Genomic DNA, 90,392 nt, shown 5'->3' with positions numbered 1-90,392 from the left:
CCGACGATGTAGATCGGCACGAAGTGCGGCTTGAAGAGCCACCGCAGATCGGCCAGCGGCTGGTCGATGCGCAACTCCACCACCGTCCAGGCGATCAGGATGACGACGCCGAGCAGCAGACTGCCGAGCACGCGCCCCGACGTCCAGCCCCAGTCCGACCCCTCAGAGATCCCGAGCAGCAGGAACGCGAAGCCGGCGCCCAGCATCAGTGCGCCCACCCAGTCGACCCGAAGGTCGGTGCGTCGCTCGACCTTCTCACCCCGGACCAGCAGCAGACCGGCGAGCGCAACGATCGTGCCGACGGCCGGGAGCCACAGCGCCCAGGTCGGGCCGTCGGTGTAGCGGGTGATGAATCCGACTGCAACCAAACCGAATACGACGCCGAAGATGAGGATCGAAGTCAGGTAGCTGATAGCGCGTTTCGTGTCGTCGTCGCCGTATCGATCCCGGACGAGACCGAACATCAACGGCAGGTATGCCGGGAACATACCTTGCAACACGCGTCCCGCGACGAGCACGGAGAAGCTGGGCGCGATTGCGATCAGCACCGATCCGGTGGCAACGACGGCTACTTGGATCCGCAGTATCTTGCGATGCCCGTAGACGTCACCGAGCTTGCAGAAGACCGGTGTCGAGATCGCACTGGCGAGCGTGAAGCCGGTCAGCGCCCATGACAGAGTGCCGATGCCGACACCGAACTTCTCCGCCAAAGAGGCATAGACAGGCGAGAAGTAGATCTGCAGCACGCCGCTGAAGAGTTCGACGAGCACGAGCGGTCCGAGGAAGACGGCCAGTGGCTGCCGGGTGATCTGGCGCGGCTTGGACGCCGGTGTTTCAAGTGCTTGAGTCATGACCGTTCCTGAATCGTCAGCCCGAGGGGTTTACGCGGGAGCGACCGCGCCGGCGGCACGATGCGAGGGAGGCTCGGCGGCGAGGGAAGCCAGTCGAGTGGTGGCGAGTTCGGCATACAGTGCGGCGCCGTCGGTGAGGACGCCGTCGTCGAAGATCGCCTGCGGCGAATGGTTGAACGCAGCCGCCTGCGGGTCGGCACCGGGGGTGACGGCGCCCAGTCCGATGAAGGTGCCAGGGACACGGTCGAGCACGTGCGAGAAGTCCTCGGATCCGGAGACCGGCGCCGCCAAGCGGCTCATCCGCTCCTCTCCGAGCAGTCCGGCAATGACCTGCTCGGCGCGCTCGGTTTCGCCGAGATCCGTGACGGTGCGCGGGTATTCGGTGCGGTAGTGGACCTCGACGTCGAGCCCGTGCGCCGACGCGATGCCCTGCAGCAGCCGAGGGATGATGTGTTGCAGCCGCTCGCGGTTCTCGTCCGAGAAGGTGCGGACGGTGGCCTCGAAGCGAGCCGAGTCGGGTATGACGTTGCGCTTCGTACCGGCCTGCAGCACGCCGACCGTGAGCACCGCCGGGTCGAACATGTCGAGCTGCCGGGTGACCATCACCTGCAGGGCAGTGACCATCTCGGCGGCGGTGGTGACCGGGTCCTTGGCGTGATGCGGGGCCGAGCCGTGCCCGCCGGCGCCGTGCACGACGACCTCGAGGCCGTCGGACGCGCTCATCATGACGCCGGGTTTGGTGAGCAGTTGGCCGTGTGGCGCCATACCGGAGAAGACGTGCATGGCGTATGCCGCATCGACCGTACGGCCGGCCGCCTCGAGCACTCCCTCGCGCAGCATGATCGACGCTCCGTCGCAGCCCTCCTCACCGGGCTGGAACATCAGCACGACGTCGCCGCGCAACTGGTCGACGCGGTCAGCGAGGAGCCGTGCGGCGCCGGTGAGCATGGAGGTGTGCAGGTCGTGCCCGCAGGCATGCATCGCGCCGTCGACCCGGGAGGTGAAGTCGACGCCGGTCTGTTCCTGCACGGGCAGAGCGTCCATGTCGGCACGTAGCAACACGACCGGACGCTCGGCGTCCGTCGCCGCGGCACGACCGCGCAGCACGGCAGTCACCGAGGTGGTGTCCCGCCCGGTGGTGACCTCCAGCGGAAGCCCGTCGAGTTCGCGCAGCACCTTCTCCTGGGTGCGCGGCAGGTCGAGTCCGATCTCGGGGTCCCGGTGCAGCGCATGCCGGAAGCGGATCAGGTCGGCAGTCAGGTCGCGGGGCTCCAGGGACATCGGGTCTCCTCATCGGGTGCGGAACGAGCTCGATCGATTGTGAGGTGACCTGCATCACAGGCCCCGAAATCCCTGGAACTGTTCAGTAGTCAGGTGCCTATCCCAGTTTCCGTGCTTCAATCCAGTGGCATGGCGACGGATCGTGACCTGGTGAGCGAGGACGATCTCGCCCTGATCAACGCTCTGCAGATCGCGCCCCGAGCACGCTGGACAGACCTGGCCGAGGTGCTGGACACGCACCCGACCTCGCTCGCGGCCCGATGGGATCGACTGCGCGCGTCGGGCATGGCGTGGGTCACCGGGCATCTGGTCGGCGACCCACAGGACATGTCGCTGTGCTTCCTCGAAGTCGACTGCGACATACAGCGACGCGCGTCGGTCTCCGACGAGTTGGGCCGCATCCCCCAAGTGGTCACGGTCGAGCACTCGGCCAGCGACCGCACTCTGCTGCTCACCATCACCACGCAGTCGTTCCAGGACCTCAGCGAAGTCGTGATCGAGCGGATCGCAGCGCTGCCCGGCGTGATCGACTACCGATCGGCCGTCTGCACGCGGCTGCATCAGGGCGGCTACGCCTGGCGCCTCGGCGTCCTCAACGCCGCTCATCGGGCACAGGTCCAGCAGCTCGCACACAGTGCCGGCGCGTCGGCCCGGCTCCCCGACAGTCACCTCGCGCTACTGCCGCTGCTCGCCGCGAACGGACGCGTGACGGCAGCGGAGATGGCGCGGACACTGCACCGGACTCCAGCCACCGTGCAGCGCCAGCTGAGCAAGGTGATCTCGTCCAACGTGTTGTCCTTCCGGTGCGAGATAGCCCAGCGCTACAGCGGATTTCCGGTCAGCTGCCAGTGGTATGTGCGCGTGCCCGCCGATGCGCACAGCAAGGCGGCGCAGGCTCTCGCTGCGATGCCGCAGGTGCGCCTCGCCGCGTCGACGACCGGCGAGGCCAACTTCGTCATCGTCATGTGGCTGCGCTCCGTCGCCGAAGTGATGGACGTGGAAGTCGCTCTGGCACAACAGATTCCGGAGATCGAGCTGTTGCGCAACACGCTCATTCTCCGTGCGACGAAACGCGTCGGCTGGCTGCTCAACCCCGACACGACCGGGAAGGGCCCGGCAGAGCACACGCTGTCCGTCACCGACTTCGCGCGCTGAGGGCGCGGGACCAGTGCCTTGTCGGTGCTCGATGCAAGCCTGACGCCATTCAGACAGGTGATCGAAAACAAGGGGACGTCACATGGGAGTGCACAACCAGCAACGCCGTGCAGTCAAGGCGAAGGAGCGGCGCCGCCGTCGAGCACCGCGCCCACCGGCCGGGAGTGCGTTCGGCCCGTCGCCCACCCCGGAACGCACGCTGTATGACGGCGCCGAGCGCCGGCGACTCCTGGGCGAGCAGATCGCCGCCGACCTCTCCGATGCCGTGACGTCGCTGGCCGACCTCGCTCCGCACCGAGCGGAGGCCTCGATCCAGCGGCTGCTCGTGCAGAGCGTCGAACCAAGGGCGGCTGCCTTGATCCACCGGCAGCTGCGAGAGCTGCTCATCGCACCCATCGGGCTGGCCTGGTCGAGAGGCTGGCGCCCGATCGACCTGCACTCGTATGTCGGGCGCGAGCTGGACACCGGTGCGCAAGCCATCGCGGGTGACGCCATGGCAGCCCAGCTGGCGACGTATGCCGTGCCGACCCTTGCTCCGTCGTGGCCGGACCAGCTGCGCACGATCGATGCGACGTGCTGGTGGCCACCGCAGAGCGATTTCGTCACCGAGCGGTCACGCGCGGACGGCTTCGAACCAACGCTCCGGAAGGTTCTCGATGTCGCGGTGCTGGTGACGATGCTTCCGACGATCGAACGCATCGACTCGCTGCCGGGCACTGCGCGCCCCGGCAGGACTCCTTCCACCCCGGCCGGGGTCGACCCGCGCATCCTGGAGCGGGTGCGCCGAATGCTCGCCCAAGCCGAGTCGACCCCTTATGAAGCAGAAGCCGACACCTTCACGGCTGCGGCACAGTCGTTGATGACGCGGCACAGTCTTGACCTGGCGATGCTGTCGGCGTCAGCCGACCGTCATACCGACGAGGCGAAGCCGACGCGCGTGTGGGTCGAGCGCCCCTACGAGCAGGAGAAGGTCCGGCTGCTCCAGGTCGTGGCCGAGACCAATCGGTGCCGCACGGTGTGGAGCGTCGGCCTCGGTTTCGCCACCGTCGTCGGCCACGCCGCCGACCTCGCGGCCGTCGAGACGATCTTCACGTCGCTGCTTCTGCAGGCGACACGCGCAATGCTCGGGGAAGGAAGTCAGTTCACCCGCGACGGCACGTCGCGCACACGCAGCTTCCGCAGGTCGTTCCTCACCGCCTATGCCGTCCGCATCGGCGACCGACTGCGCGAGGCGACGGACGCGGCGACTGAATCCGCCGTGGCCGGAACGGATTTCGACGCTTCCACCAGCGCCGATGGGAGCTCACGCGCACTGGTTCGCGTCCTCGCAGAGCGATCGGCACACGTCGATGCGCTGGTCGACGAGCTGTTCCCCACCCTCGTCCACAAGAAGAGCCGGATGCCCACGGACGGATACGGATGGGCTGCCGGGCAGCGCGCTGCCGACGCCGCGAACCTCTCGGGCAGCGCGGCGCCCTTGGAAGGAACCGGAACGGCGTCGTGACTCTCCAAGATCCGGCGACACCGATTCACCATGACGGACCTCGCCGGCCGTCATTCCAATGACAGGATGTGTCCATGACCTCGAACCCGCCCGCTGCCTGGCATCCGGACCCGGCCGGCTCCAACCGACTGCGCTGGTGGGACGGCCAGCAGTGGACCGAGCATTACCAGCCGATGCCGCCACCTCAGCAGCAGCAACAACCGGGCTCGTCATACCCGCAGCAGGGTCAGCCGCAACAGGCCTACCCCCAGCAGCAGAACCACCAACAGCAGCAGGGCGGCCCGCAATCGGCCCGTGGCCAGCACGCGCAGTGGACACAGGGGTACGGCGACCAGAGCTTCGGCGGTGCGGTGCAGGGCCAGGTCGGGCAGTCAGTCGCCGGCAGCGACCGCAACGTCTTCACCGAGCACACGCTCGTCGTGAGCCAGAAGCGCAAGCTGATCGAGTTGACCAACGAATACATGGTTTACGCAGAGGACGGTGCCGAGATCGGTGCGGTCGTCGAGGTCGGGCAGAGCAACGCGAAGAAGGCGCTGCGGTTCGTCAGCAACCTCGACCAGTTCCTCACCCACCGGTTGGAGATCCGCGACACGAGCGGCCGACCGTTGCTGCTGCTGACGCGACCGGGGAAGGTCTTCAAGTCGACCATCGTCGTCGAGCACCCGGGCGGTGGCGAGATCGGTCGCCTGGTCCAGCAGAACATGTTCGGCAAGATCCGCTTCGGGCTGCAGGTGGGCGGACAGGATGTCGGCACCCTGAATGCCGAGAACTGGCGGGCCTGGAATTTCGCCCTCCTGGACGGCAATGGCGTCGAGGTCGGTCGGATCACCAAGACCTGGGAGGGGCTGCTGACCACGATGTTCACCACTGCCGACAACTACGTCGTGCGCATCCGGCCGGACCTGCAGGATCCGTTGCGGTCACTGGCAATTGCCGCAGCGCTGACCGTCGATACGGCCCTGAAGCAGGACGACCGCTGAGCGATGTCGACCGTGCTGGTGGTCCAGCCCGCGGCGGACGACGGGTTGGGCAGGTTCACCGGATGGCTCGGTGACCAGGGCCTCGCCATACGGACAGTCCGGCCGTATGCCGGCGACGCCGTCCCGGATCGGCTGCGGGCGGACGGGCTGATCGTGCTCGGCGGCGACATGAGCTGCTACGACAACGCCCGGTTCCCCTGGCTGGAGCGGATCCGTGCGTTGTTCCGGGACGCCGTGCTGCAGCACCGGCCGACGCTCGGGATCTGCCTCGGCGGGCAATTGCTGGCGCAGTCACTGGGCGGCACGGTCGTGAAGGGAAAACACGGGACCGAGGCGGGCGTCGTCACCGTGCGCATCACCGATGAGGCAGCCGGCGATGCGTTGTTCGACGGCCTCGGACCGGAGGTCCGGGTTGCGTCGATGCACGGTGATGCGATCGAACGGCTTTCCGACGGTGCCGCGTTGCTCGGCACGTCGGATCCCTACCCACAGCAGGCTTTCCGCGCTGCGCCGAATGCGTGGGGCGTGCAGTTCCACCCCGAGATCACACCGTCCACTTACGGCGAGTGGGCCGGAGAGTTCCGCAGCTCCGATCAGGACGAGCGCGACCGGGTTGCCCACGGTGTCGATGACCTCGCTGCCGCCGACCCGGAGGTGCAGGCGACAGCGGCGCTCCTCGCGACCCGCTTCGCGCAGCTCATCGCTCCCTGACGACAGGGCACTACCGAAGGAATCACACATGGTCCAGCTCGCACGATTCGCACGACGCTCGCTCGGTCATTTCCCGACTCCGCTCGAGCGAATGGAGCGGCTCGAGGAGCACCTGCGCCAGCAGTACCCGCAGGTGCCCGCACTGTGGATCAAGCGCGACGACTGCACCGGCCTGGCCACCGGTGGCAACAAGACCCGCAAGCTGGAATTCCTCGTCGGTGACGCCATCGCGCGCGGCGCGGACACGCTGGTGACGGCAGGTGCCGTGCAGTCCAACCACACGCGGCAAACAGCAGCTGCGGCTGCAGCCGTCGGCATGGACTGCAAGCTGATCCTGGAGCGACGCCAGGTGCGGGACGACGACTACGAGCACTCCGGGAACGTCCTGCTCGAGAAGCTGCTCGGTGCGCAGATCGTCGACCGTGTGCCGGGCGGCGCCGACATACCGGCTGCGATGGACGAGCTCGCGACCTCACTGCAGGACCGGGGTCGCACCCCGTATGTCATCCCGGGTGGCGGATCCAACCCGGTCGGCGCCCTGGGCTACGTCGCCTGCGCCGAAGAGCTCGAATCCGCTGCGACAGCAGTGGATTGGGTGGTTCACACGACAGGCAGCTGTGGCACGCAGGCCGGCTTGGTTGCCGGGTTCTCAGCGTTCCACAGCAAGGCAAAGGTGCTCGGCATCACCAACCGCCGTGCGGCGACGGCACAGATCGATGCCGTCAAGACGCTGACCCTGCGCACCGCCGACCTGCTGGGCACCGGCGACACGATCGACCACGACAGCATCCGGGTGGATGACCGCTGGATCGGCGGCGGGTACGGCGTGCCCACCGACGAGATGCTGGCCGCGATGCGCCTGCTCGCAAGACTGGAGGGCATCGTCCTGGATCCGGTCTACACCGGCAAGGGCTTCGCCGGCCTGCTCGGCAACATCGCGGACGGCACATTCGCCGAGGACGACAACGTCGTGTTCCTGCACACCGGTGGTGTCGCCGGCCTGTTCGGATACCGGTCGGTCTTCGACGGTGAGTGAGACCGCGCCGCTCGTCGGCATCCTGGGCGGCATGGGGCCGGCAGCCACGGCGGACTTCTACCGCAAGCTGATAGAACGCACCCCGGCCACCCGCGACCAGGACCACCTCCGGGTCGCGATCTGGGCCGACCCGACGGTCCCCGACCGGGCCCGCGGCATCCTCGGCGGCGGCGCCGACCCCTACCCGAAGCTGCTCGACGGCGCTGCGAAGCTGCGCGACCTGGGTGCCTCCATCGTTGCGATGCCCTGCAACTCGGCGCATGCGTTCCTCACGCGACTCGCGCAGGACACCGGACTCCACTTCGTCGACATGGTGCGCGAGACCGCTCACGAGCTCGCCGACCAGCCGCATGCCGACGCCGGCCCAGTGGCCCTGCTCGGTGCGCGGGCACTCATCGCCAGCGGCCTCTACCAGCGACAACTCACCGAGCACCGCATTGAATTCGTGACGCCGGCCGAGGACGAGCAAGCCGCGCTCGACCTGGCAATCCGGCACGTCAAGGAGGGCAACTTCACCGCTGCCTCCCGGGTCGCCGCCGGTGTCGCCGAGGGTTTTCTCGAGCGCGGCGCCGGTCGTGTCCTACTGGCCTGCACGGAGCTGCCGATCGCGCTGAGCGATGTTCTGGCGACTGGGGATCCACGCTTCATCGACCCGACCGACGTGCTGGCGCGTGCCGTCGTCCGCGAGTTTTCGACCGCACGTCGAGGATGATGCCGCCGGCATCCGGATCCGACGTGGGACGAATCAGGCGCCGCCGCCCGCCGCGTTCGCGAGGTTGCCCAGCACGCCGAGGAGGAGCAGCCCTCCGATGACGATCATGGCGATGCTGCCGCCCAGGCCCGGGGGTTGCCGCTCAGGCTTGCCGGCCGTCGGCTGCGGCGCGTACGGACCGGGCTGCATGCCCGGCTGCTGCGGCCACCCCGGCGGCGGTCCGTACTGCCGGCGGCGCTGCATCTCGGAGCGCTTCATCAACCGCCGGATCCCGAAGACCACCAACACGATTCCGGCCACCAGGAAGATGGCGAGGGCACCGAGGTAGCCGCCACGCTCGGCCGGGTCCATCGTCGACACATCAGTGATGACCATCATGCGGCCATGCTCGCACGGCTCATCCTGGGCCAGGTTCATTCCGCCGGCCGGTGTCGCTCCATGAAACCCGCGCTGCTGAACCGTCATCGGACGCGGACGCTCTGCTAAGCATTTGCGCATGCCCCGTCACTCCCTTCTCGCCGGCGCCGCGTTGCTTCTCGCGCTGACCTCCTGCAGCAGTCAATCCGACAGTCCGTCGAGCTCGTCGTCCGGCGATCACCCGTCAACCACCCACGCGAAGACCGCCGCGGCGGACTCGGCCTCCGCCTCGCACTTGGACCGCGTGAGCTCCACCAAGAAACTGCGCGTCTGCACGACCGGCGATTACCGCCCGTTCACGTATGTCGACCCCAAGACCCACAAGCGCAGCGGCATCGACGTCACGATGGCCCAGAACCTGGCCACCTCGCTCGGCGCGAGGATTCAGTGGGTGCCCACCACCTGGAAGAACCTGATGCCGGACTTCCTCGCGAAGTGCGATATCGCGATGGGTGGTGTCTCCATCTCGACCGAGCGAGCCCAGCAGGCCGGTTTCACCGACCCGGTGCTCACCGAGGGAAAGACGCCGATCACGTTGTGCAGCAACGTTTCCAAGTACGACACGGTGGCCGAGATCAATCGTGCGGGCGTGCGGGCCATCACGCCCGAGGGCGGCACGAACGAGGACTTCGCCCGCCAGCACTACCCCAGGGCGAAGATCGTGGTGTGGGGCGACAACAACACGATCTTCGACCAGATCGTCGCCGGTAAGGCGGACGTCATGACGACCGATGCCAGTGAAACGGTCTGGGTGGCCAAGACCCACCCGAAGCTCTGCGCCGTGCATCCGAAGAAGCCGTTCAACTTCAGCCAGAAGGCCTACCTGCTGCCGCGCGGCGACGGCGCCTGGCAGGAGTACGTCAACACCTGGCTCAACATCGCCAAGCACGACGGCACCTGGGCAGCAGCGACCGAGCCGTGGTTCGGGGCGACCCACCTGGGCTGACGGCGAGTGGCGGGCCGGCGACACATTGCGCCGTCCCCGAGCGTTCTCAGGGTCGCCAGGGCCGACTTCCGGGGCGTCCCCGATGTCGCTCGGCCCGCGCTGGGTCGATGCTGAGGTCGTGGACCAATCCCGCTCTCCCGTCACGGAATCGGCACGTGTGCCCGCCTCGTGGGTGCCGCTGCTGCTCTTCGCCTACGGTACCTTCCGCTTCATCGATCGGATCGGCGGAAGCGATCGGTCCGGGCCGTGGTGGGTCATCGGCCATGTGTGCTTCCTCGGCGCCATTCTCGGCATCGCCGCTCTCATCGTGCTGCTCTGGCGCGAACTCGATCGGTCGATCGTGACCGACATCGCGGACGTCGCCGGCGTGGCCGGGGCCGCAGCGTTCGTCTGGGTGGTCCTCGGCGACATCTTCCCCGCCATCGACGATGCACCTGACCTGGTCACCGCGCTCGGCCCACCCGCGTTCCTCATCGGGCTGTTCACGCTATTGGGCGTCGCGGCCCGTCGCGGTCAGTTCCCCTGGCCCCATTGGGTTCTCGTGGTGATCGGCTTCGGCTGTGTCGTCGCGTCGCTCGACCTGTTGCCGTTGGCGGCCATCGTGTTGTTGTTGGGTTTCGAGCCGCTTCGGACGCTTCGGCGGCTGGTCGGCCACCGGCCGTCGGAGCGCGTCCCCCGGTGACGCTCGTCCGACGGCACTGTGACCGGTCAGCGATTGTCAGGCGACCATGCCGTGCGGATCGATGACGTACTTCTTCGCGGCACCCTTGTCGAAGTCCGCATAACCCTGCGGCGCGTCGTCGAGACTGATGGTGGTCGCGTTGACCGCCTTCGCTATCTGCGCCTTGTCGTTCAGGATCAGGTTCATCAGCTGCCGGTTGTATCTCTTCACCGGGCACTGCCCCGTCGTGAACGAGTGCGACTTGGCCCAGCCGAGCCCGAGGCGGACGCCGAGCTGGCCGACCTTGGCGTTCTCGTCGACTGCGCCCGGGTCACCGGTCACATACAGGCCGGGTATGCCGAGCGACGCACCGGCGCGCGCGATGCTCATGATGTCGTTGAGCACCGTCGCGGGCGCCTCGTCCGCGCCGGACCCATGCCCGCGCGCCTCGAAGCCGACCGCGTCGACCGCCGCATCGACCTCGGGTTCACCGACGATCTGCTCGATCTGATCCTCGATCGACGCGTCGGTGGACAGGTCGATCGTCTCGCAGCCGAAGCTCTGCGCCTGCTTGAGCCGGTCCTTGTTCATGTCGCCCACGATCACCACGGCGGCACCGAGCACCTGCGCGGCGTGTGCGGCGGCAAGACCGACCGGGCCCGCGCCCGCGACATACACGGTGGAGCCGGTGGTCACCCCGGCGGTGTAGGCGCCGTGGTAACCGGTCGGGAAGATGTCGGACAACATCGTCAGGTCCAGGATCTTCTCCAGGGCCTGGTCCCGATCCGGGAACTTGAGCAGGTTGAAGTCGGCATACGGGATCATGACGTACTCCGCCTGACCGCCGATCCAGCCGCCCATGTCGACATAGCCGTATGCCGCGCCGGCACGAGCAGGGTTGACGTTCAAGCAGATTCCGGTCTTGCCCTCGTTGCACATACGGCATCGACCGCACGCGATGTTGAACGGCACCGAGCAGATGTCGCCCTCCTTGACGAACAGCACATCGTCGCCTGTTTCGACGACCTCCCCGGTGATCTCGTGTCCGAGGCTCTGCCCGACGGGTGCCGTCGTACGACCGCGGACCATGTGCTGATCGCTACCGCAAATATTCGTGGTGACGAGTTTGAGGATGGCCGCGTGGGGCGCCTTCTTCTTCAGCTTCAGCCCGGACGCGACGTCCTCGGGCAACTCCAGCTTCGGATAATCAATGGATTCGACGGCGACCTTGCCCGCGCCCTTGTAGACGACGACCCGGTTTCCAGTCATGTGAGTGGCTCCAATCTCAATCGATCACGGCGTTGGTGTCGTGAGGTGGACCTTTCCAACGTAACCCCGCGCGCAAGGGCGACCCGGAGTGTTTCCCCGAATCACTCTCGGCAGATTGCTCAGACCCGCAGTGCCCGATAGCGGTGCTCGGGCCGTCCGGCCGATCCATACCGCAACTGCAGCTTCGCCATGCCGTGCTGCTCGAGGTAGCTGAGGTAGCGCTGCGCAGTCGCGCGGCTGATGCCGATCGCCTCGGCGACCTCGGTTGCGGACAGATCGGTGTCGCTGTCGCGAATGGCCTTCAGCACGGACTCCAGAGTCGCGGCGGAGTGTCCCTTCGGCAGCAGGGTCGCGGGGCTCTGCGTCGGGCGCAGCATCCCGAACAACTCGTCGACATCCGACTGCCGAGCGTGATCCGGCAGCTCGGCCAGGTGCAGCCACATCCTCCGGTATGCCGTCAGGCGCTCGCTCAGCGCGCTGAACCCGAAGGGCTTGACGAGGTAATGCACCGCTCCGAGTTGCATCGCCTCCCGGATCGAGGAGGTGTCGCGGGCGGCTGAAATCACCATGACATCAGGAGGTTTCGGCTCGTTGCGCAGTGCTCTGACGACCTCGAGACCGTTGCCGTCGGGCAGATAGATATCCATCAGCACCAGGTCCGGTTGTGTCCGTCGCGCCGTCGCCAACGCTTCTTCCGCCCCGTGAGCGGTGCCGATCACCTGGAACCCCGCAACCCGATTGACCATCGCGGCGTGGATCCCTGCGACCCGAAAATCGTCGTCGACCACGAGCACCCGCAGCGCACCGGCCATCATGTCGGCACCACCTCACTGGCCGATTCCTGCCGCGGCAACTGCACCCGGAAACTCGCGCCCGGCCCCTCGGACACCTCGATCGTTCCACCCATCCGGGTCACCATCCGCTGGATCAGCGCCAGGCCGAGTCCGCGCCGGCGGGACGACAGGTGCGCCTTCGTGCTGTAGCCGTCCCGGAAGATCTCCTCCCCCGCACCGGCCGGCAGGCCGGGACCGTTGTCGTCGACCATCACCGTCAGGTGGTCCGCCTCCTCCACGATCCGAACGACTACTCGCCGTGGCGCCGGCACGGTGGCGAGCGCCTCGAACGCGTTGTCGATGAGGTTGCCGAGGATGGTCGTCAGTGCCTGCACCTTCTCCGGCGCTTCACCGAGGCTCGTGGCGGGGTCGATCACGAACTCGATGCCGTGTTCACTCGCCTCGGCCGCCTTCCCGAGCAGCAAGCCGACGATCTGGTGCGCGCCGATGTGCGTCCGCAGCGTGTTGTCCAACTCGGCCGAGGTGCCCTGCACCTCGAGCACGAATCGCAGTGCCTCCTCAGGCAATCCGAGCTCCAGCATCCCGGCCACGGCGTGCATCCGGTTGGCGAACTCGTGCTGCTGCGCCCGCAGCGACTCGGTCAGGCCGCGCTCGCCGTCCAGCTCCTGGAGCAGCCCGGTGACCTCGGTGCGGTCGCGCAGGGTGACGACCGCGCCGTGCAGGGTCCCCGCGATGCAGACCGGCATCCGGTTGATGACCAGGCAGTGGTCGTCGGTGAAGACGATGTCGTCGGGCGTCGTCGAACCACCGGCGAGCATGTCGCGCAGCCGGCCTGGTGGCATCCGCTCCTCGAGCCTGCTGCCGATCGCCCCGGTCGACAGGTGCAGCAGCCGCTCGGCCTCGTCGTTCACGACCGTGACCCGGCCATCGGCGTCGAAGGCGATCACCCCCTCGCGTATGCCGTGCAGCGTCGCCTCACGCTCCTGCAACAGCTGGGCGATCTCGTCGAGTTCGAGTCCGAAAGTACGGCGCTTCAGCCGCCGCGCCAGCTGCCATGAAGCGAACGCGCCGATCAACAGGGCGATCGCGAACCACACGGCATACGAAGGGAGTACGCGCCACAGTGCACTGGACACCGAACTCTCCCGGATGCCCGCGGACACCTCCCCGACCATGTGGCCGTCCGGGCCGTAGAGCGGAACCCGGCCGTTCGCGGAGCGGCCGGTGCTGCCGTTGTCGACGCCGGTGTGCACCCGGCCGTCGACCGTGACGATCGGCTCGGACACCTTCTTGCCGATCAGTGCCGGGTCCGGATGCGAGTGCCGCACCCGGTGCATGTCGATGATCACCACGTATGACGCCCCGGACTGCCGCGCGATGCCGCCTGCGACGGACTGCACGGTGGAGGCACACCCGGGAGCCGGCGTCGCCATACAGCTGCGGACCTGTGGGACGCCCGCTGCCGCCTGCGCGATGGCCGCCGCCCGCGCCTCGAACTGCGAGTCCAAATGGCCACGTTCGGCTCGCGCGAGCAGCAGGAATCCGATGACGATCGTGATCGTCAGGATGACCAACTGCGCCACGAAGATCTGGCTCGACAGCCGGCGCGTCCGATATCGCATGAGGATTCATTGTCGCGTCGAATCCTGGGGACCGACAAGGTTCATCGGCGTGATCAGAATGCGCTAAATGCGCATCTACGAGCCGAATCGCGAGCTTCTTTCGCAACGGCGACGTGATCGCGGTCACTTCCTACTGTCGACGATCAGCACCGACGAAAAGGAAGACTCATGACCGACCAGCAAGCCTTGCACGGACCTCCCGCCGGACGGGAGGGCACCGCCCGGATCGAGATCACCGGCCTCACCAAGCGCTACATCACACCCACGGGCGATCCGTTCACCGCCATACACGACGTCTCCTTCACCGTGGAACCGGGCCAGTTCTGCGCGATCGTCGGCCCCACCGGCTGTGGCAAGTCGACCACGCTCGGCCAGGTCTCCGGCCTGGAACGCCCCAGTGGCGGGTCGGTCCGGGTCGGCGGACACCCGGTGAACGGCATCACCAAGGGCGTCAGCTTCATGTTCCAGGCCGATGCGCTCTTTCCGTGGAAGACGGTCCTGGGCAACGTCATGATCGGCCCGATCCTCTCCGGCATGACGAAGAAGGCTGCCATCTCGCTCGCCCGGGACTGGCTGCGCAGGGTCGGGCTCACCGGATTCGAGGACAGATACCCGCACCAACTGTCCGGAGGTATGCGCAAGCGCGTCGCCATGGCGGCAGCACTGATCAACGAACCGCGGATCCTGCTGATGGACGAGCCGTTCGGCGCACTCGATGTGCAGACGAAGGCGATCATGCAGACCGAGCTGCTCGGATTGTGGGAGCAGACGCGCCCCTCGGTCCTGTTCATCACGCACGACCTCGACGAGGCGGTCGCCCTGGCGGACCGGGTGCTGATCATGACCAGCAGCCCGGGATCGATCAAGCAGAGCTTCGAGATCGACCTGCCCCGCCCGCGCGGTGAGGTGCAGGAGATCCGGCACGAACGACGGTTCCTCGAGCTGCAGGACCAGATCTGGTCCTCGCTGAAGGACGAGGTCGATCGCGCCTACGCGCAGACGGCAGGTGCGGCGTGATGGTGGACACCCGCCCGGTCGACCAGCCGGCGCCGGAGCAGACCGAGCAAGAGGTGCAACAGTCCGCCAGGCACGACCGACGCGTCCGTGCGACGCGGGTCTGGATCGGCCGAATCATCTTGCCGGTGTTGGTGATCGGCGGCTGGCAGGTCTGCACCGCCACCGGCCTCGTCGACAAGTTCTTCTACGGCCAGCCGTCGATGGTGTGGCAGTCATTGGTCGACCTCTTCACGAAGGGGACGGCCTTCGGATCGATCTGGTTCAACCTCGGCGTGACGATCAAGGAAGCCGTCTTCGGCTTCCTGGTCGGCACGGTCAGCGGGATCTTCTTCGGCCTGTTGCTCGGTCAGAACCGGCTGCTGTCCGATATCTGCAGCCCGTACATCAAAGCGCTGAACTCGGTCCCGCGAATCATTCTCGGCTCCATCTTCGTGGTGGCCTTCGGTCTCGGCCTGCTCCCGAAGGTCCTACTCGCCGCGGTGCTGGTGTTCTTCATCGTCTTCTTCAACGCGTTCCAGGGTGTGCGTGAGGTCGACCAGAACCTGATCTCCAACGTTCGCGTCCTCGGTGCGTCCTCGCTGCAGGTGGCCAGGCATGTGACGATCCCATCCGCCCTCACGTGGATCATCGCCAGCCTGCACACGGCGTTCGGCTTCGCGATCATCGGCGCCCTGGTCGGTGAGGTCCTCGGCGCTCAGGCGGGCATCGGCCTGATCATCGTGCAGGCACAGGGTCACTTCGATCCCAACACCGTGATCGCCTGCATGGTCCTGATGGCCGTCGTCACCCTTCTCGCCGAGTACTTACTGACTCTGCTCGAGAAGCGCGTCCTGTCCTGGCGGCCGCCGAGCAAGACCGAATCCCAGGCCATTTGAACACCCACCCCTTGAAAGGCACCCATCCATGTTCACGCGCATCCTGTCCATCACAGCCATCGGCACCCTCGCTCTCGCCACAGCCGCCTGCGGCAGCGGAGGAAGCGGCGGCGGCTCGTCCGCAGCGGCCGGCGGAGGTGGAAGCTCCGCCGGCGGCGGGTCTCTACCCACCGTCAAGCTGATGGTCGGCGGTATCGACAAGCAGATCTACCTGCCCTATCAGCTCGCCCAGGACCTGGGCTTCTACAAGAAGTATGGCGTCAAAGTCGACCTGTCGACCGAGCAGAACGGCGGGGTCGGCGCCGAGGAGGCGATGGCTTCCGGCCAGGTCGACATGGCCGGCGCGTGGTACATCCACACGATCGACTTCCAGTCCAAGGGCAAGGACGTCATCGGCGTGGTCCAACTGTCCGGCGCCCCGGGCGAACGCGAGATGTGCGGCACCAAGAGCGGTGTCCACTCCGCCGCCGACTTCAAGGGCAAGACGCTCGGCGTCACCGACCTGGGTTCGGGCACCGATGAGCTGACCCAGTTCCTCGCCTCGCAGCACGGGATCACCCGCAAGCAGTACAAGACGCTTGCGGTGGGGGCCGGCTCAACAGCGATCGCCGCGGTCCAGCGGAACACCGCTCAGTGCGTGATGACGACTCAGCCGACGGTCGGGGCGCTGGAATCGAAGAAGGTCGGTTACTCGGCCATCGACCTGGCGACGACCAGTGGTGCGACGAAGGTGCTCGGCGGCGCCTGGCCGGCTGCTTCGGTGCTCGCCAACGCCTCGTGGGTCAAGTCCCACAAGGCGACGGTGCAGAAGGTGGTCGACGCCCTCGTCGCAACGATGCACTGGATCAACACGCACTCCGCGACCGACATCGCGAACAAGATGCCGTCGCAGTACGTGTCCAACAGCACCATTTCCAAGTCGCAGTACATCGCCGGCCTCACCACCGACAAGGGGCAGTTCCTCCCCGACGGAGTCATGCCCGCCGGCGGGCCGAAGACCATCTACTCGATGGAGAAGGTGCTCGGGGTCAAGGTCGACAAGGTCAAGCTGGGCAACACGTTCACCAACGAATTCGCCCTGAAGGCCAACAAACTCGAGGGATTCAAGGTCACCACGACCCCGGCGAGCGCCGCCGGCTGACCCCGGTCATCGGAGGTATGACGAGCAATGCCCGGCAGAGAGTGCGCCTGAGCGCACGATCTGCCGGGCATTGCGTTGACCCGAGACTCGGACCGGTCAGGAACGGCCGAACCAGCTGGGGCGCGCGACGCGCAATCGCAGCACGCGCTCGGACTCGCTCGCCTCGCGCACGTCACGCACCCGGCCCTCGAGCAGCATGGTGAGCGACACCAGTCCGACGAGTCGGGTCGAGTCGTCGCGGTCGACGACCGGCATCTTGTCAACAGCGTTCGCAGCCATGGCATTTGCGGTCTCACGCAACGTCTGGTCCGCGTGCGTGACGATCGGTGCGGTGATGCACAGCTCCTGCACCGGCCGATCGCCATTGCCCTCGTGCATCGCCGTCTCGAGCTGGGTACGCGTCACGACGCCGACCAGCGTGTCGGCGCCCTCCACGACCGGGTAGAGCATCTGGCGTCGGGTCTCGACGGTGTCCGGTTCGTTCCCCGAGATGACCTCCAGCGCTTCTGCCGCCGACAGGTCGCTCTCGTAGCTGAGGACGTCGCGCGACATCACCTCGCCGACGAAGTAGATCTCGAGCGGGTCGACGTCATACTCACGCGTCAGGTGATAGCCACGCCGCGCGATCTTCTCGGTGAGCACCGAGCGCTTCAGCATCAGCGTGGAAAGCGCGAAAGCCGTTGAGGCACCGATGATCAGCGGGAGTATGGCGTCAAAGCGACCGGTGAGCTCCATCGCGAAGATGACGCCGGTGAAGGGTGAGCGCATCACGCCACCGAGCACACCCGCGAGCGCCACCAGCGCCCAGAAACCGGGGCCGACGTGCGGGAAGATGTTGGACTCGAGGGCACCGAGCGCACCGCCGATCATGAACATCGGCGCGAGCACACCACCGGACGTGCCGGATCCGAGCGACAGCGACCAGATCAGGGTCTTGACGATCAGGATGCCGACCACCAGGTCCATGCCGATGCTGCCGTTCAGCTCGGCCTCGATGATGTTGTAGCCGACACCGAGCGACTCCGGCACGATCATCCCGCCGATGCCGATGATGACGCCGCCGATGGCCGGCCACCACATCCAGTGCACCGGCAGCTTGCGGAACCCGTCCTCCGCGGCATACACGAGCATCGTCGCGACGATCGCGAGCAGGCCGGCGACGATCCCGGTGACGACGCAGAGGAGCTCGGCGACCGGGGTGATGTGCAGCGCGCCCTTGACGGGGAAGAGGACACCGTTGCCCAGCATCGGGTGTCGTATGACGGTGGCGACGCACACCGCGGTCGCGACCGGCACGTAGCTGCGCGGACGCCATTCGAAGAGGAGCAACTCCACGGCCAGCATCACGGCTGCGAAGGGCGTGTTGAAGGTGGCCGCCATACCCGCTGCGGCACCGGCCACCAGGAGGGTCTTGCGCTCGTCGGCGGTCAGCCGCAGGAACTGCGCGAAGAGCGAACCGATCGCGCCGCCGGTCATGATGATCGGGCCCTCGGCACCGAACGGGCCACCGGTGCCGATGGCGATCGCCGAGGAGACCGGCTTGAGCACGGCGACGCGCGGCTGCACCTTGCTGCCGCCCAGCAGGATCGCCTCGATCGCCTCCGGCATGCCGTGCCCGCGGATCTTCTCCGAGCCGTAGCGTGCCATCACGCCGATGACCAGACCACCGACGATCGGGGCCAGCAGCACGATGTACCAGTGGTCGTGACCGCCGCCCGGTGCGACCAGCTTGGTGTCGAAGCGCTGGTAGAAGACGGCGTTGGTGATGATCCCGATGAGCCGCAGCAGCGCCCACGCGACGACCGCGGCCATGGCGCCGACCGGGATCGCGAGGGCTGCGATGACGAGCAGGCGCGGCGTGGCGCGGAAGTCACCGAGGTGATGGACATCCCGCGGGACGTCGTTCGGTGCGATGGGGTGCGTCGTACTCATGACAACTCCCCCGTTCCTCGGATGTCGTCCTTCGCCTGAGCTGTCCTTCGCTCGCTGCGCTCGCTCAACGGGTCACTCTCTGTTTCGTCTTTATATCGTGACACGATTATGTCGTGCGACGACATAATATAGGGTTGGTCAAATCGTCCAGAAGGAGTCTCAGCCTGTGACCTCCCGTCCGCGCGTCACCGACGCCGACTACACGCGTCTGCTGCGGCTGCGCACCCGCCTGCGCAAGTTCGAGCACTGGAGCGCCGAGCAGGCGGGGACGATGGGACTGACGGCCAGCCAGCACCAGCTGCTGCTGGCGATCCGCGGGCACGGCGGCCAGGACGCCCCGACGATCGGTGATGTCGCCGACTATCTCCTGGTGCGCCACAACACAGCGGTCGAGCTGGTCAACCGCACCCAGGAGCTCGGGCTCATCGACCGGCAGCGCGACGGCGCCGATCATCGGGTCGTGCGCCTGTCCCTCACCGACGAGGGCCTCAAACGCCTCAACGCACTGTCCGCCGACCACCTCGAGGAGCTCGCCCGGCTGGCCGCGGTCGTCGACGAGCTCTTCGACACCCTGCATCGGACGTAGCCGGGCCGGCCGGAGACGCCGCGCCCGCGGGCGGTTACAGCATCCCGACGAAGGCCTGCAGCAAGGGACCGACGTCCTTCCAGGCGTGCCCGATGAGATCCAGATCCCGCATCAGCATGTTCTTCGGGTCCTTGTACTGCAGGATGCCGAGACCATGCGAACTGGCCAGCACCGCGGCAGGAACCTGGTTGGTCCAATAGCAGGTGCGGTCACTCGGCAGACCCGGGATCCACGTGCCATCGACGCCGTACTGATGCTTCGCGGCGTCGATGTCGGTCGGCCAGATCGCCTTGTTCTGATCGTCGAACAGCACCGGGAAGGCACTGCCGTGGAAGCCGGTGAACTCGTTCGTGGTCCAGATCCGGGTGTGGCCGGAGATGAGCCCGGTGCGTGCCGCACTGGCCGTGCTGTTCATCCACTGACCGGTGTCGAGATGCTGGTCGTCGGTGTTCGCCGAGGTCAGAGACCAGTTGTGCCACGTGTTCGATGCCCAGACCGGACTTCCTGCCGCGGTGTAGATGACGAAGTTGCCGTCGTCCTGCAGCACCGCCGAGACGCCGCCCCTGCCGTTCGTGCCGGATGCCCACAGGGCCCGGTTGAAGATGTCGTAACACACGAGGTTCCCGTCCGTCTGCATGATGGCGCGGACGACGGTGGTCCCCCAGGTGTGTGACGACCAGAGAGCGACCTCATCGTCGTTCCGGTAGAGCACGAGGTTTCCATCGTTCTGCAGCACCAGACGGACGCGGCCGTTGGGCGAGTCGATGCGACCACCGCGCAGGAGTTGCTGTCCCGCGAGGAGCCGGTCGCTCGGGTGAGCGGTCGAGGTCGTCGAGGCCGTCGAGGCCGTCGAGGCCGTCGAGGCCGTCGAGGCAAGGTGATCGCCATCGGGCTCGACCGGGTCGTGATCCTTAGCTGCGTCGATCGGTGCGGGCGCTGTGTGCTGGTGGAACGTGTTGCTGCGAAACGTGGTGGTGTCCATCTCGGTCCCTTGTCCTGTGAGTTCGGTGTGGCCTGGTGGCCACACGATCGAAGAGACGGATGCAGCCGCCGCTGATACACCACCGACGGACTTTTCCGACGACGCCCCCTCGGACCGACGATGCCGGACTTTGGCAGGATCGGCGCATGAGCAAAAGCACCGTGCCGGCCGAACTCGCCGACGACACAGTCATTCTCGACGTACGCCGCCAGGACGAGTGGGATGCCGGCCACGCGCCGACGGCGGTCCACATCCCCTTCGAGGAGTTGCAGAGTCGCCTGGGCGAACTGCCCGCCACGGACGGGCCGATCCCGGTCGTATGCCGCGGCGGCGGACGATCCTCGCGCGCGACCAAGTGGCTCAACGACATGGGCTACGAGGCCGTGAACGTGGCCGGCGGGATGAAGGCGTGGCACGCCGAGGGCAAGCCGATGGAGAGCGCGGGCGGCGCTGACCCGAAGGTCGTCTGACCTCACCAATCCGTGCAATAGCGCTCCCCGGGCCGGCGGATCAGCAGTATGTTGCGAAAACCCCTGGTCACCCGACCAATCCTGGGAAGGTTTTCTGCTCGAAGGAACGCCCATGAAGCGCATGTCGTACGCCAAACTCGCCCTCGCAACAGCTGCGGCCGCCGGCCTCACGGTCTCCGCACTGCCCGCCTACGCCGCCAGTCCGGACGGTTCATTCACCTACCGGGTCAAACCGATCGTGGTCAAGTCACACTTCGGCAATACTCCTGCCGCGCTGCCGACCGGACCGTCCGACTGCCTGGCAGCCACCGGCGGTGAATTCGCCTGCCAGACACCGCAAAGCATCCGGGCGGCATACAACATCCCGGGCACCATCAACGGTGCGCCGGCCGGCACCGGCCAGACCATCGTCATCGTCGACGCCTTCGGCAGCCCGACCGCAGCATCGGACCTGGCGACCTTCTCCACCGCCTTCGGACTGCCGCAGGCGGACCTGTCCATCCACTACCCGGGCGGCAAGCCGACATGGAACGGCCGCGGCACCCAGTTGGGCTGGGCACAGGAGACCTCGCTCGACATCCAATGGGCGCACGCGGTCGCACCGGGCGCCAAGATCGCGCTGGTCGTCGCGGCCAACGACCACGGCACCTCGCTCGACAACGCGGTGCGGTATGCCGTCGACAACAAGCTCGGCAACGTGCTGTCGATGAGTTACGGCGAGCCGGAGAACCTCATCCACGGCAACAGTGCCCAGCAGTCGCAAGCGCACAAGACCTTCGTCAAGGCTGCGGCGCAGGGCATGTCGGTCTTCGCGTCCTCGGCCGACGCGGGGTCGGACAACGGCGCCGGCTACGAGAACTTCAGTCTGCCCGCGGCGGATCCGCTGGTCACCGCGGTCGGCGGCACCAACCTGTTCGCCGGCAGTGGTCTGCCCGAGCCACAGGAAACCGTCTGGGGCGACTTCGCGAACTGTCCGACGAACTGTGCCGACGGACCGTTCGGCGCCACCGGCGGAGCGCCCAGCCTGCTGACCGACAAGCAGGGTTCGGATGTCGCCTACAACGGCAGCGTCTACACCGGCGTCCTCACCTACCTGGGCATGATGGGCGGTGACGCCAACGGCTTCTACTTCTTCGGTGGCACCTCCGCCGGCTCACCGCAGTGGGCGGGCATCGCCGCGGACATCGATCACGCCACCGGGTCGAAGCTCGGCAGCGTCAACAACTACGCGCAGAGCTGGGCCGGGAGCGGCCTGCTGTATGACGTCACGGAGGGCAGCAACTCGACGCCGACCTTCTCCGGCGGCTACTCCGCAACGACCGGCTGGGACTCCCCCACCGGCTGGGGCACACCGGATGTCGGGTCGATCATCGCCTCGCTGTCGAAGTGAGCGGCTGACCGATTCAGCAGTTCCGATTCAGAAGCTCCGATTTCCGCAATTCCGTTGAGCGGCATACCTGTTGGGTATGCCGCTCAACGGCGCTCCGGCCCGGGCCATCCGACCGCACCGGAGAAAAAGGCGCACACCGACCGGCCACAAGCTCACACTGGCACCCCCGGAGTCTGCTCAAATGGGAGCAGTGATCGCAAAGGGAGGGGCGACCATGACCACCACACACTCCGGCTCGGCGCAGCTGGGCACCGACGCTGTCAGCAGCACGCGCTTCGTCGCCCCCGGCATCGACAGCCTCAACGTCCGGATGGGGCCCAGCTCGGCATACCCCGCAGTCGGGTTGCTGATGCCGGGCGCCCGGGTGACCGGCATGTCGTACGCCGGGTGGCTGCAGATCACCGAGGGCCCCCTCGTCGGCGGGTGCGTGAGCACCGACTACCTGACCGGCGACCGGCCGACCGCAACCCCGTCGACTCCGTGCCCGCGCATCGTGGGACGGGTCACCACCGACAACCAGTTCGCCAACATCCGCTCGGGCCCAGGCTTCGGGCACCGGATCGTCGGGCGTTACGCATGCCACGAGCAGGTGACCGGCGCCCTCGTCGACGACGGGCCGTGGGTCCGCACCGAACGCGGCTACGTCAACGCCGGCACGATCGCCATCTACGCGACCAACCCCGCTGCCCTCAACGGCTGCATCCCGTTGCGCCTACTGTCGCCAATCCCGTTGTGCTACAACGCTTCAGCGCACTTCGAGCCCGGTTACACCCCGGACACACCGCGTTACCTCAACGGCTCCGCGCTCGCCGCGCTGCATCGCCTGCAGGCGGCGTTCAAGCGACGCTTCGGCCATTACGCCACGATCGACCTCACCTATCGCTCGTATGACGAACAGCAGTACTGGCACCGGAAGTTCGGCAGCCCGCGCGCCGCGCACCCCGGCACGTCCAACCACGGGTACGGCCTCGCGATCGACTTCGAGGAACGCGACGAGCCGTGGATCTACTCGTGGGGCGCCGTCGCCAACCGGTGGTTGCTGACCCACCAGTCCGGATTCGGTTTCGACAATCCCTACGCCGCCACGCTGCAGGAGGGCGAGGACTACCACTTCAACTTCGTGGGGTGAGGTTCAGGGCTGCAGGCCGCGGGCCTTCAGCGCAGCGCTCGTGCGATCGGCGGCGTGCAACTTGTCGAGGATCCGGGACACGCGGTTCTGCACGGTTTTGACCGACAGGCCCAGGCTGCGGGCGATCTGATGGTTGCTCGCACCCGTGCCGATCAGGGTGAGGATCTCGACCTCGCGGGGAGTCAGCCCGCCACCCGGTGTCGCGACCGCCGGTCCGTCCGGCGGACGTCGGGTGAGTAGGCGGCCGGCCAGCTCCGCACCGAAGACGGCGCCGCCCGCCGCCACCGTGTGGATCGCCGCCGCGATCTCCGCGGCAGGAGCGCCCTTCAGCACATAGCCGCGGGCGCCGGCGCTCACCGCCGCGAAGACGCTGTCGTCGTCATCCACCATGGTGATCACCAGCACCGCGATCCGCGGATGGGACGCCAGGATCGCCCTGGTCCCCTCGACCCCCGACAGTCCCGGCAGGCTGAGGTCCATCAGCACGACGTCCGGTGGCTCGGCCGTCACCGCGGCGACCGCCTCCTCCGCAGTGCCGACCGACCCACTCACCGTGAGCCCGGGGATCGTCTCGATCAGTCCGGCGAGTCCGGACCGGAAGAGCGGATGGTCATCCACGATCAGCACGTTGGTGTTCGTCATGTCCGGGCAATTCCCTTCAGTACCAACGGAAGACACGCGGTGACGACTGTGCCGTCATCGGAGCTCAGCACTTCGAGCGTGCCTCCCAGCTCCTCCGCTCGCTCCCGCATCGTCGCCATACCGTTGCCTCCCGGCCCGTCGCCGGCCGGGACGACGGAGCGTGATCGGTCGACGCCGATCCCGTCGTCGGTCACCCGGACCGTCATCTCGACCGGGTCGGCCGCCAGGCAGATCGTCAGGGAGGTCGCCCGAGCGTGGCGCGCCGTGTTGGTGGTCGCCTCCTGCACGATGCGGAACGCCGCGACCTCCATGGCGGCCGGCAGGTTCGGCAGCGCCGCCGCCTTCATCCGTATGGCGACACCGGTCCCCCCGGTGAGCCGGGTGGCCATCTGGGTGCACGCGGCGACCAGTCCGAGCTGGTCGAGGGCCGGTGGCCGCAGCCCCTCGACGACACGTCGCACGTCGGTGACCGTCGCGCGGATGTCGTCGATCAGCTCGTCCAATTGCGGGGTTGCTGCGGCGGGATCGCACGGGAGGGCGGCGCGTGCCGTCTCGGCCTTGAGCGTCAGCGCGGCCAGCGCCGGACCGAGACCGTCGTGCAGGTCCCGCCGCAGCCGACGGCGCTCCTCCTCGCGGCCCAGCACCAGTCGTTCCCGGGTCCGCTGCAGGTCGGTGAGCAGTTGGCGCGAGTGCAACGCGGTGCCCAGATGCCCGGCGAGGTCCCGGATCAGTCCCCGCTCGGCCTCGCTGAGTGTCCGATCGCAGCGGTAGAAGAGCGTGCCGACCGGCCGACCGAGGGCGAGGAGCGGCACCGGGTTGGACTCGGGGTCGGACTCGGTGTCGAACTCGGTGCCGGACTCGGTGTCGAACTCGGTGTCACCGCCGACCAGGCGGTGTCCGCGCGCGTCGCTGACCGACACGTCGTCCAGATCCAGCTCGCGGGACAGTTGTGCGGCGGCGTCGGCGAGCAACCGCTCCAGGTCCGACGCCGCAGACAGTTGCTGACCGACGGAGGACAGCACGGCATACGGCTCCCGCCACCGCCCGTAGACCACCCGGGTCACGACGCGCTGCACCCGGTCGCGCAATGCGAGCAGTCCGATCGCCGCGATGGTTGCGGCGGCCACCGCCGGCCAGCCGGCCGCGTCGGCCGAGCTGAAGAATACTGTCGCGAGGACGACCACCACGACATACAGCCCGGCGGTGAGCACGCTGAGCAGCAGCCACAACAGCACCCGGTTGGTCGCCCGCCGCAGGTCGTACAGCCCGTAGGTGAGGGTCGCCACCGCGACCGCTACCGGGATCAGCAGCTGACCGAGATCGAACACCCACCGCCCTGGGGCGTGCGGGGTCGCCACAACAGCTACCAATGCGAACAGCAGGATCGCCACCTCGACCGCCGAGGCGATCACGAAGAGCAGTAACTGCTGGCGCACGATCGGGCCGCCCCGCCGCCATCGGGTGATCAGGGACGCGAGCGCGGCGAGCGCCGCCGCGCCCCCGACGACGGTCGCCAGGAGGTTGAGGCCCTCCAACGGCGAGTTCGACGGATCGCGGATCGGTGTCAGCGGTCCCCGCCAGTGCTCGCCGAGTCGGGTCTCGATCGGTGCCAACAGGTTTGCGACGATCGACAGCACTGCTGCGAGCACGATGACGCGCGGCAGCCAACGCCACCGCGGCCCGGCCACCCGGCCGTCCGGGAAGTAGGCGGGAATGACCGCGATGCCCACCGTGCCGGCCAGCGACCGGAACATCACGCCGAACATCACCAGCCAGCCGGCGGCCGGGACCGACCCGGGGTGGACGAGCAGTCCGTGCACGCCGGTCTCGGTGAGCGCTTCGCCGAGCCCGGCACTCACGGCGACGACCAGCATCAGCCAGCCGATCCGGTTGGCCGGCCGGGCGAGCGCGACGACCGCGCCGAGGGCCGCCGTCACCGAGATGGTGACGGCGAAGATCGCCTCGTCGAACCGGTCGGCCGGAGTCGCCGCATCGACCCAGGCCGCCTCGGATGCCGCGACGACGGCGAGCCCGAGCAGGGCGATGACCGCCACCGACCGGCGACGGTCATGCCGCATGGCGATGGACACGATCGAATTGTCCTACCGCAGGACGTTCAGCCGCAGGTGAACCGGACGTGTGACGCGGAGGGAGGGCCGTCGGGATCCGACCCGGGCAGCCACTGCTGGTGCTGTTCGTTGTGGACGGTGATCGGGTTGCCGCTCTGGTCGGTGCCGCGGAAGCTGAAGGTGAAGTCCGTGACGCTGTCCTTGTTGTTGAAGGACGCGCCGAACCACTGGGTGTTGTGGCCGGTCAGCACCTGGTCGGGCGGCCCGATGATCTGCGACGAGATCACGTTGTCGTCGGAGTCGGCGACGATCTGCACCGAGCTCGGCGGGTAGAGGGTGATGGTCGCGGCGCCGGTCCAGGTGTTGGAGACCCACGTGTCGCCGTCCTTGTTGATGTTGATGTGGAAGACGCCGTTGCCGGTGCCGGACTCGAAGGCCCAGTCGTTGTCGAAGTAGGCCGGGCAGGACGAAGAGTCCCCGGGTGTCCCCTGGCCGAGCCATTGCTCCATGTCCGAGAAGTGCGTCGTCGAGCTGCACGACGTGGAGACCGTGACGCCACAGTCGTCCCCGACCGTCTGGGCGAAAGCGGGTGTTGCGGGGAGCCCGACGGCTCCGGCGACGGTCGCGCCGATGACGGCGCGGCGGAGAAGGGTTTTCATCAGTGGACTTCCGTTCGTGAGGGTGGTACTGCTCGCCGGCCGGAAGTCGGCGAGCCATCGGGTATGACGCGCTCAGCCTCGCGGCGGCACGCTCCCGACCGGAAGCGGCGGCTTCCCGGTTCGACCGGGAAGTTCTCCCTCGCCGACCTGCCGCGGTTCTTGTCTGTTGAAGCACTCACGCGGCGACCTGCGCCGCAGTAGTGTCGACGGGCCCGTTCACCGTCACGTCTTCGGAGATGAAACATGCATCGTCGTGCCGCACTGCTCGCTGCGATCACGGTCGCAGCAGCCGCACCCGCGTTCGCGCTCTCACCCACGGCCAGTGCCGAGTCCGGGCACCAGTCCCCGACAGCACAGTTGTCCCACCAGCGATCGGTGCAGTCGCTGTCGTCATGGGCGGATCACCTACTGACGCCTCGCGCGCACTTCACCATGGCGGCCGACGGGTCCAGCGGCCGGACGGTGGGCGGCGCCGGCATCCCGAACATCGACTCGGTGAAGTCGACGATCCAGACCTACTACAACGCGGATTCCACGGGCATCGCGAGCAGGACCTCCTCGCCATACATCAACCAGATGCACGCGATCCTGGCCAAGGAGACCAAGCGCCTCAAGGCGCTCTACAACCAGAGCGCCCGGCAGGGCAAGCAGCCGGCGATCGTCTTCGATGCCGACGACACGACGCTGATGACCTATGACATGGAAGACGGCGCCATGCACTTCAACTTCGATCCTGCGCTGCAGGACGTGTGGGTGCAGGGCGAGAAGTTCCCGGCCACTCCCGCGATGGTCACTTTCGTCCAGGCCGCCCAGGACGCCGGATTCACGATCTTCGGTCTGACCGGCCGCAATGACGACCAGAAGGCCGCGACCGTCGGCAACCTGCAGAAGGTCGGCTACAGCGGCTTCACCTCCGACCGCTTCTACACGAAGTGGACCGGCAAGGGTGAGAGCCAGCAGCCGTCATACATCACCTGCGCGACCGCGAAGTGCACGACCGTGGAATACAAGGCCGGCACCCGCAAGCACATCGAGTCGATGGGTTACGACATCGCGCTCAACGTCGGCGACCAGTTCTCCGACCTGCAGGGCGGGTACGCCGATCACACCCTGAAGCTGCCGAACCCCACCTACTACCTGCCCTCCCCCGACCTGCCCGGGATGAGCGAGCCGAAGCTGTCGCCGCGCACGCACTTCACGATGCAGGCCGATGGCTCGAGCGGGAAAACCGAAGGCGGAGAAGGCATTCCGAACATCGACTCGGTCAAGTCGACGATCCGCACCTACTACAACGCCACCGACGGCATCGCGAACAAGTTCACCTCGCCATACATCGATGAGATGACGCGGATGACGTCGCGCATCACCCCGGCGCTCTCCGCTGCCTGCGCGCTCGGCAGCGCCGCCGGCGCGAAGCCGGCCATCGTGCTCGACGCCGACGACACGACGCTGATGACCTATGACATGGAAGACGGCGCGATGAAGTTCAACTACAACCCGCCGTTGCAGGACGTGTGGGTGCAGGGGCAGAAGTTCCCGGCCACTCCCGGCATGGTCGGACTGGTCAATGCCGCCGACAAAGCCGGCTGCACGCTGATCGGACTGACCGGCCGCAATGACGACCAGAAGGCCGCGACGATGGGCAACCTCGCCAAGGTCGGCTACACCGGTTTCACCGAGCCGAACTACTACACGAAGTGGACCGGCAAGGGCGAGAGCCAGCAGCCGTCATACATCACCTGCGCGACCGCGAAGTGCACGACGATCGAGTACAAGTCGCAGACGCGCGCGCACGTCGAGGACGCATCCGGTGGCGGCTACACGGTCATCGCGAACTTCGGTGATCAGTTCAGCGACCTGATCGGCGGGCACGCGCTGGTGCCGGTCAAGCTGCCGAACCCGACGTACTACCTGCCGTAGAACCGCAAACCCCCTCTTGCCGAGAGGACACGAAACACACTGAGAGGACACGTAATTCGGCCCATTCCGGGCGGAATTACGTGTCCTCTCGATCGTTTGGTGTCCTCTCGGCGAAAGGGGCGCCGTGTTTTCCCTGGATAATGGTCCGGGTGAACCCGACTCGACTGCGCACCGTCATGGCCCGCTGGACCGTCTGGGCTCCTGTCCTGGCTTTGCTGCCACTCCCCTTCACCTTCGGCAAGCACGTCGGTGCCGCGTGGATCGTCATCGTCGCCGTGCTGCTCGGCGCCTCGGTGCTCGCGGCCGTGCATCACGCCGAGGTCGTCGCGCACCGGGTGGGTGAACCGTTCGGGTCGCTGGTGCTGGCGGTCGCGGTGACCGTCATCGAGGTCGCACTGATCGTGACGCTGGTGGTCAGCGGGGGCTCGGACGCCAGCACGCTGGCCCGCGACACGGTCTTCTCCGCGGCGATGCTGACCTGCAACGGCATCGTCGGAATCTCGTTGCTGGTCGGCGCAATGCGACACAACACGGTTACGTTCAACGCCGAGGGAACCGGCGCCGCGCTGGCCTGTGTGCTGACGCTCGCGACGATGTGCCTGGTGCTGCCGAACTTCACCTCGAGCGTCTCCGGCCCGGAATTCTCCGGCTCGCAGTTGACCTTCGCGGCCATCGCGTCGCTCGCCCTCTACGGTCTCTTCGTGGTCACCCAGACCGTGCGGCACCGCGACTTCTTCCTGCCGGTACGCCGCCAGGACTACCACCCGCTCGCGCGCGGCAACGGGTATGACGCAACGACCCAGGACGACCTGGCGACCCAGGACTCCGAGGGTGAGCACGCAGCGCCACCGAGCAACCGCGCCGCCCTGCAGAGCCTGGCGCTGCTGTTCGTCTCGTTGATCGCGGTCGTCGGCCTGGCGAAGGTCGAGTCGAAGCCGATCGAGGACGGCGTCCGGTCGCTGGGCCTGCCGCACTCGTTCGTCGGTGTGATCATCGCGGTCCTCGTCCTGGCCCCCGAGACCCTGGCCGCCGTCAACGCAGCCCGGCGGGACCGCGTGCAGATCAGCCTCAACCTCGGCTACGGCTCGGCCATGGCCTCGATCGGCCTGACCATCCCTGTCATCGCGATCGCGTCGATCTGGTTGCCCACCGATCTGCATCTCGGCCTCGGGCACACGCAGATCGTGCTGCTCGGCATCACTGCGGCCGTCGGGATCCTGACCGTCGTGCCGGGGCGTGCCACACGCCTGCAGGGCGGCATACATCTGGTGCTGACGGCGGCGTTCATCTTCCTCGCCGCGAACCCGTAAAGCTACTCGACCCGCTTGGTTGTACTACTCGAAAGGCGAGGATTCACAGCCACTTTCGCTTGCGGAAGATGACGAAGAGCACGAGACACACGACCAGCATCAGCACGATACCGAAGGGATAACCGAGGGCCCAGTGCAGCTCGGGCATGTGGTCGAAGTTCATGCCGTAGATGCCGCTGATCAGCGACGGCGCGAAGAGGATGGCCGCCCAGGCGGAGATCTTCTTGACCTCGTCGCTCTGCTCCATGCCCGCTTCGGCGAGCCGGCGCATCTCTTCGTTCTGGGTCTGCGCGACCAGGGTCGCATTGAGGCTGAGTATGTCGGCCAGGTTGCTCCGGAAACCGTCGACCCGCTCCACGACGCTGGTGGCGTGGTCGGTGACGTCGCGCAGATTGCGCTGCAGTTCCTCGTCGGTGCCGTACTTGTCGAAACCGGCCTCGAGCCCGGCGAGGATCTGCAGCAACGGCTTGGTCGCCCGCTGCAACTCGGCGACCTCACGCGACAACTCGTAGACGCGTCGGGACACCGCGGGGTCGGACTCGAAGACCTGGTTCTCGATCTCGTCGATGTCGTTCTCCAGGCCGGCGACGACAGGCGCGTAGCCGTCGACGACGAAGTCGATCATCGCGTAGAGCACCGCCTCGGGGCCGCGGGCCAGCAACTCCGGATCGGCCTCGAGACGCTCGCGCACCTTGGCCAGCTTCGGCCGGTCGGTATGCCGAACGGTCAGCACGAAGTCCGGCCCGATGAAGATGTGCAGCTCGCCGATCTGCACCGTCTCGGACGCGTCCAGGTAGATCGCCGGGCGCAGCACGGCGAAGAGCGTTTCGTCATACCGCTCGAGCTTGGGGCGCTGATGCGCGACGATCGCGTCCTCGACCGCCAGCGGGTGGAGGTTGAAGACCTCCGCCATGTCGTTGATCTGCGCCTCGGTCGGGTGGAAGAGCCCGATCCAGGCCATCGGCTTGTCGGGGCCGTGCAGCCGGTGCATCGCCTCGCGCAGCGACTTCGGCGCCTCGACCCGGTGGCCGTTGCAGTAGACCGCCTTCTCGACTACCGACTCCTCGACCGGCACCTCCTGGTCGCCGCGCCGGGGCTGCAGGATCCGCTCGGGCGCGACCTCCTGCGCCGACGGGCGAGCGGGCAACGCTGCCGTCGAGCGGAAGGCGCGGTTCCTCCAGTTGGGCACGATCCGAGCCTAGTGCCGCCCCCATCGCCGAGAGGACACCAAACGCATCGAGAGGACACGAAAATTGAGCCGATTCGGCCCGAATTTGGTGTCCTCTCGGTAGCGAGGTGTCCTCTCGGCAAGAGGGGTTGAGCCGTCAGTGCGTCGGTCGGTCAGTCGGTGGGCCGTCAGTGCGTCAGTCGGTCAGTCGGCGGGGCGGGTCATCGCCAGCACGTCGAGCACCCGGTCCAGGTCGGCTTCACTGATCGCGCCGCTGTCGACGTGGCCGCGTTCGACCACTACCTCGCGGATCGTCTTGCCCTCCTTGAGCGACTGCTTGGCGATGGCGGAGGCTTCGTCATACCCGACGTAGTGGTTGAGCGGAGTGACGATCGACGGTGAGGACTCGGCGAATTCGCGACAGCGGTCGACGTTTGCGGTGATGCCGTCGACGCAGCGGTCCGCGAAGAGCACGCTCACGTTCGCGAGGATCTCGATCGACTGCAGCAGGTTGTCGGCGATGACCGGCAGCATCACGTTGAGCTCGAAGTTGCCTGCTGCGCCGCCCCATGCGACCGCGGCATCGTTGCCGACCACCTGGGCCGCGACCTGGCAAACCGCTTCTGCCAGAACAGGATTGACCTTGCCCGGCATGATCGAACTGCCCGGCTGCAGGTCGGGCAGGAAGATCTCCGTCAGGCCCGTGCGCGGACCCGAGCCCATCCAGCGGATGTCGTTCGCGATCTTGGTCATGCTCGTCGCGATCGTTCGCAGGACGCCGGACAGCTCAACCAGCGCGTCTCGCGCACCCTGCGCCTCGAAATGATCGGCCGCCTCGGTGAGCGGCAACTCCATGTCATCGGCAAGCCGCGAAATCACTTCACCGGCAAGGCTTTTCGGCGCGTTGATGCCGGTGCCGACTGCGGTCCCACCGAGCGGCAGGGAACCCACCCGCGGGAGCGCATCGTGCAGGCGCGCCACCCCGAGGCGGACCTGCGCGGCATACCCGCCGAACTCCTGACCGAGGGTGACCGGGGTGGCGTCCATCAGGTGGGTGCGGCCGGACTTCACGACCTCGGCGAACTCGGTCGCCTTCCGCTCCAGCGCCTCCGCCAGATGCTCGGACGCGGGGATCAGCTTGCGCACGACGGCACGCGTCGCGGCGATGTGTATGGCGGCAGGGAACTGGTCATTGGAGGAGAACGGGTCGTTCACGTCGTCGTTGGGATGCACCGGCTCACCCAGCGACTCCTGGGCCAGCGTCGCGATGACCTCATTGGCGTTCATGTTCGAGGAGGTGCCCGAACCGGTCTGGAAGACATCGATCGGGAACTCCGCATCCCAGTCGCCGCGCGCCACCTCGGCAGCGGCGTCGTGGATCGCCTGCGCCTTGCGCTGATCCAGCATGCCGCGCTGCGCGCGGATGAGCGCTGATGCCCCCTTGATCGACGCGAGTGCGCCGATCAGCTCACGCTCGATCGGGCGGCCCGAGACCGGGAAGTTCTCCACCGCGCGCTGGGTCTGCGCGCGCCACTTGGCGTTGACCGGAACCTCGATGTCGCCCATCGAGTCGTGCTCGGTTCGCGTAGCGTCCTCTGAATCACCGTGTGGTGCCATCGTTTTCGACTCCCGTCAATGACGTCGGCCGAAGGCGTGGATCAGCCGACTTCGGCTCGTCCACCAGTCTGCCACTCGACACATCAGCAGTGGCGGCCGAGGAGCCCCACGAGCGGTGCCCTGAGGAGCACGTGAGGGACGAGCGTGTGTCTCGAAGGGGAACGAGCGGTGGCTCCTCGAGGTCTCAGCCGCCCGACCCTGCCTGCATCGGGGCACGGCCGACGGGTTGCTGGGGGCGCGGTGTGATCGGCTTGGGCACCTTCGTGGCCCGTGATGCCGGCTTCCCGGACCGCAGGATGAACGTGCGCCCGTAGTGCTTGATCGTCGTGTGCGCGTCGGGGCCGTCCTCGAGCTGGTAGATCGTGCGCTCGTGCGTGACCTCGACCCGGATCTTGCAGCCCTGCCAGCGGATGGTGAACGCCAGCCGTTCGATGCCCTCGGGGAGGGCGGGCGCGAAGCTCAACTGTCCGTGGTGGTCCCGCATCCCGCCGAAGCCACACACCAGGGACAGCCAGGCACCGGCCAGGGACGCGACGTGCACGCCGTCCTTGGTGTTGTGTTCCAGGTCGTGCAGGTCCATCAACGCTGCTTCGGTCGCGTAGTCGTGCGCGAGGTCGACGTGCCCGACCTCGGCCGCGATGACGGCCTGCGTGCAGGCCGACAACGATGAGTCCCGAGTGGTCAGCGGTTCGTAGTAGGCGAAGGCACGCGCCTTCTGCTCGGTGGTGAATTCGTCGCCGCACCAATGCATTGCGAGGATCAGGTCAGCCTGCTTGATCACCTGGCGCGGATAGATGTCGACATACGGGTAGTGCAGCAGCAGCGGGTAGCTGTTGCTGTCGTACGTCTCCTGGAAGTCCCACACCCGGTGGTTGGTGAAGTCGGCGTCCTGCATGTGGACGTCGAGCTCGTCGTCATACGGCACCGCGATCGTCTCGACCGCCGCCCACCACCCGGCGCGCTCGGCCTCGGTGACCTTCAGCTCCTTGGCAAGCTTGGGCCACCGCTCGACCGCCTCGGCGGCATAGCGCAGGTTCCGAGCGGCCATCAGGTTGGTGTAGACGTTGTCGTCCACGACCGCGCTGTATTCGTCCGGACCCGTCACACCGTCGATGTGGAATCGGCCATCCTTGCCGTGATAGCCGCTGCCGGCCCACAAGCGCGCGGTGCGGACCAACAGGGGCAGCGCGACCTCACGGTCGAACTCCTCGTCGTTGGTCCAGTAGACATAGCGTGCCGCGGCCACCGCGATCGCCGCATTGACATGCAGCGCTGCGGTGCCGGCCGGCCAGTACGCCGAGCACTCCTGGCCGCGGATGGTGCGCCACGGAAAGGCAACACCCTTGAGTTTCAACGTATTCGCGCGTTCTTCGGCGAGATCGGCGATGGACAACCGCCACATCAACGCGTCGCGTGCAGCTTGTGGCGCGGTCGCGGTCAGCACCGGAAGGACGTACATCTCGCTGTCCCAGAAGCAGTGCCCGTCATACCCGGGACCGGTCAGGCCCTTCGCCGGTATGGCGCGCCCCTCCGCCCGTGCGCCGGCTTGCAGCACGTGCCACAGCCCGAAACGAACTGCCTGCTGGATGACCGGATCACCGTCCACCTCGACGTCGGCGCCGTCCCAGAACTCATCGAGATACGTGTGCTGCTCGGCAACCAGGTTGTCCCACCCGGTGTGCCGCACCGCGGACAGTGCGGCGTCGACCTGGTCCCGCAGGGCGGGCAGGGTGCGTTGCGAACTCCAGCCGTACGCAACGAATTTCGTCAAACCAAGGCTCTCGCCGGGCTGCAGCTCGGTGCCGACCGTGGTGCGGGTCCAGTCCGGCTGCACGTAGGTGTTGCTGTGGAAGTCGTTCCCGTCGCTGTGGATCTCGTGGTCGCTTGCCACCGCCACCCGCAGCTTGCTGCGCCGGGTGCGGTGGATCAACTGCGAGCGGTCGCCGGAGTTGGATGCCTCCTCCGGCTTCAGAGGGTCCTTCAGCGCCGCAGCCACCCGCGGGTCCTTCGACTCCACCGCGAGCTTCTCGTTGGCGACCATCTCCGACTGCATGACGATGCGGACCGGCCTGTTGACCGCTTCGACCGAGTAGCGGATGCCAAGGATCGCCCGCTGGGTGAACGACACCAGGCGGGTGGAGCGGATGTGCACCTGGGTGCCCGCCGTGGTCTCCCAGATCAGGTCCCGGTGCAGCAGACCCTCACGCATGTCGAGTGAACGCTCCTGGTGCCGTACCACGCCATACCGCAGATCGAGTGGTTGGTCGTCGACGAGCAGCCGGATGATCTTGCCGTCCGTGACATTGACGATCGTCTGTCCCTCTTCGGGGTAGCCGTAGCCTGCCTCGGCATACGGCAGCGGACGCTCCTCGTAGAACGAGTTGAGATAGGTCCCGAGCAGGCCGTTCGGCGTCGACTCGTCGTAGTTGCCGCGCACGCCGATGTGGCCGTTGGACAGTGCGAATACCGACTCGGATTGCGCGAGATTGCCTGGGTGCACACCGAGTTCGCGGACGCGCCACGGCTCGACGGTGAATTCGCTCTTGGCGTTGTCTGCCACGACTCAGCCCTTCTTCTCGATGAGTTCGGAGAGGTCCTGCACGACGATGTCGGCGCCGCTTCGCTTCAACGCATCCGCGTGCCCGACGCGATCCACCCCGATGACGAAGCCGAAGTTGCCTGCGCGCCCGGCGGCCACCCCCGACGTCGCGTCCTCGAAGACCGCCGCTTGGTCGGCAGTGGCGCCGGCGAGTTTCGCGCCCGCGAGAAAGGAGTCCGGTGCGGGTTTGCCCTTGATGTGCTGCTCGGCCAGCGTGACCCCGTCGACGCGTCCCTCGACATACTGCTCGAGGCCGGTGACCTTCAGGACCATCTCGGTGTTCGCGCTGGAGGACACGACGATGCGGTGCAAGCCCTGCTCCTGCGCGAGTTCCAGATAACGCCGACTGCCCTCATAGACCTTGACGCCGTTGCGCTCGATCTCGTCCTGCAGCTTCTCGTTCTTCCGATTGCCCAGTCCCCACACGGTTTCCGCGTCGCCTCCGTCGGTCGGTGCACCGTCGGGCAGCCGTATGTCGCGCGATGCGAGGAAGTCGCGCACGCCGTCCTGCCGCGGTTTGCCGTCGACATACTTGTTGTAATCGTCCTCGGTGAAGGGCTGAAAGTCCTTGCCGTCCTTGGCTTCCAAGTAGGCATCGAACATCTGCTGCCACGCCGTGCGGTGCACGCTGGCAGTGTCCGTGAGGACCCCGTCCAGATCGAAGAGACAGGTCGTGATCGAGTCGGGCAGTCCCAGCATCGAACGTTCCTTCGTCGTGTCGGCAATTCGCTCGTCGTGCCCGCACGAGGTCGTGGGGCTCTTGGCAGGCTAGACCCGAACGAGGCGTCGTCATGGACGTTCGGACGCCGTGTCCGAACATGCGGAACGGCCCGGCTCCGCGCGGGAGGCACGAAGTCGGACCGATGCAGTGAGCGTCAGGCCGTGGCGTGACCGGCCAGCGCGTCGACCGCTGCTCGCAGCGCGTCCGGGTTGTCCGCGGCCTCGATGACCGCGTCGACGGCCGCGTCGTTGCTGGCGAAGATCGCCGCGAGGACGACGCCGGCGGCCACTCCTCGGTCGCGACCCTCGGCCATGTGCGCGGCACGCAGCTCACTGCGCAATCCCTGCAGCACACGGCGCATGCTCGCCGTCACCCGTTCGAACCGGCGGCTGCGCGGGCCACGTCGGCCGCGACCACCGGGACCGAAGCCGGCGAACCCCTCGCCGAATCCTTCGAATTCACCGCCCCAGGGACCTCTGCCGTGCGGGCCACCGCGCCGCGGACCGGCTCGGTGCTCCTCGCGCTCACCCCGCTCCTCGTCGCGACCACGCTGGTCGCGCCCGCCGCGACCACGGCCGCGGCGTTGTCCCCAGCGCTGCGTGATGTCCTCACCGAACGCGTCGCGCACGGCGTCGCGGACCTTGTCCAGGTCGATGCCGATCGCCTTCAGGGCCTCCCGGTCCTCATCGAGGCTTTCCGACGATTCCGTCGACGCATCCGACTCGTCATCCTCCGTGCGAAGGTCTTCGTGCTTCTCCGCCACGACCCGGCGCACCCAGTCATAGGTGACGCCCTGCTCGGCCAGCACTGCGTATGCCGCACCGCGCACATTGGCCAACAGGCCGAGCAGCAGGTGGTCGGGCCCGAGCAGATCGTGCCCGAGCTCCCGCCGCTCCTCGACCGCCTGCATCATCGCTATCCGTATTTCTGAATCCACTGAACGAAACATTGCTCAATCTCCTTGAAGTTCGTTGTTTCCCAGTGCGTTTCACTGGGGTGCACCGCCGAGGGCGTCATACGACGTCGGCTCAGGAGTGCTTCTGGTGAACGGCTTGCCGGCTGACCTGCAGGACATCGGCGATGGCCTGCCAGCTCCATCCGCGCTCCCGGGCATTGCGCACCTGCACGTCCTCCAACCGGTCGGCGAGGACTCGGAGTGCACGCACTGCTGCCAGCCCCTGCGCGGGGTTCGTGCTCGCAGCAGCCTCGGTGAGCTTCAGTTCGTCGTTCATGTGTCAATAAAACCTGACACTTCCCATGTTGTCAACCAACCCTGACACGCCCCGCCATGCCGAATGACGGCTTCTTCGGCGACTGACGGCCCGATCCGACCGTCAGTCGCCGAGGAAGCCGTCACTCGCGATGGGGGTGGCCGGGACGGGACGCGTAGCGTGGAGTCGGTGAGCACTCCGACATACACACTCCAGGACGGCACGGCGCTCCCGGCGATCGGTTTCGGGACCTATCCGCTCAAGGGCGACGAGGGCGTGATGGCGATCGGGGCGGCACTCGCCGCCGGCTACCGATTGCTCGACACCGCAGTCAATTACGAGAACGAAGCCGAGGTCGGTGAGGCACTGCGCCGGTCCGGTGTGCCCCGCGATGAGGTGCGGATCCAGACCAAGATCCCCGGCCGGCATCACGCGTATGACGACGCTCTCGCCTCGATCCGGACGTCTCTCGAGACCCTCGGGATCGACCACATCGACGTACAGCTCATCCACTGGCCGAACCCGAGCGTCGACAAGTACGTCGAGGCGTGGAAAGCCCTGGTGACGGCACAGCAGGACGGGCTGGTCACCACGATCGGCGTCTCCAATTTCACCGGCGCCCACCTGGAGCGGATCATCGAGGCCACCGGCGTGACGCCAGCCGTCAACCAGATCGAGCTGCACCCCTACTTCCCGCAGGCCGAGATGCGAAAGACCAACGCCGACCTCGGGATTCGCACCGAGGCGTGGAGTCCGATGGGCAAGCGACAGGCGCCCTTCGACGAGCCACCGGTCGCCGACGCAGCCCGTGCGCACGATGTGACACCGGCGCAGGTCATCCTGCGCTGGCACCACCAGCTCGGGTCATTGCCACTGCCCAAATCCGGCACGCCGGAGCGTCAGCAGGCCAACCTGGACATCTTCGGCTTCGAGTTGTCCGACGCCGAGATGAGCGCGATCACCGGCCTCGGCAAGCATGATGGCCGCCTCTTCGGCGGCGACCCCAACACCCACGAAGAGATGTAACCTCACCCCGCGTCCTCCGGCCCACTGCGCACGCATGGGTCAAAGACACTTGCCGAGAGGACACCAAACACATCCAGAGGACACCCGATTTCGCCTTTTTCGGGCCGATTCAGGTGTCCTCTCGGTCATCGGGTGTCCTCTCGGCAAGAGGGGCGTATGACGCGCGACGCGCCGCCCGGCGCAGCACGACGAGCACCGGACGCCCCAGCGCGGCGATGGCCACCGCATTCGTGATGGCCCGGCCGGTGTCCCAGCCACCGGTCGAGGTGACCAGCGTGTAGACACCGAAGCGATGCAGGTTGTCCAGCAACGAATCCGTCGGCACGTAGGCGAGATTCGCGTGGTGTCCGAGGTCGACGCCGGCCAGGAAGGGCCAGGTGTAGAGGTTCATCAGGGCGCCGAACGCGTATGCCGCGATGACGCCATAGACGATGAGCATCACCACCTCACGTGTCCCGCGGACGCCACGCGGCAGCAGGCCGGCACCCATCCCGATCCACGCCGAGCAGAGCATCTGGAAGGGCAGCCAGGGGCCGACACCTGCGGTGATCAGCGCCGACGCGAACAGCGATGTACAGCCGAGGACGAAACCGAACCCCGGTCCGAACACCCGCCCGGCGAGGATCAACAAGAAGAACACCGTCTCGATCCCGCCGGTGCCGCCGCCGGTCGGACGCAGCGCCGCATCCACCGCGGACAGCACACCGAGTATCGCCAGAGCCTTGGAATCCATTCCCCCGTCGGCGAATTCGGCCAGTATGACGAAGACCAGCAGCGGCAGCGTCACGGCGAAGATGATCGGTGCGTCTGTGACATGCGCGGTCCCGGATGCGGTGTGATGCGTCAGCAATGGCCAGCAGAACATCGCCAGTCCGGCGATCGTCATCAGCACCAAGACCAGGGCGCTGCGCGGACGCAACGGCACCGCATGTCCGCTCAACGTGGTGACCAGGTCCGGCCGCTCATCCGCCGTCGCGGGATCCGCCACCGGGTTCATGACGCACCCGGCAAAGCGTCCGCGACGTCCTGCACGGTCAGGAACTGCTGTGGTGCGAGGACTTTGGCGACCTGTGGCGCGAAAATCGGTGAGGAGGCGACGACCTCAGCCGTCGGGCCGTCCGCGATGACATCACCGTCGGCGAGGACGATCACCCGGTCGGCGAGGCCCGCGACGAACTCCACATCATGGGTGGCCACGAGCACCGCGTGCCCGTCGGAGGCCAGCTCCGCAAGCTGCCGGATCAGCAGCGCCTTCGCGCTGTAGTCCAGGCCACGGGTCGGCTCGTCCAGCAACAGCACGCGCGGCCGAGCAGCGAGCTGGATCGCCACCACGAGTGAAAGCCGTTGTCCTTCCGACAGATCCCGCGGATGCTGCTCGTCGTCGATACCGGGTGCCAGTTGCTCCAGCAGCGCGCGAGCCCCCGGCCCGGCCGCGGCGCACTCCTCGCCGACACTCTCCAGATAGAGCAGATCGGCGGCCGTCTGCGGCACCAGCCCGACGCGCGGCGACTCGGTGCCCGCGCGCTTGCCGCGCCCACCCGCGGTCTCGACGCCGTCCACGACGACCGATCCCGCGCTGCGCGGCCCGCTGCCCTGCAGCGCCCACAGCAGCGACGACTTCCCGGAGCCGTTACGGCCCATCAGCGCGGTGACCGTGCCGGCCGCGAGTTGCAGGTCGACCTCCCGCACGGCGACGTGTTGCCCGTAACGCACGGTCAGCCCGTCCGCGCGCAGCACGATCTCACCGGCCGGCCGGCCCCTGGGCGCCGGCTCGGCGAGCGTCCCGCGCAACGGACGCGCCGCCCGGCGGGCGTCGCGCACGGATAGCGGCAGTGGCGTCCACGAGCACAGCCGCCCCAGCTCCACCACGGGCGGAGCGACAGGTGCATCGATCATCATCGTCGCCGGGTCCCCGCTGCGAACGACACCGTCCCCGGCAAGGGTGATCACCGAATCGGCATACTGCACAGCCCTTTCCAGTCGGTGCTCGGCCATCACGACCGTCGTCCCGAGGTCGTGCACCAGGCGAGTGATGGCGGCGAGCACCTCCTCGGCAGACCCCGGGTCGAGCGCGGACGTCGGCTCGTCGAGCACCAGCACCCTGGGCGCCGTCACCAGAGCGGCACCGATCGCGACGCGTTGCTGCTGCCCTCCGGACAGCGTGGCCAATGACCGACTGCGCAGCCCGGCGATCCCGAGCAGGTCCAGCGTCTCCTCCACCCGCTTGCGCATCGTCGCCGGCGAAACACCCAATTGCTCCATTCCGTAGGCGAGTTCGTCCTCGACCGTGTCGGCGACAAATCCCGCCACCGGGTCCTGGCCGACCCTGCCGACCACGTCCGCCATCTCACGCGGCGGGTGATCCCGGGTGTCCATGCCGGCGACCGTGACCGTGCCGGAGAGCCGGCCGCCGGTGAAGTGCGGGACCAGCCCGTTGATCGTGCCGAGCAGCGTCGACTTGCCGACACCGGTGCGGCCGACGACCAGTGCGAGCTCGCCCTCCTCCACGTGCAGGTCGACGTGCGACAACGCGAGCGCGGCCGAATCGGCATACCGCACGGAGACATCGCGCAACTCGATCACGCCGACACCTCCTCACCCGGTATGGCGCTGGGCGGCGACACCGCTGCAGCGAGCAAGCCGATCACCGCGGCGACCAGTGGCAGGAGGTCAACGACCGGCCAGTCCACCGGTGTCGTCGAGGGATTCAGATGTGCCGGAGCGTACTGCGTGGCCAGGATCATCAGGACGCCCGACGCGAGACCGCCCGCGGCAACCGCCGCTGCGGTGAGGTCGAAACGCTCGACCCGGTAGCGGGTGACGGTGCGCTCGCGCGACGAGAACGCCAGCCCGAGCGCCGCAAGCGCGACGCCGAACACGAAGGCGGGCCAGCGGAATACGGCCGGTGCACGGTCGTCCAGCACCCCGAAGATGCCGATGCAGACCGCGATCAGGCCGACGACGGTCAGCACGCCGAGCAGCCGGCGGGTGCGCACCGGCGTCGCCCCACGCCTGCCGTAACCACGCGAATCCATCGCAGCCGCAAGGAGAAGCGACCGGTCAAGCGCATCCGCCAGCACCGGGACCACGATCCGGCGCACGACGTGCCACTTGGGACCGTGGTCCGGCCGCAGCTGCTGCGCCCGCCGCACCCGCCGGATGCTGTCGGCCATCTGCGGGAACACGGACACCGCGACGACCACGACGGTGCCGATGTCGTAGAGCCCGATCGGCACGACCTTGAGCAACCGCTTCGGGTTGGCCAGCGAGTTGGCGGCGCCGATGCAGATGATCATCGCGGCGAGCCGCAGGCCGTCATACAGGCCGTCGAGCAGGTCGGACAGGTGCACCGGTCCGAGCAGGCTGACGCCGGCTGCCCAGTCCGGCAACGGGATTCGCGGCAGGTCGAGCACGACCGCCCCGCCGCCGGACGACCCGAGGAAGCACCGGAACGCGACCCGGACCAGCACGATGAACGCCCCGAGCAGCAGGTAGAGCCGCAGAGAGCGCGACCACGGGGCGTTGCCGCGGCGGAGCACGACGACGAAGCACGCGACACCGATCAGCAGCAACAGCAACAACGGGTTGGTCGTGAAGGATGCCGCCACCGCCAGACCAATCGCCCACAGCCACCAGGCGATCGGATGGACCGGAGCGGGCAGACGCGTCACCCGAGTGTGCGCCTGCGGATGATCGCGACAGCCCCGCCACCAACGACGAGCGCGGCCAGGACGATGCCGCCGACGACGGTCGTAGCGTTGATGCCGGAGGACTTCTCGGAGTGCTTGATCAGGTCGTCACTGTTGGTCATCGGCGCCCCGGCGACATTCGTCGGGCCGCCGGACGAGGCGCCCGCGACGGCGGGCGAACTGGACGATCCCTTGCTGTGCTTCGCCTTCGACGAGCTCGACCGGGCGGCGGAGCTGCTCGTCTTGTCCGCAGGCTTCTTCGTGGCAGAGTGCGCGGCGCTCGACGACACGGTCGACGTCGGCTGCGACACTCTGCTCGAGGTCGAATTGCCCTTCGGGGCAACGGTTTTCGAGGCTTTCGGCGCGGTGGTTGTCGTATGGCGCGGCGGCGCGGGCGGCCGGGTCGTCGTGTGTGTCGCCGGTGGCTTCGGCGCGGCGGGCCGGGTCGGGGTGAAGCGCGGGGAGTAGTTGGTGCCGCCCTGGCTGAACGCCCAGCCCTCGAAACCACCGGCGATGACATGGCTGCTGGAGGCACCGTCACCACTCGCCGACCACGACCCGCCGTTCGGAGCCTGGGTGTACCACCAGTGCGCGTTCGGAGGAGGGGTCCGTCCACACGTCTCGTGGTAGCCACCGGGCAGCTCGGTCGTCGCGGACGGCTTGCCGTAGAGCCGGCAGATGAAGGCCAGGCCGTACTGCCGGGTGCCCTCCACCGGGATCCCGGCCGCCTGCAACGCCTGCACCCCGCTCGCGCCGCCACCGACCGGCGCACACCGCACCGCGATGCCACCGCCGAGTTCACGGAAGTCGACCACCACCGTCACACCGGAGCTCGTCCTGCAGTAGCCGTCGTAGCCGGCCGCCTGCGCCGGGGCGGCCGACCCGACATACGCGAAAGAGGTCGCGGAGGTGGCGAGCGCGAGGGCTGCGGCCGAGCGAACCGGGCGGCTGGGCATGACGGGCGTGGGGTCCTTTCGTGTCGCGACTCCTCGCGTGCGACACGTTCTCGCCCGCGACTGCAGTCCTCGACAGTCAATCCGGTGATCGGTGGAGCAGGTATTCCGACTCGTGACCGACCGTCACTCACGGCTGCGGGACAGCGCCGGAATCGCACCGGCTTCCCCTGCTCGCACCTCGACGCTCCACAACGGGCGTCAACTCAAAAGGTTAGCAGCGCTTGTGCAAAGTCCCGGAATGCCGCAAAGTCTCGCAGGTGACCTCCGGACCCACCCTCGACGCGGCGGCCGCCGTGGACCTGCTCGCCGATATCGCCACCGCGAACGACCGGGTCATCATCGGCCTGACCGGCCCGCCCGCCACAGGGAAATCGACCGTTGCCGAGCAGCTGGCCCGCGGCTGCATCGAGCGCGGCCTGCGCACCGTGGTCGTGCCGATGGACGGGTTCCACCTGGCACAGGCCGTGCTCGACGAGCGCGGCTGGGCACCGGTCAAGGGAGCGCCGCAGACCTTCGATGCCCTCGGGTATGTCGAACTGCTCGCCCGCATCCGCCGGGAGCGCAACCGCACCGTGTGGGCGCCGGCCTTCGACCGGTCGCTCGAGGAACCGATCGCCGGCGCGATCGCGGTCGCGCCGGACACGCAGGTCGTGCTCACCGAGGGCAACTACCTGCTGCTGCCGGACTCACCCTGGTGCGAACTGCGCGGGCTGCTCGATGCCATCTGGTATGTCGAAACCCCCGACGAGCTCCGCCGGGAGCGGCTGATCGAGCGGCACCGCAGCTACGGCCGCAGCACCTCCGAAGCGACCGAGCGTGCGCTGGGCTCCGACGAGCGCAATGCCGAGCTGGTGCGGTCGACGCGGGAACGGGCGGGCGCCATACTCCTGATGCCGTGAGGCGCCGGGAGCCTGTGACGGATCCCACGTGCTCGCGGTGTGTCACGGCGCGTACGGAGGCAACCTGGACGTCGGTTGTGCGTCTACCCACCGTGAGGTGCAACGCGATGATCGCTGGACGGCAGCCGGTTCCCGGCCTGCCGCGATGCGGCGTTCCCTTCCACAGCGACGACTCGTTAGGGTCTGGGCGAGGGGTCGGGGTGTCATGACGCTCACCGTGCCCGCCGTGTATGCCGAAAGGCCGTATCGCTTGGGAGGTCGGGTCCATGACCGTGGCTCGCTCCCTGACCTCGAGCCGATGACCGCGGATGACTCGGTCGATCTGGCCGAGCTCTACCGCACGCACCACCTGCAGATGGTGCGCCTGGCGCGGCTGCTGGTGGACGACACGGCCAGTGCCGAGGACGTGGTGCAGGAGGCGTTCCTCGGGATGCACCGCAACCGTGCCGCGCTGCGAGACTCCCGGGCCGCGGTCGGTTATCTACGACAGGCGGTCGTCAACCAGTCCCGGTCGATGCTGCGCCGGCGCCGCACGGTCCGTGCCCATCTGAAGGTCGCCGAGCCGGAGATCGCGCCACCGGCCGACGCCGACGTGATCCTCGCCGAGGAACACCGGGAGGTGCTGCGTGCGGTCGACCAGTTGCCGACCCGGCAGCGCGAGGTGCTCGTGCTCCGCTACTGGTCGGACATGTCGGAGGCGGAGATCGCCGACGCACTCGGCATCAGCAAGGGAACCGTGAAATCACAAGCAAGCCGGGCGATGGCCACGCTCAACAAGATCATGCAAGGAGGCGCACCCGATGAATCCGTCTGAGCAGCACGACCAGGAGGACCTGGAGCGCCGCCTGCGTGACGCGTTCGCCGCGAAGGCCCTGCAGATCTCCGACGCCGACCTGGACCGCGACCGCGAGGACGAGGTCGCGGCAGTCTTGAGCCAGCGGCGCCGAACCAGCACCGCGACGCGGATCTTCGCCGGGATCGGTGCGGCTGCTGCCGCTGCCGCGATCGTCGTGGTCACCGTGCTCGGGCTGCACGACGGCGGGAAGCACGAGGTTGTCAACGGCCTGCCGCCGGCGATGACCACGAGCTCGGCCAGCACAACGCCCAGCACCACCCGAAGCACCGAGAAGCCGACCACCGCGTCGGGGCCGTCGGCGCTCAATGAGCCCGCCACACCCAGCAACGGTCGCAACACCACACTCCCGTCGTCCGCGGCCAGCACCCGAAGCTCGACGGCACCGACGACCGGGGCGAAGTCGTCCTCGAGCACGAAGTCCTCCGCACCGCCGCGCTCCGCGTCCGCGCTGACCAGCTCGAACTCGCCGAACCTGTCGGCGACCGCCAGCCGGCCGCCTGAGATGTCGTCGAGCCTGCCCCAGTCGCGCCCGCTCGGCGATCAGGAATACACCGGCGCGGTGCCGCTCGAGGACCCGTCCGATGGCACGACCCGGATGCTGTCGATGCCGTCGGACACCACCTGGAAGCGCACCGCGGAGGGCGGCAACAGCCTGACCGTGCGGATCACGTACCTGCCGACCGACATCGAGGCCTACTGGCGCCAGGCTCTGCCGGGCGAGGGCTGGGTCGAGAACGGCTCCGGCTGGAGCTACCCGGGAACGTCATACACGGTCAGCGCGATCACCGACAAGGGCAGCTTCACCGTCACCTGGTGAGCGCCGGCGCCGATCGCTCAGAACTTGTCGAACGGTGTGGCGTAACGGAATTGGCCGGTCCGGCCGTCATACCGGCTGAGGGTGCGGACCTGGAAGTAGTCGCCCCACGACACGTCGGGCGCGACGATCCCGACGTCGCGTGCCGGCACGAAACCGAAGCGGCCGTAGTAGGCCGGCTCGCCGAGCAGTGCCACGAGACTCTCGCCCCTGGCGTCGGCTGCGGCGAGGACCGCCTGCACCAGCGCGGAGCCGATGCCGGTCCCCTGTCGCTGGGGGCTGACACTGAGCGGGCCGAGCCCGAGCGCGCCCCGGTCGTACTTGCTCCGGTCGTCGATGCTCTGGTCGTCGACGTGGGCGCGCGTGCAGACGATGTGGCCGATCACTGCGTCGTCCTCGGTCGCGACCAGTGACAGCTCGGGGATCCAGCTGGGGTCGTCGCGCAGCCACGACACGAGCGTCGCCTCGCCGGGATCACCGCCGGGCTCGACGGGCGGCGCGCTGTGCGCGGCGCCACGGAACGCGGCTGCTGTCACTGCCCGGATCGCTTCGATGTCGCCGGGCTGCTCTGGTCGGATCAACACCTGGGAACCGTCACGCATCCGCCCGTATGACGTCAACAGGTTTGTCGCGCAATCGATCGAACGATAGCGACCTACCAACTCAACCCTGGGCCGATGATGGCCCGCGCCGCGAACATCAACAGCTAACGCGTCAGTCTCGATCCGCCCCGAGCGTCCGGCCGATCCCGGACCGCCACGCGGCATGCTGCTCCTCGCGCAACTGCGGACTGATCTGCGGATCCCACTGCCCGGCGCGGTGCCAGTTGCGGCGCAACACCCTGATGTCCGACCAGTAGTCCACGGCGAGCCCCGCAAGGTATGCCGCGCCGAGGCTGACGGTCTCACTGATCGTCGGCCGCACGACCGACACGTCGAGGACGTCGGCGACCATCTGCATCATGAGGTGGTTGGCCGTCATACCGCCGTCGACGCGCAGCGACTTCAGCGGCACGCCGGCGTCGGCCGCCATGGCTTCGACGACGTCGCTGGTCTGCCACGCGCACGATTCGAGCACCGCACGTGCCAGGTGCCCGGCCGTGACGAAACTGGTCAGCCCGGAGATGACACCGCGAGAGCCGGATGACCAATAAGGAGAGAACAATCCGGTGAATGCCGGCACCACGACACACCCGCCGCTGTCGTCCACAGTGCGGGCAAGTGTCTCGATCTCCGGCGCTGTCTTGATCAGGCCGAGCCCGTCGCGAACCCACTGCACGAGTCCGCCCGCGACGGCGATGGAACCCTCGAGCGCGTATGCCTTCGAGCCGTCGGCCAGCTGGTAGGCGACGGTCGGCAGCATCCCGTGCGTGGAGTGCACGATCTCGTCGCCGGTGTTCATCAACAGGAACGCACCGGTGCCGTAGGTGCACTTGACCTCGCCTGCCTCGAAACAGGTTTGGCCGAACAGCGCACCCTGCTGGTCGCCGACGGCAGCAGCGACAGGGACACCGGCCAGCGCACCGGTGGCCGTGCCCACGACGGCGGACGACGGCACGATCCGCGGCAGGATCGCCTCGGGCACGTCGAAGAACTCCAACAGGTCCGGATCCCACTGCAACGACTCAAGATTCATCAACAGCGTCCGACTCGCGTTGGTCACGTCGGTGACGTGTATGCCGCCGTCCGGGCCGCCGGTGAGGTTCCAGATCAGCCAGGTTTCCATCGTCCCGAGCAGCAGATCGCCGCTGCGCGCGCGGTCCCGAAGTCCGGGACGGCTGTCCATCAGCCAGGACAGCCGCGGCGCCGTGAAGTATGACGCCGGCGGGATCCCGGCCCGCTTCCGGAAGAAATCCGCACCGGGGTCGTCGAGCAGCCGATCGGCGATCGCGCGAGTGCGGGTGTCCTGCCAGACGATCGCCGGACACACCGGCCGGCCGGTCCCGCGCTCCCACAGGACGAACGTCTCGCGCTGGTTGGCGATGCCGACCGCGGCCACGTCCGAGACCGAGATGCCGAGGTCCGCGAGCGCCTCGGGTATGACGCGACGCGTGTTGTGCCAGATCTCGGCGGCGTCGTGCTCGACCCAGCCCGGGTGCGGGAAGATCTGCCGGTGCTCGCGCTGACCCATGCCGGCGAGCCGCCCGTGCTGGTCGAAGAGCATCGCCCGGGTCGAGGTGGTGCCCTGGTCGATGCTGAGGACGTACCGCGCGGACATGGCTGACTACCAGCGCTTCGACATGAGGGCGTGGCTGGTACCGCGGGCGGCTTCATGCAACGACGACAGCACGTCGTCACGGGCCTCCCGCGAGGGCGTGAGCACCTGCGCCACCGTCCCACGGATCCCGAGCGCCGCGACCACCATCCCGCCGTGGCTCCGGACGGGTACCGCGAGCCCAGCGACGTCACCGCGGGAACCGGCGATGTGGATCGCCGAACCACGCCGCCGCGCAACCGCGACCTCCTCGCGCAACCCGCCGACCGTCGGGTTCGCACGCGCCGCATCGGTATCGAGGAGCAGGTCCTCGAGCAGCTGGGCGCCGATCGGGCTGAGCGCCAGCAGCACCTTGCCCTCGGCGGTCGCCGCGAGGTCCACCCGGTCACCGATCTCCACCCGCTGCGGTGCGGGTGAGGCGCTGAATACGTGGTGAGCGGTGACTCCTGCCGTGATCTCTGCCGGCGGTGCGTCGGGCAGTACGACGAGCCGCGCGGACAGGCGGGTCCGCGCGGCCAGCGCATCCACCCAGTTCGTCGCGCGGGAGCGCATCTCGTTGATATCCATCGGTTTCAGGCGTGCGGCCAGCACGTCGCCCGCCAGCAGATAGTCGCCGTTGCCCGGGTCCTGCTCGACGAAACCGACTTCGACCAGCGTCCGCACGATGCCGTGCACGGTGCTCTTGCTGAGTCCCAGGGCTCCCGCGAGCTCCCCCAGCGGGCGCCCAAAACCACCGGCGAGCAGTCGCATGATCGCCGCCGCTCGTTCGACCGATTGCACACTCCCCGGCATACATCCCGAGGGTAATCGACGGGGTGCCTTCGACAATGTCAAACGGCTCGAACCCCCTCTGTCCACAACGGCTCTACCTTGACGATGCGCCGCGCATTTGTGATGCGGCTCACACGCCTGGGAGAGGTACGCATGCCATGAAGAATCCAGCTTTTCCACGACATGAGGTGAAGACACCATGAGCGCCGTCACCGCACCGATGAAGCACGGCTTCGGACTCAAGCAGATGGGCGGGATATGGGGTGAGTGCGCGGCCGAGTTCCTCGGCACCTGCGTGCTGATCCTCTTCGGCGACGGCGTCGTCGCGATGGCTGTCGCAGCCCTGCCCGGCTCGGGCCGCGCCGAGAACGCCACCACGATCTTCCTCGCCTCCGGCGACTGGTTGCTCATCACCTGGGGTTGGGCGTTCGCGGTCTGCTTCGGCGTCTACATCGCCGGTGGCGTCACCGGCGCGCACCTGAATCCGGCCGTCACACTCGCGTTCGCCGTACGACGCAAGTTCCCCTGGCGCAAGGTCGCCCCCTACTGGATCAGCCAGCTGGTCGGAGCCTTCGTCGGCGCTGCCCTGGTCTGGTGGAACTACCACGACTCGATCAACGCCTACGACCACGCCGCGGCCAAGGGCGGCGCAACGCTGGTCAGCGGTCACACGAATGCGACGTTCTCGATCTTCGCGACCTTCCCGTCGCCGGCGTTCAACGGCTCCATGTGGGGGCCGCTGCTCGACCAGATCATCGGCACCGCGTTGTTGCTGCTGTGCATCGCGGCAGTCGTGGACGCCCGCAACACCATCGTCAAGGCGAACCTCGCCCCGCTGATCATCGGCTTCTCGGTCGCCGCCATCGGTATGAGCTTCGGCGCCAACGCCGGGTACGCGATCAACCCCGCACGTGACCTCGGCCCGCGCATCCTGGCCTACTTCGCCGGCTTCGGCGAGTTGGCACTACCCGGAACAGTCCACGGGCCAGGCGGTTTCAGCGGCTACATGTGGGTACCGATAGTCGGCCCACTGATCGGTGGTGTCGTCGGCATCGTCGTCTACGACCTGTTCATCGGCAAGGCACTGGATGCCCGAGCCGCGGTGGGCGCACCGGAGGAGGCACCCGAGCAGGTGCCCGAGAACGACGACGACCTGGACTGAGCGACGACCGGCGTCGACGCCCAACACCTCACAGCACCAAGACTTTTCACTACTGCAGGAGACAACATGCCTGATTTCGTAGGCGCCCTTGATCAGGGCACGACCAGCACCCGATTCATGATCTTCGACCACGGCGGCAACGAGATCGCCAAGCGTCAGCTCGAGCACGAGCAGATCATGCCGCAGGCCGGCTGGGTCGAGCACAGCCCGCTGGAGATCATCGACCGGACCCGGACCGTCATGGGTAGCGCGTTGGCGAACGCCAACCTGCAGGCCAGCGATCTGGACTCCATCGGCATCACCAACCAGCGCGAGACCACCGTCGTCTGGAACAAGAAGACCGGGCGTCCCTACTACAACGCGATCGTGTGGCAGGACACCCGCACCGACCGGATCGCCTCCGCTCTCGAGCGGGACGGCAAGGGTGACGTCATCCGCCAGAAGGCCGGCATCCCGCCGGCGACGTACTTCTCGGCCGGCAAGATCCAGTGGATGCTCGAGAACGTCAACGGGCTCCGGGAAGCGGCGCAGAACGGCGACGCGATCTTCGGCAACACCGACAGCTGGGTGCTCTGGAACCTCACCGGCGGCACCGATGGTGGCGTCCACGTCACCGACGTGACCAACGCCAGCCGCACGATGCTGATGAACCTGGAGACGCTGGACTGGGACGACGAGCTGTTGTCGTTCTTCGACATACCCCGCTCGATGCTGCCGGAGATCAGGCCCAGCTCGGACCCGAACTTCTACGGCACGACGCTGCGCAGCGGCCCGATCGGTGGCGAGGTGCCACTCGCCGGCGACCTCGGCGACCAGCAGGCCGCCACGGTCGGGCAGGTGTGTTTCGCGGCCGGCGAGGCGAAGAACACCTACGGCACCGGCAACTTCCTGCTGATGAACACCGGCGAGGAGATCGTCCGCAGCAAGAGCGGGCTGCTGACCACGCCCGCCTACAAGTTCGGCGACAGCCCCGCTGTCTACGCACTCGAAGGCTCGATCGCGGTCACCGGTAGCGCCGTCCAGTGGCTGCGCGACCAGCTCGGCATCATCTCCGGTGCCGCCGAGACCGAGCAGCTCGCCCGGCAGGTGAAGGACACCGGCGGCATGTACTTCGTGCCCGCGTTCTCCGGACTGTTCGCCCCCTACTGGCGCTCGGACGCCCGCGGCGCGATCGTCGGTATGTCGCGCTTCAACACCAACGCACACCTGGCCCGGGCGACGCTGGAATCCATTTGTTACCAGAGCAAGGACGTCGCCGACGCGATGGAGAAGGACTCCGGCGTGAAGCTCGACGTGCTCAAGGTCGACGGCGGCGTCACCGCCAACAGCCTGTGCATGCAGTTGCAGGCCGACATCCTCGGCGTCCCCGTCTCCCGGCCGGTCGTCGCGGAGACGACCGCGCTGGGTGCGGCATACGCAGCGGGGCTGGCGACCGGCTTCTGGAACAACACCGACGAGCTGCGCGCCAACTGGAACGAGGACAAGCGCTGGTCGCCGGAATGGAACGACGAGCAGCGGTCCACCGGGTATGCCGGCTGGCAGAAGGCCGTCAAGCGGACGCTCGACTGGGTCGACGTCGAGTGAGACCGACGACGATCCGCCATCGCGCGGTCGGATCGTGCCCGGCAACCACCGGCACGAACCGGCCGCGCGATGTCCGCGCCCCGCTCTTACCTAAGCTGGAAGGCACCGGTTGTCCTCAGACCGCCGGCGGCCAGGAGGAACTTTCATGGTGATGCAGCCCAACAGCGCCCGACTCGGGCCCGAAGAGCGCGTGCAGGCGTGGAAAGACCTGCAGGAGCTCGAATTCGACGTCCTCGTCATCGGCGGAGGAGTCACCGGTTCCGGCGCCGCGCTCGATGCCGCGACCCGCGGACTGCGCACCGCGCTGGTCGAATCCCGCGACTTCGCCAGTGGCACGTCCTCGCGCAGCAGCAAGCTCTTCCACGGCGGGCTGCGCTACCTCGAGCAGATGAATTTCGGCCTCGTCGCCGAAGCGTTGCGCGAGCGCGAACTCATGCTGACCACCATCGCGCCGCACCTGGTGCACCCGGTCTCGTTCCTCTACCCGCTCTCACACCGCGGCTGGGAACGTCCTTATGTCGCAACGGGTTTGGCGATGTACGACCAGATGGGCGGCGCCCGGTCGGTGCCTCGTCAGAAGCACCTCACGCGTGGCGGTGCGCTGAAACTCTTCCCGAGCCTGAAGTCGGACTCGCTGGTCGGCGCGGTCCGCTACTACGACGCACAGGCCGACGACGCACGGCACACCATGACCGTTGCGCGCACCGCCGCGCACTACGGCGCAGTGGTCCGCAGCTCGACCGAGGTCGTCGAGATCGTCCGGGAGGCCGACCGCGTGGTCGGCGCTGTCGTCCGGGACGTGGAGACCGACGAGCGGGTCACGGTCCGCGCGAAGGTCGTGGTCAACGCGACCGGTGTCTGGACCGACGACGTCCAGCGGATGAGTGGCGGCCGCGGCCGGTTCCGGGTCCGCGCCTCCAAGGGCGTGCACATCCTGGTCCCCCGTGACCGGATCGCCGGCGAGGTCGGGCTGATCCTGCGCACCGAGAAGTCGGTGCTGTTCGTCATACCGTGGGGCCAGCAATGGCTCATCGGCACGACCGACACCGACTGGACCCTCGATCTGGCGCACCCCGCGGCGACCGCGTCGGACATCGAATACCTTCTGGAACACGCGAATTCGGTGCTCGCAACGCCGATCACCAAGGACGACATCCTCGGTGTGTATGCCGGACTGCGCCCCCTGCTCGCGGGTGAGAGCGAGGACACCAGCCAGCTGTCCCGCGAGCACGCCGTGGCTCGGCCGCAACCCGGACTGGTGTCGATCGCCGGTGGGAAATACACCACCTACCGGGTGATGGCCAAGGATGCGATCGACATCGCCGGCAAGGACCTCGGCGAGATCAAGGAGTCCGTCACCGACCGGGTGCCGCTGGTCGGCGCCGACGGGTATGCCGCAATGGTCAACCTCACCAGGGAGTTGTCCGAGCAGACCGGCCTGCCGCCGTGGCGGATCGAGCACCTGCTCAACCGGTACGGATCCAAACTGGACGAGCTCCTGGCGCTGACGGCCGAGGACCAAACCCTTTTGGAGCCGGTCAAGTCCGCGGAGACCTACCTGCGGGTCGAGCTGAAGTACGCCGTCACCCACGAGGGCGCGCTGCATCTCGCCGACGTGCTCGCGCGCCGCACCCGCATGTCGATCGAGACCAAGCACCGTGGTGTCGACGCGGCCGAGGAGGCTGCCGACATCATGGCTCCGCTGCTGGGCTGGACCGACGAGCAGAAGCGCACCGAGATCGAGACGTACCGCGAGCGCGTCGCCGCCGAGCGCGCCTCACAGGAACTCGACACCGACTCCGAGAGCGACGCCGCACGCCTGCGCGCCCCGGAGATGCGTCAGGGCCTGCGACGGGTCACCGCGACCAAATAGCGCTCAGCGAAAGGCATCCGGGGCGACCCGCAGGATCCGGTCATCACCGGGTCGCGGGTCGCCCCGGGTGTCGGTGTTGTTGGTCAGCACCCACAGGGACTTGTCCGGCGCCACCACCACGTCCCGCAGCCGCCCGTAGGTCCGCACGAAGAACTCCTTGGACGTGGTCGGGTGCGCGACGGGCACCGTGATCAGCCGTTGCCCGCCGAGCGCCGCGATGTAGATCGTGCCGCCGAGGATGGCCATACCGCTCGGGCTGGCCTCGGACGTCGGCCACTGCTGCACCGGGTTCCGGTACTTCGCGGGTTGAGTGTCGTGAGGGACGAGCGACGTATCGAAACCCGTCTTCGACCGGCCTTCATAGAGCGGCCAGCCGTAGTTGCCACCCGGGACGATGCCGTTGAGCTCATCCCACGTGTTCTCACCGAACTCCACTGCGAACATCGTGTGATCGGCGGCCCACGCCATCCCCTGCACGTTCCGATGCCCCATCGACCACACCCGACTGTTGGGGAACGGATTGTCCTCCGGCACGCGACCGTCCGGCTCCATCCGCAGGATCTTGCCGGCCAAACTCCCTCTGTCCTGGGCCAATTCACGCTTCGTGCTGTCACCGGTCGAGACGTAGAGCTTGCCGTCGGGGCCGAACTCCACACGTCCGCCGTTGTGCACCACGCCGGCCGGTATGCCGTCCAGGAGCTGCTGTCGTCCCGTCAATCGGACCCGACCACCTCTGGCCGAGCAGGGGTATCGCGCAACGTGGTTGGTGTCATCGTCGGCTGTGTAATAGACGACCAGCCAGCCGTCGCGAACCGCCATACCGAGCAGGCCGCCTTCGCCACCGTGCTTCACACCGGGCACGGTGAGCACGTCCCTCAGCTCTCCGTCGGCCAGTTGGCGGATGTGCGCGTCGTCCCGCTGGCTGATCAGGGGTATGCCGTCCACCCACACCACCGACCACGGCGCAGCGAGACCCGTGACGACGTCGGTCACACCCGATGGGGATGTCGGCGATCCACCGTCGTGAGGCGCTGAATCTCCCCCGCTGCCAGAGCTTTCCGAGGTGCACGCGCCCAAGGCAGCCGCGAGGGACGACAGACCACACGCGGCCAACACCGCGCGCCGACTCGTCACCGGTTGCCGCCCCATCGCCACCACCACCCGACTCCATCGTGCCGCACGGTCCATCCGAAGCGCCTGGAAACGAAGAGGGTCGGGGTCCCCGCGAAGTATTCGGAGGAGCGTGTCGGGGCCCCGCGAAGTATCGGAGGAGCGGAGCGGGGGAGAACTTCGTGGGGTGACGGAGCGGGGGAGAAACTTCGTGGGGTGACGCCATACAGGATTCGCACAGCATGGACATAGACTTGGCCATGGCCGCGCACAGTCAGCGGGGAGAGGGTGGACCACCATGAGCAACACATCTGGCCTCAAGCGACCCGACGGATCCCCCGTGCGCGTTCTCGTCGTCGATGACGAGAGCAACCTGACCGAGCTCCTCTCGATGGCATTGCGCTACGAGGGCTGGGACATCAAGAGTGCCGGCACCGGCACCAGCGCGGTCCGCACCGCCAAGGAGTTCCGGCCCGATGCGGTCGTCCTCGACATGATGCTGCCCGACTTCGACGGCATGGAAGTGCTGCGCCGGTTGCGCGACGAGGACCCGACGCTGCCGGTGTTGTTCCTGACCGCACGCGACGCCGTCGAGGACCGGGTGGCCGGGCTGACCGCCGGCGGCGACGACTACGTCACCAAGCCTTTCTCGCTGGAGGAGGTCGTCGCACGGGTGCGAGCCCTGCTGCGGCGCTCCGTCGCGATGACCGCGGACTCCTCCTCGACCCTCGTCGTGGGCGACCTGCGACTGGACGAGGACAGCCACGAAGTATTCCGCGGTGACACCGAGATCTCCCTGACCGCAACGGAATTCGAGTTGTTGCGCTACCTGATGCGCAACCCGAAGCGGGTGCTGTCCAAGGCGCAGATCCTCGACCGCGTGTGGCACTACGACTTCGGTGGCCAGGCCAATGTCGTCGAGCTCTACATCTCCTACCTGCGCAAGAAGATCGACGCCGGTCGCAGCCCGATGATCCACACCATGCGCGGCGCCGGTTACGTCCTGAAACCCGCCAGTTGAGCAGGGCTCGACGGCTGACCGGAATTCTGCGATGACCACCACCGCGTCCTGGCGCCCCAGCCGCTGGACCCTGCGCACCAAGCTCGTCGCGTGGATGTTGCTGCTCTTCCTCGTCGTCACACTCGCAGTGGGTGCGCTGAGTGTGTGGCAGCTCAGCCGCACCCTGCGGTCGCAGATGGACGCCCAGCTCTATCAGTCCGCTCGACGTTTCAACGGTCAATACAGCGACACGATCGGAGGGCCACCGCCTGTCGCCGGCGAGTCGATCCGGGTGACGCTGCTGACCTCGAGCGGGCAGCTCGCTCCGCTGGCAGTGCGCTACAAGGACGGCACCACCGGAGTCGAGACGGACAACTACGTCTACGGCTTCAAGACCCCTCGCGCACTGAGTGACAAGCAGGTGTCGATACTGCAGAAGGCCGGCATCGGCGATGCGCCGCAAACTGTCGAATTGGGCAGTTACCTGGGCCGATACCGAGTGATCGCAGTCAATTCCGAGGCCGGTGTGGGCATTGGTCCTTCGCTTCGGAACGCGAGTGTCACGACCATCATCGGCCTGCCGATGGGCCCGAACCAGTCGACGGTCGTCAAGACCGCCGTTGCGATCGGCCTGCTCAGCGGCTCCGGCGTGATCCTGGTCGCGCTGGCTGCGACATACATCGTCCGCCGCAACCTGGAACCGCTGCGCCGGGTTGCCGCGACGGCGACCCGCGTCTCGAAGCTGCCGCTCTCCTCCGGTGAGGTGGTCATGCCGGAGCGTGTCGAGCCGCGCGACACCGACGAGGGCACCGAGGTCGGTCAGGTCGGCGCTTCGCTGAACGACATGCTCGACCACGTCTACAACGCGCTCAGCGCACGTCAGGCCAGCGAGATGCAGGTGCGGCAGTTCGTCGCCGACGCCTCGCACGAGTTGCGCACTCCGCTGGCCTCGATCCGCGGGTATGCCGAGCTGTCCCGTCGCGAGACCCAGCCGGTGCCGCAGGGTGTGACGCACGCGCTCGGCCGCATCGAGTCCGAGGCCGACCGGATGACGACGCTGGTGGAGGACCTGCTGCTGCTCGCCCGCCTGGACTCCGGCCGGCCGCTCAACGTCGAACCGGTCGAGTTGCCGATCGTCGCGATCGAGACCATCAGCGATGCCCGGGCGGCCGGCCCGGACCACGTCTGGGGTCTCGACCTGCCCGAGGAAGGCGTCGAGATCGAGGGCGACGAAGCCCGGATCCGGCAGATCCTGATCAACCTGCTCGGCAACGCCCGCAAGCACACTCCCCCGGGCACCCATGTCGTCATGTCGGTGCATCCACAGGACGACGGTGTGCTGCTGCAGGTCCGCGACGACGGTCCCGGCATCGCCCCCGAACTCGTGCCGCGCATCTTCGAGCGGTTCATCCGCGGCGACGCCGCCCGGACCCGCACCGAGGGATCCACCGGCCTCGGCCTGTCCATCGTGTCGGCCGTCGTGGCTGCCCACCACGGGAAGGTCGACGTGACATCCCGACCGGGCGAGACGGTGTTCTCCATCTGGTTGCCGCGCCGCCAGTCCGCGCGCGGTCCTGCCGCCCCGAGCCCGGCAGCGCCGCGCGACCCGCGAGTGCCGGTATGACGAGTGCGCCCCGCCATACCCGACTGAAGCACCAGCTGAGCAGCTTCGCGATCATCGGCATCGCGAGCACCATCGCGAACGTCGTGCTCTTCTACGTGCTCAACCTGACGATGAACGCGCAGGTGGCCAACGCACTGTCGCTGATCATCACGACGATCCTCAACACCGCTGCCAACCGCCGCTTCACCTTCGGCGTCCGTTCCCGCGAGGGCGCCGGCCGCGCGCAACTGCAGGGCCTCGTGCTGTGGCTGATCATGTGGGCCGCGACCGCACTCGCGTTGTTCCTACTCCTGCATGCCAATCCGGACGCGTCGCACACCGCGCAGTCGGTGGTCCAGCTCGCCGGCAACGTCGTGGCGACGATCATTCGCTTCGTCATGCTGCGTCGCTGGTTCGCACCGAAACCGGCTGTCGCTGCTGGTGATTCCCGAGTAGAGCGTTCAGCCTGATCCCCGTTGACGGTCGAAACGGCGATTGACGCCGCTGCTGCACCGTCAACCGCGGTTTCAGCCGTCACTCGCCGGATCGCGGAGGCGGAGGGAGCCGTCGCGGTCGGGCGCTCGTACCTCGCGCCCGAGCCGTTCCTCCCGGCATCGCTCCGCCTCCAACATCGACAAAGGGACGGCTGTCGCGAGCGTGCTCGCGACAGCCGTCCCTTTGTCGATGCGGAGGCGGAGGGATTTGAACCCTCGATGGGGTTTTATCCCCAAACCCGCTTAGCAGGCGGGCGCCATAGACCAGACTAGGCGACGCCTCCAGTGCCTCACGTGTGGTGAAGCGTGGCAAGGCTACCCAAGAGGGATGCCCGAGTTCAAAACGGGTACCCCGACCGACAACCTGGCACAAAGGTACGGCGTCTACTGTGACGGGGCTGATTTGTGATCGGCACGATTCGTCGGTCAGACTCGTTCATCCACAACGATCACAGAACGGTAACGAACTCCAGGTGAAGGCAGGCGAATGACGGGCAACGTCGGGGGCGTCGGTGGACGACGTCCGGTACCGGACCATGACCCGGACGAGACCATCATCGCCACCCGGCGAGAGCTCGTGCGTCGTCAGGCCGCGGCACGCCCGACCTCCGGCTCGCGCGCGGACCTGCGCGTCGCCCGAGCACGTGATGTCCGCCGCGCTCTGGGCCTGACCGCCCTGTCGGTGCTGTTGCCCGGCCTCGGCCTGTTGTGGACCAGGCGCAAGATGCTCGGTCTCGCCATGATCGGCGCGGCCCTGATCGGCGCGATCTGCTTCGGCATCATCGTCTCCAGCGGCGGCCTCATCCACGGTGCCGCGCAGTTGCTCACCAAGAAGGGCCTGGTGCTGCTGCTCTTCTGCACGATCGGCGGCGGCCTGCTCTGGGTCGCGGGCATCGTGCTGACCGCTATGACGACGACGGGACGGCGGTGGCCAGAACAGACCCGCTGGATGCACCGCATCTTCGCCACCGTGATGTGCCTGGTGGTGGCCGCACCTGCCGCGTATGCCGCGCACGACGTGTGGATCACCCGCAACGCGTTCAACAACATCTTCCACGACCGCTACACGACCAACTCCGACGCTGCGACACCCGGCAGCGGAAGCAACCCGTGGGCCGACGTGCCGCGGGTCAACATCCTGCTCTTCGGCTCCGACGCCGGCGCCGATCGCATCAAGCAGCGCCCGGACTCGTTGATCGTGGCGAGCGTCGACACCAAGACCGGTGACACCGTTCTGATCAGCGTGCCGCGCAACATGGGTCACGCGCCCTTCCCCAAGAGCGACCCGCTGCACAAGCTCTACCCTCACGGCTTCACCAAGCTCCCCGGCCAGACCGACAATGCCGCCGGTCTGATGGAGGCCGTCTGGCAGGCCGGCGAGGATCACAAGGACCTGTTCCCCGCGGACGACCCCGACCCGGGCATGACCGCGACCCGGGACGCCGTCACCGGGATCACCGGCCTGAAGATCGACTACACCTCCACCATCGACCTCAAGGGTTTCGAGCAACTGGTCAACGCCATGGGCGGTGTCTGGGTCAACGTGAAGCCGGACCCCAACTCGAACACCGACCCGAAGCTGGGCATCCCGATCGGTGGCCGCATCATCAACGGTCAGATCCAGCCCGGCTCGATCACCGGCTACATCAAGCCCGGCTACCAGAAGCTGAACGGCCATGACGCGCTGTGGTACTCGCGCAGCCGCGTCGCAAGCGGGGACGACCAGCGCATGCGCCGCCAGCGCTGCATGATCAACAGCCTCGTCTCCCAGGTGAACCCCTTCCAGATGGTCCAGAAGTTCCCGTCGATCATGCAGGTCGCCGCCAAGAACATCCGGATCGACATCAGCCAGGACGACCTGCCGGCGTTCGCGGAACTTGCCCAGAAGATGAAGAGCGGCAACATGCGCTCGGTCGACATCTCGAATCCGGTGAGCAACAGCAACCCGGACTACACCAAGATCCACGCGCTGGTGAAGAAGGCCGTCACCGCCAAGCACAACAAGAAGGCGCCGACGCCGAAGAAGAGCAAGAAGGCAGCGTCCAGTTCGTCGACGACTCCCTCGAGCAGCTCCAGCAGTACGACGGCCAACCCCATCAGCAACACCGCCGACTCCTGCTGACCGGGTCGGTTCTCCAGTGCGCAACTCCCGCCCCACAGCCACGTTCATGCCATGGGGTTGGATGGTGCCATGAGTTCACGCACTGTGTTGGGAGTCACCGCGGGAGCCCTGATCATCGCGGGCGGGGCCGGCGGCTACATGTACTGGCAACAGGCCGACAGCGTGAACAAGCAGGATGCGGCGGCCAAGGCGGCGGCGACCGAATTCGCGCACGACTGGTCGGCCCGCACGCTCGGTGAGGCGACGTACATCGGCACCAGCGGGAAGGGCGCGGCCGACAACTTCGCAACAACGACCGCAGCGCTGGGCAAGGGCCCGATCAAGGTAGACGTCACGAAGTTCAACCGCGACGGCAAGACCGCAACCGCGACCCTGCACGTCGCGTGGACGCTGGCCGACAAGCGCACCTTCACCTGGGACGACCCGATCGCGCTGGCGAAGCAGGGTCAGTCGTGGGGCGTCAAGGTCGACTCGTCGACGTCGCTGTGGCACCCGAAGCTGCAGGCGTCCGACGCGTTCCTGGTGCACCAGGAGAACGGCCTGCGCGGCGAGATCAGGGGTGCGGGTGACAGCGGCATCATGATCAACCAGAAGGTCTATGACATCTCGATCGACCCGACGAAGGGCACCGACGCCTCGATCGGTCAACTGCAGAACGTCCTGAACATCACCGGCCTGGTCGACAAGTTGCACGCGGCGAAGAAGGCTCATTCGCAGGCGCTCATCCCGGTGATCACCTATCGCCAGGACGACTACATCATCTATCAGAACGGCGTCGAGGGCCTGGACGGCGTCGTGGTCACCAGCCGCAAGCAGCCGCTCGCAGCGACCCGCACCTTCGCGCAACCGCTGCTGGGCGGCGTCGGCCCGGTCACCGCCGAGATGATCAAGAAGCACCCCAACACCTACCGCGCGGGTCAGATCGCCGGGCTCTCCGGACTGCAGGCGCAGTATGACGCGACGCTGCGCTCCACCCCCGGCTTCACCATCACGCCCCGGTCCAACACCTCGACGGTGCTCTTCGGCAGCAAGGCCAAGAACGGCAAGAACCTCTCGGTCACCCTCGACCCGCGGGTGCAGAACGCCGCCGAGAAGGCTCTGGAGTCGCAGAAGGACAAGCCCGCCGCGATCGTGGCGGTCAACGTCAAGACCGGCAACGTGAGTGCGGTCGCCAACTCGCCGTCATACGGCATCAACCGCGCGCTGACCGGACGCTACGCACCGGGCTCGCAGATGAAGATCGCGACGACCTACGCGCTGCTGACGCACGGCTTCGACCCCAACAAGGTGGTCCCGTGCCCGCAGTCGGTCTTCGTCAACGGCTACCGCATCGGCAACTTCGAGGGCGAGACGGCCGGGCACCCGAAGTTCACCGAGGACTTCGCGAAGTCGTGCAACACCGCCTTCGTGAAGGCCTCCTCCGACTTCAGCGACACCGAGCTGCAGCAGGCCGCGCACGCGCTCGGCTTCGGCGTCGACTGGAGCAAGCAGGTCGGTGTCGACGGGGTCTTCGCCGGCAACGTGCCGACGGCGAGCAACCCGACCGACCGGGCGGTGTCGGTCTTCGGCCAGGGTCGTGTGCAGGGTTCGCCGCTCGCCGTCGCCGTGATGTCCGGATCCGTCGCGCGCGGCTCGATGATCCCGCCGGCACTGGTGACCTCCCCCGCGCCCGGCGGCTCACGGACTGCAAAACCGTTGAACAAGAAGGCGGTTCAGGAGCTCCGGAAGCTGATGCGCAACACCGTCACCCATGGAACCGCCACGGCGGTCAAGAAGGTGCCGGGTGGTCCGGTCTACGCCAAGACGGGCACGTCGGAGTGGGCCGAGGGTGGTAAGACCGGTGTCAACGGCTGGCTGACGGGCTGGCAGGGCGACACCGCATTCTGCGTGCTCGTCGAGGACGTCGCGAAGGGCAAGAGCGGCGGCGACACCGCGGCGCCGGTCGCCGCGAAGTTCCTCACCACCCTCGCGAACAGCTGACTGCGCGAGGACGAAACATCGTGGGTGACAGTCGGGGTCCCCGCGAAGTATCGGAGGAGCGGAGCGGGGGAGAACTTCGTGGGGTGAACACGAAGCCCCGGCGAGCGCTGCTGCGCTGCCGGGGCCTTGTGCTGGTCGGGCTCTGTGCCCGCCATGGATCCTGCTAAATCTGGGGTGCTACCTCGAGAAGTCGATCAGACCGGGTTGACGTTGGCCGCCTGCGGGCCCTTGTCACCCTGGGTGATCTCGAACTCGACGCGCTGTGCCTCTTCGAGGCTGCGGTAACCCTGAGACTGGATCGCGGTGAAGTGGACGAAGACGTCCGGACCGCCGCCATCCTGGGCGATGAAGCCAAAGCCCTTTTCAGCGTTGAACCACTTGACGGTTCCCTGTGCCATTGGGGGTAACTCTCAATCTATTGTTCTTCGTTGCGTGCGACCGCGCACTTTACGCGGCCGCGAGACCGCCGAGGCATCCCCCCAATGGGTGAACCGTCCGCTCACAAACTCGGCGCCCAACGTGGAGTCGGGCGCCGCACCAACGAGGAACTGCAACAGCAGTCGAGGCTCGACCGTAGCACGCGGAAGGTGCACGGCAGGTGTCCGACAGTTGACCGATCTCACCGGCTGAACGACGCCGATATCCGCCGCGTCACGAACAGTGATCCGGGACGCTCGTCCACCTCACGGGCAGCCCCGACACCGGTCGCGGATCGGCCGGGCCCGTCACGGTCCGCAGCTAGTCTGGCGTGATGATCGAGCGCGCGGGCGAGTTCGCATTTCCGTATGCGTTCCACGGCGGTTCGGACGACGTGACCGTCGAGTGGCACGCGTTCGACGAGCTCCGCCTACCTGTCGCGGTCCAGACCTGGCGGCTGCCGCCCGGTGCTTCCGAGGGGATGCACACGCACGACACGGAGGCCGAACCGCTCGAAGAGCTCTACCTCGTGCTCCACGGCAGCGGCCGGATGCATGTCGACGACGACGTCCACGACATCGGCCCGGGCGACTGCGTGCTGGCCCCTTCCGGAACCCGGCACGACCTCGCCAACACCGGCGACGACGAACTGCGCGTCCTGGTCGTCTGGGGCCGGCCCGGCGACGCCGACTGGTCGGCCTTCGGTTCGGCCGCGATGGCACGCGAAGCGCGCAAGGGTTGAGCGGTCTCGACCAGCTTCAGTGGGTCTCGCCCTAATCGACCAGCTTGACCCGCTGCGCGGGTGGGCCGCCCAGCGCGCGGGTGAGGTCGTCGGCAGCGGCGCGACAGTCGCCCACCAGATGTGAAAGGCGTTCCTGGTCAACGCGATAACGGGGTACGGCGAGCAGGATCGCGGCGATCAGGCGGCCGCGGTGGTCGTGCACTGCGGCTGCGATGCCGACCTCGTCCGGTGTCGTGTCCCCGTCGTTGACCGCGATGCCGTCTGCGTCATTCGCGGTCAGTCGCCGGTATGCCGCCCGACTGCTCGGCGTCGCGGTGAAGAACCGCTCGCGCTCGTCCTCGGGCAACGCAGTCAACCGCACACGCACCGAAGCGTCCTCGACGCGGCTGTAGCGGGTGCCCAGCTCGGTGGCGTGTTTGATCGGGTTCGCCGACGGCACCTGCTCGACGATGACCGCGGCGAAGTCGTCCCAGATGACCAGTGAACTGGTCTCCCCGGTGCGCTCGGTCAACTCGGTCAGCACGGGCAACGCCGCGCGTCGTACGTCAAGGTTGGCGAGCAGTGCGCCCGCGACGCTGAGCAGGCCCAGGCCGAGGCGGAACTTCTTGGACAGCGGGTCCTGTTCGACCAGGTCCTCCGCCTCGAGCGTGCTCATCATCCGCGACACGGACGACTTGTGCAGCCCGATCTCCTCGGCGATCTCGACGACGCCGAGCACCGGGCGCTCCGGACTGAAACAGCGCAGCACGGCCATCGCGGTGGCGACCGGCGAGGTGCCGCGTGGCGCCTTCGCCATCGGCTCCTTCGGGGGCTCGGCGCTGTTCATCGCGCTCATGACTCGAGCGGCAGCGTGCCGATGTCCTCGGCCCACACCCGCGGAAAGCGTTCTTGGAACTGCGTCATCAGCTGCGCACAACGGTCGTCGCCGAGTACGAGCACCGTCACTCCTCGGCTCCGCAACCAGTCGAGTTCGCCCGGGAATGTGTCGCTTTCGCCCACCACGATGTCAGTGATGCCGAATTGCACGATCGCGCCGGAGCACATCGCGCACGGGGCGAGGGTCGTGTGCAGGATCGTGCCGGCATACGAACCGATGCGCCCGGCCCGCCGCAGGCAGTCGATCTCGCCGTGTGCCGTCGGGTCACCGTGTTGCACGCGCTGGTTGTGTCCCGATGCGAGCAACCGGCCGTCGCGCTCGAGCGCGGATCCGATCGGCACTCCGCCCTCGGCGAGCGCTGCCGACGCCGCGTCGACGGCGGCCTCGAATGCCGGGCGCGAGTAGCGCGCACGCAGTTCGTCCTCGTTCATCTCGGTCCTCCCTTCCGGTCCCGGGTCCCCTGTGATTGTGGCGCATGATCCCGGCATACGCGTTTGAACACGGGCACCGGTGGACGCGGACCGTTCCGCGTCCACCGGTGCCCGTGGCCATCAGGCGCTGATGATGTTCTGCTCCGGGCCGAACGGGAACTTGGTGATGTTCTCGGCACCGTCGTCACCGACAACCAGGATGTCGTGCTCGCGGTAGCCGCCCGCGCCGGGCTCGCCGTCCGGGACGGTGATCATCGGCTCCATCGAGACGACCATGCCGGGTTCGAGCACGGTGTCGATGTCCTCGCGCAGCTCGAGACCGGCCTCGCGCCCGTAATAGTGCGACAGCACCCCGAAGGAGTGTCCGTAGCCGAACGTGCGGTTCGGCAGCAGTCCGTGGCTGACATAGATCTTGTTGAGCTCGGCAGCGATGTCCTTGCAGACAGCGCCGGGTTTGATCAACTCCAGGCCCGCCCGGTGCACCTCGACGTTGACGTTCCACAGCTCCAGGGAGCGCGCGTCGGGCTCACCGAGGAAGAGCGTGCGCTCCAGGGCTGTGTAGTAGCCGGAGGACATCGGGAAGCAGTTCAGCGACAGTATGTCGCCCTCCTGCAGCTGCCGAGTGGTCGGCCAGTTGTGCGCCCCGTCGGTGTTGATACCCGACTGGAACCACACCCAGGTGTCGCGAATCTCGCTGTTGGGGAATGTCTTTGCGATCTCGTGGACCATTGCTTCGGTGCCGGCGAGCGCCACTTCGTACTCGGTGACGCCGACCTTGATCGCCTGCCGGATCGCCTCGCCACCCAGGTCGCCGATGCGGGCGCCGTGCTTGATGACCTCGATCTCCTCCGGCGACTTGATCATCCGCTGGCGCATGGCGGCCTGCGACACGTCGACCAACTCGGCGCCGTCGAGCGCCGCGGCCAGCCGGTCGCGCAGCATCAGCGGCAGCTGATCGTCCTCGACCCCGATCCGCTTGGCGGTGACACCGCGCTGCTTGAGGGCCTCTTGGATGGCGAAGTAGTAGTTGTCGCGGTTCCAGTCGGTGTAGACGATGTTCTCGCCATACGACCGGCGCCACGGCATACCGGCGTCGATGTTGGCGGTGATCGTCACCGTGTCGTCGGCCGTCACGACCATCGCGTAGGAGCGACCGAAGTAGGTGAACAGGAAGTCGCTGTAGTACTTGATCGAGTGGTACGACGTGAGCACGACGGCGTCGAGCCTCAGGTCGGCCATGATCGACCGCAGCCCGTCGATGCGGCGCTCGAGCTCGGCGTCGCTGAAGGTCAGCGGCACCTTCGATCCGTTGTGCAGCACCTTGATTCGCTCGAGGTCGGCGACGTTGCTCACGGGGGCGGTCGTGGTGGTGGTCATGGATGTCTCCTTGTTTTCTAGAGGTTGTCGTTGGGACGGCCGAGCGGGTGTCCGTCACCGCTCTGGCCGGGCTGTGGGCCGGGGTCAGGGAGCCGGCGATGAATTTGTATGTCGGACAACGTTTTTGCACTGTGCTCAGCAATCTGCTGCAGGGTCGCGAACCACACGCCGTCCAGGGACGTGATGTGCTCGACGAGTTGCGAGAGTGCGCTGAGTCGCGTGGGTCGCCCGGAGATGAACGGGTGATTGGTGAGGACGAAGCAATTGCCGGCCGTCGCCGCCACGGTCGCTTCGTCGGACCACATCTGCAACGCCTTGCGGGGTGACTCGATGAGGCCGCTGCCGGTCCACTCCGGGTAGAACCCGAACTGCTCCCAGTCGTCGAGCGCCCAGTCGACCGGAATCTCGACCAGGTCACCCGCGGCGCTCTCGCCCGAGGTGAAGCGGTAGGGCACGTCACCGTCCAACAGGCTTGAGTCGTAAGCGAATCCACGCTCGAGCAGCATGTCGGTCGTGCGGTAGTTGTACTCCCACCACGGTGCCCGGTAACCGACCGGCCGCACGCCGACGCGGTCCAGGCTCTCCAGCCCGCGGTCGAGCATCTCGGCCTCTTGCGCATCGGTGAGCGAGGTCGTCTTCTCGTGCATCCAGCCGTGGTGCGCGACCTCGTGTCCGCCGTCGACGATCGCCCGCACCATGTCCGGGTAGAGGTCGGCGGTGTAGCCGGGCACGAAGAACGTCGCCCGTATGGCGTGGTGCTCGAGCATCGCCAGGAGTTTCGGCACCGCCACGGTGGGGCCGTAGCTCTGGTGGCTCATCAGCGACATACGACGGTGGAAGGTCGAGTCGAAGGCGAGCGCGCCGGCTTCCGCGTCGACGTCGAAGGTCAGCGATGCCGCGAATTTCTTCCCGTCCGGCCAGGCGAAGCCCGACGGCGGATGGAAGGGCTGCTGGGTGGTGTCGGTCATGCGGAGACCTCCTGCGCCCGGTCGCGGACTGCCGCGTCCTGCTCGCAGGACTGGAGTTCCTCGACCGCCTGGTGGTCCGCGACGTCGCCGCGCAGTCCGAGCGGAATTCCGGCGTGGATGCGGGTGCGGAAGCGTCGGTAGCCGGTGGCGAAATAGATCGTGCCGGACGTCAGAGTCCCTGCCAGCCAAGAGAAGTCGGCTCCGCCCAGGGCTCGCGCCGCCGGTCCCTGCAGGGCGGCGATGCCGCCATACATGAACATCCAGGTCATGAACAGGCCACAGAAGAACGCGATGATCGCGTACTTGTTGACCGCTTTGAGGTGGGTGTCCTCCGGGTCGCGGAAGAGGTAGTCGAAGTTGCGGTGCTTGCGCTCGAAGATGAAGTAATGCACGGCCATGATGCCGCCCCAGGTGGCGACCCAGCCGGCGATCGCGACGAGCCAGGTGTCGACGACAGTGGCGAAGTCACCGGCGAACATGAAGCCGATCACCGCACACATGGACAGCGCACCGACCAGCAGCGACAGCTTGCGCCGCGAGATCTTGATGTCCAGGGCCTGGCTGGCCACGCTGAACGTGTACATGTTGATGATGTTGGTCGCGATCGGCCCGTGGATCACCAGCAGGATGATCGGGATGGCCATGGTGCCGAAGTTGCCCGCGATCAGCTGGCCGGGGTCGGCCTTGGGGTTGGTGGTCGCCAGCGAGGCGCCGAGGGCGCCGAGCCAGATGACCGGGACGATCATGCCGGAGACGCTCGCGAAGTACAGCTTGCGGCGCGGCACGGTCCTACTGACGAAGCGCGAGTAGTCAGGCGCGTAGGTGAACCAGCCGATCCCCCAGCCGATGCCGATCGCAGTCATGATCGCCGACATGGTGGCGAAGCGTTCGGTGCCGTGCAGCCCGGCGCCCTGGAAGCCCCAGTTCACATCGACCTTGGTCCACGCCAGGATCGTCATGATCGTCAGCACGACCATGGTCGGCGGCATCGACCAGCGCTCGAAGGCGGCGATGGCGCGGTAGCCGAGGATGCAGATGGTGACCTGCACGATCATGATCACGGCGGCCACCGCGATGCGCGCGGCGTAGTTGTGCGCGTCCGGGTCGACCCAGCCGAGGAGCCCGAAAAGGCTCATCACCAGGTCGAGGATGATCCAGGTGTTGACCGCCGCCCAGCCGATGGCGACGATCGCCTGTATGGCGGCCGGCAGATACGCACCCTTGCGCCCGAAAGCACCACGGGACAACAGCATTCCGGTGGCACCGGACCGCTGGCCGAGCAGCACGAAGAAGCCGAAGCCGAACATTCCGATCAGGTTGCCGACGACGAGCACGACCATCGTGTCGCGCAGGCTCAGGCCGAGCTGTACTCCGAGCGCGCCCAGGATCCAGTTGATCGGCGCGACATTCGCGCCCAGCCAGATCCAGAACTGGCCGGAGACCTTCGTGGTCCGCTTCGACTCGGGGATCGGTTGCAGCACGTCCTCGACGTCGGCCGTCTGGGCCTCGTCGGGAGTTGCATCAGTGGTTTGCATTCCGATTTCTTTCTGGGGGAAGGGTTTCCGGGCTCGGGACGTACGTGTCCCAGTTGGATGCCACGACGACTCAGCGTTGTCGCGGGATCCGATCGTGTCGCCCGCGATCACGGGACTCGCGCGGCGGAAGCCGCTTCGGTGATCGAAGATGCCTCGCCGGGGTCGTGATCCCCGGCGCTCGACAGATTGCGGTGCGCGGTCTCCCGAGCAAGCAACACGGCGACCATCGAGACGGTGGCGGCGCCCATCAGATACCAGGCGGGCGCCAGCTTGCTGTGCGTCACGCTGATGAGCAGCGTGGCCATGAAGGGAGCGGTGCCGCCGAACAGCGCGTTGGACAGATTGAAGCTGATGGCGAAACCGCTGTAGCGGACGTGGGTCGGGAAGAGCTCGGACAGGAAGCTGGGCAGTGTGCCGTCGTTGAGCGTCAGCATCGCGCCGAGGAGCACCTCCACGATCACGATGACCGCGAAGGAGTGCGAGGCCAGCAGCATGAAGGCCGGGACGGTGAACAGGATGAACAACGCCGACGCACTGAGCAGGACCCGGCGACGTCCGAACCGGTCCGACAATGCTCCCGTCAGGATGATGAAGCCGACATAGGTGAGCAACGCGATCGTGGTGGCGACGAACGACCGGGTCTCATCCAGGCCCATCTCCTCCGTCAGGTATGTCGGCAGGTAGCTCAGGATCACGTAGAAGCCGACCGCGTTCAGAAGCACCGCGCCGGAGGCGATGACCCCGACCCGCCAGTAGCTGGAGAGCAGTTCCTTCGTCGGCGCGCGGACGGCGTCATCGTTGCTGGCCAGTTCACGGAATTCGGGCGTGTCCTCGAGCTTGTTGCGGATGTACCGGCCGATCAGCCCCATCGGCGCCGCCAGCAGGAAGGGCACCCGCCAGCCCCAGGAGTGAATCTGATCGGTCGACAGGGTGGCGCTCATGAGAGCCGCGAGCAGCGAGCCGAAGAGCAGACCGGTGGCGGTGGAAGCAGGGACTACGGCGGCATACCGACCACGCTTGCTCGGCGGTGCGTATTCGACGAGGAAGGCGGAGGACCCGGCGTACTCACCCGCTGCGGAAAATCCCTGGACGATGCGAACGGCGAGCAGCAGTGCTGGTGCGAGCATCCCGACCGAGGCGTATGACGGAAGCAGTCCGATACAGAACGTCGCACCCGACATGATCAGGATCGAGAACGCGAGCGCGTTCTTGCGTCCGACCCGGTCACCGAGGCTGCCCCAGAAGAACCCGCCGATCGGCCGGACGACGAACGAGATGGCGAAGAGCGCGTATGTCGAGAGCAGGGCGGCGGTCCTGTTCCCGGACGGAAAGAACACGGTGGCGATGGTGGTGGCGAGATAGCCGTAGACGGCGTAGTCGAACCACTCGACAAAGTTGCCGATGAAGCTCGCGACGATGACGCGGCGGCGGGTTCCCTTGCTGACTCCGTGTCCGTCGTGGGCTCGCAGGTTTCCGCTGAGCGAATAGCGCTCATCGATGCTTTCAAGTTCGGGTCGGTGCTTCGGTTCGGGCATGCGCCCTCCTTCCGAGCGTTGCGTTCACTGCAACTGGGTTGCACCGAAGGTAGAAGTGACCGACATCACTGTCAACCCCTACCGGGCAGTAAAGAGCTGGCCGCACCCTCCGAACATTGAAAGGCGGTCCGCTGGAAGGTGTTTCGCACTCAGAGAACGGTGCGGATGCGGACCTCGAAGGCCTGCATGTGCTCGAGCATCAGCCGCTCGGCATGCTCACTGTCGCCGGAACGCACCGCTTCGAGCAGCTCGATGTGCTCGACGATGTGCGATCCCACATCGTCGAGTCGCGGCGCGGCCACCGACCAGATCCGGGTGGCGAGATTGCCGTAGCGCACCAGCGCTGTTTCCAGGTGGTCGTTGTGCGTCGCCCGGTAGATCGCGCGGTGCACCTGCAGGTCCCACTCCATGTGGTCGCGCGCGGAGGTGTCGGCCGGCAGCGCAGCGAGCCCATCGCGCAGCTTCTCCAGCTGCCGACGATCCTCCGCAACGGCGCGCGTTGCGCCCAGGCCGGCCGCCAGCGGCTCCAGAACCCGACGAATCTCGGAGATCTCCGACAGCGCCGTGATGTCCACGCGGGTCGCGAAGGTGCCACGGCGCGGATAAGTGACGACCAGGTGGTCGGACTCCAGGCGCTTCAAAGCTTCGCGCAGCGGCGTGCGACCGACCGCCAGCTCCAGGGAGAGCGCCTGCTCGCTCAACGGCTCCCCCGGCGCGATGTCCAGCAGCACGAGGCGCTCCTTGAGGGCTTCGTAGGCAGCCTCGGTCAGCGATCCGTTGGTCCGCAATGCGCTGGGCTCATGGTTGGGCACGGATCGAATCATGGCAGCACCTCCAAGCCTTGACACCGGACGATCGGGCGCCTAGCTTACCCGACAACTGATATATCAGTTGTCGACTTCAACGTGCGGGAGGAATCGCCGTGACCTCAGCAAGCCCCACCCGAGACGCCGCACCAACACCAGGTATGGCGCGGGGTGGCTTCAATTCCGCTCTGGCAGAGGCAGATCCGGAGGTCGCGGCAGCAGTCGCACTGGAGCTGCGCCGCCAGCAGGACACCCTGGAGATGATCGCCTCGGAGAACTTCGCGCCGGTGGCAGCACTGCAGGCCCAGGGCAGTGTGCTCACCAACAAGTACGCCGAGGGTTACCCCGGCCGGCGCTACTACGGCGGCTGCGAACATGTCGACGTCATCGAGAGCCTGGCGATCGAGCGGGTGAAGAGCCTCTTCGGCGCGGCATACGCGAACGTCCAGCCGCACTCCGGCGCCCAGGCCAACACCGCCGTCTACTTCGCGCTGCTCCAGCCGGGCGACAGCATCCTCGGGCTGGACCTCGCGCACGGCGGTCACCTGACGCACGGCATGCGGATCAACTACAGCGGCAAGATGTTCGACGTCGCCGCCTACCACGTCGGTGACGACGGAAGAGTCGACATGGACGAGGTCGCGCGTCTCGCGCGTGAGCACCGGCCGAAGCTGATCGTGGCGGGCTGGTCGGCATACCCGCGCGTCCTCGACTTCGCAGCGTTCCGCGCGATCGCCGACGAGGTCGGTGCCCTGCTGATGGTCGACATGGCCCACTTCGCCGGGTTGGTCGCTGCCGGCCTGCACCCGAACCCGGTGCCGTTCGCGGACGTCACCACCAGCACCACGCACAAGACTCTGGGTGGGCCGCGCGGCGGCATCATCCTGACCAACGACGCCGCGATCGCCAAGAAGGTCAACTCGGCCGTGTTCCCCGGGATGCAGGGCGGGCCGCTGGAGCATGTGATCGCCGCCAAGGCGGTCGCGTTCCGCGCCGCCGCGTCGGAGGACTTCGCCGACCGGCAGCGGCGCACTCTGTCCGGTGCGCGCCTGCTCGCGGAGCGACTGCTGCAGGATGACGCCGCCGAGCACGGCATACGCGTGTTGTCCGGCGGGACCGACGTCCATCTGGTCCTGGTCGATCTGCGTGACGCCGAACTCGACGGCAAGCAGGCCGAGGACAGGCTGCACAGCATCGGAATCACCGTGAACCGCAACGCGATTCCCAATGATCCGCGCCCACCGATGGTGACCTCCGGGCTGCGGATCGGCACGCCGGCGCTGGCAACGCGCGGTTTCGGGGACACGGAGTTCACCGAGGTGGCCGACATCATCGCGACGACCCTGACCGCCGCTGACATCGAAGCCGTCGCGGACGACCTGCGGTCCCGTGTCGCCGCGCTCACCGCACGCTTCCCGCTCTATCCCGATCTCACTGAGGAGGCACGATGAACCAGCGAGCTCTCCCACCGCACCCGTCCTTCCTGTGGCGCAACCCGGACCCGCAGGACTCCTACGACGTCGTGATCGTCGGCGGCGGCGGGCACGGACTGGCCACCGCCTACTACCTCGCGAAGGTGCACGGCATCACGAATGTGGCTGTGCTCGAACGCGGTTGGCTGGCCGGCGGCAACATGGCCCGCAACACGACCATCATCCGCAGCAACTACCTGTGGGACGAGTCGGCGGCCATCTACGAGAAGTCACTGAAGTTGTGGGAGGGCCTGGAGGACGAGCTCGGCTACGACATCTTCTTCTCGCAGCGTGGTGTCCTGAACCTCGCGCACACGCTGCAGGACGAGCGTGACTCGGTACGCCGGGTCGAGGCGAACCGCCTCAACGGCGTTGATGCTGAATACATTTCGCCGGAGCAGGTCAAGGAGATCTGCCCGATCATCAACATCAGCCAGGACATCCGTTACCCGGTCATGGGTGCGACCTACCAGCCGCGCGCCGGCATCGCCAAGCATGACTGGGTCGCCTGGGGCTATGCGCGGCGTGCCAGCGAGCTCGGCGTCGACCTGATCCAGAACTGCGAGGTCACCGGCTTCGACATGGACGGCGACAAGGTCGTCGGCGTCCGGACGACCCGCGGCAACATCAGGGCCGGCCGGGTGGCACTGGCCGCCGCCGGGCACACCTCCACCCTGACCGAGATGGCCGGCTTCCGGGTCCCGATCCAGTCACATCCGTTGCAGGCGCTCGTCTCCGAGCTGCACGAGATGATCCACCCGACCGTGGTGATGTCCAACCACGTGCACGTCTACGTCTCGCAGGCCCACAAGGGTGAGCTCGTGATGGGCGCCGGCGTCGACTCCTACAACGGCTACGGACAACGCGGCTCGTTCCACGTCATCGAGCATCAGATGTCGGCGGCCGTGGAGCTCTTCCCGGCGTTCTCCCGCGCGCACCTGCTGCGCACCTGGGGCGGCATCGTCGACGTCACCTTGGACGCCTCGCCGATCATGGGCCTCACTCCGGTCGATGGCATGTATGTCGATTGTGGTTGGGGCACAGGGGGATTCAAGGCGGTGCCGGGCGCCGGTTTCGCCTTTGCGCACACCATCGCCAACAACGAGCCGCACGAGCTCAACCGCCCCTACTCCCTCGAGCGCTTCGTCACCGGAGAGCTCATCGACGAGCACGGCGCCGCTGCCGTCGCGCACTGAGAGGACGCAATATGTTGATGATCGAGTGCCCGCATTGCGGAGTCCGCCCGGAGGGCGAGTTCACCTACGGCGGCCAGGCCCACATCCCCTACCCGGAGGACCCGCACGCCCTCACTGACCAGGAATGGGCTGAGTACCTCTTCTACCGGGACAACCCCAAGGGCGCGTTCCGCGAGCGCTGGGTGCACAGCGCCGGTTGCCGCAAGTGGTTCAACGCGGTCCGCGACACCCGGACCTACGACATCACCTCCACCTACGTCGGCGCGGCACCGGTCGACGCGAACACCACGCAAGGAGCCAAGTCATGACCGCACACCGGCTCGGGTTCGGCGGCATTGTCGACCGCGGTGTCTCCCGCAGCTTCACGATCGACGGGCAGTCGTATGACGGCCTGGCCGGCGACACGATCGCCTCGGCCGCATTGGCCAACGGCGTTGTCCGCGTGGGTGATTCGATCTATCGCGGACGTCCTCGCGGCGTGATGAGCAGCGGCGTCGAGGAGCCCAACGCATTCGTGCGGGTCAACGGCGAGTATGGCGAGTCGATGCAGCCGGCCACCAGCACCGAGCTGGTCGACGGGTTGGAGCTGACCTGGGAGGACGGCATCGGCACCCTCGACCAGTCGGTCGACCCGGCCGAGTACGACCACATGCACGTGCACACCGACGTCGCCGTCATCGGAGCCGGCCCAGCGGGTCTCGCGGCAGCACGCGCTGCCACTGCAACCGGCGCCCGGGTGATGCTGTTCGAGCAGGACTTCGCGCTCGGTGGCAGCCTGCTCGGCCGCCCCGGTGAGATCGTCGAGGGCGTTCCTGCCGGCGCCTGGATCCACGATCTCGAGGAGGATCTCGAACGGTCCGCGAACTGCCGGATCCTTCGACGTACCAGCGTGTTCGGCAGTTACGACAGCAACTACCTGATCGCGCTGGAGAAGCGGACCGATGCGCCCGTGAAGGACGGCGTCTCCCGTCAGCGGGTCTGGCACATCAACGCCGGACGCGTGGTGCTGGCGACCGGCGCCTTCGAGCGGACACTGGTCTTCGCGAACAACGACCTGCCCGGCGTCATGCTCGCGTCAGCCGCCCAGAACTACCTCGGCCGGTATGGCGTGCTGGCCGGCGAGCAGATCGTCGTGTTCACCACCAACGACTCGGCATACTCCGTGGCCGCCGACCTCGCGGCGGCCGGCGCCCGGGTGACCCTGGTGGACAGCCGGCCGACGGCGAGCGTCGAGGACCCGGAGTCGGTCGACGTCCAGCACGGGCACCTGGTGGTCGAGGCCATCGGATCCGATGGCCTCGTCGGAGTCCACATCGCCCCGGCCGGCGCCGACATGCAGGAGACACAACAAGTTCCGTGCGACCTGCTCGCCGTGTCCGGTGGCTGGTCCGCCAATGTCAACCTGCATTCGCAACGCCAGGGTGCGTTGCACTGGGACGACGGGCTGCTCGGTTTCGTGCCGTCCGACCCGGTGCGCGACCAGGCACTCGCGGGCTCGGTGACCGGCACCTACTGGACGGACGGTGCGATAGCCGAGGGCGCGGCCGCCGGTGCGGCACAACCGAATCCGACATCGGCGCAAGAACGTCGCAACCGTTCGGGCGTCACCGACGACGTGTGGGTGATCCCGTCACCGGCTGGTGACTTCGAGACCCATTTCGTCGACCTGCAACGTGACGAGACCGCGGCCGGTGTCGTCCGGGCCGTGCGCGCCGGGATGCGTTCCGTCGAGCACGTCAAGCGCTACACCTCGATCAGCACCGGCCTCGACCAGGGCAAGATCGGTGGCGTCCTGACGATCGGCCTGCTGAGCCAGTTGCTCGGCGAGCACGACATGGCCTCCATGCCGGTCGGCCAACCCGGCCAGGGCGGCGGCGAGGGTGGTCCGCTGACCCCGAAGCCGTCGCCCGGCACCATCGGCACCACGACCTTCCGTGCGCCGTTCACACCGGTCGCGTTCGCGGCGCTGGCCGGTCGTGCCCGGGGCGAGCTCTACGACCCGGCCAGGGTGACGCCCGCACACGCCCGACACGTCGAGCGCGGCGCCGAGTTCGAGGATGTCGGCCAGTGGAAGCGCCCGTGGTTCTACCCGCGGGCGGGCGAGGACATGGACGCAGCGGTGGCTCGCGAATGTCGCGCAGCACGAACGAATGTCGCCTACATGGACGGTTCGACGCTGGGCAAGATCGAGATACGCGGCAAGGACGCCCCGACCTTCCTCAACCGGATCTACACCAACGCCTTCGCGAAACTCCCGGTCGGCAAGCAGCGGTATGGCGTGATGTGCCGCCCGGACGGCATGGTCTTCGACGACGGCGTCTCCTTCCGGCTCGCGGAGGACCGCTACCTGATGACCACCACGACCGGTGGTGCGGCAGGCGTCCTGGAGTGGCTCGAAGAGTGGCACCAGACCGAGTGGCCGGAACTCGACGTCGTCTTCACCTCGGTGACGGAACAGTGGTCCACCACGGTCGTGGCCGGCCCGCGGTCGCGCGACGTCATACACAAGATCGCGCCGGACCTGGACGTGTCGAAGGAAGGCTTCGAGTTCATGTCCTTCCACGACACGGTGCTCGCCAGCGGCATACCGGCTCGTATCGCCAGGGTCACCTTCTCCGGCGAGCTGGCCTTCGAGGTCAACGTGAGTGGTTGGTATGGCGAAGCCGTCTGGGACGACATCACCGCGGCCGGCGAGGAGTTCGACCTCACGCCATACGGCACCGAGACCATGCACGTGCTGCGTGCCGAGAAGGCGTTCCCGATCGTGGGGCAGGACACCGACGGCACCGTCACCCCGCAGGATCTCGGGATGGACTGGGTCGTGGCCAAGAAGAAGAAGGACTTCATCGGCATGCGTTCCTACGCACGCGCCGGCCACGTCGAGGAGGGACGCAAGCAGCTGGTGAGTCTCTTCCCGGTGGACAGCGAGCTGCGCCTGCCGGAGGGCAGCCAGGTCGTGACGTCGGAGGACGCCCCGACCGAACCGTTGAACGGCATTGCGGCACAGCCGATTCCGATGATCGGGCACGTGACCTCCAGTTACCGCAGCGAGGCGCTCGACCGGACGTTCGCGCTGGCGCTCGTCAGGGACGGGCGGTCGCGGATCGGCGAGGAGGTCATGGCGTCGTTCGAGGGGAAGTTCTTCCCGGTGCAGATCGCCGAGGCAGTCGTGTACGACAAGGAAGGAGCACGTCGCGATGGTTGAGCGCAATGCGGTGCTGGAGCGCCGCCGCAGTCCACTGCAGCGGATGACCCGGGAGCTGGAGGCCGGTAGCAGCGCTGCGGTTTCGCTGCGGGAGATCCCGTTCCTCGCCCAGATCGGTCTGCGTGCCGAGGCCGGTAGCCCGTCCGCCGTCGCCCTCGAATGGACGCTCACCGGCGCGCTGCCGGAAGGGGTCGGTGACGTGACGGAGCTGTCCGGCGGACGGCACGTCCTCTGGCTGGCACCCGACGAATATCTGCTCGTCGCACCCGACGAGGCCACGGGCGGCACCGACCCGGCAGCGATCACGGAGGAGTTGAGCACCGCTCTGGGCGGATTGCCGGGGCAGGTCGTCGACCTCTCGGCGAACCGCACGACGCTCGAGTTGCGCGGCCCGCGTGCGCAGGAGGTGCTCGACAAGTCCTGCCGGCTCGACCTGGATCCGGTTGCCTTTCCTGCGGGTTCAGCGCTTGTCACACTGCTCGGCACGGTGAATGTCATTCTCTGGCGCGTTGCGCCGGACACGTGGCGGATCATGCCGAGGGCATCCTTCGCCACGCACACGGCGCGCTGGCTGTTGGACGGTATGCGCGAGTTCGCCTGATGGCTCTCTCCGCACTCGACCTCTTCTCGATCGGGATCGGGCCGTCGTCCTCGCACACGGTCGGGCCGATGCGTGCCGCCGCCCGCGTCGTCGACGGGGTGCGGCACGCATCGACGCTCGATCAGGTGCAGCGCGTCACCGTCCGGCTGTTCGGGTCGCTCGCAGCCACCGGTGTCGGCCACGGCACGGACCGCGCGGTGGTCCTCGGGCTCACCGGAGCCGATCCCGAGACCGTCGACGTGGCCGCCGCATTCGAGCAGTACGACGAGATCTGCGACCGGCGACGGCTCGTGCTCGGTGGCTCGCAGCCGATCGACTTCGATCCCGGTGTCGATCTGGAGTTCCACCGCAAGCCGCTCCCCCGGCATCCCAACGGCATGCGCTTCACGGCGTATGGCGCTGCCGGCGCCATACTCAGCGAGCGCGAAAGCTATTCGGTGGGAGGCGGATTCGTCGTCGACAAGGACGGTCCCGGTGGGATCGGCACCAGCGAGATCGTGGTTCCGCACCCCTTCACCAGCGCCGTGGAACTGCTGGCGCACTGTTCATTGACGGGCGGTTCCATCGCCGACGTGATGCTCGCCAACGAGTCGGCCTTCCGGCCCGAGGCCGAGACGAGGTCGCAGCTGCTGCGCATCTGGTCGGTGATGCAGGAGTGCGTCGAGAACGGCTGCACGCGGGAGGAGAAGTTCCTGCCCGGGCGGCTCGGAGTGCGACGCCGGGCGCCCGAACTGCGACGCAAGCTGCGCGCCACCGAGGCCGCCGAGCGGGCGCGCACCGGGACGATGAGCGATCCACTGTGGGCGATGGAATGGGTGAACCTCTACGCGCTGGCGGTCAACGAGGAGAACGCTTCCGCGGGCCGGGTCGTCACCGCACCGACCAACGGCGCCGCCGGCATCGTGCCCGCGGTGCTGCACTACTTCACCCGATTCGTCGACGGCGCCAACGACGACGACGTGGTCACCTTCCTGTTGACCGCCGCTGCGGTGGGCATCCTCTTCAAGGAACGAGCCTCGATCTCCGGTGCGGAGGTGGGCTGCCAGGGCGAAGTGGGCTCCGCCTGCTCGATGGCAGCGGCCGGCCTGTGCGCCGTCCTGGGCGGAACGCCGGTGCAGGTGGAGAACGCTGCCGAGATCGGCATCGAGCACAATCTCGGACTCACCTGCGATCCGGTCGGCGGGCTGGTGCAGGTGCCGTGCATCGAGCGCAACGCGATCGCGTCGGTGAAGGCGATCAACGCCGCGCGTCTGGCCATGCAGGGTGATGGCGATCATCGAGTGGGATTGGACGCCGCCATACGCACGATGCGACAGACCGGCCGTGACATGAAGAGCAAGTACAAGGAGACCAGCCGCGGCGGTCTCGCGGTGAATGTGGTGGAGTGCTGAGAATGCCTCAGGGACAAGGAGATTCGCGATGAGCAGAGACATCGGGGAGCACCGTTACGTGCTGACGTTGGACGGCGCGGAGCGGCCCGGGTTGCTGCACGCCGTCACCGGGTTCCTCGTCGAGAACCGTGCCGACATACGCGAGATCAAGCAGTTCGACGATCAGCTGGCCGGTCGCTATGTGTGCCGGGTCGACTTCGTCGTGCCCGACGACGGCGACCCCGGCATCGAGTCCCTCGAACGCTCTCTGGACTCACTGCGCGAGGAGTGGCAGCTGAACGCCGGGTTACGACGGTCAACCGACAAGCAACGCGTGCTGGTGATGGTGTCGAAGTTCGCGCACTGCCTCAATGACCTGCTCTTCCGCGCGCACGTCGACGACCTGCCGATCGAGATCGTGGCGGTGGTCTCCAACCACCCGGACCACGAGGACCTCGTGCGCTGGCACCGCGCGCCCTTCCATCACATCCCGGTGACGGCCGCGACCAAGCCGGAGGCCGAGTCGCGCCTGCTGCAGCTGGTGGACGAACTCGACGTCGACCTGGTCGTGCTCGCCCGCTACATGCAGATCCTCTCCGACGACCTGGCGCGCCGGTTGAGCGGTCGCGCGATCAACATCCACCACTCGTTCCTACCGAGCTTCAAGGGCGCCAAGCCCTACCACCAGGCGTATGAGCGCGGCGTGAAAACCGTTGGTGCGACAGCGCATTACGTCACCGACGACCTCGACGAGGGTCCGATCATCTCCCAGCAGGTGCAGGAGGTGGACCACTCCTACACCCCGGCCGACCTTGTCGCTGCCGGGCGGGACACCGAATGCAAGGCGCTGTCCAACGCCGTCCGATGGCACTGCGAGGGAAGGGTTTTCGTGCAGGGGCGACGGACCGTCGTGCTGCGCTGAGGCGTCACCCCTTCAGTTCGGGGAAGTCGTCGTCGCGCCATTCGGGCCCGGGGCGCTGGCCGGCGATCTCCTCCTCGCGCCCGCGCAGTTCCACCCGGCGGATCTTGCCGGAGATCGTCTTGGGCAGCTCGTAGAACTCCACCCGTCGCACCCGCTGGTATGGCGCCAGGTGCTCGCGGGCGAATTTCAGGATCTCGAACGCGGTCTGCTCGGTCGGCTCGTGACCGGGCGCGAGCGCGATGTAGGCCTTCGGCACCGCGAGCCGCACCGGATCCGGAGCCGGCACGATGGCGGCCTCCGCGACCGCAGGGTGTTCGATGAGCACGGACTCCAACTCGAACGGGCTGATCTTGTAGTCGGACGCCTTGAAGACGTCGTCCGTGCGGCCGATGTAGGTGTAGTAGCCGTCGCTGTCGCGGGAGGCGACGTCCCCGGTGTGGTAGACGCCGTGGGCCATGACGGCGGCGTTGCGCTCGGGATCGGCCTGGTAGCCGGTCATCAGACCGACCGGGTGCTGACCGAGGTCCAGGCAGATCTCGCCCTCGTCCGCGTCGGGTGGCAGGAGCTCGCCGCTCACGGGATCGGCCAGACCGGACGGCACGCCCGGCAACGGGCGCCCCATCGACCCGGGCTTCACCGTGCCGCCAGGTGTGTTCGCGATCTGCACGCTGGTCTCGGTCTGGCCGTAGCCGTCCCGGATGGTGAGCCCCCAGGATTTCTCGATCTGCCGAATCACCTCTGGATTCAACGGCTCTCCTGCACCGACCACCTCGCGGAGGGCGCCCGGTTTTGTGCCGAGATCGGCGTTGATGAGCATCCGCCATACAGTCGGGGGCGCGCAGAAGCTCGTGACGCCTTCGGTCCGCATCTGCTCGAGCAGCGCCGGGGCATCGAAGCGGGAGTAGTTGTAGATGAAGATCGTGGCCTCGCCGATCCACGGCGCGAAGAAGTTGGACCAGGCGTGCTTGGCCCAGCCCGGCGAGGAGACGTTGAGGTGCACGTCGCCGGGGCGCAGGCCGATCCAGTACATCGTCGACAGGTGGCCGACCGGGTAGGACACCTGCGTGTGCTCGACGAGCTTCGGCTTCGACGTCGTACCGGACGTGAAGTAGAGCAGCAACCGGTCCTGTGGCGTCGTGCCCGGATGCGGGATCGCGTGCCACTCGGTGTCGAAGGCGTCGGCGAAGCTCTGCCAACCGTCGGCGGCACCCACGCTGAGGCGCAGGTATTCGCCGGGGACCTCGTCGAACTTGCCGATGTCGCCGGCGTTGCACACCACGGCCTTGGCCGCCGTCCGCTGTAGGCGGTCGGTGAGGTCGCTCGGGCCGGCGGCCGTGGTCGTGGGCACGATGACGGCGCCCAGCTTCATCACCCCGAGCATGGCCTCCCAGAGCTCGACCTGGTTGTTCAGCATCAGGATCACCGCGTCGCCCTTGCCGACGCCGAGATCACCCAGCCAGGCGGCGACCTGATCGGAGCGACGACTCATCTCCTGGAAGCTGCGGCTGGTACGTGAGCCGTCCTGCTCGACGATCACCAGGGCCGGCCGGTCGTTGTCGACGGACACGGCGTCGAACCAGTCGACGGCCCAGCAGAATCGATCGCCCAGGTCGGGCCAATGGAAGCCCTCGACCGCTTCGTCATAGTTGTCGTGGTGCTGCAGCAGGAAGTCCCGCGCCGCCCGGTATGCCGTGGTCGCGTCCATGGTGGTCATCATGGCACTGAGCTCCGGCGTGTGCCCGCGCCTCAGCCTGGTTGGCCTGGTCTTCGCGAGTGACGGCTTCTTCGCCGAGTGACGGCGCAATCTGACCGTCACTCGGCGAGGAAGCCGTCACTCGGCAAGAAGGTGCGGGTTGGAACCGGAGTGCGCAAGTCCGAGGGACGGGTCCGTGGCCGACGATGAAAGGATCGTTCCGATGTCCGCACAACGTGTCGTATCCCTGGTGCCGTCGATCACCGAGGCGCTGGCCGCCACCCGCCCGGAGGCGCTGGTCGGCGCGACGGACTGGTGCACGCACCCGGCCGAGCTCGACGTGACGCGCGTGCGCGGCACCAAGAACCCGAACCTCGACGTCATCCGGTCGTTGCAGCCCGACGTGGTCGTGGCCAACAAGGAGGAGAACCGCGAGCTGGACGTGCGTCGCCTGCGCGACTCGGGCGTGACCGTCTGGGTGAGCGAGATCGAAACAGTGCCAGACGCTTTCGCGGCATACGACGAACTCTTCGATGACGTTCTGCACTGGGAGCGACCGGTTTGGCTGGAGGAAGCGCGTGGCCTGTGGGCGGGTGATCTGCCGCCGGTGCGCGCCCGGGTCGCGGTGCCGATCTGGCGGGATCCGTGGATGGTGGTCGGCTCGCGGACGTTCACCGGGGATCTGTTGCGCCGCATGGGTTTTGAGAATGTGTATGGCGATGCCGGCGGCCGTTATCCGAAGGTGGAGCTCGCGGAGCTGGATGGTCGGGGGGCCGACGTCATACTCCTGCCGGATGAGCCGTATGTCTTCACCGCCGACGACGGGCCCGAGGCGTTCCGCACTCCGACACGACTGCTGAGCGGTCGCCTGATCACCTGGTACGGCCCGTCCATGATCGAGGCAGCGACGCTACTGCGGGTTGAGTAGCGGACGAGGTACGAGGACGGGTATCGAAACCCAGCGGCCGGTCAACGCCCCGCAAAGATCCCCGCACCGGGCATCACACTGAAAACGAGCTGCGTCTCGGTATGCCGAACGCCGGGGTGCACGTTGATGTGGTCGAGCACGAGGTCCCGCAACTGCTCCGGGCTGGTGACCGCGACATGCAGCAGATAGTCGTTCTCCCCCGCGACGTGGAACACCGTCAACACCCCCGGTATGGCGGTCAGCGTGTCATGGAACCGCAGCACATGATCGCGGTTGTGACTCGCCAGCCGAACCGCAATGACGGCCTGGATCGGGTGCCCGAGCGCGGCGAGATCCATCTGAGTGGTGAAACCGGTGATCACCCCGCGATCGCGCAACAACTGCAGCCGTTTGGCACACGTCGACTCGGCAACGCCGACACGTTTGGCCAGCGCGGCGCCGGTTATCCGCGCATTGCCGGCGAGCTCGGCGAGCAACGCCAGGTCGACCTCGTCGAGACCATGAGCGGCCGGGGGATTCTTCGATTCGAGCGTCACGGCATACAGCTTCTCATCGGAATCCATCGCGCCGGACTGATTCCGCGACAGGATCTTCATCCATTACGCCATTCCACACCGGATCCTTCTACGGTGCGGCCATGACGACGCCACCTCTTCAGCTGGATTCGATCGCCACGCACGCCGGCCGGGAGGGCCTCGCCGAGCAAGGCGTGCACGTGCCGTCGATCGACCTGTCCACCACGAACCCGGTGCCGGACCTGGATGCGAGCGGACTGTCCTACGAGACGATGGCCGGCGGCGGGCGCCCGGTGCCCGGTGGCGGCAATGTCTATGCGCGGCTGTGGAATCCGACGGTGGCGCGCTTCGAGGAAGGTCTCGCCGCCCTCGAAGGCACCGACGAGGCCGTCGCGTTCTCCTCGGGTATGGCGGCGATGACCGCCGTCATACTGGCTGCCAAGAGCGAGCACGAGGGTCGGCATGTCGTCGCCGTACGTCCGCTGTATGGCGGCACCGACCACCTGCTCGGCTCGCCACTGCTCGACGTCGAGACGACATACTGCACGCCGTCGGAGGTCGCCGACGCGGTGCGCCCCGACACCTGTTTGGTCGTGGTCGAGACACCGGCCAACCCAACACTCGAGCTCGTCGACCTCGCCGCCATCACCGAGGCGGCCCGCTCGACACCCGTCGTCGTGGACAACACCTTCGCGACTCCCGTGCTGCAGAACCCGGCCCGCCTCGGCGCCACGCTGGTGCTGCACAGTGCGACGAAATTCATTGGTGGCCATGGGGATTCGATCGCCGGCATCGTCGCGACCAGCACGCCGTGGGCCGAAGCGCTGCGTCGTGTCCGCGCGATCACCGGCAGCCTGCTGCACCCGATGGGCGGCTATCTACTGCACCGCGGTCTGGCGACACTGCCGCTGCGCGTGCGTGCCGGCCAGGCCTCCGCCGACAAGCTCGTCGGCTGGGCGAGCGACCACCCGGCGATTTCGCAGGTGCTCTACCCGGGGCTCGCCGAATGCGACCCGGCCGGCCTGGTCGGGCGCCAGATGCGCGGCCCCGGCGCGATGTTCGCGCTCCGCCTCGCCGGTGGGTATGACGCCGCCGCGCACCTCGTGAGCTCGGTCCGACTCTTCGAGCATGCGGTCTCGCTCGGTGGCGTGACGTCGCTGATCTCGCACCCGGCGTCGCTCACCCACCGGCCGGTCCCGGCGGACGCCAGACCCGACGCCGGCGTCGTACGCCTTTCGATCGGCCTGGAGGACGTCGAGGACCTGCGCACCGACCTGGCGCAGGCACTCGCCGAGGTGTCCTGACCCGGTCCTGATCCGGTCCTGACCCTGCCCTGATCCGGTCCTGACCCGGGACACACCCTTGCCGAGAGGACACCCAAATACCGAGAGGACAGGGGATTTGGCCCGAATTCGGGCCAAATCCCCTGTCCTCTCGATGAACGGGTGTCCTCTCGGCACAAAGGGGAGGCGGTGCGTCAGACGTTGCGGCGGTATTGTCCGCCGACCTCGAAGAACGCCTCGGTGACCTGACCGAGCGAGCAGACCCGCGCGGCATCCATCAGCACGGCGAAGACGTTCTCGCCCTTGGTCGCGGCCTCCCGCAGCCGAGCCAGCGCGACCTGCGCCTCGTCGCGGTGCTCCTGCTGGAACGCCTGGACCCGGCTCAGCTGCGACTCCTTCTCCTGCTCCGACGCACGAGCCAGCTCGACCTTCTGTGGCACTTCACCCTCGTGCGGGTTGCGGAAGGTGTTGACGCCGACGATCGGCAACGAGCCGTCGTGCTTGCGGTGCTCGTAGACCATCGACTCGTCCTGGATCTTGCCGCGCTGGTAGCCGGTCTCCATCGCACCGAGCACGCCGCCGCGCTCCGCGATGCGGTCGAACTCCGAGAGCACGGCCTCCTCGACCAGATCGGTCAGCTCGTCGATGATGAACGAACCCTGCAGCGGGTTCTCGTTCATCGCCAGGCCCCACTCCCGGTTGATGATGAGCTGTATGGCGAGCGCGCGCCGCACCGACTCCTCCGACGGTGTCGTCACGGCCTCGTCAAAAGCGTTGGTGTGCAACGAATTCGCGTTGTCGTAGATCGCGATCAAAGCCTGCAGCGTCGTGCGTATGTCGTTGAAGTTCATCTCCTGCGCGTGCAGCGACCGACCGGACGTCTGCACGTGGTACTTCAACTTCTGGCTGCGCGAGTTGGCGCCATACTTGTCCCGCATCGCGACGGCCCAGATGCGTCGCGCGACGCGGCCGATCACGGAATACTCCGGGTCCATCCCGTTGGAGAAGAAGAACGAAAGGTTCGGCGCGAAGTCGTCGATGTCCATGCCACGCGCCAGGTAGGCCTCGACATAGGTGAAGCCGTTGGCGAGGGTGAAGGCCAGCTGGCTCAGGGGGTTCGCGCCCGCTTCGGCGATGTGATAGCCGCTGATCGAGACCGAGTAGAAGTTGCGAACGGCGTTCTGAATGAACCATTCCTGGATGTCGGCCATCATCCGCAGCGAGAACTCGGTGGAGAACAAGCAGGTGTTCTGACCCTGGTCCTCCTTGAGGATGTCGGCCTGCACCGTGCCTCGGACCGTCGCGAGCGCCCCCGCCCGAACCTGCTGCGCTTCCTCGTCATTCGGCTGTCGACCCTGTTCCTCGGCGAACTTCGCGAGCTCCTGGTCGATCACCGTGTTGAGGAAGAACGCCAGGATCGTCGGCGCCGGGCCGTTGATCGTCATCGAGACGCTCGTGCTCGGGGAGGTCAGGTCGAAGCCGTCATACAGCACCTTCATGTCGTCCAGGGTTGCGACGGAAACGCCTGAGGTGCCGACCTTTCCGTAGATGTCCGGCCGCAGGTCGGGGTCGCGTCCATACAGGGTGACCGAGTCGAACGCTGTCGAGAGCCGGGTCGCCGGCTGCCCCTCCGACAGCAGCTTGAAGCGGCGGTTGGTGCGGAACGGATCGCCCTCGCCGGCGAACATCCGCGCCGGGTCCTCGTTGTCCCGCTTGAACGGGAAAACCCCTGCGGTGTAAGGGAAATAGCCCGGGAGGTTCTCCCGGCGGAGGAAGGACAGCAGCTCCCCGTCGTCCTGGTAGCGCGGCAGCGAGACACGGCGGATCTTGTTGCCGGACAACGACTCGCGTGCGAGCGTCGTGTGGATCTCCTTGTCCCGGATCGTGACGACCTGCTCGTCACCGCTGTAGGACTCGACGACCTTCGGCCACTCGGTCAGCAGTCGGGCGACCGATCCCGGGAGCGCCTCGCCGGCCTCATCGATCAGGGTGTTCAAAGCGTCGGGAGCCTTGTCTGCCAACGCATCTCGCGCCGTCGTCAGGTGCTGCACGCGTCGCGCCGCGTCGGCATACCGCTGCGTGTCGGAGTGGTAGCCGCGAACGGTCTCGCTGATCTCAGCGAGGTAGCGCACCCGCTGCGGCGGCACGACCTGCCGCAGGACGGACGAGTGCCGGACCGTCACCGGCTCAAGCGCACCCGGAGGCAACTCGAGACCCTTGGCATCGAGCTCCGAGCACAGCTCCTGGTAGAGCGCGGTCACACCGTCGTCATTGAAGGTCGCGGCCGAGGTCCCGAAGACCGGCATGTCCTCGGGCTTCTTCCCGAACGCCTCACGGTTGCGGACCATCTGCCGCCCGACATCACGCAGCGCATCCATGGCACCGCGACGCTCGAACTTGTTGATCGCCACCACGTCGGCGAAGTCGAGCATGTCGATCTTCTCCAGCTGGCTCTGCGCACCGAACTCCGGCGTCATGACGTAGAGGTTGACGTCCGCGAACTCGGTGATCGCGGCGTCGCCCTGCCCGATGCCGGGCGTCTCCACGATGATCAGGTCGTATGACGCGGCGCGCAGCACCGTTAGCACTTCGGTGAGCTCCTCGGGCAGCTCGCGACCACCGCGCGTCGCGAGCGACCGGAAGTAAGTGCGTTCCCCGTCAAGGGAATTCATCCGGATGCGGTCACCGAGGAGCGCACCGCCGCCGCGGCGACGCGTCGGATCGATGGCAACGCACGCGACGCGCAACTTGTCCTGCTGGTCCATCCGGAAGCGCCGGACCAGCTCGTCGGTCAGGCTCGACTTGCCGGAGCCGCCGGTGCCGGTGATGCCGAGCACGGGCGTATGCCGGTCGGCCGCCGCTGAGCGCAGTTGGTCCAGCAGGGCCGGCTCGAGCGCGCCCTGCTCCGCACCGGTGATCGTGCGTGCGACCGCCGTACGGTCACCGGACATCACTGCATGCGCGTCCGGCCGGGACAGGTCGTACGTGTTGAAGTCGCAGTCCTTGATGACCTCGTTGATCATCCCGACCAGGCCGAGCCGCTGGCCGTCCTGCGGGCTGAAGATCGTGACGCCGGACTTGCGCAGCCGGTCGATCTCCTCGGGAACGATGACGCCACCGCCGCCGCCGACGACCTTGATGTGGTCGGCCCCGGCATCGCGCAGCAATTGCACGAGGTACTCGAAGTATTCGACGTGCCCGCCCTGGTAGGAACTGACAGCGATCCCCTGCGCGTCCTCCTCGATCGCCGCGTCGACGACCTCCTGGACGCTGCGGTTATGCCCGAGGTGGATCACCTCGGCGCCCTGGCTCTGCATGATGCGCCGCATGATGTTGATCGATGCATCGTGCCCGTCGAACAGGCTGGACGCGGTGACGATGCGGACCGGGTTCTCGGGAACGTGCAGTGCGGGTGCCTCGGACATGGAGTCTCCACTCATCGGGCTCGGCTTACTTCCTCAATACTAGGACGTCCAAGTATTTGGGTCCAATCGCCAACCGGCGACCCACAAACCTTGCCGAGTGACGGCTTCTTCGCCGAGCGACGCTCCAAACACGCCGTCACTCGGCGAGGAAGCCGTCACTCGCGCTAGAGGGGCTTACTCAGCGCAGCCTCAGCGCAGCCTCAGTGCGGCCGTATGGCGGTCAGCGCTTCGCGGTACGCCTCGACGAATGTCGCCAGTGAGACCAGGAACTGCTCGGGGTCGTCGAGTGATTCCAGGGCGGTACCCATCAGCCCCACCAAGGCTTCGACGTCGGCCTCGTAACGACGACGGCCCTGCGCGGTGGCACTCAGCACCGCCGGTCCGGACTGCGCGTCGTCCCGTCGCAGGTGGCCGGCGCGCAGCGCGGCATTGACCTGCCGATTGACGGTCGACTGCTCGAGGTTGAGCTCGGCGCAGATCTCCCGCTGCGTGCGGGCCCGCCCGTCGGACAGCAACCACAGCAACCGCAGGTCGGCCGTGGTCAGGCTGGTCCTGGCCTCCACCACCCTCCGGTCGACGTCGAAGGAATGCAGGATCGCCGCCACACGCCGCTCGGGCGCCAGGTCCTTGTTGCGCGCGAGCGAGGTCAGATCGGTCGACTCGCCCGAGGTCCCAACCTCGTTCGTCATACGAGCAGTTTGACAGACCCAATCATATGCATGCAACATACATATGCACGCACTTCGAAGAGGACTGATGACAACAACGACATCCGAAACACCACCTGCGCCCGCGAAGGTCAAACCGCAGCTGATCATCGCGGTGCTCTGCTTCGGCGCGCTCTCCGCGGCCCTGATGCAGACCCTCGTTCTGCCGATCCAGATCGAGCTCCCCCAGCTGCTGCACGCCTCCGCGAGTGACACGTCCTGGGTCGTGACGGCGACCCTGCTCGGCGGCGCCGTGGCCATGCCGGTCGCCGGGCGCCTCGGCGACATCATCGGCAAGCAGCGCGTCCTCGTCGGGTCCGCCGCCATCCTGGTCGTCGGCTCGGTCGTGTGCGCCCTGTCCACCAGCGTGTGGCCGATGATCGGTGGGCGCTTCTTGCAAGGAATCGCAATGGGATTCATTCCTGTGGCGATCAGCATGGTCCGTGAGGTGGTGCCCGCGCAGATGGCCTCGACCGCCATCGCGACCCTCAGCGCCACCATGGGCGTCGGCGGCGCGATCGGCCTGCCGCTGGCGGCCTGGATCGCCCAGGACTACAACTGGCACGCGCTCTTCTGGGTGTCCGCCGGACTCGCCGCCCTCATGGTCGTGAGCACCGCCGTCCTCATCCCGAACGTCTCGGACAGCCACCCCGCGTCCATCGACATCATCGGCGCCATCAGCCTGGCCATCGGGCTCATCGCCACGCTCGTCGGTGTCTCCAAGGGCAACGACTGGGGCTGGACCGCCACGAACACGCTGCTGTGTGTGGTCGGTGGGGTTGTGGTGCTACTGCTCTTCGGCTGCTACGAGTTGCGACAGCAGGACCCGCTCGTCGACCTGCGCACCACCGCGCGCCGTCCGGTGCTGCTCACCAACATCGCCGCCCTGCTCATCGGCTTCGGCATGATGGCGCAGTCGATCGTCGTGCCGCAGCTGCTCGAGATGCCGAAGGCCACCGGCTACGGCCTGGGCCAGTCGATCCTGGAGGCGGGACTCTGGATGGCACCCGGCGGACTGATGATGATGTTCCTCGCGCCCGTGTCGAGCAAGCTGATGACCACGATCGGTGCACGGCTCACGCTCGCGATCGGCGCCGGTGTCATCGGAATCGGTTATGTGGTCGCGCTGTTCATGATGAGCGCACCATGGCAGCTGCTCGTCGCCAGCTGCATCAGCATGGCCGGGGTCGGCATCGGGTATGCCGCCATGCCCACGCTCATCCTGGAGAACGTCCCGCCCGCCGAAGCCGGCTCCGGTGTCGGGATCAACACCGTTATGCGGTCGATCGGCACAACCGTCGCCGGCGCGGTCATGGCCACTCTGCTGACCAGCCGGACCATCACGCTCCGCCCGGGCGCTCCCGCCATACCGTCCGCCGATGCGTTCAAGCTGTGCTTCCTGGTGGGTGCGGCAGCGGCACTCCTCGGCGGCGCGATCGCCCTGACGATCTCCGGCCGCCGGACCCAGAGCGCGGCTCCCGTGGTCGACGAACTGGTGCTGGCCGACGCCTGAGTCGTTCGGTCGCTCAACCCTCGACGCCGGACCGCACCACAGTGCGGTGCCCGGCGTCGAGTCGTCTGGTCCAGCCGCGTTCATCCAGGTGCTCCAGCAAGGGTATGGCGACACGGCGTGTCGTGCTCAGCGCGACCCGTGCCTCACTGGTGGTGAAAACCTCTGGTAGGCACGACAATTCACGCATCGCCAGCGCGGGCGCCGTTGGCAGCAGCACGATCCCGTCGCGCAGCCGTATCAGCCTGCCGACCCGCTCGGCCGCTGCCAGCGCGCGCCTGTCGAGACCGAGGGCGGCGAGGTCGTCGGCCTCGGGTGCGGCGAAGGGCTGCTCGCGCAAGCGGGACTCCAGGATGGCGACGGCGGGTTCGGCCGCACCCAGGTCGTCGGCGGCCGCAGCCAGGGACAAGGCCGCGTCCTGCTGCGTCACTCCTGCTTGCGCCGCCACCAGATCGAGCAGGGCCGGGTCCGGGAGCCGAAGAGCATCCATTGCTGCCCCACGAGAAAGCCCGGCCGACAACGGATTCCGCTGTTGATCCGCCACTACCGCGTCGCGCAGCGCCACCACCCACGCGGTCAACGCGGCCCTGTCGATCCACCAGTCGTCGTGGAGCAACACCCCGTCGGGCGCCGTCTCCGGGAGTGCGATGCCAAGCCGCCGGAGATATGGCCCTGTCACTGCACCCCGTCGCCCCACTTCGGTGCCCACGTCCCCTTCCGCCGCCAGTGTCGCGAGCTGCTCACCGCGGCGACGGCCCGCACCACGCCGACTCAGACCCGGCGGGTCGACGTCGAGCGCCTGAATGCCGGCGAGCTGCCGAGTCCCGTTATCGCGCAATATCATTCGGTCCCCGACAGCGACCGGAACCGCGCGCTCGATCGTCACTCGTGCGGTGTCGTCGCTGAAGGGGCGCAACCGGGCGGGCGCCGCGAGGGTGCCGAGATGCAGGGACACCTGCTCGGGGAAGTCACTCAATGACGGTCCGCTCCCCCGGCGCACGTCGACGCACCGCGTCACGTGCCATGCGTTCGGAGTCACCAGGACATCGCCGCGGTGCACCGCATCAGCGTGCACTCCGCGCAGGTTGACCGCGACGCGGCTGACCGGTGTGACCGCGCCGATCGAGCCACCGTGCTGCTGGAGGCCGCGCACCGAGACCTCGACGGGTCCGCCGTCTCCCAGCAGACTGAGCCGGTCGCCGATGGTGAGCGTCCCGGCAGTCAGCGTGCCGGTCACCACCGTCCCCGCGCCCTTGACGGCGAACGACCGGTCGACCCAGAGCCGTATTCGACCGTGCACCAATGGTTTTGGTGCCGTGCGCAGCACGTCGTCGAGCGCCGCTATGA

The 90,392-nt window shown here is 67.4% G+C and carries 78 protein-coding genes, 1 tRNA gene and 1 riboswitch; of the genes, 40 read left to right on the top strand and 39 right to left on the bottom strand.

The annotated features are described in order from the left end of the window. Both VG502_RS19785 and VG502_RS19780 read right to left on the bottom strand, forming a co-directional pair. Positions 1 to 851: MFS transporter (locus tag VG502_RS19785; RefSeq protein WP_325551901.1), on the bottom strand; the 851-nt coding region annotated here is incomplete at its 3' end. Between the two features lie 30 nt (positions 852 to 881). Next, positions 882 to 2,132 (bottom strand): M20 metallopeptidase family protein, encoded by a 1,251-nt coding sequence (locus tag VG502_RS19780; RefSeq protein ID WP_325551899.1) that lies wholly within the window; start codon positions 2,130 to 2,132, stop codon positions 882 to 884. Between the two features lie 129 nt (positions 2,133 to 2,261). On the opposite strand from VG502_RS19780, the gene VG502_RS19775 reads away from it, so the two are divergent. The 6 genes from VG502_RS19775 to cuyB all read left to right on the top strand — a co-directional run bounded on the left by VG502_RS19775 (position 2,262) and on the right by cuyB (position 8,230). Then, complete coding sequence (locus VG502_RS19775; protein ID WP_325551898.1) at positions 2,262 to 3,287, top strand: Lrp/AsnC family transcriptional regulator; 1,026 nt, start codon at positions 2,262 to 2,264, stop codon at positions 3,285 to 3,287. An 82-nt stretch (positions 3,288 to 3,369) separates the two neighbouring features. Then, on the top strand, positions 3,370 to 4,791 hold the full coding sequence (locus tag VG502_RS19770) for a DUF2786 domain-containing protein (protein WP_325551896.1): 1,422 nt from the start codon (positions 3,370 to 3,372) through the stop codon (positions 4,789 to 4,791). 74 nt (positions 4,792 to 4,865) lie between these two features. Further along, a complete protein-coding gene (locus tag VG502_RS19765) occupies positions 4,866 to 5,771 on the top strand; it encodes an LURP-one-related family protein (protein ID WP_325551894.1) in 906 nt (301 codons plus the stop codon). A 3-nt stretch (positions 5,772 to 5,774) separates the two neighbouring features. Beyond that, positions 5,775 to 6,482 carry a type 1 glutamine amidotransferase gene (locus VG502_RS19760; protein ID WP_325551893.1) on the top strand — a complete coding sequence of 236 codons (708 nt, stop codon included), beginning with the start codon at positions 5,775 to 5,777 and terminating at the stop codon, positions 6,480 to 6,482. A 28-nt stretch (positions 6,483 to 6,510) separates the two neighbouring features. After that, positions 6,511 to 7,518, top strand: a complete 1,008-nt coding sequence (cuyA, locus tag VG502_RS19755; RefSeq protein WP_325551891.1) for a D-cysteate sulfo-lyase — start codon at positions 6,511 to 6,513, stop codon at positions 7,516 to 7,518. Continuing rightward, positions 7,511 to 8,230, top strand: a complete 720-nt coding sequence (gene cuyB, locus VG502_RS19750) for a cysteate racemase (protein WP_325551890.1) — start codon at positions 7,511 to 7,513, stop codon at positions 8,228 to 8,230. Before cuyA ends, cuyB begins: the two co-directional genes overlap by 8 nt. 33 nt (positions 8,231 to 8,263) lie before the next feature. Here the strand turns inward: cuyB and VG502_RS19745 are convergent, their stop codons facing one another. Further along, positions 8,264 to 8,608, bottom strand: coding sequence for a hypothetical protein (locus tag VG502_RS19745; RefSeq protein WP_325551889.1), 345 nt, complete (start codon positions 8,606 to 8,608; stop codon positions 8,264 to 8,266). 118 nt (positions 8,609 to 8,726) lie between these two features. On the opposite strand from VG502_RS19745, the gene VG502_RS19740 reads away from it, so the two are divergent. Together VG502_RS19740 and VG502_RS19735 are read left to right on the top strand one after the other, a co-directional pair. Then, positions 8,727 to 9,593, top strand: a complete 867-nt coding sequence (locus VG502_RS19740) for a transporter substrate-binding domain-containing protein (protein ID WP_325551887.1) — start codon at positions 8,727 to 8,729, stop codon at positions 9,591 to 9,593. A gap of 118 nt (positions 9,594 to 9,711) precedes the next feature. Beyond that, the gene (locus VG502_RS19735) at positions 9,712 to 10,275 is read left to right on the top strand and encodes a hypothetical protein (RefSeq protein ID WP_325551885.1); all 564 of its coding nucleotides are present in this window, start codon (positions 9,712 to 9,714) and stop codon (positions 10,273 to 10,275) included. 36 nt (positions 10,276 to 10,311) lie between these two features. Here VG502_RS19735 and fdhA read toward each other — a convergent pair whose 3' ends face one another. The 3 genes from fdhA to VG502_RS19720 form a co-directional block, all read right to left on the bottom strand. Next, positions 10,312 to 11,523, bottom strand: coding sequence for a formaldehyde dehydrogenase, glutathione-independent (gene fdhA, locus VG502_RS19730; RefSeq protein ID WP_325551883.1), 1,212 nt, complete (start codon positions 11,521 to 11,523; stop codon positions 10,312 to 10,314). 119 nt (positions 11,524 to 11,642) lie between these two features. After that, on the bottom strand, positions 11,643 to 12,338 hold the full coding sequence (locus tag VG502_RS19725) for a response regulator (protein WP_325551882.1): 696 nt from the start codon (positions 12,336 to 12,338) through the stop codon (positions 11,643 to 11,645). Beyond that, complete coding sequence (locus VG502_RS19720; protein WP_325551881.1) at positions 12,335 to 13,939, bottom strand: sensor histidine kinase; 1,605 nt, start codon at positions 13,937 to 13,939, stop codon at positions 12,335 to 12,337. Before VG502_RS19720 ends, VG502_RS19725 begins: the two co-directional genes overlap by 4 nt. Positions 13,940 to 14,107: 168 nt before the next feature. Between VG502_RS19720 and VG502_RS19715 the strand changes: the two genes are divergently transcribed. From VG502_RS19715 to VG502_RS19705, 3 genes are read left to right on the top strand one after another with little or no spacing between them, the layout of a single operon-like run. Next, a complete protein-coding gene (locus VG502_RS19715; protein ID WP_325551880.1) occupies positions 14,108 to 14,956 on the top strand; it encodes an ABC transporter ATP-binding protein in 849 nt (282 codons plus the stop codon). Next, positions 14,956 to 15,831, top strand: coding sequence for an ABC transporter permease (locus VG502_RS19710; RefSeq protein WP_325551879.1), 876 nt, complete (start codon positions 14,956 to 14,958; stop codon positions 15,829 to 15,831). The genes VG502_RS19715 and VG502_RS19710 overlap by 1 nt, the downstream gene beginning before the upstream one ends. A gap of 28 nt (positions 15,832 to 15,859) precedes the next feature. After that, a complete protein-coding gene (locus VG502_RS19705) occupies positions 15,860 to 16,972 on the top strand; it encodes an ABC transporter substrate-binding protein (RefSeq protein ID WP_325551877.1) in 1,113 nt (370 codons plus the stop codon). A 96-nt stretch (positions 16,973 to 17,068) separates the two neighbouring features. Here the strand turns inward: VG502_RS19705 and VG502_RS19700 are convergent, their stop codons facing one another. Further along, positions 17,069 to 18,904 (bottom strand): chloride channel protein, encoded by a 1,836-nt coding sequence (locus VG502_RS19700; RefSeq protein ID WP_325551876.1) that lies wholly within the window; start codon positions 18,902 to 18,904, stop codon positions 17,069 to 17,071. Positions 18,905 to 19,070: 166 nt separating this feature from the next. Here VG502_RS19700 and VG502_RS19695 point away from each other — a divergent pair, with 166 nt between their 5' ends. After that, positions 19,071 to 19,490: a MarR family winged helix-turn-helix transcriptional regulator gene (locus VG502_RS19695; protein WP_325551874.1), complete on the top strand. Its 420-nt coding sequence runs from the start codon at positions 19,071 to 19,073 to the stop codon at positions 19,488 to 19,490. Between the two features lie 34 nt (positions 19,491 to 19,524). On the opposite strand, the gene VG502_RS19690 is transcribed toward VG502_RS19695, so the two are convergent. Further along, positions 19,525 to 20,472 (bottom strand): hypothetical protein, encoded by a 948-nt coding sequence (locus VG502_RS19690; protein ID WP_325551872.1) that lies wholly within the window; start codon positions 20,470 to 20,472, stop codon positions 19,525 to 19,527. A gap of 146 nt (positions 20,473 to 20,618) precedes the next feature. Here VG502_RS19690 and VG502_RS19685 point away from each other — a divergent pair, with 146 nt between their 5' ends. The 3 genes from VG502_RS19685 to VG502_RS19675 all read left to right on the top strand — a co-directional run bounded on the left by VG502_RS19685 (position 20,619) and on the right by VG502_RS19675 (position 23,461). Beyond that, positions 20,619 to 20,942, top strand: a complete 324-nt coding sequence (locus VG502_RS19685; RefSeq protein WP_325551871.1) for a rhodanese-like domain-containing protein — start codon at positions 20,619 to 20,621, stop codon at positions 20,940 to 20,942. 112 nt (positions 20,943 to 21,054) lie between these two features. Further along, the gene (locus VG502_RS19680; RefSeq protein WP_325551869.1) at positions 21,055 to 22,332 is read left to right on the top strand and encodes a S53 family peptidase; all 1,278 of its coding nucleotides are present in this window, start codon (positions 21,055 to 21,057) and stop codon (positions 22,330 to 22,332) included. Between the two features lie 214 nt (positions 22,333 to 22,546). Beyond that, the gene (locus VG502_RS19675) at positions 22,547 to 23,461 is read left to right on the top strand and encodes a D-alanyl-D-alanine carboxypeptidase family protein (protein WP_325551867.1); all 915 of its coding nucleotides are present in this window, start codon (positions 22,547 to 22,549) and stop codon (positions 23,459 to 23,461) included. A gap of 3 nt (positions 23,462 to 23,464) precedes the next feature. Here VG502_RS19675 and VG502_RS19670 read toward each other — a convergent pair whose 3' ends face one another. From VG502_RS19670 to VG502_RS19660, 3 genes are read right to left on the bottom strand one after another with little or no spacing between them, the layout of a single operon-like run. Then, positions 23,465 to 24,103, bottom strand: a complete 639-nt coding sequence (locus VG502_RS19670) for a response regulator transcription factor (RefSeq protein WP_325551866.1) — start codon at positions 24,101 to 24,103, stop codon at positions 23,465 to 23,467. Then, the gene (locus VG502_RS19665) at positions 24,100 to 26,193 is read right to left on the bottom strand and encodes a sensor histidine kinase (protein ID WP_325551865.1); all 2,094 of its coding nucleotides are present in this window, start codon (positions 26,191 to 26,193) and stop codon (positions 24,100 to 24,102) included. Before VG502_RS19665 ends, VG502_RS19670 begins: the two co-directional genes overlap by 4 nt. Before the next feature lie 26 nt (positions 26,194 to 26,219). Further along, positions 26,220 to 26,831 (bottom strand): hypothetical protein, encoded by a 612-nt coding sequence (locus VG502_RS19660; RefSeq protein ID WP_325551864.1) that lies wholly within the window; start codon positions 26,829 to 26,831, stop codon positions 26,220 to 26,222. A 243-nt stretch (positions 26,832 to 27,074) separates the two neighbouring features. On the opposite strand from VG502_RS19660, the gene VG502_RS19655 reads away from it, so the two are divergent. Beyond that, complete coding sequence (locus tag VG502_RS19655) at positions 27,075 to 28,751, top strand: HAD family acid phosphatase (protein ID WP_325551863.1); 1,677 nt, start codon at positions 27,075 to 27,077, stop codon at positions 28,749 to 28,751. A gap of 176 nt (positions 28,752 to 28,927) precedes the next feature. Then, the gene (locus VG502_RS19650; RefSeq protein ID WP_325551909.1) at positions 28,928 to 30,061 is read left to right on the top strand and encodes a calcium:cation antiporter; all 1,134 of its coding nucleotides are present in this window, start codon (positions 28,928 to 28,930) and stop codon (positions 30,059 to 30,061) included. Positions 30,062 to 30,104: 43 nt separating this feature from the next. Here the strand turns inward: VG502_RS19650 and VG502_RS19645 are convergent, their stop codons facing one another. The 6 genes from VG502_RS19645 to VG502_RS19620 all read right to left on the bottom strand — a co-directional run bounded on the left by VG502_RS19645 (position 30,105) and on the right by VG502_RS19620 (position 37,398). After that, entirely contained in the window at positions 30,105 to 31,163 is a 1,059-nt protein-coding gene (locus tag VG502_RS19645; RefSeq protein ID WP_414655762.1) for a magnesium and cobalt transport protein CorA, read from the bottom strand. 270 nt (positions 31,164 to 31,433) lie between these two features. Then, positions 31,434 to 32,846 (bottom strand): class II fumarate hydratase, encoded by a 1,413-nt coding sequence (locus VG502_RS19640; RefSeq protein WP_325551862.1) that lies wholly within the window; start codon positions 32,844 to 32,846, stop codon positions 31,434 to 31,436. A 184-nt stretch (positions 32,847 to 33,030) separates the two neighbouring features. Further along, positions 33,031 to 35,406: a glycoside hydrolase family 65 protein gene (locus tag VG502_RS19635; protein ID WP_325551860.1), complete on the bottom strand. Its 2,376-nt coding sequence runs from the start codon at positions 35,404 to 35,406 to the stop codon at positions 33,031 to 33,033. 3 nt (positions 35,407 to 35,409) lie between these two features. Continuing rightward, on the bottom strand, positions 35,410 to 36,144 hold the full coding sequence (locus VG502_RS19630) for a beta-phosphoglucomutase family hydrolase (protein ID WP_325551859.1): 735 nt from the start codon (positions 36,142 to 36,144) through the stop codon (positions 35,410 to 35,412). A 176-nt stretch (positions 36,145 to 36,320) separates the two neighbouring features. Next, positions 36,321 to 37,115, bottom strand: a complete 795-nt coding sequence (locus VG502_RS19625) for a Clp protease N-terminal domain-containing protein (protein ID WP_473964775.1) — start codon at positions 37,113 to 37,115, stop codon at positions 36,321 to 36,323. Positions 37,116 to 37,194: 79 nt separating this feature from the next. Then, on the bottom strand, positions 37,195 to 37,398 hold the full coding sequence (locus VG502_RS19620) for an RNA polymerase subunit sigma-70 (protein ID WP_325551857.1): 204 nt from the start codon (positions 37,396 to 37,398) through the stop codon (positions 37,195 to 37,197). A gap of 168 nt (positions 37,399 to 37,566) precedes the next feature. Between VG502_RS19620 and VG502_RS19615 the strand changes: the two genes are divergently transcribed. After that, positions 37,567 to 38,403 (top strand): aldo/keto reductase, encoded by an 837-nt coding sequence (locus VG502_RS19615; RefSeq protein ID WP_325551856.1) that lies wholly within the window; start codon positions 37,567 to 37,569, stop codon positions 38,401 to 38,403. 109 nt (positions 38,404 to 38,512) lie between these two features. Here VG502_RS19615 and VG502_RS19610 read toward each other — a convergent pair whose 3' ends face one another. From VG502_RS19610 to VG502_RS19595, 4 genes are read right to left on the bottom strand one after another with little or no spacing between them, the layout of a single operon-like run. Beyond that, a complete protein-coding gene (locus VG502_RS19610) occupies positions 38,513 to 39,400 on the bottom strand; it encodes an ECF transporter S component (RefSeq protein WP_325551855.1) in 888 nt (295 codons plus the stop codon). Continuing rightward, positions 39,397 to 40,986, bottom strand: a complete 1,590-nt coding sequence (locus tag VG502_RS19605; protein ID WP_325551854.1) for an ABC transporter ATP-binding protein — start codon at positions 40,984 to 40,986, stop codon at positions 39,397 to 39,399. The genes VG502_RS19610 and VG502_RS19605 overlap by 4 nt, the downstream gene beginning before the upstream one ends. Further along, a complete protein-coding gene (locus tag VG502_RS19600; protein WP_325551853.1) occupies positions 40,983 to 42,074 on the bottom strand; it encodes an energy-coupling factor transporter transmembrane component T in 1,092 nt (363 codons plus the stop codon). Before VG502_RS19600 ends, VG502_RS19605 begins: the two co-directional genes overlap by 4 nt. Further along, a complete protein-coding gene (locus tag VG502_RS19595) occupies positions 42,071 to 43,048 on the bottom strand; it encodes a hypothetical protein (protein WP_325551851.1) in 978 nt (325 codons plus the stop codon). Before VG502_RS19595 ends, VG502_RS19600 begins: the two co-directional genes overlap by 4 nt. A 78-nt stretch (positions 43,049 to 43,126) precedes the next feature. Beyond that, a riboswitch (cobalamin riboswitch) is annotated at positions 43,127 to 43,252 on the bottom strand. 53 nt (positions 43,253 to 43,305) lie between these two features. Here VG502_RS19595 and VG502_RS19590 point away from each other — a divergent pair. From VG502_RS19590 to VG502_RS19580, 3 genes are all read left to right on the top strand, one after another. Next, positions 43,306 to 43,947, top strand: a complete 642-nt coding sequence (locus VG502_RS19590; protein WP_325551849.1) for a nucleoside/nucleotide kinase family protein — start codon at positions 43,306 to 43,308, stop codon at positions 43,945 to 43,947. 298 nt (positions 43,948 to 44,245) lie between these two features. Beyond that, positions 44,246 to 44,761, top strand: a complete 516-nt coding sequence (locus VG502_RS19585) for an RNA polymerase sigma factor (protein ID WP_325551847.1) — start codon at positions 44,246 to 44,248, stop codon at positions 44,759 to 44,761. Further along, complete coding sequence (locus tag VG502_RS19580; RefSeq protein ID WP_325551846.1) at positions 44,748 to 45,620, top strand: hypothetical protein; 873 nt, start codon at positions 44,748 to 44,750, stop codon at positions 45,618 to 45,620. Before VG502_RS19585 ends, VG502_RS19580 begins: the two co-directional genes overlap by 14 nt. Positions 45,621 to 45,637: 17 nt before the next feature. On the opposite strand, the gene VG502_RS19575 is transcribed toward VG502_RS19580, so the two are convergent. The 3 genes from VG502_RS19575 to VG502_RS19565 all read right to left on the bottom strand — a co-directional run bounded on the left by VG502_RS19575 (position 45,638) and on the right by VG502_RS19565 (position 48,623). Continuing rightward, a complete protein-coding gene (locus tag VG502_RS19575) occupies positions 45,638 to 46,201 on the bottom strand; it encodes a GNAT family N-acetyltransferase (protein ID WP_325551845.1) in 564 nt (187 codons plus the stop codon). Positions 46,202 to 46,331: 130 nt separating this feature from the next. Further along, positions 46,332 to 47,834, bottom strand: a complete 1,503-nt coding sequence (gene glpK, locus VG502_RS19570) for a glycerol kinase GlpK (RefSeq protein WP_325551843.1) — start codon at positions 47,832 to 47,834, stop codon at positions 46,332 to 46,334. Between the two features lie 6 nt (positions 47,835 to 47,840). Next, positions 47,841 to 48,623: an IclR family transcriptional regulator gene (locus VG502_RS19565; RefSeq protein ID WP_325551841.1), complete on the bottom strand. Its 783-nt coding sequence runs from the start codon at positions 48,621 to 48,623 to the stop codon at positions 47,841 to 47,843. 178 nt (positions 48,624 to 48,801) lie between these two features. Between VG502_RS19565 and VG502_RS19560 the strand changes: the two genes are divergently transcribed. From VG502_RS19560 to VG502_RS19550, 3 genes are all read left to right on the top strand, one after another. Further along, the gene (locus VG502_RS19560) at positions 48,802 to 49,764 is read left to right on the top strand and encodes an MIP/aquaporin family protein (protein ID WP_325551840.1); all 963 of its coding nucleotides are present in this window, start codon (positions 48,802 to 48,804) and stop codon (positions 49,762 to 49,764) included. Between the two features lie 66 nt (positions 49,765 to 49,830). Then, positions 49,831 to 51,348: a glycerol kinase GlpK gene (gene glpK, locus VG502_RS19555; RefSeq protein ID WP_325551839.1), complete on the top strand. Its 1,518-nt coding sequence runs from the start codon at positions 49,831 to 49,833 to the stop codon at positions 51,346 to 51,348. Positions 51,349 to 51,493: 145 nt separating this feature from the next. Beyond that, complete coding sequence (locus VG502_RS19550) at positions 51,494 to 53,221, top strand: glycerol-3-phosphate dehydrogenase/oxidase (RefSeq protein WP_325551838.1); 1,728 nt, start codon at positions 51,494 to 51,496, stop codon at positions 53,219 to 53,221. Between the two features lie 3 nt (positions 53,222 to 53,224). Here the strand turns inward: VG502_RS19550 and VG502_RS19545 are convergent, their stop codons facing one another. After that, positions 53,225 to 54,214, bottom strand: a complete 990-nt coding sequence (locus VG502_RS19545) for a PQQ-dependent sugar dehydrogenase (RefSeq protein ID WP_325551837.1) — start codon at positions 54,212 to 54,214, stop codon at positions 53,225 to 53,227. Between the two features lie 415 nt (positions 54,215 to 54,629). On the opposite strand from VG502_RS19545, the gene VG502_RS19540 reads away from it, so the two are divergent. From VG502_RS19540 to VG502_RS19530, 3 genes are read left to right on the top strand one after another with little or no spacing between them, the layout of a single operon-like run. Continuing rightward, entirely contained in the window at positions 54,630 to 55,352 is a 723-nt protein-coding gene (locus VG502_RS19540) for a response regulator transcription factor (protein WP_325551836.1), read from the top strand. Between the two features lie 31 nt (positions 55,353 to 55,383). Beyond that, positions 55,384 to 56,955, top strand: coding sequence for a HAMP domain-containing sensor histidine kinase (locus VG502_RS19535; protein WP_325551834.1), 1,572 nt, complete (start codon positions 55,384 to 55,386; stop codon positions 56,953 to 56,955). Beyond that, entirely contained in the window at positions 56,952 to 57,404 is a 453-nt protein-coding gene (locus VG502_RS19530) for a GtrA family protein (protein ID WP_325551832.1), read from the top strand. Before VG502_RS19535 ends, VG502_RS19530 begins: the two co-directional genes overlap by 4 nt. Positions 57,405 to 57,621: 217 nt before the next feature. Here the strand turns inward: VG502_RS19530 and VG502_RS19525 are convergent. Beyond that, positions 57,622 to 57,712: transfer RNA gene (locus VG502_RS19525), tRNA-Ser, on the bottom strand. A 203-nt stretch (positions 57,713 to 57,915) separates the two neighbouring features. Here VG502_RS19525 and VG502_RS19520 point away from each other — a divergent pair. Beyond that, a complete protein-coding gene (locus VG502_RS19520; protein ID WP_325551831.1) occupies positions 57,916 to 59,550 on the top strand; it encodes an LCP family protein in 1,635 nt (544 codons plus the stop codon). 69 nt (positions 59,551 to 59,619) lie between these two features. Beyond that, positions 59,620 to 61,530, top strand: coding sequence for a penicillin-binding transpeptidase domain-containing protein (locus VG502_RS19515; protein ID WP_325551829.1), 1,911 nt, complete (start codon positions 59,620 to 59,622; stop codon positions 61,528 to 61,530). Between the two features lie 194 nt (positions 61,531 to 61,724). Here the strand turns inward: VG502_RS19515 and VG502_RS19510 are convergent, their stop codons facing one another. Then, entirely contained in the window at positions 61,725 to 61,928 is a 204-nt protein-coding gene (locus VG502_RS19510) for a cold-shock protein (protein WP_325551828.1), read from the bottom strand. 353 nt (positions 61,929 to 62,281) lie between these two features. On the opposite strand from VG502_RS19510, the gene VG502_RS19505 reads away from it, so the two are divergent. Further along, a complete protein-coding gene (locus tag VG502_RS19505; RefSeq protein WP_325551827.1) occupies positions 62,282 to 62,689 on the top strand; it encodes a cupin domain-containing protein in 408 nt (135 codons plus the stop codon). A gap of 31 nt (positions 62,690 to 62,720) precedes the next feature. On the opposite strand, the gene VG502_RS19500 is transcribed toward VG502_RS19505, so the two are convergent. The 7 genes from VG502_RS19500 to VG502_RS19470 form a co-directional block, all read right to left on the bottom strand. Then, a complete protein-coding gene (locus tag VG502_RS19500) occupies positions 62,721 to 63,524 on the bottom strand; it encodes an IclR family transcriptional regulator (RefSeq protein WP_325551826.1) in 804 nt (267 codons plus the stop codon). Further along, complete coding sequence (locus tag VG502_RS19495; protein WP_325551825.1) at positions 63,521 to 63,997, bottom strand: nucleoside deaminase; 477 nt, start codon at positions 63,995 to 63,997, stop codon at positions 63,521 to 63,523. Before VG502_RS19495 ends, VG502_RS19500 begins: the two co-directional genes overlap by 4 nt. A gap of 120 nt (positions 63,998 to 64,117) precedes the next feature. Beyond that, on the bottom strand, positions 64,118 to 65,374 hold the full coding sequence (locus tag VG502_RS19490) for a M24 family metallopeptidase (RefSeq protein ID WP_325551823.1): 1,257 nt from the start codon (positions 65,372 to 65,374) through the stop codon (positions 64,118 to 64,120). Positions 65,375 to 65,391: 17 nt separating this feature from the next. Next, complete coding sequence (locus VG502_RS19485; RefSeq protein WP_325551821.1) at positions 65,392 to 66,342, bottom strand: polysaccharide deacetylase family protein; 951 nt, start codon at positions 66,340 to 66,342, stop codon at positions 65,392 to 65,394. After that, positions 66,339 to 67,877, bottom strand: a complete 1,539-nt coding sequence (locus tag VG502_RS19480; protein ID WP_325551820.1) for a purine-cytosine permease family protein — start codon at positions 67,875 to 67,877, stop codon at positions 66,339 to 66,341. Before VG502_RS19480 ends, VG502_RS19485 begins: the two co-directional genes overlap by 4 nt. 107 nt (positions 67,878 to 67,984) lie before the next feature. After that, entirely contained in the window at positions 67,985 to 69,412 is a 1,428-nt protein-coding gene (locus tag VG502_RS19475) for an MFS transporter (RefSeq protein ID WP_325551819.1), read from the bottom strand. A 149-nt stretch (positions 69,413 to 69,561) separates the two neighbouring features. Next, positions 69,562 to 70,224, bottom strand: a complete 663-nt coding sequence (locus tag VG502_RS19470) for a GntR family transcriptional regulator (RefSeq protein ID WP_325551818.1) — start codon at positions 70,222 to 70,224, stop codon at positions 69,562 to 69,564. A gap of 155 nt (positions 70,225 to 70,379) precedes the next feature. Here VG502_RS19470 and glyA point away from each other — a divergent pair, with 155 nt between their 5' ends. From glyA to purU, 7 genes are read left to right on the top strand one after another with little or no spacing between them, the layout of a single operon-like run. After that, on the top strand, positions 70,380 to 71,669 hold the full coding sequence (gene glyA, locus VG502_RS19465) for a serine hydroxymethyltransferase (RefSeq protein WP_325551905.1): 1,290 nt from the start codon (positions 70,380 to 70,382) through the stop codon (positions 71,667 to 71,669). Continuing rightward, positions 71,666 to 72,886, top strand: a complete 1,221-nt coding sequence (locus VG502_RS19460) for a sarcosine oxidase subunit beta family protein (protein ID WP_325551817.1) — start codon at positions 71,666 to 71,668, stop codon at positions 72,884 to 72,886. The genes glyA and VG502_RS19460 overlap by 4 nt, the downstream gene beginning before the upstream one ends. Before the next feature lie 11 nt (positions 72,887 to 72,897). Then, complete coding sequence (locus VG502_RS19455; RefSeq protein ID WP_325551815.1) at positions 72,898 to 73,194, top strand: sarcosine oxidase subunit delta; 297 nt, start codon at positions 72,898 to 72,900, stop codon at positions 73,192 to 73,194. Further along, positions 73,191 to 76,091: a 2Fe-2S iron-sulfur cluster-binding protein gene (locus tag VG502_RS19450; protein ID WP_325551814.1), complete on the top strand. Its 2,901-nt coding sequence runs from the start codon at positions 73,191 to 73,193 to the stop codon at positions 76,089 to 76,091. Before VG502_RS19455 ends, VG502_RS19450 begins: the two co-directional genes overlap by 4 nt. Then, entirely contained in the window at positions 76,084 to 76,692 is a 609-nt protein-coding gene (locus tag VG502_RS19445) for a sarcosine oxidase subunit gamma (RefSeq protein WP_325551812.1), read from the top strand. The genes VG502_RS19450 and VG502_RS19445 overlap by 8 nt, the downstream gene beginning before the upstream one ends. Beyond that, positions 76,692 to 78,083 (top strand): L-serine ammonia-lyase, encoded by a 1,392-nt coding sequence (locus VG502_RS19440; RefSeq protein WP_325551811.1) that lies wholly within the window; start codon positions 76,692 to 76,694, stop codon positions 78,081 to 78,083. The genes VG502_RS19445 and VG502_RS19440 overlap by 1 nt, the downstream gene beginning before the upstream one ends. Before the next feature lie 28 nt (positions 78,084 to 78,111). Continuing rightward, positions 78,112 to 78,984 carry a formyltetrahydrofolate deformylase gene (gene purU / locus VG502_RS19435; RefSeq protein ID WP_325551809.1) on the top strand — a complete coding sequence of 291 codons (873 nt, stop codon included), beginning with the start codon at positions 78,112 to 78,114 and terminating at the stop codon, positions 78,982 to 78,984. 4 nt (positions 78,985 to 78,988) lie between these two features. Here purU and VG502_RS19430 read toward each other — a convergent pair whose 3' ends face one another. Further along, positions 78,989 to 80,689 carry an AMP-binding protein gene (locus VG502_RS19430; RefSeq protein ID WP_473964774.1) on the bottom strand — a complete coding sequence of 567 codons (1,701 nt, stop codon included), beginning with the start codon at positions 80,687 to 80,689 and terminating at the stop codon, positions 78,989 to 78,991. Positions 80,690 to 80,900: 211 nt separating this feature from the next. Between VG502_RS19430 and VG502_RS19425 the strand changes: the two genes are divergently transcribed. Beyond that, positions 80,901 to 81,605, top strand: coding sequence for a helical backbone metal receptor (locus VG502_RS19425; RefSeq protein WP_325551808.1), 705 nt, complete (start codon positions 80,901 to 80,903; stop codon positions 81,603 to 81,605). Between the two features lie 41 nt (positions 81,606 to 81,646). Here VG502_RS19425 and VG502_RS19420 read toward each other — a convergent pair whose 3' ends face one another. After that, on the bottom strand, positions 81,647 to 82,201 hold the full coding sequence (locus tag VG502_RS19420; protein ID WP_325551807.1) for an Lrp/AsnC family transcriptional regulator: 555 nt from the start codon (positions 82,199 to 82,201) through the stop codon (positions 81,647 to 81,649). 41 nt (positions 82,202 to 82,242) lie between these two features. Here VG502_RS19420 and VG502_RS19415 point away from each other — a divergent pair, with 41 nt between their 5' ends. Beyond that, positions 82,243 to 83,424: a trans-sulfuration enzyme family protein gene (locus VG502_RS19415; RefSeq protein ID WP_325551806.1), complete on the top strand. Its 1,182-nt coding sequence runs from the start codon at positions 82,243 to 82,245 to the stop codon at positions 83,422 to 83,424. A gap of 173 nt (positions 83,425 to 83,597) precedes the next feature. Here the strand turns inward: VG502_RS19415 and icmF are convergent, their stop codons facing one another. Continuing rightward, entirely contained in the window at positions 83,598 to 86,828 is a 3,231-nt protein-coding gene (gene icmF / locus VG502_RS19410) for a fused isobutyryl-CoA mutase/GTPase IcmF (RefSeq protein ID WP_325551805.1), read from the bottom strand. A gap of 200 nt (positions 86,829 to 87,028) precedes the next feature. Continuing rightward, the gene (locus VG502_RS19405) at positions 87,029 to 87,517 is read right to left on the bottom strand and encodes a MarR family winged helix-turn-helix transcriptional regulator (protein ID WP_325551803.1); all 489 of its coding nucleotides are present in this window, start codon (positions 87,515 to 87,517) and stop codon (positions 87,029 to 87,031) included. A gap of 67 nt (positions 87,518 to 87,584) precedes the next feature. Between VG502_RS19405 and VG502_RS19400 the strand changes: the two genes are divergently transcribed. Beyond that, complete coding sequence (locus tag VG502_RS19400; RefSeq protein ID WP_325551802.1) at positions 87,585 to 89,048, top strand: MFS transporter; 1,464 nt, start codon at positions 87,585 to 87,587, stop codon at positions 89,046 to 89,048. Between the two features lie 13 nt (positions 89,049 to 89,061). Here VG502_RS19400 and VG502_RS19395 read toward each other — a convergent pair. Further along, the coding region (locus VG502_RS19395; protein WP_325551801.1) for a SelB domain-containing protein at positions 89,062 to 90,392 on the bottom strand (1,331 nt) is incomplete at its 5' end.

It is taken from the genome of Flexivirga sp. (assembly GCF_035551235.1).
In the GTDB taxonomy this organism is placed as follows: domain Bacteria; phylum Actinomycetota; class Actinomycetes; order Actinomycetales; family Dermatophilaceae; genus Flexivirga.
Note: the sequence above shows the minus strand (reverse complement) of the source record. Positions and strands in the feature narration are given on the sequence as shown.

Coding starts and splice junctions, on each gene's coding strand:
- VG502_RS19780 (WP_325551899.1), bottom strand. CDS start 2,132: ATGTCCCTGGAGCCCCGCGACCTGACTGCCGACCTGATCCGCTTCCGG.
- VG502_RS19775 (WP_325551898.1), top strand. CDS start 2,262: ATGGCGACGGATCGTGACCTGGTGAGCGAGGACGATCTCGCCCTGATC.
- VG502_RS19770 (WP_325551896.1), top strand. CDS start 3,370: ATGGGAGTGCACAACCAGCAACGCCGTGCAGTCAAGGCGAAGGAGCGG.
- VG502_RS19765 (WP_325551894.1), top strand. CDS start 4,866: ATGACCTCGAACCCGCCCGCTGCCTGGCATCCGGACCCGGCCGGCTCC.
- VG502_RS19760 (WP_325551893.1), top strand. CDS start 5,775: ATGTCGACCGTGCTGGTGGTCCAGCCCGCGGCGGACGACGGGTTGGGC.
- cuyA (WP_325551891.1), top strand. CDS start 6,511: ATGGTCCAGCTCGCACGATTCGCACGACGCTCGCTCGGTCATTTCCCG.
- VG502_RS19745 (WP_325551889.1), bottom strand. CDS start 8,608: ATGATGGTCATCACTGATGTGTCGACGATGGACCCGGCCGAGCGTGGC.
- VG502_RS19740 (WP_325551887.1), top strand. CDS start 8,727: ATGCCCCGTCACTCCCTTCTCGCCGGCGCCGCGTTGCTTCTCGCGCTG.
- fdhA (WP_325551883.1), bottom strand. CDS start 11,523: ATGACTGGAAACCGGGTCGTCGTCTACAAGGGCGCGGGCAAGGTCGCC.
- VG502_RS19725 (WP_325551882.1), bottom strand. CDS start 12,338: ATGATGGCCGGTGCGCTGCGGGTGCTCGTGGTCGACGACGATTTTCGG.
- VG502_RS19720 (WP_325551881.1), bottom strand. CDS start 13,939: ATGCGATATCGGACGCGCCGGCTGTCGAGCCAGATCTTCGTGGCGCAG.
- VG502_RS19715 (WP_325551880.1), top strand. CDS start 14,108: ATGACCGACCAGCAAGCCTTGCACGGACCTCCCGCCGGACGGGAGGGC.
- VG502_RS19710 (WP_325551879.1), top strand. CDS start 14,956: ATGGTGGACACCCGCCCGGTCGACCAGCCGGCGCCGGAGCAGACCGAG.
- VG502_RS19705 (WP_325551877.1), top strand. CDS start 15,860: ATGTTCACGCGCATCCTGTCCATCACAGCCATCGGCACCCTCGCTCTC.
- VG502_RS19700 (WP_325551876.1), bottom strand. CDS start 18,904: ATGAGTACGACGCACCCCATCGCACCGAACGACGTCCCGCGGGATGTC.
- VG502_RS19690 (WP_325551872.1), bottom strand. CDS start 20,472: ATGGACACCACCACGTTTCGCAGCAACACGTTCCACCAGCACACAGCG.
- VG502_RS19685 (WP_325551871.1), top strand. CDS start 20,619: ATGAGCAAAAGCACCGTGCCGGCCGAACTCGCCGACGACACAGTCATT.
- VG502_RS19680 (WP_325551869.1), top strand. CDS start 21,055: ATGAAGCGCATGTCGTACGCCAAACTCGCCCTCGCAACAGCTGCGGCC.
- VG502_RS19675 (WP_325551867.1), top strand. CDS start 22,547: ATGACCACCACACACTCCGGCTCGGCGCAGCTGGGCACCGACGCTGTC.
- VG502_RS19670 (WP_325551866.1), bottom strand. CDS start 24,103: ATGACGAACACCAACGTGCTGATCGTGGATGACCATCCGCTCTTCCGG.
- VG502_RS19660 (WP_325551864.1), bottom strand. CDS start 26,831: ATGAAAACCCTTCTCCGCCGCGCCGTCATCGGCGCGACCGTCGCCGGA.
- VG502_RS19655 (WP_325551863.1), top strand. CDS start 27,075: ATGCATCGTCGTGCCGCACTGCTCGCTGCGATCACGGTCGCAGCAGCC.
- VG502_RS19650 (WP_325551909.1), top strand. CDS start 28,928: ATGGCCCGCTGGACCGTCTGGGCTCCTGTCCTGGCTTTGCTGCCACTC.
- VG502_RS19640 (WP_325551862.1), bottom strand. CDS start 32,846: ATGGCACCACACGGTGATTCAGAGGACGCTACGCGAACCGAGCACGAC.
- VG502_RS19630 (WP_325551859.1), bottom strand. CDS start 36,144: ATGCTGGGACTGCCCGACTCGATCACGACCTGTCTCTTCGATCTGGAC.
- VG502_RS19625 (WP_473964775.1), bottom strand. CDS start 37,115: ATGTTTCGTTCAGTGGATTCAGAAATACGGATAGCGATGATGCAGGCG.
- VG502_RS19620 (WP_325551857.1), bottom strand. CDS start 37,398: ATGAACGACGAACTGAAGCTCACCGAGGCTGCTGCGAGCACGAACCCC.
- VG502_RS19610 (WP_325551855.1), bottom strand. CDS start 39,400: ATGAACCCGGTGGCGGATCCCGCGACGGCGGATGAGCGGCCGGACCTG.
- VG502_RS19595 (WP_325551851.1), bottom strand. CDS start 43,048: ATGCCCAGCCGCCCGGTTCGCTCGGCCGCAGCCCTCGCGCTCGCCACC.
- VG502_RS19585 (WP_325551847.1), top strand. CDS start 44,246: ATGACCGCGGATGACTCGGTCGATCTGGCCGAGCTCTACCGCACGCAC.
- VG502_RS19580 (WP_325551846.1), top strand. CDS start 44,748: ATGAATCCGTCTGAGCAGCACGACCAGGAGGACCTGGAGCGCCGCCTG.
- glpK (WP_325551843.1), bottom strand. CDS start 47,834: ATGTCCGCGCGGTACGTCCTCAGCATCGACCAGGGCACCACCTCGACC.
- VG502_RS19565 (WP_325551841.1), bottom strand. CDS start 48,623: ATGCCGGGGAGTGTGCAATCGGTCGAACGAGCGGCGGCGATCATGCGA.
- VG502_RS19560 (WP_325551840.1), top strand. CDS start 48,802: ATGAGCGCCGTCACCGCACCGATGAAGCACGGCTTCGGACTCAAGCAG.
- glpK (WP_325551839.1), top strand. CDS start 49,831: ATGCCTGATTTCGTAGGCGCCCTTGATCAGGGCACGACCAGCACCCGA.
- VG502_RS19550 (WP_325551838.1), top strand. CDS start 51,494: ATGGTGATGCAGCCCAACAGCGCCCGACTCGGGCCCGAAGAGCGCGTG.
- VG502_RS19540 (WP_325551836.1), top strand. CDS start 54,630: ATGAGCAACACATCTGGCCTCAAGCGACCCGACGGATCCCCCGTGCGC.
- VG502_RS19535 (WP_325551834.1), top strand. CDS start 55,384: ATGACCACCACCGCGTCCTGGCGCCCCAGCCGCTGGACCCTGCGCACC.
- VG502_RS19530 (WP_325551832.1), top strand. CDS start 56,952: ATGACGAGTGCGCCCCGCCATACCCGACTGAAGCACCAGCTGAGCAGC.
- VG502_RS19520 (WP_325551831.1), top strand. CDS start 57,916: ATGACGGGCAACGTCGGGGGCGTCGGTGGACGACGTCCGGTACCGGAC.
- VG502_RS19515 (WP_325551829.1), top strand. CDS start 59,620: ATGAGTTCACGCACTGTGTTGGGAGTCACCGCGGGAGCCCTGATCATC.
- VG502_RS19510 (WP_325551828.1), bottom strand. CDS start 61,928: ATGGCACAGGGAACCGTCAAGTGGTTCAACGCTGAAAAGGGCTTTGGC.
- VG502_RS19505 (WP_325551827.1), top strand. CDS start 62,282: ATGATCGAGCGCGCGGGCGAGTTCGCATTTCCGTATGCGTTCCACGGC.
- VG502_RS19500 (WP_325551826.1), bottom strand. CDS start 63,524: ATGAGCGCGATGAACAGCGCCGAGCCCCCGAAGGAGCCGATGGCGAAG.
- VG502_RS19495 (WP_325551825.1), bottom strand. CDS start 63,997: ATGAACGAGGACGAACTGCGTGCGCGCTACTCGCGCCCGGCATTCGAG.
- VG502_RS19490 (WP_325551823.1), bottom strand. CDS start 65,374: ATGACCACCACCACGACCGCCCCCGTGAGCAACGTCGCCGACCTCGAG.
- VG502_RS19485 (WP_325551821.1), bottom strand. CDS start 66,342: ATGACCGACACCACCCAGCAGCCCTTCCATCCGCCGTCGGGCTTCGCC.
- VG502_RS19480 (WP_325551820.1), bottom strand. CDS start 67,877: ATGCAAACCACTGATGCAACTCCCGACGAGGCCCAGACGGCCGACGTC.
- VG502_RS19475 (WP_325551819.1), bottom strand. CDS start 69,412: ATGCCCGAACCGAAGCACCGACCCGAACTTGAAAGCATCGATGAGCGC.
- glyA (WP_325551905.1), top strand. CDS start 70,380: ATGGCGCGGGGTGGCTTCAATTCCGCTCTGGCAGAGGCAGATCCGGAG.
- VG502_RS19460 (WP_325551817.1), top strand. CDS start 71,666: ATGAACCAGCGAGCTCTCCCACCGCACCCGTCCTTCCTGTGGCGCAAC.
- VG502_RS19455 (WP_325551815.1), top strand. CDS start 72,898: ATGTTGATGATCGAGTGCCCGCATTGCGGAGTCCGCCCGGAGGGCGAG.
- VG502_RS19450 (WP_325551814.1), top strand. CDS start 73,191: ATGACCGCACACCGGCTCGGGTTCGGCGGCATTGTCGACCGCGGTGTC.
- VG502_RS19445 (WP_325551812.1), top strand. CDS start 76,084: ATGGTTGAGCGCAATGCGGTGCTGGAGCGCCGCCGCAGTCCACTGCAG.
- VG502_RS19440 (WP_325551811.1), top strand. CDS start 76,692: ATGGCTCTCTCCGCACTCGACCTCTTCTCGATCGGGATCGGGCCGTCG.
- purU (WP_325551809.1), top strand. CDS start 78,112: ATGAGCAGAGACATCGGGGAGCACCGTTACGTGCTGACGTTGGACGGC.
- VG502_RS19430 (WP_473964774.1), bottom strand. CDS start 80,689: ATGGACGCGACCACGGCATACCGGGCGGCGCGGGACTTCCTGCTGCAG.
- VG502_RS19425 (WP_325551808.1), top strand. CDS start 80,901: ATGTCCGCACAACGTGTCGTATCCCTGGTGCCGTCGATCACCGAGGCG.
- VG502_RS19420 (WP_325551807.1), bottom strand. CDS start 82,201: ATGAAGATCCTGTCGCGGAATCAGTCCGGCGCGATGGATTCCGATGAG.
- VG502_RS19415 (WP_325551806.1), top strand. CDS start 82,243: ATGACGACGCCACCTCTTCAGCTGGATTCGATCGCCACGCACGCCGGC.
- icmF (WP_325551805.1), bottom strand. CDS start 86,828: ATGTCCGAGGCACCCGCACTGCACGTTCCCGAGAACCCGGTCCGCATC.
- VG502_RS19405 (WP_325551803.1), bottom strand. CDS start 87,517: ATGACGAACGAGGTTGGGACCTCGGGCGAGTCGACCGATCTGACCTCG.
- VG502_RS19400 (WP_325551802.1), top strand. CDS start 87,585: ATGACAACAACGACATCCGAAACACCACCTGCGCCCGCGAAGGTCAAA.